Annotated in this window: 90 protein-coding genes, 1 tRNA gene and 4 pseudogenes (1 of these 95 running past the window's edge); 67 read left to right on the top strand and 28 right to left on the bottom strand. The window is 46.9% G+C overall.

Going from position 1 to position 115,343, the window contains the following annotated elements:
• The first annotated feature begins 224 nt into the window (after positions 1-224).
• Positions 225-2,348 (top strand): DEAD/DEAH box helicase, encoded by a 2,124-nt coding sequence (locus DW896_RS11265; RefSeq protein WP_004355287.1) that lies wholly within the window; start codon positions 225-227, stop codon positions 2,346-2,348.
• Between the two features lie 102 nt (positions 2,349-2,450).
• On the opposite strand, the gene DW896_RS11270 is transcribed toward DW896_RS11265, so the two are convergent.
• Both DW896_RS11270 and DW896_RS11275 read right to left on the bottom strand, forming a co-directional pair.
• The gene (locus DW896_RS11270) at positions 2,451-2,813 is read right to left on the bottom strand and encodes a hypothetical protein (RefSeq protein WP_002561010.1); all 363 of its coding nucleotides are present in this window, start codon (positions 2,811-2,813) and stop codon (positions 2,451-2,453) included.
• 12 nt (positions 2,814-2,825) lie between these two features.
• Positions 2,826-4,061, bottom strand: coding sequence for a site-specific integrase (locus DW896_RS11275; protein WP_002561011.1), 1,236 nt, complete (start codon positions 4,059-4,061; stop codon positions 2,826-2,828).
• A 354-nt stretch (positions 4,062-4,415) separates the two neighbouring features.
• Between DW896_RS11275 and DW896_RS11280 the strand changes: the two genes are divergently transcribed.
• Both DW896_RS11280 and DW896_RS11285 read left to right on the top strand, forming a co-directional pair.
• Entirely contained in the window at positions 4,416-5,378 is a 963-nt protein-coding gene (locus tag DW896_RS11280; RefSeq protein WP_005825206.1) for a YitT family protein, read from the top strand.
• A gap of 129 nt (positions 5,379-5,507) precedes the next feature.
• Positions 5,508-6,248 carry a DUF5131 family protein gene (locus tag DW896_RS11285; protein ID WP_044468589.1) on the top strand — a complete coding sequence of 247 codons (741 nt, stop codon included), beginning with the start codon at positions 5,508-5,510 and terminating at the stop codon, positions 6,246-6,248.
• Here the strand turns inward: DW896_RS11285 and DW896_RS11290 are convergent.
• On the bottom strand, positions 6,243-6,875 hold the full coding sequence (locus DW896_RS11290) for a DUF4294 domain-containing protein (protein ID WP_005833968.1): 633 nt from the start codon (positions 6,873-6,875) through the stop codon (positions 6,243-6,245). The two genes, DW896_RS11285 and DW896_RS11290, sit on opposite strands and share 6 nt — an antisense overlap.
• 97 nt (positions 6,876-6,972) lie before the next feature.
• Here DW896_RS11290 and DW896_RS11295 point away from each other — a divergent pair, with 97 nt between their 5' ends.
• From DW896_RS11295 to DW896_RS11305, 3 genes are all read left to right on the top strand, one after another.
• Positions 6,973-9,018 carry a helix-hairpin-helix domain-containing protein gene (locus DW896_RS11295; protein WP_117652793.1) on the top strand — a complete coding sequence of 682 codons (2,046 nt, stop codon included), beginning with the start codon at positions 6,973-6,975 and terminating at the stop codon, positions 9,016-9,018.
• Positions 9,019-9,170: 152 nt separating this feature from the next.
• Positions 9,171-9,944 (top strand): radical SAM protein, encoded by a 774-nt coding sequence (locus tag DW896_RS11300; RefSeq protein WP_009037516.1) that lies wholly within the window; start codon positions 9,171-9,173, stop codon positions 9,942-9,944.
• 10 nt (positions 9,945-9,954) lie between these two features.
• On the top strand, positions 9,955-10,464 hold the full coding sequence (locus tag DW896_RS11305; RefSeq protein ID WP_009037517.1) for a flavin reductase family protein: 510 nt from the start codon (positions 9,955-9,957) through the stop codon (positions 10,462-10,464).
• A 5-nt stretch (positions 10,465-10,469) separates the two neighbouring features.
• Here DW896_RS11305 and DW896_RS11310 read toward each other — a convergent pair whose 3' ends face one another.
• Both DW896_RS11310 and DW896_RS11315 read right to left on the bottom strand, forming a co-directional pair.
• Entirely contained in the window at positions 10,470-11,309 is an 840-nt protein-coding gene (locus DW896_RS11310; RefSeq protein ID WP_119993264.1) for a DNA/RNA non-specific endonuclease, read from the bottom strand.
• Positions 11,310-11,316: 7 nt separating this feature from the next.
• Positions 11,317-12,999, bottom strand: a complete 1,683-nt coding sequence (locus DW896_RS11315; protein WP_119993266.1) for a SulP family inorganic anion transporter — start codon at positions 12,997-12,999, stop codon at positions 11,317-11,319.
• Positions 13,000-13,320: 321 nt separating this feature from the next.
• Here DW896_RS11315 and rbr point away from each other — a divergent pair, with 321 nt between their 5' ends.
• Positions 13,321-13,899 carry a rubrerythrin gene (gene rbr / locus DW896_RS11320; RefSeq protein ID WP_005825226.1) on the top strand — a complete coding sequence of 193 codons (579 nt, stop codon included), beginning with the start codon at positions 13,321-13,323 and terminating at the stop codon, positions 13,897-13,899.
• Between the two features lie 156 nt (positions 13,900-14,055).
• Positions 14,056-14,196, top strand: a complete 141-nt coding sequence (locus DW896_RS21475) for a hypothetical protein (RefSeq protein ID WP_155270091.1) — start codon at positions 14,056-14,058, stop codon at positions 14,194-14,196.
• Here the strand turns inward: DW896_RS21475 and DW896_RS11325 are convergent.
• From DW896_RS11325 to DW896_RS11340, 4 genes are all read right to left on the bottom strand, one after another.
• On the bottom strand, positions 14,193-16,376 hold the full coding sequence (locus tag DW896_RS11325) for a DUF3857 domain-containing protein (protein WP_119993268.1): 2,184 nt from the start codon (positions 16,374-16,376) through the stop codon (positions 14,193-14,195). The two genes, DW896_RS21475 and DW896_RS11325, sit on opposite strands and share 4 nt — an antisense overlap.
• 30 nt (positions 16,377-16,406) lie before the next feature.
• On the bottom strand, positions 16,407-18,155 hold the full coding sequence (locus DW896_RS11330; protein WP_119993271.1) for a transglutaminase domain-containing protein: 1,749 nt from the start codon (positions 18,153-18,155) through the stop codon (positions 16,407-16,409).
• Between the two features lie 18 nt (positions 18,156-18,173).
• On the bottom strand, positions 18,174-19,745 hold the full coding sequence (nadB, locus tag DW896_RS11335; protein WP_005825234.1) for an L-aspartate oxidase: 1,572 nt from the start codon (positions 19,743-19,745) through the stop codon (positions 18,174-18,176).
• A 76-nt stretch (positions 19,746-19,821) separates the two neighbouring features.
• Positions 19,822-21,741 (bottom strand): tetratricopeptide repeat protein, encoded by a 1,920-nt coding sequence (locus DW896_RS11340; protein WP_005825236.1) that lies wholly within the window; start codon positions 21,739-21,741, stop codon positions 19,822-19,824.
• Positions 21,742-21,960: 219 nt separating this feature from the next.
• Between DW896_RS11340 and DW896_RS11345 the strand changes: the two genes are divergently transcribed.
• From DW896_RS11345 to DW896_RS11355, 3 genes are all read left to right on the top strand, one after another.
• On the top strand, positions 21,961-22,335 hold the full coding sequence (locus DW896_RS11345) for a hypothetical protein (protein WP_005825238.1): 375 nt from the start codon (positions 21,961-21,963) through the stop codon (positions 22,333-22,335).
• 33 nt (positions 22,336-22,368) lie between these two features.
• On the top strand, positions 22,369-22,761 hold the full coding sequence (locus DW896_RS11350; RefSeq protein ID WP_005833977.1) for a PH domain-containing protein: 393 nt from the start codon (positions 22,369-22,371) through the stop codon (positions 22,759-22,761).
• 225 nt (positions 22,762-22,986) lie between these two features.
• The gene (locus DW896_RS11355; RefSeq protein ID WP_008662289.1) at positions 22,987-23,733 is read left to right on the top strand and encodes a LytTR family DNA-binding domain-containing protein; all 747 of its coding nucleotides are present in this window, start codon (positions 22,987-22,989) and stop codon (positions 23,731-23,733) included.
• A gap of 153 nt (positions 23,734-23,886) precedes the next feature.
• Here the strand turns inward: DW896_RS11355 and DW896_RS11360 are convergent, their stop codons facing one another.
• Together DW896_RS11360 and DW896_RS11365 are read right to left on the bottom strand one after the other, a co-directional pair.
• The gene (locus DW896_RS11360; protein ID WP_022400619.1) at positions 23,887-25,098 is read right to left on the bottom strand and encodes a hypothetical protein; all 1,212 of its coding nucleotides are present in this window, start codon (positions 25,096-25,098) and stop codon (positions 23,887-23,889) included.
• Entirely contained in the window at positions 25,095-26,411 is a 1,317-nt protein-coding gene (locus tag DW896_RS11365; protein ID WP_022400618.1) for a DUF4270 family protein, read from the bottom strand. The genes DW896_RS11360 and DW896_RS11365 overlap by 4 nt, the downstream gene beginning before the upstream one ends.
• Before the next feature lie 242 nt (positions 26,412-26,653).
• Between DW896_RS11365 and DW896_RS11370 the strand changes: the two genes are divergently transcribed.
• Both DW896_RS11370 and DW896_RS11375 read left to right on the top strand, forming a co-directional pair.
• On the top strand, positions 26,654-27,733 hold the full coding sequence (locus DW896_RS11370) for a kelch repeat-containing protein (RefSeq protein ID WP_119993273.1): 1,080 nt from the start codon (positions 26,654-26,656) through the stop codon (positions 27,731-27,733).
• A 25-nt stretch (positions 27,734-27,758) separates the two neighbouring features.
• Positions 27,759-28,091: a DUF4907 domain-containing protein gene (locus tag DW896_RS11375; RefSeq protein WP_005825250.1), complete on the top strand. Its 333-nt coding sequence runs from the start codon at positions 27,759-27,761 to the stop codon at positions 28,089-28,091.
• On the opposite strand, the gene DW896_RS11380 is transcribed toward DW896_RS11375, so the two are convergent.
• A complete protein-coding gene (locus DW896_RS11380; protein ID WP_061412812.1) occupies positions 28,088-29,035 on the bottom strand; it encodes a hypothetical protein in 948 nt (315 codons plus the stop codon). The two genes, DW896_RS11375 and DW896_RS11380, sit on opposite strands and share 4 nt — an antisense overlap.
• Before the next feature lie 189 nt (positions 29,036-29,224).
• Between DW896_RS11380 and lpdA the strand changes: the two genes are divergently transcribed.
• Positions 29,225-30,583 (top strand): dihydrolipoyl dehydrogenase, encoded by a 1,359-nt coding sequence (lpdA, locus tag DW896_RS11385; protein WP_009037529.1) that lies wholly within the window; start codon positions 29,225-29,227, stop codon positions 30,581-30,583.
• 34 nt (positions 30,584-30,617) lie between these two features.
• The gene (locus tag DW896_RS11390; RefSeq protein WP_005825260.1) at positions 30,618-31,040 is read left to right on the top strand and encodes a DUF2007 domain-containing protein; all 423 of its coding nucleotides are present in this window, start codon (positions 30,618-30,620) and stop codon (positions 31,038-31,040) included.
• Positions 31,041-31,048: 8 nt separating this feature from the next.
• Here DW896_RS11390 and DW896_RS11395 read toward each other — a convergent pair whose 3' ends face one another.
• Positions 31,049-32,320, bottom strand: a complete 1,272-nt coding sequence (locus DW896_RS11395; protein ID WP_009037530.1) for a M1 family aminopeptidase — start codon at positions 32,318-32,320, stop codon at positions 31,049-31,051.
• Between the two features lie 177 nt (positions 32,321-32,497).
• Between DW896_RS11395 and dacB the strand changes: the two genes are divergently transcribed.
• Positions 32,498-33,937, top strand: a complete 1,440-nt coding sequence (gene dacB, locus DW896_RS11400) for a D-alanyl-D-alanine carboxypeptidase/D-alanyl-D-alanine-endopeptidase (protein WP_009037531.1) — start codon at positions 32,498-32,500, stop codon at positions 33,935-33,937.
• Between the two features lie 97 nt (positions 33,938-34,034).
• On the opposite strand, the gene DW896_RS11405 is transcribed toward dacB, so the two are convergent.
• Positions 34,035-34,946 carry an AraC family transcriptional regulator gene (locus tag DW896_RS11405; RefSeq protein ID WP_005825269.1) on the bottom strand — a complete coding sequence of 304 codons (912 nt, stop codon included), beginning with the start codon at positions 34,944-34,946 and terminating at the stop codon, positions 34,035-34,037.
• Between the two features lie 222 nt (positions 34,947-35,168).
• On the opposite strand from DW896_RS11405, the gene DW896_RS11415 reads away from it, so the two are divergent.
• From DW896_RS11415 to DW896_RS11425, 3 genes are read left to right on the top strand one after another with little or no spacing between them, the layout of a single operon-like run.
• Entirely contained in the window at positions 35,169-36,275 is a 1,107-nt protein-coding gene (locus tag DW896_RS11415; RefSeq protein ID WP_009037532.1) for an efflux RND transporter periplasmic adaptor subunit, read from the top strand.
• 37 nt (positions 36,276-36,312) lie between these two features.
• A complete protein-coding gene (locus DW896_RS11420; RefSeq protein ID WP_009037533.1) occupies positions 36,313-39,492 on the top strand; it encodes an efflux RND transporter permease subunit in 3,180 nt (1,059 codons plus the stop codon).
• A gap of 29 nt (positions 39,493-39,521) precedes the next feature.
• Entirely contained in the window at positions 39,522-40,928 is a 1,407-nt protein-coding gene (locus tag DW896_RS11425; protein ID WP_009037534.1) for a TolC family protein, read from the top strand.
• Positions 40,929-41,360: 432 nt separating this feature from the next.
• On the opposite strand, the gene DW896_RS11430 is transcribed toward DW896_RS11425, so the two are convergent.
• The gene (locus DW896_RS11430; protein ID WP_009037535.1) at positions 41,361-42,857 is read right to left on the bottom strand and encodes an acetyl-CoA hydrolase/transferase family protein; all 1,497 of its coding nucleotides are present in this window, start codon (positions 42,855-42,857) and stop codon (positions 41,361-41,363) included.
• A gap of 73 nt (positions 42,858-42,930) precedes the next feature.
• A complete protein-coding gene (locus DW896_RS11435; protein WP_009037536.1) occupies positions 42,931-43,311 on the bottom strand; it encodes a hypothetical protein in 381 nt (126 codons plus the stop codon).
• Positions 43,312-43,705: 394 nt separating this feature from the next.
• Between DW896_RS11435 and miaB the strand changes: the two genes are divergently transcribed.
• Positions 43,706-45,079, top strand: coding sequence for a tRNA (N6-isopentenyl adenosine(37)-C2)-methylthiotransferase MiaB (miaB, locus tag DW896_RS11440; RefSeq protein ID WP_008662310.1), 1,374 nt, complete (start codon positions 43,706-43,708; stop codon positions 45,077-45,079).
• 102 nt (positions 45,080-45,181) lie between these two features.
• Here miaB and DW896_RS11445 read toward each other — a convergent pair whose 3' ends face one another.
• A complete protein-coding gene (locus tag DW896_RS11445; protein ID WP_005825281.1) occupies positions 45,182-45,685 on the bottom strand; it encodes a DUF3836 domain-containing protein in 504 nt (167 codons plus the stop codon).
• A 372-nt stretch (positions 45,686-46,057) separates the two neighbouring features.
• Between DW896_RS11445 and DW896_RS11450 the strand changes: the two genes are divergently transcribed.
• The 8 genes from DW896_RS11450 (at position 46,058) to metK (ending at position 53,264) form a co-directional block, all read left to right on the top strand.
• Positions 46,058-46,957 (top strand): bifunctional 2-polyprenyl-6-hydroxyphenol methylase/3-demethylubiquinol 3-O-methyltransferase UbiG, encoded by a 900-nt coding sequence (locus DW896_RS11450; RefSeq protein WP_005825283.1) that lies wholly within the window; start codon positions 46,058-46,060, stop codon positions 46,955-46,957.
• Between the two features lie 82 nt (positions 46,958-47,039).
• Complete coding sequence (locus DW896_RS11455; protein ID WP_005825286.1) at positions 47,040-47,915, top strand: ABC transporter permease; 876 nt, start codon at positions 47,040-47,042, stop codon at positions 47,913-47,915.
• An 83-nt stretch (positions 47,916-47,998) separates the two neighbouring features.
• Positions 47,999-48,238 (top strand): DUF3098 domain-containing protein, encoded by a 240-nt coding sequence (locus tag DW896_RS11460; protein WP_005825288.1) that lies wholly within the window; start codon positions 47,999-48,001, stop codon positions 48,236-48,238.
• Positions 48,239-48,394: 156 nt separating this feature from the next.
• Entirely contained in the window at positions 48,395-49,186 is a 792-nt protein-coding gene (locus DW896_RS11465; protein WP_005825291.1) for an undecaprenyl-diphosphate phosphatase, read from the top strand.
• Positions 49,187-49,301: 115 nt separating this feature from the next.
• Complete coding sequence (gene truB / locus DW896_RS11470) at positions 49,302-50,009, top strand: tRNA pseudouridine(55) synthase TruB (RefSeq protein WP_005825294.1); 708 nt, start codon at positions 49,302-49,304, stop codon at positions 50,007-50,009.
• Between the two features lie 123 nt (positions 50,010-50,132).
• Positions 50,133-51,191 (top strand): tRNA preQ1(34) S-adenosylmethionine ribosyltransferase-isomerase QueA, encoded by a 1,059-nt coding sequence (queA, locus tag DW896_RS11475; protein ID WP_005825296.1) that lies wholly within the window; start codon positions 50,133-50,135, stop codon positions 51,189-51,191.
• Between the two features lie 2 nt (positions 51,192-51,193).
• Entirely contained in the window at positions 51,194-51,670 is a 477-nt protein-coding gene (gene folK, locus DW896_RS11480; RefSeq protein WP_005825297.1) for a 2-amino-4-hydroxy-6-hydroxymethyldihydropteridine diphosphokinase, read from the top strand.
• Positions 51,671-51,971: 301 nt separating this feature from the next.
• Positions 51,972-53,264, top strand: coding sequence for a methionine adenosyltransferase (gene metK, locus DW896_RS11485; RefSeq protein ID WP_005825299.1), 1,293 nt, complete (start codon positions 51,972-51,974; stop codon positions 53,262-53,264).
• A 104-nt stretch (positions 53,265-53,368) separates the two neighbouring features.
• On the opposite strand, the gene DW896_RS11490 is transcribed toward metK, so the two are convergent.
• Both DW896_RS11490 and DW896_RS11495 read right to left on the bottom strand, forming a co-directional pair.
• Positions 53,369-55,315: an ATP-binding protein gene (locus DW896_RS11490; RefSeq protein ID WP_034525440.1), complete on the bottom strand. Its 1,947-nt coding sequence runs from the start codon at positions 55,313-55,315 to the stop codon at positions 53,369-53,371.
• 155 nt (positions 55,316-55,470) lie between these two features.
• A complete protein-coding gene (locus DW896_RS11495) occupies positions 55,471-56,193 on the bottom strand; it encodes a helix-turn-helix domain-containing protein (RefSeq protein WP_005825301.1) in 723 nt (240 codons plus the stop codon).
• 180 nt (positions 56,194-56,373) lie between these two features.
• Between DW896_RS11495 and DW896_RS11500 the strand changes: the two genes are divergently transcribed.
• From DW896_RS11500 to DW896_RS11580, 19 genes and pseudogenes are all read left to right on the top strand, one after another.
• Positions 56,374-56,517 (top strand): hypothetical protein, encoded by a 144-nt coding sequence (locus DW896_RS11500; RefSeq protein WP_225982629.1) that lies wholly within the window; start codon positions 56,374-56,376, stop codon positions 56,515-56,517.
• A 100-nt stretch (positions 56,518-56,617) separates the two neighbouring features.
• Positions 56,618-56,932 (top strand): hypothetical protein, encoded by a 315-nt coding sequence (locus DW896_RS11505; RefSeq protein WP_008662326.1) that lies wholly within the window; start codon positions 56,618-56,620, stop codon positions 56,930-56,932.
• Between the two features lie 47 nt (positions 56,933-56,979).
• A complete protein-coding gene (locus tag DW896_RS11510; protein ID WP_117945602.1) occupies positions 56,980-57,843 on the top strand; it encodes a DUF4373 domain-containing protein in 864 nt (287 codons plus the stop codon).
• Between the two features lie 186 nt (positions 57,844-58,029).
• Positions 58,030-58,524 carry an HU family DNA-binding protein gene (locus tag DW896_RS11515; RefSeq protein ID WP_035447405.1) on the top strand — a complete coding sequence of 165 codons (495 nt, stop codon included), beginning with the start codon at positions 58,030-58,032 and terminating at the stop codon, positions 58,522-58,524.
• 162 nt (positions 58,525-58,686) lie between these two features.
• Positions 58,687-59,127: an N-acetylmuramoyl-L-alanine amidase gene (locus DW896_RS11520; RefSeq protein WP_035447402.1), complete on the top strand. Its 441-nt coding sequence runs from the start codon at positions 58,687-58,689 to the stop codon at positions 59,125-59,127.
• 26 nt (positions 59,128-59,153) lie between these two features.
• Positions 59,154-59,255, top strand: a complete 102-nt coding sequence (locus tag DW896_RS21480) for a smalltalk protein (protein WP_005825315.1) — start codon at positions 59,154-59,156, stop codon at positions 59,253-59,255.
• Between the two features lie 91 nt (positions 59,256-59,346).
• Positions 59,347-65,718, top strand: a complete 6,372-nt coding sequence (locus DW896_RS11525; RefSeq protein ID WP_133302552.1) for an RHS repeat domain-containing protein — start codon at positions 59,347-59,349, stop codon at positions 65,716-65,718.
• Positions 65,719-65,720: 2 nt separating this feature from the next.
• A complete protein-coding gene (locus DW896_RS11530; RefSeq protein ID WP_035447399.1) occupies positions 65,721-66,029 on the top strand; it encodes a hypothetical protein in 309 nt (102 codons plus the stop codon).
• 227 nt (positions 66,030-66,256) lie between these two features.
• Positions 66,257-67,588, top strand: a pseudogene (locus DW896_RS21695) (RHS repeat domain-containing protein); the annotation flags it as partial.
• Entirely contained in the window at positions 67,569-67,778 is a 210-nt protein-coding gene (locus DW896_RS11540; protein ID WP_035447395.1) for a hypothetical protein, read from the top strand. The pseudogene DW896_RS21695 and the gene DW896_RS11540, both read left to right, overlap by 20 nt.
• Before the next feature lie 251 nt (positions 67,779-68,029).
• Positions 68,030-70,054: an RHS repeat-associated core domain-containing protein gene (locus DW896_RS11545; protein WP_371413385.1), complete on the top strand. Its 2,025-nt coding sequence runs from the start codon at positions 68,030-68,032 to the stop codon at positions 70,052-70,054.
• The gene (locus DW896_RS11550) at positions 70,020-70,550 is read left to right on the top strand and encodes a hypothetical protein (protein WP_118931273.1); all 531 of its coding nucleotides are present in this window, start codon (positions 70,020-70,022) and stop codon (positions 70,548-70,550) included. Before DW896_RS11545 ends, DW896_RS11550 begins: the two co-directional genes overlap by 35 nt.
• A gap of 95 nt (positions 70,551-70,645) precedes the next feature.
• Positions 70,646-71,872: pseudogene (locus DW896_RS11555) on the top strand (RHS repeat-associated core domain-containing protein); the annotation flags it as partial.
• A 595-nt stretch (positions 71,873-72,467) separates the two neighbouring features.
• Positions 72,468-72,920, top strand: coding sequence for a hypothetical protein (locus tag DW896_RS11560; RefSeq protein ID WP_035447390.1), 453 nt, complete (start codon positions 72,468-72,470; stop codon positions 72,918-72,920).
• A 115-nt stretch (positions 72,921-73,035) separates the two neighbouring features.
• Positions 73,036-74,874: pseudogene (locus tag DW896_RS11565) on the top strand (RHS repeat-associated core domain-containing protein); the annotation flags it as partial.
• A gap of 12 nt (positions 74,875-74,886) precedes the next feature.
• Entirely contained in the window at positions 74,887-75,294 is a 408-nt protein-coding gene (locus DW896_RS11570) for an NTF2 fold immunity protein (protein ID WP_051642902.1), read from the top strand.
• Between the two features lie 654 nt (positions 75,295-75,948).
• Positions 75,949-77,130 (top strand): RHS repeat-associated core domain-containing protein, encoded by a 1,182-nt coding sequence (locus tag DW896_RS21705; protein WP_243634350.1) that lies wholly within the window; start codon positions 75,949-75,951, stop codon positions 77,128-77,130.
• The gene (locus DW896_RS21710) at positions 77,072-77,452 is read left to right on the top strand and encodes a hypothetical protein (protein WP_227741090.1); all 381 of its coding nucleotides are present in this window, start codon (positions 77,072-77,074) and stop codon (positions 77,450-77,452) included. Before DW896_RS21705 ends, DW896_RS21710 begins: the two co-directional genes overlap by 59 nt.
• 3 nt (positions 77,453-77,455) lie before the next feature.
• On the top strand, positions 77,456-77,728 hold the full coding sequence (locus DW896_RS11580; RefSeq protein ID WP_009037544.1) for a hypothetical protein: 273 nt from the start codon (positions 77,456-77,458) through the stop codon (positions 77,726-77,728).
• Between the two features lie 327 nt (positions 77,729-78,055).
• On the opposite strand, the gene DW896_RS11585 is transcribed toward DW896_RS11580, so the two are convergent.
• The gene (locus DW896_RS11585) at positions 78,056-78,454 is read right to left on the bottom strand and encodes a DUF2809 domain-containing protein (RefSeq protein ID WP_009037545.1); all 399 of its coding nucleotides are present in this window, start codon (positions 78,452-78,454) and stop codon (positions 78,056-78,058) included.
• 148 nt (positions 78,455-78,602) lie between these two features.
• Between DW896_RS11585 and DW896_RS11590 the strand changes: the two genes are divergently transcribed.
• The 12 genes and pseudogenes from DW896_RS11590 (at position 78,603) to DW896_RS11645 (ending at position 86,659) form a co-directional block, all read left to right on the top strand.
• Positions 78,603-78,791: a hypothetical protein gene (locus DW896_RS11590; RefSeq protein WP_009037546.1), complete on the top strand. Its 189-nt coding sequence runs from the start codon at positions 78,603-78,605 to the stop codon at positions 78,789-78,791.
• Positions 78,792-78,861: 70 nt separating this feature from the next.
• The gene (locus DW896_RS11595; RefSeq protein ID WP_009037547.1) at positions 78,862-79,452 is read left to right on the top strand and encodes a TIGR00730 family Rossman fold protein; all 591 of its coding nucleotides are present in this window, start codon (positions 78,862-78,864) and stop codon (positions 79,450-79,452) included.
• Positions 79,449-80,180 (top strand): DUF4271 domain-containing protein, encoded by a 732-nt coding sequence (locus DW896_RS11600; RefSeq protein ID WP_009037548.1) that lies wholly within the window; start codon positions 79,449-79,451, stop codon positions 80,178-80,180. The genes DW896_RS11595 and DW896_RS11600 overlap by 4 nt, the downstream gene beginning before the upstream one ends.
• Before the next feature lie 4 nt (positions 80,181-80,184).
• On the top strand, positions 80,185-80,937 hold the full coding sequence (locus DW896_RS11605) for a uroporphyrinogen-III synthase (RefSeq protein WP_005834069.1): 753 nt from the start codon (positions 80,185-80,187) through the stop codon (positions 80,935-80,937).
• A gap of 184 nt (positions 80,938-81,121) precedes the next feature.
• Positions 81,122-81,538: a ribonuclease P protein component gene (gene rnpA, locus DW896_RS11610; protein ID WP_009037549.1), complete on the top strand. Its 417-nt coding sequence runs from the start codon at positions 81,122-81,124 to the stop codon at positions 81,536-81,538.
• A complete protein-coding gene (yidD, locus tag DW896_RS11615; RefSeq protein ID WP_005831056.1) occupies positions 81,535-81,756 on the top strand; it encodes a membrane protein insertion efficiency factor YidD in 222 nt (73 codons plus the stop codon). Before rnpA ends, yidD begins: the two co-directional genes overlap by 4 nt.
• Positions 81,753-82,418 carry a TatD family hydrolase gene (locus DW896_RS11620; RefSeq protein ID WP_009037550.1) on the top strand — a complete coding sequence of 222 codons (666 nt, stop codon included), beginning with the start codon at positions 81,753-81,755 and terminating at the stop codon, positions 82,416-82,418. The genes yidD and DW896_RS11620 overlap by 4 nt, the downstream gene beginning before the upstream one ends.
• Before the next feature lie 107 nt (positions 82,419-82,525).
• A complete protein-coding gene (gene tyrS / locus DW896_RS11625) occupies positions 82,526-83,818 on the top strand; it encodes a tyrosine--tRNA ligase (RefSeq protein ID WP_009037551.1) in 1,293 nt (430 codons plus the stop codon).
• A 124-nt stretch (positions 83,819-83,942) separates the two neighbouring features.
• A tRNA-Gln gene (locus DW896_RS11630) sits at positions 83,943-84,013 on the top strand.
• A gap of 253 nt (positions 84,014-84,266) precedes the next feature.
• Positions 84,267-84,401 (top strand): annotated as a pseudogene (locus tag DW896_RS11635) (5-keto-4-deoxyuronate isomerase); the annotation flags it as partial.
• Positions 84,402-84,457: 56 nt separating this feature from the next.
• Complete coding sequence (locus tag DW896_RS11640) at positions 84,458-85,261, top strand: gluconate 5-dehydrogenase (protein WP_005831048.1); 804 nt, start codon at positions 84,458-84,460, stop codon at positions 85,259-85,261.
• 165 nt (positions 85,262-85,426) lie between these two features.
• Positions 85,427-86,659 (top strand): DUF4861 domain-containing protein, encoded by a 1,233-nt coding sequence (locus DW896_RS11645; protein WP_005838041.1) that lies wholly within the window; start codon positions 85,427-85,429, stop codon positions 86,657-86,659.
• A gap of 78 nt (positions 86,660-86,737) precedes the next feature.
• On the opposite strand, the gene DW896_RS11650 is transcribed toward DW896_RS11645, so the two are convergent.
• Together DW896_RS11650 and DW896_RS11655 are read right to left on the bottom strand one after the other, a co-directional pair.
• A complete protein-coding gene (locus DW896_RS11650; protein ID WP_009037552.1) occupies positions 86,738-87,370 on the bottom strand; it encodes a response regulator transcription factor in 633 nt (210 codons plus the stop codon).
• Positions 87,367-89,256, bottom strand: coding sequence for an ATP-binding protein (locus DW896_RS11655; RefSeq protein ID WP_005831040.1), 1,890 nt, complete (start codon positions 89,254-89,256; stop codon positions 87,367-87,369). Before DW896_RS11655 ends, DW896_RS11650 begins: the two co-directional genes overlap by 4 nt.
• Positions 89,257-89,577: 321 nt before the next feature.
• Here DW896_RS11655 and DW896_RS11665 point away from each other — a divergent pair, with 321 nt between their 5' ends.
• Positions 89,578-90,474 carry a DUF4595 domain-containing protein gene (locus DW896_RS11665; RefSeq protein ID WP_005831035.1) on the top strand — a complete coding sequence of 299 codons (897 nt, stop codon included), beginning with the start codon at positions 89,578-89,580 and terminating at the stop codon, positions 90,472-90,474.
• A 143-nt stretch (positions 90,475-90,617) separates the two neighbouring features.
• Here the strand turns inward: DW896_RS11665 and DW896_RS11670 are convergent, their stop codons facing one another.
• From DW896_RS11670 to DW896_RS11680, 3 genes are all read right to left on the bottom strand, one after another.
• Positions 90,618-91,274, bottom strand: coding sequence for a polysaccharide deacetylase family protein (locus DW896_RS11670; RefSeq protein WP_005831030.1), 657 nt, complete (start codon positions 91,272-91,274; stop codon positions 90,618-90,620).
• Positions 91,275-91,392: 118 nt separating this feature from the next.
• A complete protein-coding gene (locus DW896_RS11675) occupies positions 91,393-94,737 on the bottom strand; it encodes a DUF2723 domain-containing protein (RefSeq protein ID WP_005831023.1) in 3,345 nt (1,114 codons plus the stop codon).
• 1,016 nt (positions 94,738-95,753) lie between these two features.
• Entirely contained in the window at positions 95,754-95,945 is a 192-nt protein-coding gene (locus tag DW896_RS11680) for a hypothetical protein (protein WP_034529228.1), read from the bottom strand.
• A gap of 109 nt (positions 95,946-96,054) precedes the next feature.
• On the opposite strand from DW896_RS11680, the gene DW896_RS11685 reads away from it, so the two are divergent.
• Both DW896_RS11685 and DW896_RS11690 read left to right on the top strand, forming a co-directional pair.
• Positions 96,055-98,592 (top strand): leucine-rich repeat protein, encoded by a 2,538-nt coding sequence (locus DW896_RS11685; protein ID WP_119993278.1) that lies wholly within the window; start codon positions 96,055-96,057, stop codon positions 98,590-98,592.
• A 36-nt stretch (positions 98,593-98,628) separates the two neighbouring features.
• Complete coding sequence (locus DW896_RS11690; protein ID WP_009037556.1) at positions 98,629-99,165, top strand: hypothetical protein; 537 nt, start codon at positions 98,629-98,631, stop codon at positions 99,163-99,165.
• Between the two features lie 51 nt (positions 99,166-99,216).
• Here DW896_RS11690 and DW896_RS11695 read toward each other — a convergent pair whose 3' ends face one another.
• Entirely contained in the window at positions 99,217-100,344 is a 1,128-nt protein-coding gene (locus DW896_RS11695; protein ID WP_117713776.1) for an ATP-binding protein, read from the bottom strand.
• A gap of 193 nt (positions 100,345-100,537) precedes the next feature.
• On the opposite strand from DW896_RS11695, the gene DW896_RS11700 reads away from it, so the two are divergent.
• Positions 100,538-101,959 (top strand): sialate O-acetylesterase, encoded by a 1,422-nt coding sequence (locus DW896_RS11700; RefSeq protein WP_005831010.1) that lies wholly within the window; start codon positions 100,538-100,540, stop codon positions 101,957-101,959.
• Positions 101,960-102,101: 142 nt separating this feature from the next.
• On the opposite strand, the gene DW896_RS11705 is transcribed toward DW896_RS11700, so the two are convergent.
• A complete protein-coding gene (locus DW896_RS11705; RefSeq protein ID WP_005834212.1) occupies positions 102,102-104,636 on the bottom strand; it encodes a glycoside hydrolase family 9 protein in 2,535 nt (844 codons plus the stop codon).
• Between the two features lie 339 nt (positions 104,637-104,975).
• Between DW896_RS11705 and DW896_RS11710 the strand changes: the two genes are divergently transcribed.
• Genes DW896_RS11710 through DW896_RS11720 form a run of 3 tightly spaced genes read left to right on the top strand, consistent with a single transcriptional unit; the run spans position 104,976 to position 109,898 of the window.
• Entirely contained in the window at positions 104,976-106,229 is a 1,254-nt protein-coding gene (locus DW896_RS11710; protein WP_009037559.1) for an AGE family epimerase/isomerase, read from the top strand.
• A 23-nt stretch (positions 106,230-106,252) separates the two neighbouring features.
• Positions 106,253-108,127 carry a hypothetical protein gene (locus tag DW896_RS11715; protein WP_227741077.1) on the top strand — a complete coding sequence of 625 codons (1,875 nt, stop codon included), beginning with the start codon at positions 106,253-106,255 and terminating at the stop codon, positions 108,125-108,127.
• A 40-nt stretch (positions 108,128-108,167) separates the two neighbouring features.
• The gene (locus DW896_RS11720) at positions 108,168-109,898 is read left to right on the top strand and encodes a glycoside hydrolase family 9 protein (protein WP_005831000.1); all 1,731 of its coding nucleotides are present in this window, start codon (positions 108,168-108,170) and stop codon (positions 109,896-109,898) included.
• A 5-nt stretch (positions 109,899-109,903) separates the two neighbouring features.
• Here DW896_RS11720 and DW896_RS11725 read toward each other — a convergent pair whose 3' ends face one another.
• Positions 109,904-113,815 (bottom strand): two-component regulator propeller domain-containing protein, encoded by a 3,912-nt coding sequence (locus DW896_RS11725; protein ID WP_009037561.1) that lies wholly within the window; start codon positions 113,813-113,815, stop codon positions 109,904-109,906.
• A gap of 256 nt (positions 113,816-114,071) precedes the next feature.
• Between DW896_RS11725 and DW896_RS11730 the strand changes: the two genes are divergently transcribed.
• A protein-coding gene (locus tag DW896_RS11730; protein ID WP_005830996.1) for a TIM-barrel domain-containing protein crosses the window boundary here: on the top strand, positions 114,072-115,343 show its 5' portion. The gene runs 1,104 nt beyond the window's last position; only the first 1,272 of its 2,376 coding nucleotides appear in the window; the start codon lies at positions 114,072-114,074; the stop codon falls past the right edge of the window.

Consider the following 115,343-nt stretch of genomic DNA (forward strand, 5'->3'; position numbering starts at 1 on the left):
ACTCTCTCATTTTCAATCGATTACATAAGAATTAACAGAGTATTGTAAAAATAGTATTATTTCTTTTCATAGAGATCGTGCTCATTCGTTTTTTAAGAAGCAGATCAACAAGCTTAGTTCTGTTCATAAGTATTCGGAAATAAACTTTCATTTGATTCTTTTTCCTGTTCCTGATAAAACAAAAATAGTAAACTGGTTTATTTCACAAGCAAAAAATCTCAAAAATGATGCAGACGAATGATATATATAATACATGTTTAGATATAAGTAATGTTCTAAATGCTGGTGATATAAGTAATGCAAGATCCAAAGTAATTACATTACTTCATGAGATTAATGGTACTAACAATAATTCATATATGGAATTAGTCAACCATCTTATTCGTGAAGTGGGGCTTTTACCGTATATTGATACATATACTGCATCTTGGGAAGATCGGTTTGTATGTGAAGTTTTTAAAGTTAATATTGGAGAAAGAAAACCTTGTGTCTTACATACTGCTCAATCACAGGTATTAAAGAAGTTATTAGAAGGGAAAAGCGTTGCGGTGAGTGCTCCTACAAGTTTTGGTAAAAGTTTTGTTATTGATGCATTTATTGCGATTAAACAACCAATTAATGTTGTAATATTAGTACCTACGGTTGCTCTTGCAGATGAAACAAGAAGACGAATTTGCCGAAAATTCTCTCATCAATATAAAATAATTACAACAACAGATGTAGAACTTGCGGAGAAAAACATATTGGTATTTCCGCAAGAAAGAGCTTTTGCCTATATAGATAAACTTCCTTCAATTGATATTCTAATCGTTGATGAGTTTTATAAGGCAAGTACAAATTTTGATCTTGAAAGAAGCTCCACTTTACTCAGTTCAATGGTAGAACTCGGAAAGAAAGCTAAACAAAGATATTATCTTGCCCCAAATATCCATGAAATAGAAGAAAATGTATTCACTGAAGGGATGACATTTCTGCGTATGGATTTTAAGACCGTTGTAACGCATGCATGGCGGTTATATAAAAGCAGACCAAAGAATGAAGATAAACAGAGTTTTAAGACACGTAAACTTATTGAATTAATAAATACAGGTATAGGTAAAGCTTTGATATATACCGGCACATATAAGGGAATTGAAGAAGTAACAACAATTCTTAACAGAAATTTATATAATAAAGACTCTGAACTGCTTGCTAATTTTTCTGATTGGCTGGAATGCAATTATGGAGAAAAGTATATTCTTAAAGATTTAGTCAAACATGGTATTGGTATTCATAATGGTCAGCTACATCGTTCTCTTAGTCAAATTCAAATAAAACTATTTGAAGAACAGAATGGGTTAGATTATTTGGTATCGACCTCGTCTATAATTGAAGGAGTAAATACTCAAGCAGAGAGTGTCGTTTTATGGTCAAATAAGAACGGGGCTCATAAGATTGATTATTTTACCTTTCGCAACATCATTGGACGCGCAGGCAGAATGTTTCGTTATTTTGTAGGTCGTGTCTATATGCTTGAAGAGCCACCAAGTCAAGAAAATACTAAATTGAGATTAGAGTTTCCTGATGATGTAGTAAAAAAACTTGATGGAAATGACCCCGGTATAAAATTGAATAATGAACAATATGTAAAAATTCAACGATATCAAGATGAAATGATAGAACTTCTTGGAACGGATATTTGGCATAGAATTGAAAGAATACCACAAATCAGAAGTTGTAAACCATCAATGTTAAAGATAATTGCGGAAAAATTGAAAACTGATTCCAATTGGCCAACAAATTGCGATGCTTTACAAAACAATAATACATGGGAATGGAGGGATGCTTTAGGAGATATCATAGAAATTTTGGAATATCATCGAAAAGGACATTTACGGTATTATGCATGTGCATGTAGTAATGGATGGAAAATGACTATAAAAGAGCTATATAACACAGTAAAAGATTATGGTATTACATATGAGGATATATTTACATTTGAAAGATATGTATCCTTTAATCTCTCATCTATTATTGCGGTAATTAATATTATACGTCAAGAACTTTATCCTAATTCCTCAAATATCGCCAATTTTGTATATAAAGCATCAAATGCCTTTTTACCTAAAATTGTATTTCAACTTGAAGAATACGGATTACCGAGGATGATTAGTAAAAAGATACAAAATGCAGGTCTTATAAATCTTGAAGACGATTCTAAAGAGATTACAATCGTTATACAGGAATTTAACACGATAGGAATTGAATACCTTGAACAAAAAATACCTAATCTCCATTCATTTGACAAATATATATTAAAACATTTTATGAACGGAATTCGTTGCATAACGACAAATCAAAAGAATTAAATAATAGCCATATTATTACCTCTATATTTTTTGAGATATGATATGGCTATTTAGATAAGGATCCATATAGAAATTCTTTCGTATAATTTTCATTTGATATCTTCAACAGTACGCAGTTTTTCCGTTCTGTATAAACATCACGTATGTTTGCCGCTTCTCTTGTGAGAGAACCTTTCCTACCAGCCACATGCGGAACAGGTAGGTGTTGTAGGTGTTCAGCCGAAAAGCAATCAGAATAATGATTTCAGGCGCGTACACGTCCGCGTACAGCCCGTTTTCAAGCTGCATGTAGCGGCACACCTTGTAGTCGTTCAGCACGTCAGACTTGCGGACGGCTTTGATGACGGCGTTCACTGCCGGGACGGTCGTATGGAACAGTCCGGCTATTTCGGTGGCGGTCATCCACACATCGTTACCGGTTACGCTGACCGCCTTGTCCTCTATGATGATTATGTCACGTTTCATGGCTCCTCTTTTTTAGATGGTGCAACCTGCAAATTCCTCGACGTTGTTTAACCTTGCGGCAAGGTTTTCCATATCCTGATTGAGTTTTTCTTTGGTTATCTTCGCGTAAATCTGCGTCGTCTTTATGCTCTTGTGTCCAAGCATGGAGCTGACCGTTTCGATGGGTACGCCGTTGGAAAGGAAAACTGTCGTGGCTGCCGTGTGGCGGCTTTGATGCCACGTGATATGCTTGGTGATGCCGCAACGCTTGGCGACGGCACGGATACCGGCAAGGCACGTGTTATAATGCGGAACGGGGAATATCCTGCCGTTCTCGCATAGCCCACGGTATTTGCCGATTATGCGGTTGGCGATGTCAAGCAGGCGGATGTTGGACACCACGCCCGTTTTCTTGCGGTTGATGTTTATCCACTCGTGTTCGTCGAAATAGGTACGGATATTCTCTTCCGTGAGGTTGCGCATATCCGCGAACGACAATCCGGTGAACGCACAGAACAGGTAGAGGTCGCGGTACAGTTCCTGTTTGGCGTTTTTCAGTTTCCCCTCCATCAGCAGGCGTATTTCGTCTTTGGTCAGGAAACTGCGTGTCGTTTCCTCCTTCTTGATTTCATACTCGCGGAACGGGTCGCGTGTCAGCCACTCGTTGTTGATGGCTATGAACACCATTGTCCGTAGCGGGCAGACGTACAGCCACACGGTATTGGTGCAGCAGTGCTTGTCCGTGCGCAGGAACATCTCGAAGTCGGAGATGAAAGCGGGAGTAAGCTCTTTTAGGGCGATGTCCTTCACATGGTAGCGGATGTCGAGGAACTCTTGCAGGTGCTTGTAAACGACACGGTACTTTTCCAGTGTACCTTTTGCTTTCATGCCTGCTTCCACCTGTTTCTCATAGTTCTCGTTGTGCCGACGGAACACCTGCATCAGCGTGTGGTAGCGGTGTTCCAGTCCGAGAAAGGCGTTCTTTACCTTCTCCGCCGTGACGAAGTTGTCACGCTCCATGATTTCCTGATAGTGTCTGTTGATGCGCACCCGCATCTTGTCAAGCATACGGTTCGTTTCGAGTGCCGCCGCGCTTCTGCCCGTGACACGTCCCCCTTTGGTGTCCCACAGCTTCGGATCGACACTCAACTTGCAACTGAACTGCGTCTGGCTGCCGTCCACCGTGATGCGTCCCATGACGGGAACCGTCCCGTCCTTTTTCACTACCTGACGCTTGAGGTAGTAGATTACTGAAAATGTACTCTTCATCGTTCTTAATTTTTGGATTTCAAAATTAGTTGGTGAAGAGTCCGGTGTCGGTACGCAAAACGGGGAGGAACGGCGCAATCTTTTTTCCGTAACCGTATTTGTTACGTGAGTTGTGGGTAACTCACTATAACATAGTGTCTTGTTTCGCCATTCGTACCCGTTTGTCGCATTTTCGGACATGGTTACGAACAAGTAACGTTGCGGCGTCAAGATTTGGCTTCGGCAAGGATTGTAATGGCTTCACGAATTATCGCCACTTTAACTAAAACCCTTGTAACTCAATTCTATCACTATATCTTTCCGCATTTCACTTTTTTGTAGTAACTTTGCTGAATATATATAAATCATATCGATATGAAAAAGATAATATCTTCATGGATAGGCATTTTTGTAGGTTGTACTATTCTGGCAGCAGGTTTTGTTTACTTTATCAATCCTTATAATCTTGTTCCTGGCGGGGTGTATGGAGCCAGTATTGTGCTTCATAATCTGTTCCCTTCTATTCAGGTAGGTACTTTCGGTTATATGTTTGATATTCCTTTGCTTATCATTTCCGTGCTGGTACTGGGAGCAAAATTGGGAGCACGTACTATCGTGGCGGCACTATTCACTCCGCTTGCCATGAATGTGCTGTCTCTCCTCTCCTATCCTTCTGAAGAAGCGCTCCATCAGTTGGACCCTACACAGTTGCTGGGTGGCAGTCTGAATATGTCCGACCATTTGATGCTGACTTCTGTGATTGGTGCGGTGGTTATCGGTATAGGCTGTGGTATTGTAGTGCGTAGCCGGGCTACTACAGGAGGTACGGATATTGTGGCGATGATATTGCAGAAATATTGCCATATACGTTTTTCAAAGGCGATACTGCTGGTAGATGGCATTGTGGTGGGATTCGGCCTATTGGTTATCGGTTTCGGTATCGGAAATCCGGATGATGCTACACAACCTTCGTGGCATTTGTCTTTCTATTCACTGATAGCTATTTTTGTCACTTCGAGGGTATTGGCCTATGTGATAAATGGGGAGAAGAATGACAAGATACTGTTTGTCATCAGTGATATGCGCCTTACCGCTTTGCACGACTATATTCTTAAAGATTTGGACCGTACAGCCACTTGCATCAAAAGTAGTGGTCTTTATACCAATGTAGACAAGGAAATGCTGTTTCTTGTGGTGAGTTACAAGGAAGTGGTAGGTATCAAGCAGAAGATAAGGGAAGTAGACCCAAAGGCTTTTGTAGTGGTTACCGATGCTTATGATGCATTTGGTGAAGGTTGGAAAGAGCTTCCGATGGCAGGAGAGGTACAACCCGAATAAGTAGTAATAAACAATTGTTCATTCTGTTATTAACTGAATATATAGCTTAATATCAATTATTTAATAACTAATTATTTGTGTTGCTAACATAGTTTTCAACATGGTGTTAACGATAAGTTTTTTGTTTGAATGAACGGTATTGTTGCGAAGTCGATGATGTGGAACTTATGGCATGGTTGCCATAAATTGAGTGCAGGTTGTAAGCATTGTTATGTTTATCGTGGTGATGCCCGGCGAGAGGTGGACAGTTCGGTGGTGGTGCGGACAAAAAACTTTGACCTGCCTTTGCGTAAAAAGCGTAACGGAGAATTCAAGATACCACCTGGAACATTTGTCTACACCTGCTTTACTTCCGATTTCTTTGTGGAAGATGCTGACAAATGGCGGGCCGAAGCATGGGAGATGATTCGTTGTCGCAGTGACCTGCATTTTATGATGATTACCAAGCGTATAGACCGTTTTTCTGACTGTCTGCCCGATGATTGGGGAGACGGATATGATAATGTAACCATTTGTTGTACGGTTGAAAACCAGGCTTGCGCCGATTATCGCTTGCCCATCTATAGGAGAGCTCCCATAAAGCATAAGATAATAATCTGTGAACCGCTGCTGGAAAGGATAGATTTAAGTACTTATGCTGTTGGCGAATGGATTGAACAGATAGTTGCAGGGGGAGAATCCGGTTACGAAGCCCGCCCTTGTGATTTTGAATGGGTGATGGACCTTCGCAGAATTTGTGTGGAAAATAAAGTGGACTTCTGGTTCAAGCAGACCGGTTCTAAGTTCGTCAAAGACGGAAAGACATATAATGTGAAACGCCAATTTCAACATTCGCAGGCACGCAAGGCGGGAATAAACATCAGTTTATAATTGTCCGCTTTCTACCATCAATATCACCCGTTCGGTCAATGCATCGTCTCCCATAGGGTCGTATTGTTTTTTTAGACTGGCGCCGAAGAGTGCGGCAAAAGTCTGGTAGAAACCGGCTTTGAAAGGGCCCATAAAAGCTTTTACCAGTTCATATCCGGTGGAGTTGGTCTGTCGGTCTACCAGTTTTATTAACAGTTTGCCTTGGGCAAAGGTAAGTTTCTTCATGCGGGGAGTGTATTGCTCCTTCAAGCTTTTCTCTACTGCTTTCATGTGTTTCTGGCGGGCTTTCTCGGTGGGCAGGGTCATCATGTATTCGTAGGTTTCAATGATGGCACGGTTAATCTCCTTGGAGATGGGAAGTACCTTCTTTACGTCACGAATGAGTTTGTAGTACTTGTTCATGTCGCGCTTGTTCTTGAATTTAAGCGGCTTGAAGATGTAGACAGTGGGGAGCTTGACATAAGGGATGGTATCTCCTTCGTAAACGCACATGGGAGTAAGATAGACACTCTTTTGCGCAGCAGACTGTGGTTGCTGCTGTGCAAAGCATTTCAGGCTTCCGAGAGAAAGAAACATGATGAGTATTACTATGTTAAGCCTTGCGTTCATGTTGCAAAAGTACACCATTCTGTGTAATGTTGTTGCATCATGTTGATTTTTCCTTGCTCAATTAACTTATTTAAGGTAACTTCGCTTCCCAAAACATGAAAGTGACCTACTATTAATGGAATTACTCAAGATAGGAGTTTTTGTAAGTATGCTGTCAATGACTCCTATGCTTGAAGCTCAAAATATATCCGGCCTTCAGAAAGAACAGCCTTTACTTCTTTTGGAAGAAAATTTGGAACAACTCTCCATCGGGAATGAGGAAGAATACGGTTGGGAAGATGAATTGGAGGAGTTGTCCCGACGTCTGCAAGAGCCTGTCAACCTCAATGCCGCCACTAAACGGCAATTGGAGCAGTTTCCTTTTCTTACGGATATACAGATAGAGAATCTTCTGGCTTATGTCTATATACATGGACAGATGCAGACCATTTATGAATTGCAACTGGTGGAGGAGATGGATAAACGTACCATCGACCTACTGCTGCCCTTTGTCTGTGTGCGGGCAGTGAAAGCGGGTAGGGGGTATCCTGCTTTAAAATCTATACTGAAATACGGGAAACACGAAACATTGGCACGTTTGGATGTACCGTTCTATATCCGTAAAGGATATGAGAAGAATTACCTGGGACCTTCCCTTTACCATTCTTTGCGCTATAATTTTCATTATGGAGATTATCTCCAAATAGGCGTGACGGGAGAGAAGGATGCCGGAGAACCCTTCTTTGCCCTGCACAACAGAAAAGGCTATGATTACTATTCTTTCTATTTTCTGATAAAGAATCTGGGGCGGCTGAAGGCTTTGGCATTGGGCAATTACCGTCTGAGCTTCGGGCAGGGACTGGTACTTAGTACGGATTTTCGTTTAGGAAAAACATTCTCTATGTCTACAACAGAATATCGTACCGGAGGCATCCGTAAGCATAGTTCTACCGATGAGTACAATTATTTCCGGGGAGTGGCGGCAACGGTGGGAGTATTGCCTTACTTGGATATTTCGGCTTTCTATTCGCATCGCTCCATGGACGGTGTGGTGGAGGATGGCGAGATAACTTCCATTTACAAGACGGGATTGCATCGCACGCAGAAGGAGGCAGATAAAATGAATGCCTTTGCCTTGCAGGTGATAGGTGGAAACATGACCTATGAAAAGAACTCTCTGAAGGTGGGAGTGACGGGGATTTACTATTTTTTCAACCATCCTTACAAGCCTCGGTTGAACAAGTATGCAAAGTACAATCTTCATGGAAGTGATTTCTATAATGTGGGCATGGATTATAGGTATCGTCTGGGCCGTTTTGTCTGGGTGGGGGAAGCGGCAACCGGCAGTAAAGGCTATGCGTTGCTGAACCGGCTGAAGTATAATCTTTCTTCCGATTATCATCTGCTACTTGTTCACCGGTATTATTCATATGATTATTGGACTTTGTTTGGGCGTTCCTTTGGCGAAAGCAGTATGCCGCAGAATGAGAACGGATGGTATCTGGCAGCAGAGGCCACACCTTTCGCCCGGTGGAAGTTTTTCACTTCACTGGATGTGTTTTCTTTTCCTTGGTGGAAATACCGTATAAGTAAGCCCTCAAAGGGAGTGGATGCCATGTTTCAGGTTACTTATACTCCTCGAAAGAGCCTTTCGATGTATTTTAATTATCGGTACAAACAGAAAGAAAGAGACGTGACGGGTACAAGCGGTGCAGTTATCGAACCTATCTATCACCATAAACTCCGTTATCGGCTGACCTATATGCCGGGAAGATATATCTTTCGTACTACAATAGATTATAACCACTTCCGTCAGCAGGATGGGGAAGGGTATCGCTTTGATAGACGGCAAGGTTATCAGTGTACTCAATTTTGCTCGTACACTTTCCCCTTCCCTCTGTCAGTTTCCGTGCAGGGAACCTGGTTTCATACGGACGATTACGATTCGCGTGTTTACGCCTCCGAGTGTGGATTGTTATATACTTTCTATACCCCTTCCTTCTATGGCAAAGGGTTCCGTTACTCCGCTCATCTGCGATATGATTTGAGTAAGAACTTCATGTTTCTTGCCAAATTCGGACAGACGGTTTATCAGGATAGGGAGACGATTGGTTCGGGCAATGATGAGATACCGGGAAATAGGAAAGCGGACTTGCAGATGCAACTGCGTATCAAGTTTTAGAGGAATGATTGATAGCTTTTTTATTTCTTTCTTTATCTTTGTCCGTATGATAATCCAAGGATGAACTCTGGAGTGCTAAGATTAGTAGATACTCGGAGTATTAAATAGTAAATAGTAAATAGTAAATAGTAAATCGTCAAATAGTAAATAGTATGACTGTCATTTATCCATCCCCCATATTCGGTCCCGTTCATTCCCGCCGTCTGGGAGTATCTTTGGGAATAAATTTATTGCCGGCAGACGGCAAAGTATGCACCTTCGACTGTATTTACTGTGAATGTGGCTTCAATGCCGACCATCGTCCCAAACAGCCGTTGCCTACGCGCGAAGAAGTCCGTTCGGCCCTTGAAGCCCGCCTGCGGGACATGCAGCAAAACGGACCTACACCGGATGTACTGACTTTTGCCGGTAATGGAGAACCGACGGCACATCCCCGTTTCCCCGAAATCATAGAAGATACACTTGCCTTGCGCGACAAGTATTTTCCGAATGCAAAGGTGAGCGTACTGAGCAATTCTACCTTTATTCATCGTCCTGCCGTATTCGAAGCTTTGAACAAGATTGACAACAACATCCTTAAACTGGATACGGTGGATGAAGAGTATGTCCGTGTACTTGACCGTCCTACCGGACATTACTCCATCCGGGAGATTATAGAAGGGATGAAAGCGTTCAAAGGGAACTGCATTATCCAGACCATGTTTCTCAAAGGAAGTTATAAAGGACAAGATATGGATAATACATCCGATAAATTTGTTCTTCCCTGGCTGGAAGCTGTCAAGGAGATTGCTCCCCGCCAAGTGATGATTTATACCATCGACCGTGAAACGCCCGACCATGATTTGCAGAAGGCCACTCATGAGGAACTGGATCGCATTGCAGAACGGATACGTGAAACGGGTATACCGGTAAGTGTTTCTTATTAATAATATACTTATGAAATCAATAGCAATTAAAGATTTAAGCGAGAACTTCTTCGAAGTGATAGGCAAAGAGTGGATGCTGGTTACGGCAGGCAGTAAAGAACATTTCAACACCATGACTGCCAGTTGGGGAGGTATTGGCTGGCTTTGGAACAAGCCGGTGGTGTTTGTCTTTATTCGTTCCGAGCGCTATACGTATGAGTTTATGGAGGAGAACGAATATTTCACCCTTTCTTTTTTAGGAAAGGAAAACCGGAGCATTTACAACCTTTGTGGCAGTAAATCGGGTAGGGAAGTGGATAAGGTAAAGGAAACTGGTCTGAATCCTATCGTTACCGAGCGGGGAAACATTCTCTTTGAGCAGGACCGCCTGGGATTGGAGTGCCGCAAGCTTTTCATTACCGATATGAAAGAAGAACTCTTTCTCGACCATTCCGTCTACGAGCGTTGGTATGGCGGTGACCACGGTGGATTGCACCGGGTTTATGTAGCCGAGATTGTAGATGCCTGGGTAAAGGAATAGCTCCTTTACCACAATTTCAAGTCATATTCGGCTTCCACCTTCTCTTCTATTTCATCCGGAAGGGCGGGGAAGAAGTCGATACCTGTAATACGTTCCACTTCGTCCACTGTATTGACGTAGCTGTCCAATGGATGATTGCCTGATGCATTCTTATAAATGAAGCCGATGGCTTTGGGGGGATTGCTGTCTGCACACAGAACGACCTTGAAGAATGCTTCGGGCACTGTAATTTTGTGCTTCTTACCAATGGTACGGTGACGTTGGTCATAGAGAATAGGACCGCATACAATGCATATCTTGCCTTCTTCTTGTGCCCAACGGCGGCATGACTCTTCCAGTTCTTTCCAGTCGCCACGGTTTAGATTGTGGTTCTGCGGGCAAATGTTTGTCATGTAGAAGCTCTCTTGCATGGCTTTCCAGTGCCAGCGGTTGTCACCGGTCGGACACATATGTCCGCGGTCCATGCCGGCTCCTTTGTAGTCATCGGTGGTTACTGCCTCGTGCTCAGGCAGGTCGGGGTCGGGCAGGAACTTGTCTGTACGGCTTTCACGCTCCACCAGTTTTTCGGGAATGAGTTCCCAGGCTACCCAGTTGGGTATCTTTAAATCTTTGTTGTAGGATACTGTGTAGCCTTTCCGCTGGAGAATCTGTTCGGAGACGTTCTTCAGCTTTGCCGGTATTTCAAGGCGTGTGCCTGCCGTGAGTTCTATTTTGGCAGGCGTAGAACTCTTTTGCCTGGCATCCGAAAGTATCTTTGCAACGGGTTCATAGGCAAGGCAGACCGCACATATAAACAATATAAGATAATAGACGCCTTGCGATTGTTTCTTTTTTTTTCGTGCCATGCCGGGATTAGTGTTGGATAATCATTTTGGCCCTTTCCAGTGCCACATTTATGTTCGGACAGATATTTTCTTCGCCCAACAGCTCATAGAAGCCCGATTTTTCCAGTACCTTATGTACCTTTTCATTGACACCGGAGAGCACAATGATTATTTTTTCCTTTTGGGACATCTCACAAAGGCTTGTCAAGTTGTGGATACCGGTAGAATCGATGAACGGAACTTTACGCATGCGGATGATGCGCACTTTGGGGCGGTCGCCCAGCCGCGCCATGATTTCTTCGAATTTGGTGGCGATGCCGAAGAAGTAAGGACCGTTTATTTCATATACTTCCACATCCTCGGGGATTATCAGGTGCTCGTCATTGCTTGCAATGTCCGATTCTGCATTCGGGTCTATTTCATCTTTGATGACGGATATTTCGGTAGTCTCCATGACGCGGCGCATAAACAGCACGCAGGCAATCACCAGACCTACTTCAATGGCAATAGTCAGGTCGAAGATGACGGTCAGGAAGAAAGTAATCAGCAGTACCGTGACATCCGATTTAGGATTCTTCAATAATGCCTTGAACGTACGCCAACCACTCATGTTATAGGATACTATGACCAGTACACCCGCCAGGCAAGCCATTGGGATATACTGTGCCAGCGGCATGAGGAACAGTAGGATAAGCAGCAATACCACTGCATGCACCATGCCTGCTACGGGAGTTTTTCCTCCGTTGTTGATGTTTGCCATGGTACGCGCGATGGCTCCGGTGGCAGGGATACCGCCAAACAGCGGGGTAGCCATGTTGGCAACACCTTGTGCTATCAGTTCCGTGTTGGAATCGTGTTTGTCGCCTATCACACCATCGGCCACGGTGGCAGACAGCAAAGATTCGATGGCACCCAGTACAGCGATTGTAATGGCTACGGGGAACAAGTTCTTTATCGCTTCCCAATCCAGGGTAGGCATCACGGCATCCGGCAGTTCGGCACGGATGCTGAAACGGTCGCCGATGGTATCGATACAATCAATGCCTCCATATACTTTCATCAGCCAGACTGCCACTGTCACCACGATGATGGCAATAAGTGACCCCGGAATCTTCTTCGAGAACCGCGGTGTAATGGCAATGATGAAGATGCTGACAATACTTACAATCGTGTTCCACCAGTTTACGGTATCGAAATGTCGGAAATAAATCATCCATTTTCCTACAAAGTCTCCCGGAACTTTCTCTCCTCCGAACGTCAGCCCGAAAATGTCGGCAATCTGCGTAGTGAAGATGGTGACGGCAATACCGCTTGTAAAACCTACGATGATGGGATAGGGGATAAACTTAATGACAGCTCCCAGCTTGAAAACTCCCAGCAGGATGAGCAGTACGCCTGCCATCAGTGTGGCGACAATAAGCCCCGATTCACCGTATTGCTGGATGATGCCATAGATAATGACGATGAACGCACCGGTCGGTCCTCCAATCTGTACCTTGCTCCCACCCATCAGGGAGATGATGAAACCGGCTATGATAGCCGTAATGATACCTTTCTCCGGTGATACGCCGGAGGCGATACCGAATGCAATGGCAAGCGGGAGGGCAACGATACCTACAATGATACCTGCCATCAGGTCTGCCATGAACAGTTCTTTAGAGTAATTTTTTAAAGCCGTGTATAGCTTTGGTCTGAATCCGAACGCTTTCATTATAATCTACTTTTTTATACGTTTTTTTATACAGAATGTAATGTATATATTGCAAATTGCCTGCAAAAGTAGATAAAATAATGGATATTAGTGAACACAACTGTGATGTATTTTGTTTTCCTTATCAGATATGTGCTATTAATTATGTCTGAAATACCTCTTCGGGTTATCGGTGAAGATAGATTCTTTCTATAAGACGATAAATAAATCCGATGGGGCAGAGGTGTGATTATTCCAAACTAAATTCGTAATTTTGTGTTGTTTATAAACAGTACGAACGACATTTATACGTAATTATATTAACTAATAAAAAAAGAGACTATGGCTAAAAGTGTTAAAGGAACTCAGACTGAGAAGAATCTGCTGACTTCATTCGCTGGTGAATCACAAGCAAGAATGCGTTACACTTATTTTGCAAGTGTAGCCAAGAAAGAAGGTTACGAACAAATCGCCGCTATTTTCACAGAAACGGCTGACCAGGAAAAGGAACACGCTAAACGTATGTTCAAGTGGCTGGAAGGCGGTATGGTGGAAATCACCGCTTCTTATCCTGCAGGTGTTATCGGCACTACCCTGGAAAATCTTCAGGAAGCTGCTGCCGGCGAACACGAAGAATGGTCATTGGATTATCCTAAGTTTGCTGATATTGCAGACGAAGAAGGTTTCCCCGAAATCGCTCTTATGTACCGTAACATCGCCATTGCCGAAAAGGGACACGAAGAACGTTATCGCGCTTTTATCCAGAATATAGAGACTGCCAGCGTATTTGCCAAGGAAGGCGAAGTGGTATGGCAGTGCCGCAACTGTGGTTTCATCTACACCGGTAAGGAAGCTCCTCAGGTATGCCCGGCTTGCTTGCATCCGCAGGCTTACTTCGAAGTAAAGAAGTCAAACTATTGATGATAATTTCCTCATAGAGAGAACAAAGTCCCGCAGAGCGAAAGCAAGCTCTGCGGGGCTTTTTGTTTGCTGTGACAGTCATATAGCTTGTAATTGCTGCACATTTGCTGCAGCGTCACTGCAAACAAATTGCAGTGCGACTGCAAAACTGTTGCAGTGCTGTTGCAAATCAATTGCAGTGCTGCTGCAAACCGGTATGCAGTGACGCTGCAAAAAGTATGCAGTCGTTTTGCAGTGGCTGTACAGTACGACAGCAAGCTGTGTATGGCGATGCTGCAGCGGGCAGAGAAGGATTAATAGCCGGTTGTTGGAGATGTAGGGGGATTAATGGTTGCTTGGAACACTATTGAAAGTGCTTCATAACTGTTGGCAGCATCGGTTATTTCAAGCAGTTTCTCCCAGTTGGCTACCGGTTCCGTCTTGTGGTTGATGCGTTTTTCGGCTTTTATTCTTAATGTTCCGTCTTCAGTGGTGGCTTGGACAATGAAAGCACCGCAGTCGTTTTCTACTTTTACGTTCAGTCTTTCCAGGCCTTCGGGAGAAATTCGATAACCTTCCGGCAGATTGACTGTGATGTCCCATTGGTAACAACGGGGCATCTCCCAATAAATGTCCTCCTTGCGCAGGCGTTGTTCGCCTTTCAGCTCTGGCTGTGACCCTATCAACCGACCTACGGAGAGAACAAAGTTTGTACCCGCTTTCTTTACGTATCCGTCCAGTACATAGTCCACTTGATAGGCAAGTGCCGCACTGTCTGCCCGGTTTCCGATGCTGAAAAGCTGGTAGCCGAGGAGTGTTTCCAGTCCTTCTTCCGAGCCATGATAACCGATGATTTCATTACGGTAACGCTCTTTCTCCTGCTCCCGTTCACGGCGGTAACTTTCGCGCAGGTCGGCATGGAATTTTTCTTTGGTTTCGTCGTAGATGGTGGCTGTAATACCCAGTTGGCGACGAACGGAGTTGTAAAGGTCCTCGTCCATAATGAGGTAGGGTTGGAAGTGTTCTTTCAGTGCACCGCTCATCTCTTCCCGGCGGCTGATGTGGAGAGTGGTGCCGCTTATAGAAGCGTTTATGGTAGCCATATCCCGGTTGTCTTGGGGGGTGGTGGAGGGAAGGGTAAGGCATGTGTTGTCTTCCAGTATGGCTTCTTCGCCTTGCAGGCTGGCAGGCACTTCACCGGGAACAGCATAGCAGGCCGGTGGAGTATAGCATTTTCCGTTGGATTCCAGATAGATAAACCAAGTGGTATTGCTGTAGTTGATGAGCTGGTCCAGAGGCTCCCGGGTATCTTTGGTCGTGATTCCTGTCCGGTGGGGAATACCTGCTTTTTCCAGAAGTTCGTGCATCAGCAGGATGAAACTGGCGGGAGTATAGTCTGCACCGTTTTCCATATACCGGTAATAGCAGTATTGGTAGAGATAGTCCATCAGTTTCTTATCGCTCCATCCTTCGGCTTGACGGGCTTTGAGGGCTTTGGATATTTCGCCTTTCCGTCCGCTGCGCAGACCGGACCAGTTGGTGCCGGGAGCCTTCATGGAGGCACGTGTGTCATCTGTCATCAGTTTTGGATTGGGGTTGGCATATAGTCCCGGCTTGCGGGCGCTGGGTGGCATCCAGGCATAGGGTGTCTTGCTGTTGTAGATGTACATCAGAATCATGGGCGTTTGCCGGGCACTGTTGTACCAGAAGTCGGGAATGACACGTCCGGAGTCTCCGGTATGCAAGTCGAGGATATGGTTTCCTTCGGTATCGGTGCTATGGTCGAAGTCCCTTGCTCCGTTCAGGCAACGGTAGAAAGTGCTCAGCTTGGGGTCTATCTCGCAATGGACGGAATAGGCAAGCAGAGGATAGCTGTCCATAAAGTAAAAACCGAAAGGTTCGGGGTTCTGGTTGTTCAGTATGGTGTATCGTACGAAGAACAAGTCGATGATGTCTCCGATTTCCAGTCCGGGTACGGCCAGCTTGTTCCATTTCTCTTGGATGTTGTGGCTACGTGGGTGGCTGCCTTCATCGGTTTCCATGTACTCCTGCGGGGCTGTTTCCTGAATTGTTCCGTCCGGTTTGATGATGCGCACACCCAGTATACGCTGTTGTTCATTGCGGGTGTAGCGTTCTTTTTCCTGGGAAAGGAAGCTGAACTGTGACATCTCTTCCAGTGCCCTTTGGCTGTTGATGTATACCATTTGGCGGTAGATGCTGCGGCAGGTTATCTGTTGTTTGGTCAATCCCATTCCCCACCAGTCCAACTTGGTTTTCCGGGTTACCTCCAGACGGCTGTGTGCGGCAAGGATAACGGCGGGTTCGTTTCTGTATTTCTCGGGTACAGTCATATTTTTAAAGTCGGGCAGGTTCAGCGACCATACTTCATTGCGCACTTCGCTTACGAGCGCAGCATATTTGTCTTCTTCCTTTTGGGCATTTAGTCCCGAAGTGGCAAGTAACATCAGCAGCAGTAGGAAAGAACGTGTTGTTTTCATGGTGATGGCGTTTTATGTTCAATTATTTGTTTAAAGGGTGCTTTGCCGGATTACTATCTGTTCGTTGCAGGCTTTTTTCCATTGTCGCAGGGCATCATTCCAAGCAGGGATAAGAGCAAGTGGAATACGTTTTCTGCGTATCTCCATCACTTTTCGGAAGTGGATATATCCTGCTCCGGCGCGGTAGGAGCAACTGAGGATGCCCTGATTCGTTTCAATGTGAAAGTCTGCAGGCAAATAAGACACGGCATATCCTTGTGGAATATCAATCGTTACCTCGCGTACAATACGGCATCTCCACGGCAGTAGGTAATCCTGCTTGCGGCGGGTGGTGTCAATGGGCTGGTGGAAGAAATCTTCGTGCGGGTCTGCTTCGAGGCAGTACTCTCCATCGGCCGATTGTACGGCAGCGGTATTGTTTATCTGATTGTTTAGCAGGTCTGTCTGCTTCTCCTTGGGGGTGTCATGGTAGAGACTGAGCAGGTATTCCTTGTATTCGCCCGTACTTACGCGGGTGGCGGTGCCTTTCAGGGTAGGGGGATTGCTGTCCGTCATCAAGCGATAGTGATAATTGAGACTGTCCGTAGAGGCGGAGGCATCCTGCTGGGGAAGAGTCAGTATCAGGCAGCTGTCTCCGTTTTCTACCAGTGCTTTTCGGCCTTGTATACCTTGGGGGATGTCTTCGGGCGGTAGGTATCGGTAGGTGGCATCCAGGCAATATCTTTTCCCTTGATGGAAAAGAAGGCAGAAGGCATGGTTGATGGCAGCCAGTGTCGGTACTTCGTCGGGAGAACTGGCGATGTCGTCCGTACCGATATAGGCCATTCGGGCATCGAATCCTTGGGCTTTCAGCAATGTGCGCAGCAGGAGTGCCATTCCCTTGCAGTCGCCGTAACGTTTGCGCAGCACTTCGGCAGGCCGGTCGGGCCGATGTCCTGCCAACCCGTTTTCAAAGGCGATGTAGCGTATGTTCTGCTGTACGTAGGCATAGGTACGGTGTATCTTCTCCAGTTCATCGGTGCATCCGGCAGTAATTTCATCCGTTAGCATTTCGGCTTGGGGGAGAGTGCAGTCCACCTCGGCCAGTCCGTTCAGCCAGCGGTACATATCCTGCACATCCGCAAAGGAACCGGTTACCAGCAGATGGGGATAGAGGCAGTTGTCTGCGGGAGCAGCTTCTTCCTTTCGGGTGGCAGGTACTCCTTTTAAGGTGTAGACAAAAAGGGAATCCCCTTCCTTGTTCACGCTCTTTTCACACCGGATACCGGGACCGAAGTTCTTCTCCACCAGCCGGAAACGGGACAATGCGGCAGGAATGGTGACGGTGATACGTTTCTTGCGGATGAAGTATTCCTCCGGAAAGTAGATGCGTGTAAAGTAGCGCAGGTCATGGAAGGTACGGCTGAACTGTACGGCCGCCTTTTTCCCCTGCCGGCTTAGGGAGAGGTTGAAGTAGCAGATGCGGGTATCGTCGAAGAATACATTTTCCGGTGTGGCATGGCGGTGGATGGCTTTGGGGGCAAGTACTCCCTTGGCTTTGGCTTCGTCCAGGGAGATGAATTCGCCATAGAACATATGAGGTTGTACGGTAGCTCCCATCCGCAAGGCTTCATATTCGGTCTTTCGGGTGTTTTGTACGATGGGGTTGTCTCCTGGTCCTTCTTTGAAAACATAGCTGTCTTCACAGCAGTTGATGATGATATTGTCGTCCATCGTCTGACTGTAGAGACAGCTTGAGAAAATATACAAAAAAATGAAAGAGAAATATTGTTTCCTCATGATGGAGAGGATTTATGTTTATTTCTTGGCGTGCGGATAGTCTATCGTGTAGTGCAGTCCGCGGCTTTCCTTGCGTTCCATGGCTTGCTTTGTTATCAGGTATCCTACGTTTATCATGTTGCGCAGTTCGCACAGCTCTCGGGTAGCCTTGCTCCGCTTGAAGAGTGCTTCTGTCTCCTCGTAAAGTATGTCCAGTCGGTTCCAGGCACGTGTCAACCGGGTATTGCTGCGGACAATGCCTACGTATGCCTCCATAATCTGGTTCACTTCCTTCATGCTTTGTGTGATGAGGACACGTTCTTCGGTGGAAATGGTACCTTCGTCGTTCCATTCGGGAATGTCTTCGTTGAAGTCATAACGTTCCAGTACGCTCAGCGCGTGTTTGGCTGCCGCGTCGGCATAAACCACGGCTTCAATCAGTGAGTTGCTTGCCAGACGGTTGCCGCCATGCAGTCCGGTGCACGAACATTCGCCGATGGCGTACAGGCGGCGGATGCTGCTCTGTCCGTCCAAATCCACCTTGATGCCACCGCAGAGATAATGGGCGGCGGGGGCTACCGGTATGTATTCCTTTGTAATGTCTATACCGATGCTGAGGCATTTCTTGTATATGTTAGGGAAGTGCTTCTTGGTTTCTTCGGGGTCTTTGTGGGTGACGTCCAGATACACATGGTCCTCACCGCGCTGTTTCATTTCGTTGTCGATGGCACGCGCCACGATGTCACGCGGGGCCAGTGAGAGTCGCGGGTCGTACTTCTGCATGAATTCTTTTCCGTCTTTGGTACGCAGCACGCCGCCATAACCGCGCATGGCTTCGGTGATGAGGAACGAGGGGCGGTCTCCCGGATGGAAAAGGGCTGTGGGATGGAACTGGATGAATTCCATGTCTTTCACTGCTCCCTTGGCACGGTAGACCATGGCAATGCCGTCTCCCGTGGCCACCAGCGGGTTGGTGGTATGGCGGTAAACGGCTTCGCAACCGCCCGTTGCCATGATGGTGACTTTGGAAAGGAAGGTATCCACCTCGCCCGTCGCTTCGTTCAGCACATAGGCACCGTAGCACTTGATGCCGGGGGTGTGGCGGGTAACGATGATTCCCTGGTGATGCTGGGTAATGATTTCCACAGCGTAATGGTCGGTCAGTACGGTGATGTTGGGGTGTTGCTTCACAGCTTCAATGAGGCTGGTCTGTATCTCTGCACCCGTATTGTCCTTATGGTGGAGGATGCGGAATTCGGAGTGGCCGCCTTCTTTGTGCAGGTCAAACTCTCCGTCCTCCTTTTTGTCGAAGTTCACTCCCCATTTGATAAGCTCCTTGATTTGTTCGGGGGCATTGCGCACCACCTTCTCTACGGCTTCACGGTCGCTTATCCAGTCACCCGCAATCATGGTATCTTCGATATGCTTTTCAAAATTGTCTACGGCCAGATTGGTGACAGAGGCGATACCTCCTTGTGCAAAATAAGTGTTTGCCTCTTCCAAACCTGCCTTACAAATGAGGGCTACTGTTCCTTTATGCGCTACTTTCAGCGCAAAACTCATACCGGCAAGTCCGGAGCCGATAACGAGAAAATCGAACTTTCTTACCATAGGTTTTGTGTATTAAACGCCGCAAAGATAGTGTAAACCAAACGTAGAGCAAAATAAGCGGGCTTATTTTTATTTGTTATGTAAGGTATTGTTTCAATACTTCATCCAGGGATTTTTCTTTGGGCAATTCCATGTTCTTGCGCATGCGCGAACGGACTACGTTTACACTATTCCGGTTGATTCCCATGATAAGGGCTATTTCGTCGGTACTTTGGTTCATGCAGATGAGCATGGCCAGCAATTCTTCGTTGCGGGTCAGTTGAGGATAACTTTCGCGGAGCTTGGGCAGATAAGAAGGATGTATGGTGGCAAACGACCGGCGGAATGTGTTCTCATCTTCCCTGCTGAGCAGGCTTTGCACGGTGAGCTGGCGAATGGAGTTGAGGTTATTGGTAGCCATGGCCCGTTCTATTTCTTCCGTCAGTTGTTCGTTGCGGCGGTTCAGGTCTTGCTGCCGGGTAATGAGGGTCTGTATTTCCCGTTTGTTGTTTTCTATAAGCTGGTGGTTGGCCTTCCTTCGGATGATGAAATAGGCTGTAGTGGTGATAAGTAGCAACAGTAATGTAATGGAGATGCAGATGTTGTAGAACAACTGCTGTTGCTGCCATTGCACTTGTGCCGAGAGCAGTTTGTTTTCTTTCTCTTTTTGGTTGGCATCAAACCGGATGTTGGCTGCTGCCACAGCACGTTTCTTTTCGTTATTGTCCAGAGAATCGGCAAACTGTCGGTTACGGATGTAGCAACGAGCAAAATCGTCGTTCATGCCTTTGGCCAGATAATAATCCATTAATATCTCGTTGGCATCGCGGCCTTCCATGAACTTCATGTTGATGAGGTCTTGTGCAGCCCGGTCTATCAGGTGTATGCCGTTTTGCTCCTTCCCGGTTTGCAGTAAGGCCCGGCCTAGGTGGAGGTTGAGTTGGTATTTGGCCCATTGGGGCATCCGCACGGTATCGGGACAGATGCTAAGGGCAAGTTGCAGTGCTTTTTCCAAAGAGTCGGGATAGTCCAGATAACTGTTTACCGTTTCTACTTTGTTTACGAATACACCCTTAAAGCTGTTTTGTATCATTGACAACTTTTCTCCCAGCCTGAGGTAGTGGAATACAGAGTCCTTTTGATTCATGTTACGAAAGATCTGGGCACGGTAGCGGTACAAGTCTCCCAGTCCGAAGCTGTCTTTCAGCATGGAGTAGTATTGGGCTTTTTTGTTCATTTCCAGGGCCTGGTCGTACATACCCAGTTCGGCGTAGAGATTAGCTTGTTCTCCGTAGGCAATCACTACATTTCCAGGTGCTATGCTGTCGTTGTAAGTGGCTATGGCTTCTTGGTTAGTGGCTATAGCTTTCTCGTATTCGCCACTGAGGTGGTAATAGATGCCCAACCGTGACATTATCCGCAGCATGTTCGGGAAGTTTCCGCCTTTCCGGTAGACATCTATTGCTTTTTCCAAGATTTGGATGGCTTTGGGTAGATTGTTTCCGGAGTACATGTAGACACCGCTTATGATTTCTGCCTGCCGGATAAAGTCATTGGCACTGGTACAGACCGGTAACTGGAGGTAGTCTTCTGCCAGTCGGACAGCTTCCGGGTTATTGCCATACAGTTGGTTCAGTCCGGCCTTGAAGCTCAGCAGTTCGTGCGGGCAATGTTCGCGGATGAGGGGATGGTTCCCAATGCTGTCCATATAGTCGATGCCGTCTTTGTATTGTTTGGTGTTTATGTAATTGTTCCCGCAGGCATTAAATATCTTGCGGGCATAGTAAATCAGGGTATCTGTAGTTCCGTTTTTTTCTGCCGATTCCAGGATTTCGGGCAAGGTCTGTTTGGCAAGATCCAACGTTTGTCGCGCTTTGTTTTCGAGTAGTAAGGCATTGATTTGTTGAAGGACATTGTTCCAATGCCTCATTTCGTCTTGTTCCGAAGAGGTGGAGCGGTTGGTGCAGGCTACAGCTACGAGAATCAGAAGTAAAAATGAAAGTTTTTTGGCATTCATATTTTGTGGACTGTTTGTTTTGTAAGGCAAAGATATAATTTCTTAATTTAAAATTTACAACAATGGACTTGTTTTTTGTTTCTTGTTAATTATTTGATAATAAATATAATATGAAATTGTATATCAGATTGTATATCGTATTCTTATGGTTAGGTTGTGCATATTTTGCAAATTTGTATAAAACGATTGTAAATATGTATAATGGTGAAATAAGATACAATGAAAACAAAGAAAACAGTGACACCTTTTAATATGCAGGAGATTGCCAGAGCTTTGCGCGAAATGATTTCGGAAGATTCTCCCAATGCTTCGGAGGCTTTGTTGTCCGGAACTCGTGAGGCTGTATTCCGTGAAATCTTTATTTTTCATTATCCTTCTTTTTTAGAGAAACTTTATCAGTCTATTCCGGAGGTGGATAAGGATGAAGAACTGATATGTATGCTGGTAGCTCTTGGACAGTCTGTAAAGGAGATTGCAGAACTGATTTATTTTTCGCCGGAACGGGTAGAATTGTTATGTGCTTCGGTCTGCCGCAAGATGAATGTGACGGAAGTTCGAGAAATGGAGATGCTAATGAAGAAGTTGTTATCATAAAAATACGTACCTTAGCGGCAAAAATCAGATAAAATGAATCGAATCTTTCATGCGCGCATTGCTATGGGGCAGTATCTGTTTCTCATCCTGATAGGTATTCTCGCCGTCTATATGCTTTGGTACAAGTCTCCGTTCCTGGCTGCTATTTTCATGCTTTGGCTGGTGGTTATTATCGAGAAGCTGATTCATACCACCTATACCGTAACGCCCGACGGGAAGTTGGTGCTGTCCTTCGGCCGTTTCTCCCGGAGTAAGGAAATTCTGATGAAAGACATCACTTCTGTGGAGCGTGCTTCTTCCATGCAGGTAGGGCGGTTTGCGGTGATGCGCTATGTGCTCGTGAAATATGGCGAGGGCAAGTGTGCAGTGCTTCTTCCCGTCAAGGAGGAGGAGTTTATCCGGTTACTGGAGGAACGGAGAGGGTGAGCAATATGGTGTGCCCACGTATGCAATTCCGTTTTAATCTGTCGTTATCGCTTCCATGGTAATGTCTCCTGTGTAGCTTTCCGGAGTTGTTTGTATGAACTTTCCCTTTATCTGTCTTTCCGTAGATGCAGGTAATCTTTGAATCATAAATAAAGCTTAATTTTAGCTCTTCTGTTTGCAGTTTTTCGGATATGGCAGCGTCCATTATGTAAAAGAGAAACGAATATGAATTTGAATTGCGCCATTTTACATGCAGACCCGGAGATTGCCGGAAGGTTGGAAGAGTATATCGACAAGGTTCCTTTTCTCTCTTTGCACGGAAAGTACGGCAATCCTCTTGAAGCGCTGAAGGATTATTATGAGACAAAAGTGGAAGTTTATTTTATCGGCATCTATCCGGTGGAAGAAGGTGAAATCAACGGAATGGATTTTTGCAGGCTCTTGTCCTCGTCCACTCGTGTCATTTTCATTACAGACACCGACCGCTATGCTGCCGAATGTTTCCGTCTGGATGCGTTGGACTATCTGATGGACGGGCTCAATTTCTCCACGTTTTTCCAGTCTGTCAGCAAAGCGGCACGCTGGTTCTCTTTGCAGGATGCAGGTACGTCCGACTCCAAACACAGGCAAGGTCCGGAAGAGGTTCCGAAGGTGATTTACATGCGGTGTGACAACCGCATCATGCGGCTCGACCTGGAACGGATAAACTATATAGAAGGTATGGGCGATTATGTGAAGATTTTCTGTAAAGATTCCCCTAAGCCTATCTTGAGCCTATGCAGTATGAAGTACATGGAGGAAAAACTTCCGGCGAACGAATTTATCCGCGTGCACCGTTCTTTTATTGTCCGCATGGACTGCATCAGCGCCATCGGGCGCAGCACATTGCTCATCGAGCAGAAGGATGTCCCCATTGGCGATGCTTACCGCGAAAGGGTGAAAGGGTATGTGTCCAGGCTGGCAGTGTTGTAATACCCTGTTTTCAGATACTATATACTTTGTTTGTTGGATCTATAGTTCCAGCGTGCTGCATCTATATATGCAACGCGTTGCATATATAGATCCAACAAATGATAATCATTCGGTGTAAAATCCGTGTAATCTGTGGTGAACCGGAACCTTGTATTACTTTAGTTTTGCTCTCGAAATCCTTTCCCCGAACGTCAAGTTCAGATTCAGGCTGAATCGGCTTTCCTGCATCAGATTGCTGCGTGTGTTCAGTTGTTTCCGCCAGGTGGCGCCCAGCGAAAGATAGGAGTACCGGATGGGGAAGCTCGCCCCTACACTGGCTTCCAGATACTGCATCTTCCCGCCTTTCAGGTTGATATAGGAGTTGCCGAAACCTATTCCGCCCATCAGCTCGGTGGAACGTGCCAGACGTGGCTTGGTAATGTAGCTGCCTCCCAGGTTCACTTTGTGCTGGTTCTCGTATTTCATGGAAGTGTAGGAGGAGGAGTTGCGGCTCCAGTCCAGGTAGTTGTAGTCGGCGGTCAGCACCCAGCGTTCGGTGGTTATGCTGAGGCCGGTGCCGAGGTGCATGGGCAGATATTGTGTACGGCTGTGGTATCCTTTATCGAGGTTCTCGCTGGTAGATGAGTTGCTGTAAGTCAGTGTATTGTCGTGGCTGATGGGAAGGGAGGGAGCAAATACCAGCCCTGCCGCCCACTTCCGTTGTCCGGTCGCACCCCATTCGTAATGTATGCCGAAGTCCGCATAAAAGGCCTGTTTAGAAGATTCGTACTTTACGACGGCGCTTTCCTGCGTTTCGCTTTGCGTCACTGTGCCCGCTATCATCCCCAGGTTGATGCCGACCGACAGTTGCCTGCTCAGTGCAAAGGCATTGGTGACGTAGCACCGGTATAGTCCGCCCGTACCCTCAAAGAGCGAGTAGGTGTAGTTGCCGGGCATTCCCTCTATCTCTTCTTCGGTCTGGATGACATAGCCCACACTGCTGTATGGTGCTGCACCTACAAGGGCATACCAGCGCGGCAGGACACGGAAGCCCATGCTGATGCGGTTGGGGTTGCCGGTGAAGTTGGAGCTGTGTTCGCTCAGAAAGGAGTAGCGGGCATATGAGGCAGATACACCCACATCGAACGTGAAGCAGGCGGTGTCCATGCGGGTGATGGCTGCGGGGTTCAGCGTGTTCAGAAATCCGGTACGGTTCAGGGCGATGCCCGTGTTGCCCATGCCGGCATAACGTCCGCCGTCACCGGCACTCAGTTCGCCCACTCCGTACATGGAGGTGGGCAGGTTGGTGGTGTTCTGGGCCACGGCGGTGAGGCTTGCCGTACACAGACTGCACAGCAGAAGGGGAATCCGGTAATGGCGTTTCATTGCTCGTTGTATATTTTGAATCTTACGTCTAATCTGCATTGTCTCTCTTGTTCGGGGTCGTTGGTGAAGATGACCTGGTTGAAGGTGGTGGTGCTTTCTTCGTCTGTCAGACTCATCAGCAGTTTCTGCCGCTTGATGCCCGAAGTGCCGTAATTGTTGCGGATGAATTCGGTGAGGTCGAAGGAGTAGTAGGTCTCTTTCCCGTACATCTCGTCGATGGTCAGGTCGCCGGTCTGTACGGTTACGCCGTCACTGCCGTATACGTAGTCCTCCAGCACATTGTTCTCGTCCGTGATATAAAGGCGGATGTCATTGGGAAGCTGGCTCACTTCGTTGTAGCTCCGGGCCAGAGGATAGAGGTAGAGTGTGGCGCTCTCTATGGAGACTATCTGTCCGGCACTTCCGAGGCTGTTGAGGTAGGGGAATTCCAGTTGGTTGTAGTAACCCGTCAATCCCTGCATATAGGCCAGGCAACCCATGTCGTTGGAGTGGACGAGGTTCTCTATTCCGCTTTTCAGGGAAGCAAGGTGGGTGCCGGTGGGGTCGTGCCGGATACCGGTATAGGCATAGTCGGTGTTTACGCTGAAAGTCAGCACTTGTCCGGTACGTTGGTTGGAGACTTCCTGGTAGTGGAGGTTGATGCTCATGGCAGAGTCGTTCACCATGAATCCGGTGATACACTGCCCGTCGTTTTCGGGAACAAAGACCAGTCCGGGGAATTTCTTCTTGAACTTGTCTTGGGTATCGAAGTAGTCATCTTGGGCCACGAGGTCATTCAGCAGTTGTTGTCCCCATGAGTCGGGCAGGCGGACGCTTACTTCCTTCTTCCGCCCCGGGCAGGGGGTGAAGGTAAAGCTGAAGAGTGGGGCATCTTCCGTCGGGAGTACGGTGCTGTTGTAAAGGTCCTCGTCGTTGTCCAGCACGATAGGGCTTTTCAGCCGGTAGATGGAGATGCGCTGTTGCGTCAGGGTATCTCCCCAGAAATGGCCCGAAGGTATCATTCGCAGTACGAGGGAGTCGAGGGTATAGGTATAGTCTGTGTTGGGGGTGAAGTCGGACGTGGAGTATTCGGCATAGTAGGTGGCGGATACTTCTCCCCAGGCGCTGCTCCGGTAATGTCCTAGCTGGCAGATGCTGTCGCCCCGGGTCTCTATGGAGTCTAGCAGGATGGTGCTGATGTCTACCGAGCAGGTGTCTGCGTATACATTATAGAAGGAGCTTTCCACGAGGCTCTTTCCAAGCTGCGAGTTCTCGTCCTGGCAGGCGCAGAAGATAGCGAGGACTGCGAATAAGCTGTACAATGACTTCTTCATTTCTGTTCTTTTAGTTGGCGGCAAAGGAAAGGCAAAACTTTTATATCTTCCTACAAAAATCGGCGTTCGGACGGTTTTTATCGGTAAAGGCGTTTAACGGGAATTTCGGACTGTTCGTCGGTTATTTTTGTCGGTGTGGTTGCGGTGGTTTACTTTTGCGGACAGACAAAAAGGACCTCCCGCAGCTTCTTGTTTTGGAAAGTGGGAAGTATAAAGCTTAATCATTAAAAAAACAATAAACAATGAACAGACTATTGGTAGGAATAATGTTGCTGGCCATCGTGTGCATTGCCGGCAGTTGTACGGACGAGGATGAATACACTCAGGGGCAGTGGATGAAGAAAGCCAGCTATAACGGTGTGTACCGCGCTTATGCCTCCGGCTTCACCATCGGCAATTATGGATATTTGTGTGGCGGCTTCTACGGAGCGAACAAGGATTACCTGAACGACCTTTGGGAGTATGACATGAGCCGGAACAGCTGGACGCAGTGTGCCGACATGCCCGTTGCCGGGCGCAAGGCTGCCGTGGGCTTTGCCGTGAATGGCAAGGGATACATTACGACCGGTTCCGTAAAGGACGGCTCCTCGTCCTACTGTGTAGCAGATACCTGGGAGTATGACCCTGCCACGGATACCTGGACACGGAAAGACGACTTCAAAGGTGGAGTACGCGATGGTGCCCTGGCTTTCAGTATAGGCGGATATGGCTATGTCGGTACGGGCTGCAACAGCGACGCTACCGGCAGCGAGAGTGCCTACAAGATGGACTTCTACCGTTTCAACCCCAATGGCACCGAAGGTTCGCAATGGGAAGCGGTGAGCGGGTATGGAGGCGAGAAGCGCTACTTCGGTACGGCATTCGTCATCGATGAGGTGGCCTACATCTGTTGCGGGCGAAACAACAGTACCGATCTGGTGGATTTCTGGAAGTTCGACGGAAGCAACTGGACCCAGTTGCGTGACATTGCCGATACGGACTCCGACAATGACTATGACGATGACTACGCCATCACACGGTCCGAAGCCGTATCCTTCGTCATCGGTGGAAGGGGATTTGTGGCTACGGGAATACGTAACAGCACTTCCTTGAGCAGCGACTACTGGCTGTACGACCCTGACAAGGACTTATGGTACGGCGATTCCGATGACGACTTTACCCCCATTACAGATGTACATAATTATCCTTCCGGTGCTTCTTCGCGCAGGGCTGCCGTTGGTTTCTCTACCGGCGAACGTGGTTTTGTGCTGACGGGAACAAGTGGTACCAGCTACTTTGATGATGTGTACGAACTTCTACCCGATGAGGAAGAGGAAGTCTGATTCGCCCCATAACTGAACGGAACTTATGAAGCTGATGTTTATTATGATAAAGATAGGTGTACCGGCTGTGATGGCGGTATGCCTTTCTTGCTGTTCGGGTCATACTGCCGGCGGTGGCAATGAGTTGAAATGCCGGGTGATGGAGGTGGAAGGCGGTTACGGCTACGTGGTGCTGCATGGAGCCGATACCCTGATATATCAACCTTTTATACCTGCTTTGAGCGGTCGCCTGCCATTTGCAACAAAGGTGGAAGCGCTGGCGGCCGGTCGGCTGGTATGCCGTAAGCTTGCCGATGGGCAAGCTCCGGCATTGAGCAGGGAGGAGGTGGAGTCTTGTCTGACAGACACCGGACTCTAATCTTCTAAAGAATCCTTTACTTCGTGATGTATTTCCGAGCAGTCATAAGGGTATCTCTGCATGAATTTACCCTTGAGTACCTTCTTTGTATCGCTACCGGGACGTGAAAGAGTGGCGGTGAATGTCACTTGAAGCCGTTTGTAGTAGATGGTTGAAGTGTATATGTTCCATTTCATACCTACTATGTCTACTTCAAAATGTTTATATCTCAGTTCGTCTTCTTTGTAATACTTGCCTTGGTTGATGAAGAATAACAGTTGTTGTCCCATGATTATTTTTCCGTCTTCTATGTGGTTGGGCAGATAGATGCTACGTTTCTCCGGGTCTATGCTTTTGAAGGTTTCATCAGAGTGCCCATCGGGTATGAATGCGTATTCTGTCCATTTATTGATGAATGGATAGTAGTCATGCTTGTCGGTTGTGTTTCCCAGATTTTCATTTTTATAGGTACTCTTATCAGGTCCTGTTCCGGCTTCTTTCACTCCGTCACCTTCTTCCACGCTGTATTCGATGGACTCTATCTGATAGAAGTTAGTGCACGGTTCTTGGTGTATGATGATTTGTTCCTTGTAGAGTCCCGTTTTCATCTCAAGGTTGATGATGAGGCTACGGGATTCACCTAAGTCAAAGTTGTCTTTAAAGTGCAGGATGAGATGGCTGTCGGTGTCCCGTTCCAAGTCCCACCATTTATAATGCAGGCTTCCCGTACCTTCCAGTTGTGGGAGCTTGTTGCCATCCATCATGAGGTCTCCCCATGGGGTGGTGATGGAGGTTATGCGCCAGTCGCCGCGTGTTAGGTCTATCTGCAGGGTAGAGGCTTCGCCCTTCACGGTAGTTTCCTGAAAGGGCGAGAGGCGGATTTCATCGCTATCATTGCAAGCCGTCAGGCCGCAAAGGAAAAGAGCGAACAAAAGGATGGATTGGAATAAGTCAGTCGTTTTCATGTTGATTATTATTTGATTTATGTCCATTGGACGTGGCATTCTTTATAAATGCTGCACGACAAAGATAATTATTTCCTCTTTACGCTGTATTCTCCGAAAGAAAGAAGTACTCTTTTTTGCCGGATAATACGGGTTTTATTAACTTGCGCACAAATTATCGCTAATCATTAACCACTAACCATTAATTCCATGAAATACCAAGTTGCCATTATCGGTGGAGGTCCTGCGGGATATACTGCTGCCGAAGCTGCCGGAAAAGCAGGATTGAGTGTCGTACTATTTGAGAAGCAGAGTCTCGGTGGAGTGTGCCTGAATGAAGGGTGTATCCCTACCAAGACCTTGTTGTATTCGGCCAAGACCTATGACGGAGCCCGCCATGCTGCAAAGTATGCGGTCAGTGTGCCCGAAGTATCGTTCGATTTGCCCAAGATTATTGCTCGCAAGCAGAAGGTAGTGCGCAAGCTGGTATTGGGAGTCAAAGGAAAGCTGACTGCCCATGGTGTGACGATTGTCAGCGGAGGGGCCACAGTGACGGACAAGAATCATGTGGAGTGCGGCGGAGAAACCTACGAATGCGATAACCTGCTGCTCTGCACCGGTTCCGAAACCTTTGTCCCTGCCATTCCCGGCATAGACAAAGTGTCCTATTGGACTCATCGTGATGCACTGGATAACAAGGAACTGCCCGCTTCGCTTGCCATCATCGGCGGCGGTGTCATCGGTATGGAGTTCGCTTCTTTCTTCAACAGCCTGGGAGTGCAGGTAACCGTCGTCGAGATGCTGGACGAGATACTGGGAGGCGGTATGGACCGAGAGCTGGCGGGTATGCTCCGTGCAGAGTACGCTAAGCGGGGAATCAAGTTCATGCTGAGTGCAAAAGTAGTGTCTGTCATGCCGGATACTGCCGAAGCTTCTTCCCTTATCCAGGTGAATTATGAAACAGCCGACGGTCCCGGTTCCGTCGTTGCCGAACGGCTTCTGATGAGTGTCGGGCGCCGTCCGGTAATGAAAGGCTTCGGATTGGAGAATCTGGGCTTGGAAAGAACGGAGCGCGGAAATGTCTTTGTCAACGGACAGATGCAGACTTCAGTTCCCGGAGTATATGCTTGCGGCGACTTGACGGGATATTCCTTGCTGGCGCATACAGCCGTCCGCGAGGCGGAAGTAGCCATACATTCCATCATTGGCAAGAAGGACACTATGAGCTATCGTGCCATCCCCGGCGTAGTGTATACCAATCCCGAAATAGCCGGTGTGGGCGAGACAGAAGAATCCCTGCAGAAGAGAGGCGTTGCCTATCGTGCTGTGAAGTTTCCGATGGCGTACAGTGGTCGCTTTGTAGCAGAGAATGAAGGAGTGAATGGCGTCTGCAAGTTACTGTTGGGCAGTGACGATACCGTATTGGGGGCACATGTCTTGGGTAATCCCGCTTCGGAAATCATCACGCTGGCAGGCATGGCTATTGAACTGAAACTTACTGCCGATGAATGGAAGAAGATTGTCTTTCCGCACCCCACGGTGGGAGAGATATTCAAGGAGGCATTGTAGAACCCATGACTATTGTTTCATATAAACATAAAAGATGAAAACCGTAAAGCTAATCACCTGCGACGATGCCTTTCAGGCACATGTTATTCAGGGTGCCTTGAAGAATGAGGGCATTGCGTCTGTTTTGCATAATGAAAACATGTCTTCCGTGATGCGCGGATATGTCCGTGATGTCACGGGAGTGGATATATTTGTCTATGAGGACGAATATGACAATGCCCTCCGTCTGCTTGAACGGAACCAGATGATTCCGGAACAGTTGAGGTACTGCCCCCATTGCGGTTCGGATGAGATTAAGTTTGTGCTGAAGAAGAGCCATCGGGTGCGTGCTGTGGTGGCTGCTGTTATTGCGGCATTGTCGGCCGCACCTCCGGGCACTGAGCATTGGGAGTATGTATGCAGGAAGTGCGGCACTCATTTTGAGAAGCCGGTGGCGAAAGGAACAGTTGAAGAATAATCAGGTGTTTATTCTTTTAACCGCTTTTCAATCCAGTCCCGGTTTTTACGTCCCAATCGGCTTTCCGCAAAATCCAGGAAAGCCGATGTGTCTGTTATATGGGCTTGGATGACACCTGCCAGAAAGTTGAAGAAAGGTTCTTCACCCACTCGGACAAGCAGGTCGGCGAGTAGTACTGACCCTTTCCTATAGAGGGCAAGATGCGCTTCGCGGTCGTTGCGGTCAATACCCCAGATAGGACGGATATGGCGTGTTTCCTTACGGTAGGCGTCGATGTAAGCGGCATAGGCTTTTTCGCCGCGGGCGTGGCGTATGTATTGCAAAGCACTGAATTCGGCAAAAGATTCGTTCAGCCAGTCGTGCCAAGATTCCACCGGAGCCTTGTTCCACCAGAAGTGGCCGATTTCGTGGGCGGTGTTCTTGAGTACATATTCATTGAATGTTCGGGAACTGAGCATAATGAAATTTTTACGGCTGTACCCTCCTGAGGTGCCGGAAGCTGAAAGCAGGAATTTCATGTAAATATCCTCATCTCCCGCAATTTTATAAAGGCGTCGGAAGAATTTCAAGGCATTGTGGCAACATTGAAGTGCCGAGTCTGCACCGGCATCCGGGAAGTCTGTATAGATAAGTTCAATGGTAGTTCCGTTATCATTGATGCGGCGGCTTTTCAGCATGGGTGAAGCCAGGATAACATTGTCGAAATTCTCCCAAGGTTGCTCCATTTCCCATATCCCTTCTTCTGTATGGGAAATAATACCTGAGCCGCTCACCGTATAACCGTCAGTGATGCCGATTCGTAAGTGCGAATAATCTGCCCGGTTACCGTTGCAGACAGGATACCATCCCGTATAGTAACCAAGTTCAATCCAATGGTCATTGAATGATTTTGCAGGGCCCTGCACTTCCTGCATGTAGAGTGTGTAACGGGTATTTATGCGGCAGCGGTCATCGGCTCCTGCCGGCCGGTAGAGGGTCAAGGTCCGTCCGTCGGGAATGAATTGGGCAGGTGCTGGGGCAAGCGTATCGAAACGGTAGGTTATCTCCCGGCTGCTGTGGCGTAGTGTGTCGATACGGGCATGGCGCCATAGTACCAACGAGATTGAGTCACTGTCATGGAAATCGACTTCAAACGAACCGCCAACTTCGACTTGTCGGTTCGGTACATCAATCTGTACGGTTAAGTCATAACTGACAATGCGCGGAGATTCTTGTGCCCGAAGCATGGGGGAGAAAAGGAGGCATATTGTAAAGCTGGCAATTGTAAGTTGTAGTTTCATGGTACATCAATTTTAGAGTGATAGTAACTGGGAGATTTTGCCTATGCAATCTATGCAAAAGTAGTATTTTTAAAGGAATATTAAGATGGATGGCTGGATATAATTTATGAAAAGACTACCTCGTTGTTGTTCATTTGTAAGATTGTCGTACTTTTGCCTTTAAAGATAAATATATTTATGAAAAGGATATTGTTGCTGTTAATTTTATCCGTCTGCCTGCTCCCATTATGGCCCCAAGAGACGGTAACTCCGGTGAAGCCGCTCTCTGCGCGGATTGATGCGTTGATAGAACACAAACTTCCCGCAGGCTCTAATGTGGCCATTTCGGTCTATGACCTGACTGCCGGAAAGCCCTTGTACGGCTATCAGGCGGACAAGCTTTCCCGTCCCGCTTCCACCATGAAGCTGCTGACCACCATTACCGCCCTTTCCCGTCCCGAAGCCGACGAGCCGTTCCGTACGGAAGTGTGGTATCAGGGAACCATTGAGCGCGATACCTTGCAGGGGGATATGTATGTGATAGGCGGTTACGACCCGGAGTTTGATGAAGAGGCATTGGATTCCCTGGTGGCTACCGTGGCCCGTTTCCCCTTCTCTGTCATCAAAGGCAAGGTGTATGGAGATGTCTCCATGAAAGACTCCTTGTACTGGGGCAGCGGCTGGTTGTGGGATGATACTCCCTATTCCTTCCAGCCCTACCTCTCACCGCTGATGCTGAATAAAGGAGTGGTGAAGGTTACCGCCACACCCGGCGAACGGGGCGACAGCGCACGCCTTGAATGCACTCCCGCCTCTTCCTATTATACACTGACGAACAAGACCCAAAGCCGTACCCCTTCTGCCGGACGTTTCCGTGTGTCGCGCGACTGGCTGGTGAACGGGAACAACATCACCGTGACGGGCAACGTCGATGCCCGCCGTGCAGGTACGGTCAATATATTTTCTTCGCAGGACTTCTTCATGCATACCTTTATGGAACGGTTGCAGGCACGGGGCATCCGGTGCATTCCGGCGGTAGATGCGGAAGTCTCTTACCTCTTCGGTGAGTTCCGGCAAGACAGCCTCTCCGTACGGATGGCTTCCTATGAAACTTCCGTGCAGGATGTGGTGAAACAGATAATGAAGGAGAGCGATAATCTCAATGCCGAAGCCATGCTCTGCCGGTTGGGTGTGCAGAGCAGCGGAAAGAAGCGTGTCTCTGCCGAGGACGGGCTTTCTGCCATCCGCATGCTGATAAAAGAGATGGGATATAACCCCGATAGGTATAATCTGGCAGATGGTTGCGGTCTTTCCAATTACAACTACATTTCACCGGAACTCTTGGTTTCTTTCCTGCGATATGCCTACTCGCGTACGGATGTTTTCCAGAAACTTTATAAGGCTTTGCCCATTGGCGGCGTGGACGGTACACTGGAGTTCCGCATGAAGAAAGGCACCCTTTCCCACAGAAATGTACATGCCAAGACGGGTTCCTTTACCGCCATCAACTGCCTGGCCGGCTACCTTAAAGCCCGCAACGGACACGAGATAGCCTTTGCCATCATGAACCAGAATGCACTGTCGGGCAGGGAAGCACGCGCTTTCCAGGATGCGGTGTGTGATGAGATGATACGTTGAGGTTTAGCCATCGTAAAGTTGACCTTTAGCGTCGTAAAGTTAAGGTTTAGCTTCCTAATGCAGACCTTTACGGAGTGAGCCCCAAGAGTAGGGGAAATCATTCCTCTTTCGTATTGCGGTAGCGTGCCGGAGACATACCCAGATAAGACTTCACATACTTCCCGAAGAAAGACTGGTTGGGGAAATTAAATTCTTCTGCAATCTCCTTGATGGACTTGTCCGAATGCTTCAGCCGGTACTTGATGTGCTCGATGGCACTTTCGTTAATCAAGTCCAGCGGTGTACGTCCGCATGCCTGCTTGATGACCTTCGAAAAGTGTTTGGGACTATAGCATAGTGCATCGGCATAATATCCTACAGAACGGTGTATGCCGTTGTCTTTGGACAACATCTCTATAAACTTACGCAGGATATAGTCGGACTGTTTGATGCTTTCTTTTGTATCGACTGTCATTTCTGAAGGGTTCACTTCTTTGTTGAGGTGTCCCAACATCTCACAGAAAATGGCAGAAAACAAGTATTGCATCACTTCCCTGTGATAGTGATGAGGCTCGTCGTTTATCTTTGCCATAAGCAGTTCCCGGTAGAATTTGAAGATTTCCTTGTCCCCTTCCTCCCCGACAGACTTTATGGGATTGTTGTGGATATGCATAACGGTATTCCATGTATCCTTCTCCATCTTGACCACGCGTTGTAGGAACTGTGTGGAGAATGCGGCAAGCCTTATCTTGTGCTTTGGGCTTACCATCGCGTGGCTGATAATGGTATTGGGAAGGCCGAGCAGTAAGTCGCCTGCTTCCAGTTGGTAGGTTTTGTAGTTGACGTCCAACTGGATGCAGCCTTCTAGACAGATAGCGATAAGGAAGCATCCCAATCTTATTGTATCTTCATTGTAGGGGCTTCCCTCCAGACTGTTGATTATGACAAAGTCATTGTCTACATAGTCAAGGACATGTTCGCTGTTTTTAAAGTCCGCGATTTCTACGATTTTTATGTTCCCTTTCTCCATATTCTTCCTTTTTCGTTTTGCAAAGTTGGTGAATAATGGGAAATATGGGATGTTCCATTATGCGGCTTTCTTGTTCTATATGTCATTTATAGACAATTCATTAGCCTTAAAAAAGATGAATGTCGAAAAAGGAACATCTTTGGAGTGTAATTGGTCATTATGGCGTTGTTCCTTTCTCCTACTTTTGCCACCAGTTTTAACAAAAAGACAATGAGAAAAAGTATGATTACATTGAACAGGAAATGGATACGGCTGATAGGGATTGTCGGTTGTACAATGTGTTTGGCATCTTGCAAGCAGGCATCGGATGCTTCCGGAATGAAACCTTCTTATGCTACCATGAAAGTGGAGGCGACGGACAAAGAGCTTTCCACTTCGTACTCAGCAACGATACGCGGACGGCAGGACATAGATATTTATCCGCAAGTGTCGGGTACCATCGAGAAGTTGTGTGTGACCGAGGGGCAGAAGGTGCGCCGGGGACAACTGCTTTTCATCATCGACCAGGTTCCCTACAAGGCTGCACTCAAAACGGCCGTTGCCAATGTGGAAGCGGCACGTGCCGCACTGGCTACTGCCGAACTGACTTATAACAGCAACAAGGAATTGTATGCGCAGAAAGTGGTTTCGGAATTCAGCCTGAAGACTGCCGAAAACAGCTACCTTACCGCCAAGGCGCAACTCTCGCAGGCCGAGGCCCAGGAGATAAGCGCACGCAACAACCTCTCCTATACGGAAGTGAAGAGTCCCAGCGACGGGGTGGTGGGGGCATTGCCCTACCGTGCAGGGGCATTGGTCAGCCCCAGCTTGCCGCAACCGCTGACAACGGTCAGTGACAACAGCGACATGTACGTTTACTTTTCCATGACCGAGAACCAGTTGCTTGCCCTGACCCGCCAATACGGAAGCATGGACGAGGCATTGAAGAACATGCCTCAAGCGGAACTGAGACTGAACGACAATTCCGTCTATGACAAGAAAGGAACCATCGAGTCCATCAGTGGCGTCATTGACCGTCAGACGGGTACGGTAGTGGCACGTGTGGTATTTCCCAATGAATCGCGCCTGCTCCACAGTGGGGCGTCGGGCACGGTGGTGGTGCCTACCACTTATAAGAACTGTATTGTGATTCCGCAAGAGGCCACCGTGCAGTTGCAGGACAAGACAGTGGTATATAAGGTAGTGGATGGCAAGGCCGTTTCTGCCTTGATTACCGTGGCCGGAATAAATGACGGACGCGAATACGTAGTGCTGGACGGACTGGAAGTCGGCGACGAGATTGTTTCCACCGGTGCCGGACTGCTGCGCGAAGGGACACAGGTGAAATAATGAACTGCTATTTATCAACTATCAATGACCCATTAAGATGAAAGGAAATATATTTATAAAGCGGCCGGTGATGGCTATCTCCATATCCGTACTGATTCTGGTGATAGGGCTTATCTCGCTCTTTACGCTGCCGGTGGAACAGTATCCTGATATTGCACCTCCCACGGTGTACGTCAGCGCCAACTACACCGGTGCAGATGCCGAAGCCGTATTGAACAGTGTCATCATGCCGTTGGAGGAGAGCATCAACGGTGTGGAGAACATGATGTACATCAGCTCTACCGCCACCAATGCCGGTTCTGCCACCATACAGGTCTACTTCAAGCAGGGCACGGACCCCGACATGGCTGCGGTGAACGTACAGAACCGCGTATCCAAGGCGCAGGGACTGCTGCCTGCCGAAGTGACGAAAATCGGTGTGACTACCCAGAAGCGCCAGACCAGCTTCCTGCAAATCGGTGCTTTGGTAAGCACCGACGGACGCTACGACCAGACTTTCCTAGCCAATTACCTCGATATCAACGTGATTCCGCAGATTAAGCGTATCGAAGGTGTGGGTGATGTAATGGAGCTGGGCGATACATACAGCATGCGTATCTGGCTGAAACCGGAACGGATGGCGCAGTATGGACTGGTTCCTTCGGATGTGACCGCCGTATTGGGCGAGCAGAACATCGAAGCGCCTACCGGTTCGCTGGGCGAGAATTCAAAGAACGTGTTCCAGTTTACGATGAAGTATCGCGGACGTCTGAAGAGTGTGGAGGAATTCCAGAACACGGTGGTACGCTCGCAGAGTGACGGTTCCGTGCTCCGTCTGAAGGACGTGGCGGATGTGGAGCTGGGTACGCTGACCTATGGTTTCCGCAGTGAGATGGACAGCAAGCCGGCGGTACTTTTCATGATGTTCCAGACGGCAGGCTCCAACGCAACCGCCGTCAACAAGCAGATTACCGCACAGATAGACGAGATGAGGAAGAGCCTGCCCGAAGGGACGGAATTTGTGACGATGATGAGTTCCAACGACTTCCTCTTCGCTTCCATACACAATGTGGTGGAGACACTGGTCATTGCCATTATACTGGTAATTCTGGTGGTGTATTTCTTCCTGCAGGACTTCAAGAGTACGCTTATACCCTCCATTTCCATTATCGTGTCGCTGGTCGGCACGTTTGCCTGCCTGGTGGCTGCGGGGTTCAGTCTCAATATCCTGACGCTGTTTGCGTTGGTGCTTGCCATCGGTACGGTGGTGGACGATGCCATCGTGGTGGTGGAGGCGGTGCAGTCCAAGTTCGATGCCGGATACAAGTCCCCTTACCTTGCCACGAAGGATGCGATGGGCGATGTGACGATGGCCATCATCTCTTGTACCTGCGTGTTCATGGCGGTATTTATCCCCGTGACGTTTATGGGCGGTACTTCGGGCGTGTTCTATACGCAGTTCGGTGTCACGATGGCAACGGCGGTGGGCATCTCCATGATTTCGGCATTGACGCTTTGTCCCGCCTTGTGTGCCATCATGATGCGTCCGTCGGACGGTACGAAGAGTGCGAAGAGCATCAACGGACGGGTGCGTGCGGCATACAATGCCTCGTTCAACGCCGTGCTGGGCAAATATAAGAAAGGTGTGATGTTCTTCATCCACCACCGCTGGATGGTGTGGACTTCATTGGCGGCTACCGTCGTATTGCTGGTTTACCTGATGAGTACCACCAAGACGGGGCTTGTGCCGCAGGAGGACCAGGGTGTCATCATGGTGAACGTCAGCACGTCTCCGGGAAGCACGCTGGAAGAAACTACGAAGGTGATGAGCAAGCTGGAGGACATCCTGAAAAACACTCCCGAGATAGAACACTATTCCAAGGTGGCAGGATACGGACTGATGTCCGGTCAGGGCACTTCCTACGGTACCATCATCATCCGTCTGAAGGACTGGGGCGAGCGGAAGGGGAGCGAACACACGTCCGACGCTGTGGTGGCCCGTCTCAATGCCCAGTTCTACGGCGTGAAAGAGGCGCAGATATTCAGCTTCCAGCCGGGTATGATTCCGGGCTATGGTATGGGTAACTCCCTGGAGCTGAACCTACAGGACAGAACGGGTGGTGACATGGCTACGTTCTACGAGGCAGTGATACAGTTTCTGGGTGCGTTGAACCAGCGTCCTGAGGTGGCTATGGCGTATACCTCTTATGCTATGAACTTCCCGCAGGTATCGGTAGATGTAGATGCGGCCAAGTGTAAGCGTGCGGGCATCTCGCCGGGTGCGGTGCTCGACGCATTGGGCAGCTATTGCGGCGGTGCCTATATTTCCAACTACAATCAGTTTGGCAAGGTGTACCGCGTCATGATGCAGGCATCGCCCGAATATCGTCTGGACGAACAGGCACTGGGTAATATGTTTGTGCGCAACGGTACGGAGATGGCTCCGGTCAGCCAGTTCGTGACGTTGAACAAGGTGCTCGGTCCGGAGACGGCAAACCGTTTCAATCTGTACAGCGCTATCGCCGCTAATGTGAATCCGGCGGAAGGATATTCGTCCGGTGAAGTGCAGAAAGTGATTGCGGAAGTGGCAGAACAGACATTGCCGCTGGGCTACGGTTACGAGTACGGAGGTATGGCACGTGAGGAAGCCAATACTGGTGGTGCGCAGACTGTCTTTATTTATGCCATTTGTATCTTCCTTATCTATCTCATCCTGGCATGTCTTTATGAGAGTTTCCTGATACCGTTTGCGGTCATCTTCTCCGTACCGTTCGGGCTGATGGGTTCATTCCTCTTTGCCAAGGTTCTGGGATTGGAGAACAACATCTATTTGCAGACGGGTGTGATTATGCTGATTGGCTTGCTCGCCAAGACGGCCATCCTGATTACGGAGTATGCCATCGAGCGGCGCCGCAAGGGAATGGGCATTGTGGAATCAGCTTATTCGGCCGCCCAGGTCCGTTTGCGTCCTATCCTGATGACGGTGCTGACGATGATATTCGGTATGCTTCCGCTGATGTTCTCGAGTGGTGCGGGCGCCAACGGTAACTCTTCGCTGGGTACGGGCGTAGTAGGCGGCATGCTCATCGGAACGCTAGCGCTGCTTTTCGTCGTTCCGGTGTTCTACATCATCTTCGAGTACTTACAGGAGAAGGTTCGTCCGCCAATGGAGGAAGAAGCCGATATGCAGGTATTGCTTGAAAAGCAGAAGAGTGAGGCAGAACGGGCGAAAGATTGAGGAAAATAAAATAAAAACAGATTGGAACAATGAAGAAACATATCATCCTATTGTCCGCCGCCGGTTTGCTGTTCAGCAGTTGCGGCGTGTACACCAAATACAAACCTGCTACCGAGGTCCCCGACGGCCTCTACGGGGAAGAAATAGCCACTTTTACGGAGAGCACCGACGGTTCTCCGGTGGCTCCCGAAGACAGCCTGGACCTTGGCCTGGGCGGCATGGACTGGCACGAGCTTTTCACCGACCCACATCTGCAGGCACTCATCGAACAAGGGTTGCAGAACAATACCGACTACCAGTCGGCACAGCTTCGCGTGGAAGAGGCCGAAGCCACCCTGCTGTCCGCAAAGCTTGCCTTCCTGCCCTCCTTTGCCCTTGCGCCGCAGGGCACGGTGAGCAGCTTTGACAGCCACAAGGCCACACAGACCTATTCGCTGCCCGTTACTGCCAGTTGGGAGCTGGATATTTTCGGCCGCATGCGCAATGCCAAGAAACAGTCGAAGGCGCTCTATGCGCAGAGTCAGGACTATCGCCAGGCCGTGCGTACCCAGCTCATTGCCGGGATAGCCAATACTTACTATACCCTGCTGATGCTGGACCAGCAGCTTGCCATCTCCAGGCAGACCGAAGAGACGTGGCGGGAAACCGTTGCTTCCACCCGTGCCCTGATGAATGCGGGCATGGCGAACGAATCCGCCGTGTCGCAGATGGAGGCCACGTACTATCAGGTGCAGACTTCCGTGCTCGATTTGGAAGAACAGATAAACCAGGTGGAGAACAGCCTTGCGCTGTTGCTGGCAGAGACGCCCCGTCATTACGAGCGCGGTGTGCTGGCAGAGCAGCAGTTCCCCGTGGGCTTTTCTATAGGGATTCCTGTTCAGATGCTTTCCTGCCGTCCTGATGTCCGTTCGGCTGAGCGGACACTGGAAGCGGCGTTCTACGGCACCAATGCGGCGCGCTCTGCCTTCTATCCCTCCATCACGCTGGGCGGGAGTGCGGGCTGGACCAATTCTGCCGGTTCAATGATTGTGAATCCCGGCAAGTTCCTGGCTTCGGCAGTGGGTTCGCTGACGCAGCCGCTCTTTGCCCGCGGGCAGGTCATTGCACAGTACCGCATAGCCCGTGCCCAGCAGGAGGAGGCTTCCCTTGCCTTCCAGCAGACATTGCTGAATGCAGGCAGCGAGGTGAACGATGCCTTGACTGCCTGGCAGACAAGCCTATCCAAAAGCGAACTGCTGGACAAGCAGGTAGCTTCCTTGCAGACAGCTGCCCGCAGCACTTCCCTGCTGATGGAGCATGGCAACACCACCTATCTGGAGGTGCTTACCGCCCGGCAGACATTGCTCAACGCACAACTGGCACAGACGGCAAATCGATTTTCTGAAATACAAAGCCTGATTAACCTCTACAAGGCGTTAGGGGGAGGTCAGGAATAGAGTGTCATCATACTACTCTCTCTGCATCTTCATTTTAAATGTGAAGGAAGGGCTGTCTGGGAAGTGATTCCGGGGCAGCCCGCTTTCAATGAATAGGAGGGATTAAATGGAGGCAAGTATTTCTCTAGACAAATTATTGCAGTTTTTCACTCAATGCGAACGATAAGTGTTGGCTCGGTGAGAGATCGATTGAAGAAACTGAAAAGGAAACTGAAGCAAAAGATAGTGAGTTTACCGGTAAGAAGGAGGTTTTGCCAGGAATTGATGCAGGGATGTAGTAGGTACTGAAATAGCTTGTTGTTGGAACTATAGATGCAGCGTGTTCCATCTATATATGCAACGCGTTGCATATATAGATCCAGCAAACCGGAAATATACATGCAACGCGGTATATCTTTCGGGCGGTTTTTCTCCGCCTTTTTAGGGAGCAGTTTATTTATACTGTGCCCAGTCTACATTCTTCATGTCTCCACTTTTGGCCAGCTCAGCGTGCATAGCCAGTGCGGCGCGCAGGGCATGGGGAGTCTGTGACTTGCCGTCGGTCAGTTTCAGGTAATCCCACAGAATGTTCTTGTAGTCCGGATGAACACAGTTTTCGATGATGGCTTGTGCACGTTCTTTCGGACTCTTGCCGCGGAGGTCGGCCACACCTTGTTCGGTGATGATGATGTTGACGTCATGCTCCGTGTGGTCCATGTGCGAAACCATCGGCACGATAGCCGAGATTTTACCTTCCTTGGCAACGGACGGACAGGTGAAGATGGAGATATAGGCATTGCGGGTGAAGTCACCGCTTCCACCGATACCGTTCATCATCTTCGTACCGCCGATGTGCGTGGAGTTCACGTTGCCGTAGATGTCGGCTTCGATGGCGGTGTTGATGGAGATAACACCGAGTCGGCGCACCACTTCCGGGCTGTTGGAGATTTCCGACGGACGGAGCACCAGCTTGTCGCGGAAGAAGTCCATATCCTGGTAGATGCCTTCCAGGCAGTCGTTCGTTACGGTCAGTGAGCAGGCGCTTCCGAATTTCACGCGGCCTTCGCGGATAAGTCCGATAACGGAGTTCTGGATAACTTCTGTGTACATTTCAAACGGCGGGATGGTCTTGTCACGTCCCAAAGCACCCAGTACGGCATTGGCAATGTTGCCCACACCAGATTGCAGCGGCAGGAAGGTAGGCGGAATGATTCCGCGTTTCATGTCGGCGGCAAGGAAGTCGGCCACGTTCTGTCCGATTTTGTCGGTCAGCGGGTCGGCGGCGGCAAACGAACGTGCCTCGTCCGGCCAGTTAGTCTCCACTACGCCGACAATCTTTTTCGGGTCTACCTGGATGTAGGGCAGGCCGATACGGTCACTCGGTTTGTAGATGGGGATTTCGCGGCGGCAAGGAGGGTCGAGGGGTTCGTAGACGTCGTGCAGACCCATGGCACTCTTGCTGTGGGCGGCATTCAGTTCCACGATAATCTGGTCGGCCAGGCGGCAGACAGTCGGAGCGATACCGCCGGCAGCCGTCAGGTAGATTTTACCGTCGGGAGTAACTTCACATGCCTCGATGATAGCAACATTCACTTTTCCCATGAAACCATAGCGTACTTCCTGCGCCATCTGTGAGAGATGGATGTCGTTGTAGGCTATTTCGCCATTGTTCACGGCTTTGCGGAAATCGGCGTTGGTGGTGTAAGGAGCACGGTAGCGGATAGCTTTGGCGCGTGAAAGGATACCGTCGCAGGAATCTCCGGTAGAAGCACCGGTGAAGATACCTATCTGGAACGGGTTTCCTTTTGCATGTTCTGCTTCCGCGATTTTTGCTAATTCAGCCGTAACGGCTTTGGCTGTTCCTGCGGGAGTAAATCCGCTCAAGCCGATGTTGTAGCCATGTTTAATCAGGCTCGCAGCTTCTGCTGCCGAAATGTAATTGAGTGCCATAATATAAATAGTTATTTTTTCGTGTAAAGATTCTGAAGGGGCTCGTAATTGGTTCTGCAATTATCGACTGTCTTTAATATTTCCGTTGAAGTATTTCTGACCAGATGATGGCTTTCCTCGCTTCTTCTGCCGAGTGGATGCCGTATTCGGACGTTACTTCATCGGATTCCTGCGGACGGGATGCCGGGGAGGGAGGGGAAGCCTTTATGGAAGTGTGCTTGGATTTGGCAGACGGTTTGGATACCGGCTTGGGCTTTTCTGCCGGCTTGGGGCCTCCGGGAATAAAGCCTCCGTAAGTATCTCCGCCCCAGTATTCGGGCAGTGGGTTGTCAACGTCGGGCATAGGTATGTCGGGACTCTTGTCAGCATTTTTATTTGCTTCTTTCTTAAACTGCTTGACGAGTCCGATTACTATGACAGCCGCAACTAACAGAAACTTGAAGACATCTTCCATATTCTTTTTGATTTTCCACCCAAAGATAGTGCAATTATCTCTTATCTTTGCTTTTGGGCAAAGTTAATTATTTAATCTGATTACAGCCAAGGAATTGGTAATAAAAAAGGGCAGCTTCACAGCTCCCCTTAATTTTTTTAACCTAAACCTTAACTATGAAAAAATCTAATGTTTCTTTCATTCCACAAATTTGTGAATTAATTTGCTCTATGCCAAATTAACACTCGGAAAATGTTTGCTCTCTTAACATAAATTAGCTGATAAGGCGCAGATTGACAACTTGTAATGGCATTTTTCTTTCATTTCATCCGTTTATTGGGAGGGAAGAAGTATCTTTGCGCTCCGGATGACAGATACCAACTTATGATATAAACTGATTTTAAACGAACTGATTATGGAAAAAGTAACGGGAGCAGACTTTAAATCTGCAACTGCTGATGACAACAAGAAGTTGTTTATCGAGACTTACGGCTGCCAGATGAATGTGGCCGACAGTGAAGTGATTGCATCCGTCATGCAGATGGCGGGATATTCGGTGGCCGACACCCTGGAGGAAGCCGATGCAGTGTTTATGAACACCTGCTCCATCCGCGACAATGCGGAGCAGAAGATTCTGAACCGTCTGGAGTTCTTCCACTCGCTCAAGAAGAAGAAACGCGGCCTGATAGTGGGTGTGCTGGGCTGTATGGCAGAGCGTGTGAAGGACGACTTAATCACCAACCATCATGTGGACCTGGTGGTGGGGCCGGATGCCTACCTTACTCTGCCCGAACTGATTGCCTCGGTAGAGGCCGGTGAGAAAGCAATGAACGTGGAGCTCTCCACCACAGAGACCTATCGGGATGTCATCCCCTCGCGCATTTGCGGAAACCACATCTCCGGCTTCGTCTCCATCATGCGTGGGTGCAATAATTTCTGTACTTACTGCATCGTTCCCTACACCCGTGGCCGTGAGCGTAGCCGTGATGTGGAAAGCATCCTCAATGAAGTGGCCGACCTCGTGGCAAAGGGTTATAAGGAAGTCACCCTGCTGGGACAGAACGTCAATTCTTATCGCTTCGAGAAGCCGGACGGAGAGACGATTACTTTTCCAATGCTGCTGCGCACCGTGGCAGAGGCAGCGCCGGGCGTACGTATCCGTTTCACTACCTCGCACCCTAAAGACATGAGCGACGAAACTCTCCAGGTCATTGCCGACATGCCCAACGTATGTAAGCACATCCACCTGCCGGTACAGAGTGGGAGCAGCCGCATCCTGAAGCTGATGAACCGCAAGTACGACCGCGAGTGGTATATGGACCGCGTGGCAGCCATCCGCCGCATCATCCCCGATTGTGGCTTATCTACGGATATATTCTCCGGTTTCCATAGTGAGACGGAGGAGGACCACCAGCTTTCCCTCTCGCTGATGGAGGAGTGCGGATACGATTCCGCCTTTATGTTCAAGTACAGCGAACGCCCCGGTACGCATGCTTCCAAGTACCTGCCGGACGATGTGCCCGAGGAGGTGAAGATTCGCCGTCTGAATGAAATCATCGCCTTACAAAACCGTCTCTCTGCCGAGGCGAATGCCCGTTGCGTGGGCAAGACGTACGAGGTGCTGGTGGAAGGTGTTTCCAAACGTAGTCGTGACCAGTTGTTCGGCCGTACGGAACAAAACCGTGTGGTGGTGTTTGACCGTGGCACGCACCGTGTGGGCGATTTTGTGATGGTGAAGGTTACCGAATCCAGTTCGGCTACGCTGAAAGGAGAAGAGGTAGCCGGCTGACGGGATAGAAAAGTCTCGATGACATCAGTATGATGACACCGGTATATAGAATAAAAGCACGAGCCGTGAGGCTCGTGCTTTTCATATTATAAACTTTAAATTTTATTCTGCCATGGCCAGAATATTCGCTACGTAGTCGGTCTTGTTGTAGCTTACCAGGGTCAATTCGGACTTTGGCGCGTCCTGATTGTAGAGTTTGTAAGCTACCGGCATGTTTTCATCGTTCAATTCATACACACTTTTCTTCATGTCTTTGTCATAAGCCTTGTGAGACTCGTTCCAACGTGCGTAGGACATGGTGATTTCATCATTGCCATATTGGTATGTCATCTTAAAGTAAGGTGTCCATTCGTCTTTTGTACCGTCCCACTTGGAGGCTTCCTTGCAGGTCAGGCGTTTCTGGTCGTCATAAGAGTATTCATAACGGATGTGCCGGTAAAGTTGTGCACCGTCTTGCTTAAAGATGGTCTTGGCAACTACTAATTCGTTTTTCACTTCTTCATTGGTGATGAAGTTGTTTTCCTGAGCTTTCACTTCTGTATTCATAACGCTTACGATAGTCATTGCTACGAATGCGACTGCCTTGAATAAATTTGTAGTTTTCATAATCTTTATTTTTAATTGTTGTTACTTACTCTGTTTCTTTTAGACGTTGTTCCCGATTAAAAAGTTGCATTCCAACTAATCTTTTTCTCAAACGCCTTCGCCTAATTATAGTCAATTCCCATGCCAAAGATTTAAGTTGTTGATAATCAATGAATAGATGCTTTCGAAAACTGTTCATTATCGGACAGTTGTCCGCTTAATATCGAACAGTTGGTCATTCGTTCCGCCAGCTGGCCGGAGCAAGCGTTTGTTTTCTTAAATCTCCTTAATGGAAACCCTATAAATCACTTTTTATTTGTTATTTTGCACCAAATTTAGGTATGGTGTGGTCTGTTTCATTCGGGCTGCACTTCCTTATTGGCAGAACGTTCGATGAATAAACTCACTATAAAAGCTTGTCCGTTATGTGGTGGAACGCATTTGGAGCGTGCCCTGACATGTGTAGACCATTATGCCTCGGGCGAAATGTTCCACTTGTGCCGCTGCCGGGATTGCGGTTTCCTTTTCACGCAAGACTTTCCCGTGGAGGCTGAAATCGGTCGTTACTACGAAACTCCTGATTACATATCACATACCGATACCCGCAAGGGGGCGATGAACTCCGTGTACCATTGGGTGCGCAACTATATGCTGGGACGCAAGGCACGCCTTGTGCTCCGTGAAGCACACCGCAAGGAGGGCAGCCTGCTGGATTTGGGTACGGGGACCGGTTACTTTGCCGATGTCATGCAGCGTCGCGGCTGGCAGGTGGAAGCTGTGGAAAAGAGTGCGCAGGCGCGTGCCTTTGCCAAAGAACACTTCAATCTGGATGTGAAACCCCATACGGCATTGAAAGATTTTGCACCGGGCAGTTTCGACGTCATCACCCTATGGCATGTCATGGAACATCTGGAACCCCTCAACGAAACGTGGGAAACCTTGCACTCCCTGCTGACTGAAAAGGGGGTGCTGATTGTAGCTGTGCCCAACTGTTCCTCCTTCGACGCAAAGAAATACGGGGCTTACTGGGCTGCCTACGATGTGCCCCGCCATTTGTGGCACTTCACACCGGGCACCATCCAGCAATTCGGTTCCAAGCATGGCTTCATCATGGCAGAGCGGCATCCCATGCCGTTCGATGCCTTCTACGTCTCCATGCTGACAGAAAAGCACATGAGGCACTCGTGTACTTTCCTGCGGGGAATGGTGACCGGTACACTGGCCTGGTTCAGCGCGTTGGTGAAGAAGGAACGCAGCAGTTCCATGATTTACGTGTTCAGGAAGAAAGGGTGAGAAAAGGGATTAGGGATTAATGATTAATAGCGACTGATTTACATAACTTGTAGCTTGTAACTCGTAACTTATAATTGGTATAATGAAAGCAAAGAATAACTCGGTATCCTATTTTGACATGCAGTTCATTACGTCCAGCATCAGTACGACGCTGGTGTTACTGCTGTTGGGGCTGGTCGTATTCTTTGTGCTCGCGGCTCATAATCTTTCCGTGTACGTCAAGGAGAACATCAGTTTCTCCGTGCTTGTCAGTGACGACATGAAGGAGAGCGACATCCTGAAGCTTCAGAAGAGGCTGGACAAGGAGGCTTTTGTGAAGCAGACGGAATACATTTCCAAGAAGCAGGCACTCCGCGAGCAGACTGAGGCGATGGGTACGGACCCGCAAGAGTTCCTCGGCTACAATCCTTTCACTGCCTCCATCGAAATCAAGCTGCATTCCGACTATGCCAATTCGGACAGCATCGCCAAAATAGAGAAACTGATTAAAAAGAATACCAATATCCAGGAAGTGCTCTACCAGAAAGACTTGATAGATGCCGTGAACGATAATATAAGGAATATCAGCTTGATGCTGCTGGGGCTGGCTGTGATACTGACGTTTATCTCCTTTGCGCTGATAAACAACACCATCCGTCTGGCTATATATTCCAAGCGTTTCCTTATCCACACCATGAAGCTGGTGGGAGCAAGCTGGGCATTCATCCGTCGTCCGTTTCTGCGGCGCAATTTCTGGATAGGTGTGCTGGCCGCTTTCATAGCCGACAGCATTCTGTGGGGAGCCGCCTATTGGCTGGTGTCCTACGAACCGGAGTTGGTCAAGGTGATTACGCCCGAGGTGATGGTGCTGGTGTCGGGTGCCGTGCTGGTGTTCGGTGTACTTATTACGTGGCTGTGCGCTTTGCTTTCCATCAACAAATATCTGAGGATGAAGGCAAGCACACTGTATTATATTTAACGCCTTGAAGTGCATAGAGAGAAAGCACTGTTATCGCAGCCTCCAAATAGTAAATTGTAAATAGTAAAATAGTAAATGTATAGATGAGTAAAGAGAAATTCGCTTTTGATAAGACCAATTTTATCCTGCTTGGCATCGGAATGGCGGTGGTTATCATTGGTTTTCTTCTGATGACCGGTCCCGCGTCTACCCCGACGACCTTTGAGCCGGACATTTTTAGTGTGAGACGCATCAAGGTGGCTCCGGTAGTTTGCCTGCTGGGGTTTGTGTTCATGATATATGCCGTGCTGCGCAAGCCTAAAAGCTGTCGTGCAGAGGAGTAAACTTTCAGACGCGGATTACACAGATGACGCAGATTGGAATATTAGAAATCCGTGTCATCTGCGTTATCTGCGTCTGAAAAATAATCAGAAAGAAAGTAGTAACAGAGCTTCCGGACAGCCCCTCCGGCAACTCAAGAACTTAAAAACTTAAACAAATTGGAATGGTTTGAAGCGCTTATCCTTGGGCTTATTCAAGGACTGACCGAATATCTGCCGGTGAGCAGTAGCGGACACCTCGCCATAGGTTCGGCATTGTTCGGTATTGAGGGAGAGGAGAATCTTGCTTTTACGATAGTGGTACATGTGGCTACGGTGTTCAGTACGCTGGTGATACTCTGGAAAGAGATTGACTGGATTTTCAAGGGACTGTTCAAGTGGCAGATGAACGAGGAGACACGTTACGTCATCAATATACTGGTATCCATGATACCTATCGGCATTGTGGGGGTATTTTTCAAGGACGAAGTAGAGGCCATTTTCGGTTCGGGACTGGTCGTTGTGGGCTGCTGCCTGCTGCTGACAGCTCTGCTGCTGTCTTTCTCCTATTATTATAAGCCGAAGCAGAAGGAGAACATCAGCATGAAGGATGCCTTTATCATCGGTCTGGCACAAGCATGCGCGGTGCTTCCGGGGCTTTCCCGTTCGGGCAGTACCATTGCAACCGGTCTGTTGCTGGGCGACAACAAGGCGAAGCTGGCACAGTTCTCTTTCCTGATGGTGATGCCTCCCATCCTGGGCGAGGCACTGCTGGATGGAATGAAGATGATGAAAGGTGAGGCGGTTGCAGGGGATATTCCGACGCTTTCGCTGGTGGTAGGTTTCCTGGCTGCTTTTGTTTCGGGCTGCCTGGCCTGCAAGTGGATGATAAATATTGTGAAGAAGGGCAAGCTGATTTATTTTGCCATCTATTGCGCGATAGCCGGTGTCATAACGCTCATATTAAGCTAAAGTCCCCTCCTTGTGTGGGGGAAAGACTGATTACTCCGGAAATCAATAAGAGAAAAATATTAAGTTGTACCATTTTATCCCCCTCCCTACCGGGGAGGGGTTAGGGGAGAGGCCAATGAATTTTAAAGAAGGAGAAGTCCTCTATTTCAATAAACCGCTGGGATGGACATCGTTCAAGGTTGTGGGACATGCGCGTTACCACATCTGCCGGCGGATAAAGGAGAAGAAGTTGAAAGTAGGCCATGCCGGTACCCTCGACCCGCTTGCTACGGGGGTGATGATAGTCTGTACGGGCAAGGCCACGAAACGGATTGAGGAATTCCAGTATCACACGAAGGAGTACGTTGCCACCATCCGGTTGGGTGCCACCACTCCCTCTTACGACCTGGAACATGAGATAGATGCCACCTATCCCACGGAGCACATCACCCGCGGACTGGTGGAGGAGACGCTGAAGAAGTTCATCGGCGAGATACAGCAAGTGCCTCCCGCCTTCTCGGCATGTATGGTGAACGGGAAACGTGCCTACGACCTTGCCCGCAAGGGAGAGGAGGTAGAGCTGAAACCCAAGTTGCTCGTCATCGACGAGATAGAGCTGCTGGACGACGGGCTGGATATTGCCGAACCGTGGATAAAGGTACGCGTAGTATGCAGCAAAGGAACCTATATCCGCGCCCTGGCACGTGACATCGGCGAAGCCCTGCAGAGCGGCGCTCACCTCACCGCCCTGGAGCGTACCCGCGTAGGCGACGTCCGGCTGGCAGACTGCCTCAATCCCCTCGATTTCAAAGAGTGGATAGAGGCGCAGGAGATAGATATTTAGTTATAAGTTATGGGTTATAAGTTATTTGCTATGAAGTGTAGCATACTGCCGGATAACTCATACCCTCTTATGACTAAAACAGACTGATATAAATAATAAATAACTCATAACTTATAACTAATTATGAAACTGTCGCAATTCAAATTCAAGCTTCCCGAAGAGAAGATAGCTTTGCACCCCACGAAGTACAGAGACGAGTCACGTCTGTTGGTGTTGCACCGTAAGACGGGTGAGATTGAGCACAAGATGTTCAAGGATGTTCTGGACTATTTTGATGACAAAGATGTGTTTATCTTCAACGACACCAAGGTTTTCCCTGCCCGCTTGTACGGTAACAAGGAAAAGACCGGTGCGCGTATTGAAGTGTTCTTGTTGCGTGAGTTGAACGAAGAGCTCCGGTTGTGGGATGTACTGGTGGATCCTGCCCGTAAAATACGTATCGGCAATAAGCTCTACTTCGGTGACGACGACTCTATGGTGGCTGAGGTTATCGACAACACCACTTCGCGTGGGCGTACGCTTCGTTTCCTTTACGACGGTCCGCACGATGAGTTCAAGAAGGCGCTCTATGCGCTGGGCGAAACGCCGCTGCCCCACAGTATCATCAACCGTCCCGTAGAGCCGGACGATGCCGAACGTTTCCAGTCTATTTTTGCACGCAACGAAGGAGCTGTTACGGCGCCTACCGCCAGCCTGCACTTCAGCCGCGAGCTGATGAAGCGTATGGAAATCAAGGGTATTGACTTTGCCTACATCACCCTGCATGCCGGCTTGGGTAACTTCCGCGACATTGATGTGGAAGACCTCACCAAGCACAAGACAGACTCCGAGCAGATGATTGTGAACGAGGAAGCCGTACGGATTGTGAACCATGCCAAAGACCTGAACCGCCAAGTCTGTGCCGTAGGTACCACCGTGATGCGTGCCATCGAGAGCACCGTCAGCACCGACGGACATTTGAAGGAATACGAGGGTTGGACCAACAAGTTCATCTTCCCGCCGTACGACTTTACCGTGGCCAATGCCATGATATCCAACTTCCACATGCCGCTCAGTACCCTGCTGATGATTGTTGCCGCTTTCGGCGGTTACGAGCAGGTGATGGAGGCATACAATGTGGCATTGAAGGAAGAGTACCGCTTTGGTACGTATGGAGATGCGATGCTGATTACAGACCGGTAATTATGGTTGTTTATTTCAGTCTTGGTACCAATCTCGGCGATAAGGAGCAGAACCTCCGCATGGCCGTCCAAAAGATAAGAAAGCAGATAGGGGAAGTGATTTCCCTATCTGCTTTTTATGCTACTGCCCCGTGGGGCTTTTCTTCCGATAATACTTTTCTGAATGCCGCACTCTGCGTAGACACTGCTTTGGCACCTTTGGAGGTGTTGCAAACGACGCAGGAAATCGAGCGGGAGATGGGGCGTACGCATAAGTCTGTCAATGCAGTGTATAGCGACCGTGTGATAGACATCGACCTGTTGCTCTGTTTTGCCGATGACGGTACTCCCGTTTTGCTGGATACTCCCGAACTGAAACTTCCTCATCCGCTGATGCAGGAACGCCGTTTCGTGATGGAGCCGTTGGCGGAGATTGCTTCAGGCGTGGTGCATCCGGTATTGGGAAAGACAATCGGGGAATTGTTGCAAAATCAGTGTTAATCTCTGCTATCTGTAGCGCAGATACAAGATTTCTTTTTTATCTTTGCCTCCGGAAAGCGAAGATAGGCTGCACCTCAGCATAAAAAATGAACAAGTTCATTTTGTTCTGCGTTCGGTTTGCACTATCTTTGCCCCCGAAAAACGATATGTGGAGAGATTTGAGTAGCTTGCAACCACAGAAAAAAATGCTAAAACACATCCTTTTCTGACGGCACGTTTGTGTGCCGGATGCATCTACTCCACACACCTCCTTCCGCCATTCGTTGAATTATCAATTATCAACTATCAATTCTCAACTGAAATGGGATATTTATTCACATCCGAATCGGTGTCTGAAGGACACCCCGACAAAGTGGCCGATCAAATATCGGACGCTGTGCTTGACAAACTGTTGGCCTACGACCCCAGTTCGAAAGTAGCTTGCGAAACTCTGGTTACTACCGGTCAGGTAGTGCTGGCTGGAGAAGTGAAAACCAAAGCGTACGTTGACATGCCTCTCATCGCACGCGAAGTAATCAAGAAAATCGGCTATACCAAAGGCGAGTATATGTTCGAGAGCAATTCGTGCGGCGTGCTGAGCGCCATCCACGAGCAGAGCCCCGACATCAACCGCGGCGTGGAGCGACAGGACCCCATGGAACAAGGTGCCGGAGACCAGGGGATGATGTTCGGCTACGCCACCAACGAAACGGAGAATTACATGCCGCTTTCACTGGACCTTGCACACCGCATCCTGCAAGTGCTGGCAGATGTCCGTCGCGAAGGCAAGGTGATGACCTACCTCCGTCCCGACGCCAAGAGCCAGGTGACCATCGAATATGATGACAACGGCACACCCGTACGCATCGATACCATCGTAGTTTCCACCCAGCACGACGACTTCGTACAGCCTGCCGACGACAGCGATGCCGCCCAGCTGAAGGCCGACGAGGAAATGCTCGCCCAAATCCGCCGGGATGTAATCGAGATTCTGATGCCGCGTGTCATTGCTTCCATCCATCATGAAAAGGTGCTGGCACTGTTCAACGACCGTATCACATACCACGTCAACCCCACGGGCAAGTTCGTAATCGGTGGTCCTCACGGTGACACCGGGCTGACGGGACGCAAGATTATCGTAGATACCTACGGCGGCAAGGGTGCCCATGGCGGCGGCGCTTTCTCCGGAAAGGACCCCTCTAAGGTAGACCGCAGCGCAGCTTATGCAGCCCGCCACATTGCCAAGAATCTGGTAGCTGCCGGCGTTGCCGACGAAATGCTGGTGCAGGTAAGTTACGCCATCGGTGTGGCACGCCCCATCAATATTTTCGTAGATACTTATGGCCGCAGCCACGTCAATATGAGCGACGGTGAGATTGCCCGTAAGATTGACGAGCTGTTCGACCTTCGCCCCAAGGCAATAGAAGACCGCCTGAAACTGCGCAACCCCATCTATCAGGAGACTGCCGCCTACGGACACATGGGCCGCGAGCCGCAGACCATCGTCAAGCATTTCAAGAGCCGCTACGAAGGCAACAAGGACATTGAAGTGGAACTCTTCACCTGGGAGAAGCTGGATTATGTGGACAAGGTGAAAGCCGCATTCGGTTTATAATCAGCATAGCTTTACGGCTATTTATATAGAAGGCTGCCCTTCTGCAGATACCGATGTTTCGGAGGATGCAGAAGAGGCAGCCTTTGTTGTTTTGGTCTTGCTCTTCAAATGGATTTTTTCACCGGCAGTACAAACACGAACCTTGCCCCCTCCTTGTACTCCTTGTCCAGCAGCACTTTCCCTTTCAGCCGTTCGGCGATGAGGCGGCAGATATTGAGTCCCAGACCGGTGCCTTGCCCGAAGTTGTCGGCCTTTTCAAAGCGTTCGAAGATGGTTTCCGAGTATTCCGGGGGAATGCCGGTACCGGTATCGGTGACGGAGAAGGTGACGTATCCGGGATGCTCTGTGAGGGAGCAGTGCAGGCGGATTTCGCCTTGTGTGGTGTGTTTCTCTGCATTGGTAAGGAAGTTGATGAGTATCTGGCACACACGTTGCCCGTCGGTGCTCAGTTCGTAGCAGTCGTCCACTTCGGAGGTGTAGTAGAGCTTCACGCCTTCGGGCTTGCGGTGTTCAACGGTGGTTATGGCTTCCCGGCAGAGCTTGTTGCAACTGTGCGGCGCTATCTTCATGGTGTATCTGTTGCTTTCCAACTCGGCTGCGCTGAGGATGTCCCCCACCAGTGTAAGGAGGAGGTCGGAATTGTGCTGTATGAGATGGCAGAAATCCTGCCTTTCCTCTTGGGAAAGGTTCGCGTCGGGGGAAGTGATGAGTTGTGAGAAGCCCACGATAGAGTTGAGCGGTGTCCGTATTTCGTGACTCATGTTCTGCAGGAAGATGCTCTTTGCCTTGTTGGCTGCTTCGGCTTGGTCGCGCGCTTCGGAAAGTTCCTCGTTCTTGTGGCATAGTTCGAGGTTGACTTTACGTTTGCGGTGGAGGTAGAGCATCAGGAAAAGCAGGGATAACAGCAAAAAGCCGGTGACAATGCTGAAAAGAGTGATGCGGTAGCGCGAGGTGGCCTGTATGTTTTCCATTTTCAGACGTTCGGCGCCTATCTGGGTGTTCAGTTCGGCGATGTCCGACAGTTGCAGGAGATTGTTCGTCGAATCCAACTGCTGGTGGTATTTTTTCAGATATTTGATGGCATTGGGATAGTCTTTGGCGCATTCGTAAATGTAGGCATGTTGTTGCAAGCCTTTCTCGGACAATTGGTCAGCGTGGGCATGGGCCTGCTCATACTGTTTGTCCAGTATGTTCTTGCTGATGTGGGCTATCAGTAGGGAAACGCTGGCAGAGAGCTTGCAACGGTCCGCCATTTGTACGGCTTCTTTATAGCAGTCGTTGAATTCATCTATACGTCCCTGCCGGAATAGTACCAGGCATTTCTCTATCATGGCTTGGGCTATGTTCCGTTCTGTTTTGGCGCTCTTCAAGGCTTTTTCGCAATAGTCCAGTGCGGTGGCGTAATCTTTTTGGGTGTTACGGTAATATTCGGCAAGGCTTGAGTATAGTTGGCTGGGATCTTGGTCGGGCATATTCTTCAGCATATAGTCCAAGGCTTCCTGATAGTATTGGGCGGAGAGGTCGAAGTTTCCGCGTGATTTGTAGATATGGCCCATGGTTCGGATACAGCTGAAGATACCGTAAGGGTATCTGTCGGCAAAAGCTTGCTTTTTCATTTTTTCCGCTTTCTGCAAGGCGAGCAATGAGCGTTGTTGGTTCAGGAAGTAGATGATTTCGCTGCTCCAAGCGTGATAATAATATTGCAGATAGTTATTGGCACGTGAAATCTCTTTCAGGTCAGTGGATGCCTTTTCTATTTTGCTATCATCTTTTTGGGATATATAGAACTGCAGGGGGATGATGTATGCCAGGCATTGTGCTTTTTTGTCACCGAGCTTCAGAGCCTGTTGATACAAAGTGTCGGCCACCAGCAACCCCTCCTGCTGGCGTGCCTGCTTGGAAGCCCGCTGGTAGATGGGGTAGAGTGCATCGTCTATCTTGTAGGGATTGTTCTGTGCTGCGGAAGGTAGGAACACCCATACTGAAAGCACTAGAAAACATAACCTTGAAAGAATGCACTCCCTCTTTGTTCTATTGGATGGAATAAGCATGTTTTTTTCCGGATACTTATTATTATGCCTATGGCATCGCAAAAATAAGATAAAAGAATAAATTACAAGCTTTTTTTGTATAATTTCTCTGTTTGCTTGTTAAATAGTCCTTGCCAGGAGCTTTCTTACGAAATTTCCGGTGATAATGCCGCCCTCTACATCATCATATTCTTCCTTATCGAGAACTTCACGATGGCCATTGCATTGACTGCCGCCAGCGGCAGGTCCATGGGGTCGTGGTGGTTGTTGTAGCTCACCAGACGGATGCAGTCCGGCCGTTCCGAGTGGTTGACGTATTTCACTGCCAGGTATTCGTCGCCGCCCCGTTCGAAGGAGACGAGATACATTTCACCGTAGATGACGTCGGTGAAGTCGCGGATGGACTTAAAGCCTACGATGTCACCGGACTTGAGGATGGGATACATCGAGTCGCCCGAGACGTAGACGGCACCGTCGCACACAGGGATATTGGGAATTACAATCCGCCCCAAGGCGTACTGCGGGCGGTCAGCCAGCAGTGTCTTCAGGTTGGCGGCGGCAGAGATGTCATAGAGGGTCACGCTACGGTCGTCCATAGGGTCGGCTGTTTTCGGTGTGTGAAGTATTTCCACTTCACCTTGTACCAAGTCATTGTCACAGAATTTTGAATGATGTGCAGGCGAGCCCTTTCCCGTCAGCAGCCAGTTGTAGTCCACGTCGTCCAGGCTGCCCAGCAGCAGGGGGAAGTCGATGCTGTTGCGGGCGTTCCAGTTGCTCAGTGTGGAGCGTGATATACCCAGAAAGGCGGCAAGTTCGCTGTCTGTCTTGAATTCTTTCGCCAGTTTGGCACGTTTTATGATGTCTGCCGCACAAAATACCGGGTCTTTGTCATTCGCCATATTCTTCAGTTTTTACGTGTAAATTATTCAGAAACTATTATCTCCTCATTTATACTGTCTTACGTCTTATTTAAGAATTTAATTCCCGATTTGTTTGTTTTGTAAATGAAAACAGCATTATCTTTGTTGGGACAAAAATACATATCATGTTTTATAAATGCAAATAAAAGGGAGGGATTTATGGAAAATACACATCTGGTCTTTTATCCGGAAGCATCCGAATTTAGCAAAAATACTTACGAATTTGAAAAAATGGGCATCCGCCTTGCCGGATGTATAGATGAGGTGCGTTGGAAGTATAGATGCAACGCGCTGGATGTATAGATAGAATACGCTGGATATATACTTCCAGCAAACAGCCCCTACAAGCATCTTTGGCAGGGGCGTGCCGAAAAAATATTATTGTACTAATTCTTAACAAAAAATGGTTATGGAACAGATTATTGAAAAAAATGTTCGTTTCTGTGGATGTTGCCACAGAGAACTGCCCGTTGATTCTTTTTATGTAGACAAGCGTACGCTTGCCCCCGACAATTATTGCAAGGAATGCCGTAGGGCGATGAGCAACGCCCGCTACCGTCGCTCACTTCCAGCAAGCAATCCCCTCCGTTATCCGGTCATCACTGAAATTTCGGACTGTACCCTTCGTATGTATCTTATTCTGAATGCTTTGAAGGTAGTGCGCGAAAGCGTGCTCCGCAAGCGGAAACGCCTATGCGAAGCAGGTGATATAGAATGATACAAGCCGCTCTCTCCCCCTAATCACTAACCCCTAATCATCAAACCATGTCCAGAATCAAAAAACGGGGACTTGACTATTTCCCCTTGAACACAGACTTCATGCACGACCGTCTGGTGCGCCGCATCATGAAACGTGAGGGTGACGGCTCCTTTGCCATTCTGCTGGGCGCCCTCTCCTGCATTTATGCCGACGAAGGCTATTACGTGTGTGCCGACGAGCTTTTCTACGAAGACCTTTCCGCCTGCCTCTATGAAAAGACGGCTGCCGACGTGAAGCGCATTCTTGCCCTGGCTGTGGAGTACGGCATTTTCAATGCCGCCCTTTTCGGCAAATACGCCATCTTGACTTCTGCTGAGATACAGCGGCAGTATCTGTTCAGTACCAAGCGCCGGAAATCTTCCGCCATAGACACACGTTATTGTCTGGTGGATGATTCTCAGAGCGATGACGATGCCGCGCCGACTGCCGCCGGGAGAGTGCCGTCTGCCAATGGAAGCGTGCCGTCCGCTGCCGAAAGTGCAGCATTTAAGCCCGAAAATGCGACATCGGGTACATATAGCACAGCAGAGCATAGCACATCACAACACAGCAAAGAAAATCCCCTCCTCCATAGTTCCCCCGGAACCGGGGGCACTGAGGGCGCGGATGTGCCATCCGCGGAGGGGGAATATCTTCGGAAAATAGAGCAACTGCAACCGCCGCAGGATGGCACGGACCGCAACCTGGACGGGTTGCTTTTCAATCTGAAGCAGTTCCATATTCCTCCGCAAGAGCAGTATGCCATTATCCTCAAAAGTAATTTCGGTGCTATCGGCCACCCTTTGTGGAAGGGCTTCTATGCCTTGCGCGAGAGTCATGGCAAGATACGGCAACCGGGGCGATACCTGCTGAGCCTGTGCTGTAAGTAAAGTTTTCGATTTGTGAATAAATTCATGAAGAAAAACGGTTTTTTTAATTTGCACACTTTTCCGGATAGCGTTATCTTTGCAATGTGGTTAAGCTTAATACACAAAAATAAAACAATGCTGTTTCATTTGAAAAAAACGAATCCTTGAATTTCAAGACAAACTATTAATTTTTAAAACAAAACTACTATGCCAGTAATTTACAAATCATTTCAGTCGGTTCTTGCCAACAAAGAGGGCAAGAAGCTTTTCTATCCCCGCGTGGTGCTGACGGGGAATGTGGACACCGAGCAGGTGGCCAAGGAGATTGCGGAATTGTCTTCCCTCTCTACGGGTGACTCGAAGAATGTCATCGACAACCTGGTGACCGTGATGACTCGCCACCTGCAGTCTTCCGAGAGCGTGACGCTGGACGGTCTGGGTACTTTCCGCCTTACGATGAAGTCCACCATGAACGGTGTGGAAGACCCTCTGAAGGTATCGGCTACCCAGTCCACGCTACGAGTGCGTTTTCTGCCCACTTCCAAGCGTAATCTGGACCATACGGTGTCTACCCGTTCGCTGGTGACCGGGGTGAAGTGCGTGCGCTTCGACCTTCAGGACACGGCAGGTTCGGGCGGCAACGACGGCGGTGGCAGTGATGGCGGCAGCGACGGAGACCAGGGAAATAATCCGCTGGGATAAGGGGATTTACGATTAGACGATTTACGATTTACGATTGAAATTCGTACTGCTGAATAATCGTACCTATGCAGGCATTTGTGATACGAAGAGTAATCTCAATTGTAAATCGTCAAATCGTAAATCACTACTAACTACCAACTACTAACTACTCACTACTTATTCATGCGAAAAATCAACTACATCGTGGTGCATTGCAGCGCCACGCGGGAGGGCCATGTGCTCACTCCCGAGGCTTTAGAGTCCGAGCACCGCCGTCGCGGCTTCCGCACGACGGGCTACCACTACTATATCCGGAGAGACGGTACCGTGCTCGGAACCCGTTCCCTGGAACTGCCCGGTGCGCATTGCCGCGGTCACAACAAGTATTCGATAGGTATCTGCTACGAAGGCGGGCTGGATGCCCGGGGAAATCCGAAGGATACCCGTACGCCGGAGCAGCGTTCGGCCCTGCACCTGCTGGTGTACCAGCTGCTACAACAGTTCCGGAACGCCCGTGTATGCGGCCACCGCGACCTCAGTCCCGATTTGGACGGTGACGGGAAGGTGGAGCCGTGGGAGTGGGTGAAGCAGTGTCCGTGCTTCGAGGTAAGTAAAGAATTTTAGAACAATCATCTTTAAAACATGGAATTATGAAAATAAGCAAAGAAACCTGGAAAGATATCTTGAAAATTGTGGGTACCATCATTGCCACCATAGCCAGTGTGCTGGGCGTGCAGGCGATGCCACTGTAAAAACAGTATTACAAAACTAAAAAAGTGTGCCGGAAGCCGAAATACCTACTTCAGGCGCACTTATTTAAGAAATATATAAATTTCATTGAATATGAAAAATAGAATAAAAGTATTGTTAGCTCTTCTTATGTTATGTGGTACAACGCAGTCGGTACGTGCACAGGACGGTGGAGATATGAATAATCATCTTCTGCGGATAAATGATTATGTACCTGCTATTCCCGAAGCGGCAGGTATGCAATTGTATGGAAACATTCCTGTAAGTGAATACACAGGAACGCCTGATATCTCTATACCGCTATATACCCTTAAATGTGGGCGTATAGAACTACCCATTACGTTGTCTTATCATGCGAGCGGAGTCAAGGTGGCTCAAGAAGCTACGTGGGTAGGTCTTGGTTGGAATCTTTTGGCAGGAGGGTGCGTCAACCTTAATGCTGTGGGCAAGGTAGACGCGACCTCCGGTACATTTGCTACTTGGGCTGAATGGGAGAAAATAAAATATCACTGGAAAGTACAGAGTGCTGATACGTTGAACTACCGTTCGGGTACCGAGGAACTGATGAATTTGTGGGGAAATTTAATGTTCGACCCCAATACGAGTAATACGACCAATGGAATTATTAATGAAGGCCTTATAGGGCAAGGTGAAAGAGATATATTTGAAGTTGCATTGCCCGGAGGAAGATCATTCAAATACTTCTTGCACCCCAAAAATCAGACTCCTGTCATTATCGGTTCCAGGATGAATTGCAAAGTGTGGCATAGTGCTGAAAAAGTGATCATTACAGATGAAGCAGGCACATCTTATGCCTTCAGGCCTTATGCATTTGTAACTTCCAATGCTCCCTTGACTTATATGCTGACAAGTATGACGGATGTGACGGGACATACTATCACTCTAACCTATGTTACCGCCAGTTGCTATTCGGTGCCTGTTATGTCGGAGTATTATACCGTAGGTACTCCTCCGGACAATGACTATATAAAACGGGACTTTACTGCCGGCATTTCACAGACTTGCTATTTAAGCAAGATAGAAACCGATACGGAAGAAGTGATTTTCGAGATGGGAAGTCGTGAAGACCGCTATCCGGGAACTACCGGAAAACTGACAAACATGAAAATAAAGAGTAAGTTGGACGGGAAGGATGTGTATTTTTACCAGTTCAATTATGATTACTTCATTTGTCCCGAACAATCAGTCGGCGGTAATTACTTGTCATCGGACGATTATGGGTCGTCGTCTACCATACCCACCAGCGTACTTCGTAAACGTCTGAAACTGCTTTCTGTACTTCGAAAAAATGGCACTTCGCAGGGTGAAAAGCATACATTCACTTATAATGAAGCTGTGAACTTGCCTTATAAGACTTCTTTTGCCATAGACTATTGGGGATATTACAATGGACAGCAGAATACTTCCACGCTTACAAACCGTGTTCATACATTGATTCCCTCCCTGGAAGGTTTGACGAATGTTCCTTTATCCGGTTCTACCGCTGTCAGAAATTGTAGCCGGGAGTATATTACGGCCAATATGCTGAAGAAAATCACATATCCTACGGGCGGCAGTGTGGAGTTTGAGTTTGAACCTCACACTTTTGTAGGAGACAATCGTTTCATTTCTGCAGAGGATTTGAATAAGTATGACGCACAAGTCAAAGGTGTCAATACTGTCAACAACAACGACCTGATAGTGACGCCTTCCGCTACTTTCACTCTGCCCACCACGCAGGTAGTGACGGTGGATGCTCAAGTCAATTTTCCCGATTATGAAGTCAATCAAGTCATCGGCTCCGGAACCACTTTGCGGAAACTCGGTGCCGGAGGAAGTGTCATTAAATCGTACAAAGTGACTTCACAAAATACCAGTGGGCATGTGTATCATGTCAACGAGTCGTTCACATTGGAAGCGGGAGATTATGTCCTGACAAGTACATTGAGTTCTGCAGTTACCAATCAAGGTTATTCTACCCGCAATGCCAGTTCTGCTACTTTGACCTATAGAGGCGGTGGAACTGCAGTAAACAAAGACACATTGCAGAAAGTTGGCGGAGGAGTGAGAATCAAGACCATTACTAAAAAGAATAATACAGGTGAAGTGTTGGAACGTACCGGTTACTTGTATGAAAGCGAGAATCACAAGACCTCTGGCATTCTGATGTTCTCAGTCAAGTCCTATGATGATTTTAATGTCCGGCGCGGAAGCTATACCACAACTCCTGAAGGAGTGATACGCCCTTCTACCAGTTACCACACTTTCCGCCGTTTTTATGCTCAGGCGCAAACTCCACCAGCTTCTGCGCCCAATGCCAATCCTGTAGGTTACAGCCGTGTCGTCAAGCAGCGCGATTTTCTGGATGCGGGGAGAGAGGAACTCGTATTCAGTAACATAGCCGGCCAGGATTATGATGCTACCTTGGCTTATATGCCTGCCAACTATAATGGGCGACTACTGAAAAAGAGCATCTATGATGCCGGTAATATCTTGGTATGGGAAGACACCTATGAATATGAGATTGCAAACAAGTGGCAAGAATTGACCAACATCCGTGTAAGGGACAACTATGTGGGTCCGGTTAATTGCTATTCCGGCAGTATCACCTATAATGAAAACATCGGAGGACAGACGGTGAGCTTTAGAAATCCATTGGCTTATCACGGACGTTTTGAGATAACTTTATATCCGCATCTTACCTATGATATACGGTTAAAACGGGAAGTTTCGACGGAATATGCCCATGGTGTACCGGTGACGCAGGAAAAACTGTATACCTACAACAGTCGTAACCAGATAGCTACTTGCCGCACAAGTACCAGCCGTTCGGGCTATGTAATGGAAAGCTATGCTTATGCAGCGGATGTTTCTTCCTACAAAGATGAATTCAAGGCTAATAACGTGCTTGATGCTGTACAGAACTACCAACGAACATCGGGAGGAGCGACGCTGTATCTGAATAATACGTACGGGGACGTCTTTTCTAAATTCACCTTGCAGTCCAGTGAAGAATATAGTAGTTTGTATCCTGAGAAAAGAACTGTTTCTTATAGGTATGATAGTAAATGGAATCCGGTGGAAGTTACTACTCCCGACAACATGTCTGTGGTCTATTTGTGGGGCTATAAATATTCTTTGCCGATTGCCCGTCTCAAAGGTATCACTTATGCGGAAGTAGTGTCTCGGCTCGGAACAACAGGTTTGGATGCTTTGTGTTCTGCCGGTTCACCCAATACGACGGCCCTCTATGCACTGAAAACGTCCTTCCCGGAATGCGAGGTCACAACCTGGCTTCACAATCCTTCTTATGGGCTGAAGGAGATAAGAAAAGCAACTGGTTTTAAGGATTTCTATCTCTATAATGCTTTGGGTGGTTTATCTGATGTGCAGGATCATAACCAAAATCCTATTGCCTCGTACTTCTATCAGTGGTCTCCTGACGGCACTTCGCAGAATTACGTTCGCACTCATGCTATGACTGCAGCAGCAGGTAGCAAGTATATGGCAAGTTATGATTATTATGACGGTTTGGGGCGTCTCTTCCAGAAGGTACAAAAGGGAATTACTCCCACCGGAAGTAATTTGATATCGTTACAAGAATATGATGGCGCAGGACGTCGTTCGGAGAGTTGGCTCCCAATTGTTTCCTCCTCTGTTTATATGTCTCCTTCGGCTATCAAAAGTGCGGCTCCGGGCAACTATTCAAGTGATTCCCGTCCCTACAGCAAGCCTGTTTACAGTGTTTCCCCATTAGACCGCATTCTGAAGCGATACTCTCCGGGAGCGGCATGGGCATCAAAACCTGTAACTATGGATTATCTGGCTAATTCTTCCGATGTGAATTGCATTAACTATTCGGTAAGTTCGTCTGGGGCACTTGTCAACAACGGTACTTATGCAGCCGGACAGTTGCGCGTGGTGAAACGTATTGACGAAGACCAACATGTTTCTTATACTTTCACAGACAAACAAGGCCATATATTGCTGGAACGCCAGATGCAGGGTAGCGAGCAGCATGATACTTATTATGTGTATAACGATTTGGATAACCTTTGCTTCGTATTACAACCGATGTATCAGAGTGTGTCAAACCTGGATCAATATGCTTTCCAGTACAAATATGACAACCGTAACCGTTGTAATTGGAAAAAGCTTCCAGGTGCTTCTGCCGTGAGCTATGTGTACGATGAGGCAGACAATATGATCTTTTCCCAGGATGGCAAGCAGTATGCCTCTAAGCAGTGGAGTTTCTATCTGTATGATAAGTTCCATCGTCTGGCAGTGCAGGGCGTTTGTTCCAATACGAATACGGCTGCAGTTTCGAATGTTATTGTATCATGTACACGGGTGAATAGCAACAGCGGTTTGGGTAACAGTGGATATACATCAAGCTTTGCCTTGGTGTCGCCCGAAGTCCATAGAGTAAACTATTATGACGACTATGCCTTCCGTAGTCTGACCGGTTTCGATAATGCCGGCTTTCCTGCGGCAACAATCGATGCCAAAGGATATGTCACCGGTAGTGTGATTACTGTTCTTGGCAGCAGTACAAAACTTTATTCGGCTAATTATTATGACTTTGAGGGACGCATCACAAAAACGGTTCAAGGCAATTTGCTGGAGGGTTATGATACGACGAACACTGTTTATACTTTTACCGGCAAGCCGAACACTGTGACACATACACATACTGCCAGCGGAAAGACCACGCGCACGGAAGTATATACCTATACCTACGACCATGCGGACAGAATAAGCAAAGTGCGGCATAGTCTTGGCGGCACTTCAATCACTCTGTACGATGCCACTTATGACAACTTCGGCCGTTTGCTGACCAAGCAGTATCACGGTACGAGCACCAACAAGCTGACTTATGCCTACAACCTGCGCAGCTGGCTGACGGGCATCAGCGGTACATGCTTCACACAGAACCTGTACTACAACACGGGTGTGGGTACTGCGAAGTACAACGGCAGCATCAGCAGCATGACTTGGAAGTCCGGGAACGAAAGTACAGTCCGTGGTTACAAATTCACTTACGACGGTCTTGACAGAGTACTGAACGCTACCTATGGAGAGACAGCAAGTATCAGCACGAATGCGAACCGCTTCTCGGAGAACGTTACGGGTTATGACAAGAACGGTAACATCAAGAGTTTGCAACGTTACGGCCAGACTGGTGCCAGTGCCTACGGCCTGATAGACAACCTGACTTTTACCTTGAACGGCAATCAGTTGAGCCGTGTGGACGATGCCGTGATGGCTTCTGCTTACGGTGGAGGCTTCGAGTTCAAGGACGGCGTGAAGCAGGTCGGAGAGTACACCTACGATGCGAACGGCAATTTAACCAAAGATTTGAACAAGGGAATCACCGATATTCAATATAATTGTTTAAATTTGCCAAGTGCAGTAACGTTCAGCGACGGAAGTACGATTACCTATGTTTATGCAGCCGACGGCACAAAGCTAAGAACGGTTCATAAGATAGGTGGCGCTACCACCACAACGGACTATTGCGGGAATGTGGTCTATGAAAACGGAGCCCAGAAGCTTCTGATTACCGAAGAGGGCTATATTACTTTGAGCGACAACAAGTATTACTATTACTTGAAGGACCATCAGGGGAACAACCGTGTAGTCATAAACCAGAGCGGAGCGGTAGAGGAGACAAACCATTACTATCTGTTTGGAGGAGTATTCGCTTCATCAACAAGCACTCAGCCTTACAAGTACAATAGCAAGGAATATGACACGAAGAAAGGCTTGAACTGGTATGATTACGGGGCACGGCATTATGATGCAGTGTTGGGACGGTTTATGACGGTGGATCCGTTGGCAGAGAAGTATTATTCAGAAAGTTTGTATACTTATTGTTATAGTAATCCTATAAATTGTATAGACCCTAACGGGAAGGATGGTATTTATATTGCCTTCCCTGATTATAAAATATCAACTCCTATTGGTAAAATTGGGAATTTAGGTCATGCTGGAGTATTATTGATTGATAATAAAACAGGAGTGACTAAATATTATGAATATGGCAGATATGACAAAGAGGGTAAAGGAGTTGTCAGAACATTCGCTGTTCCAAATGTAAAAATAGGACAAGATAAAAAGCCTACATTGGAATCATTGAATAAAACTTTATCAATAATATCTGAACAAGCGGGACATGCCGGAAGAATAGAAGGAGCATATATTGAAAGTGATAAGTTTAAAGAAATGAAAAACTATGCAGAATCAAAAATAGCGGAGAATGCTAATTCAAAGAGGAAAGAGTATTCATTAAGGAATAATAATTGTGGAACTTTTGCGGCTGATGTTTTGAAACAAGACCCATCTGTAAAAGATAAGGCACCAGTAATTATAGATCCAAGGCCCAATAGTATAGTTAAAGAGTATCAAGATAATTTTAAGTCACTAAATTATGATCCTAAAAAGAGACAAGTTAAAATTGAATAGATATGGAAAGTCAAAGTATATCATTAGGAGATTTATTTTCAGTTGAATTATTTGTAGGATCAATAACGTTTGTTTTAGGAACGGTTTTGTTCTTCTTATTATTATTATTGAATTTGAGGCTTAATCTTAAAACGACATTATTATATTGTTGCCTGCAATTGATACTTGTTGTCTCTCTTTCTACTATTTTCTTTATATTTTGGCGTTTTAATTTTGATATAATGATAGGGTTTCTATATTTACCAGGTGTATTATCTGAGGTTTTTATTATGCTCTTATTCTATTTTATATTAAAAATAAAAAACAAATAATTGAATAATATTTTTATAACAATTCTATTACAGCGGGTGGAAACATCCGCTGTTTCTTTTTATAGGGTACCCACTATAATAGAAATATTAGCAGTCTAACTTGCCAAGTGGAGTAATGAAGGCCCAATGGCAAAATTTATTCAATGAGCTTTAAAGCAAATGTTAACGCCGCCTATGATAATACTACAATCATTGGTACAGACACTAACCGTTTCCGCGAGAACGCGACAGCTTTCGTCTACAATAACAGCTTCGAGTTCAAGGACAGCATGAAGCAGGCGAACGAGTACACCTACGATGCCAACGGCAATTTAACTAAAGATTTAAACAAGAATATTACCGGTATATCATATAATTGTTTAAATTTGCCAAATACAGTAACGTTCAGTGACGGAAGTACTATCACCTATATTTATGGAGCCGATGGCACAAAGCTGAGAACAGTCCATAAGATAGGCAGTACAACCACAACGACTGACTATTGCGGCAATGTGATCTATGAAAACGGAGTCCAGAAGCTGCTTCTTACCGAAGAGGGTTATATTACTTTGAGCGACAGCAAGTATCACTACTACTTGAAAGACCATCAGGGGAATAACCGGGTAGTCATCAGCCAGAGCGGCACGGTAGAAGAGACGAGCCATTACTATCCTTTCGGCGGTACATTTGCAAGTGCAGGTAATGTTCAGCCTTACAAGTACAACGGCAAGGAGTATGACTCGAAGAAAGGGCTGAACTGGTATGACTACGGGGCACGGCATTATGATGCGGCGTTGGGGAGGTTTGAGACGGTGGACCCTTCTGCTGAAAACTACTTCAAAACAAGTCTCTATGCTTATTGTGGTAACAGCCCTATCAGCAGAATAGACCCAACAGGAGCTGACTGGTATGAAGATAAACAAGGGAATTTACGTTGGCAGGAAGGCAGTGAAGCCTTAAAAGGCTATACTAATATCGGTTCATCTGCCTCTATTGCGTTAGGTAATGACAACTATCTGAACTTCTATCAGAATGGAGGTATCTTAGCCAATCAGGCTGTTAATGCTTTTGACTTGATAGCTTCCTGCGGTAAACTTCAGAATCAGTTCTTAGGTAAAACCAGTCCTTTATCTGAAGACTCTAAGTCTGCCCTTTTCAATTCTCTGAACAGTCGTTCTATAGATGCTATTGCGCGACCTATAGGCGAAGCTGCCTTTGGCTTTGGTGCCGGAGAGTTTGGCGGTATGTTGTTGGGGAAGGCAATAGGATGGGCTGTAGGAAAGGTGGCAGGAAGAGGTACTCAAAATGCAATACAATCAACTGCTCACGGAGTGCAACGGATTGCTGGAACAACGGCAACGAGAGGAGGGGTACTTTCTGTGAATGAAGTAAGAGTAACAAAGTCTGTAGGAAAGGCTTTTACTCAGGCTGATGGAGCTACAGTTTATCTTCATGAAATTACTCCCGGTAGATTTAATGCTGTTGTAGAAGGGAGGAAAGGTATAATAACAACAATGGGAAATTGGTCTCAAAAATCTATTAATAGAATAGCGAAAAATTATGGATGGAATATTAAATAAAGAAATGGTTGTTTGCTGTTTCTGCGGGAAGAGTTTACCCTTAGAAGCGGCTGTAGTTTTGAAAGTTTGGGCAAATGAGAAGAGTGAGGAGTATCAAGTATTATATTCCCATAAATCTCATTTTGTTAGAGCATTAGATAAATCAGTAATACTACATCCAGATTTATTAGAGCCTGATGCTTTAGGTTAATTCGTCGTAACGAACTACTGTCTTCCTCTGATATAGGTTGATTAAAAACCAATCTATCTAATTACTATCCTAACATCAGATATTCCATATCTTGTATGTTAGGATAGTTTTTGTTATTCTATCAGCGAGACGTAGGATACCTATTGTGTGTATGACGACCACCGTAATCTCTGCACTTGGAAGAAGCTTCCGGATGCGCAGCTCGCGGAGTATGTGTATGACAACGGTGGACGGCTGACGCAACAGGGGGAGTGCACGAACAAGACGGTTTCTTCCGATCAGGTGGTGCATGTGCAGAACTGGGCGGTACGGGTTTCCCGACGAGCCAGTTCACGAACGACACTTCGGGCTACAGTAAAGGCTCCCTGACAGGAAGCGCGGTGACTGTATCCGGCAGCAGTACTAAAATTTACAAAGGCTATTACTATGACGTCAAGGGGCGTGTAACTAAAGTCGTACAGAACAATCTTTTGGGCGGTTATGACGTGACTAATACGGTCTATACCTTTACGGGACAGCCCGCCACGGTGACGCATAGCCATACCGCAAGCGGCAAGTCCACACGTACGGAAGTCTATACCTATAGCTATGACCATGCAGACCGTGTAAGCAAGGTGGAGCATACTTTGGGAGGAACCAAAATAACTCTGGCAGACTATACGTACGATAGTTTCGGCCGTCTGAGTACCAAGTCCCTGCACGGCTCTGCGGCGAACAAGCTGACGTATGCCTATAACCTCCGCAGCTGGCTGACGGGCATCACAAGTACGCGCTTCACCCAGAACCTGTACTACAATACGGGTGTGGGTACCGCCCGCTACAACGGCAGCATCAGCAGCATGACCTGGAAGTCCGGGAATGAAAGCACCGTCCGCGGTTACAAGTTCACCTACGACGGACTGGACCGCATGCTGAATGCCACCTACGGCGAGACAGCAGGTATCAGCACGAACGCGAACCGTTTCAGTGAGAACGTGACGGGGTATGACAAGAACGGTAACATCAAGGGATTGCAGCGTTACGGGCAACTCTCTTCAGCCGCCTACGGCATGATAGACAACCTGACTCTCACCTTGAACGGCAATCAGTTGAACCGTGTGGATGATGCCGTGACGGCTTCCGCCTACAATGGCGGCTTCGAGTTCAAAAACGGTGCCAATGCTGCCGATGAGTACTCTTATGATGCCAACGGCAATTTAACTAAAGATTTGAACAAAGGTATTAGCGGCATTACATATAATTTCTTAAATTTGCCGAATGTGGTGACTTTCAGTGACGGAAGTACCATCACCTACACTTATGGAGCCGACGGCACAAAGCTGAGAACAGTCCATAAGATAGGCAGTACTACCACCACTACCGATTACTGCGGAAACGTGGTCTATGAAAACGGAGTCCAGAAGCTGCTTCTTACCGAAGAGGGTTATGTTACTTTGAGCGACAGCAAGTATCACTATTACTTGAAAGACCATCAAGGGAATAACCGGGTAGTCATCAGCCAGAGCGGTACGGTAGAAGAGACGAACCATTACTATCCCTTCGGCGGGGCGTTTGCAAGTACAAGTAATGTTCAGCCTTACAAGTACAACGGTAAGGAGCTTGACTCAAAGAAAGGGTTGAACTGGTATGACTACGGGGCAAGGCATTATGATGCGGCGCTGGGAAGGTTTACGACGAATGACAGATTTGCCGAGAAGTATTATTCGATGTCTCCGTATCAGTATGGGGCGAATAATCCGGTGAATAACATAGATGTGAATGGAGATACAATTGTTGTAAATCCTAATCCTAATGGCTTGATAGATAATGTGAGAATATTTTTTGGATTTGATACCAAGTATCAAAAGGACGTGAAAGCAGATTTGCAGCAACTTAAGAAGGATGATAAGGAAATTGGTGAGATGATTATTGAACTGGAGAAAAGTAAGAATGTTCATTCAATAACAAGGACTAAACGAGGAAAGTCTAATTCTTCAGGATTTGATAGAGAAAAAGCTAAAAAAGACATTCCGCAAGGAAGCATTATAAATTATGACCCTGATGTTAAAACGGATATTAATGGAAATCATCGGACACCAAGAATTGGTTTAAGCCATGAGTTACAGCATTCGTCGGATGTAGATAAAGGTATTATGTCTTATGAAAATATAGGAAATGGAATACCCATGAGAGAAATTCGTGCTATTAATACTGAGAATAAAATTAGAAAAAGAACAGGAGATGCAAAAAGAACGGAATATCGTGGAAGGAAAATACCCCAAAAACTGTTGGAATAAGATTATCCTTATGTTGGGTATTAATCTCTTATTTGTAATGTGTGTACATAAAACAAGTGAGAGGTATGAAGATATGTTTGTTGATTCTACTTGGCAAAGTCCTTTTGTTGCAATGAATATAGAATACAAAGATAGTGTATATTCGATAGTTCCAAGAGAAGGAGATATGTACCTATTTCTGAATGATGGGGTAGCTAATAAGAAATATCGATATGAACTTTTTCCAATTTTATTAGAACAGACATTGGGTATAGACAGCATTACATTTTGTTCACTAAAGGAAATGGACTGTATGGTAACTCCACAGCCATACATAGATTCAATTTATAAAGGAAAAGTAGAAAATCTTATTTCTTTGCTTTTTAATGAGAAAGGTGTACTTTCTGTTGGTTTGTCATATCCAGAAGAAAAATATTTGATTTATTTGTTATTTCATCATGGAGTTTATCTTAATACAGATTGCGAAACTGGAGTTTTGTATATCTTAAATAAATAAGTATTTTATATTCTTGAAATAATCTATTTAATTGCTATCCTAACATCAGATATTACTATATCTTGCATGTTAGGATAGTTTTTTATTTACTTCCCGCTTCCGGAAAGACTACAAGAGAGGAAGTATACACTTACAGCTACGACTATGCTGACAGGGTGAGCAAGGTGGAGCATACTTTGGGAGGAACCAAAATAACTCTGGCAGACTATACGTACGATAGTTTCGGCCGTCTGAGTACCAAGTCCCTGCACGGCTCTGCGGCGAACAAGCTGACGTATGCCTATAACCTCCGCAGCTGGCTGACGGGCATCACAAGTACGCGCTTCACCCAGAACCTGTACTACAATACGGGTGTGGGTACCGCCCGCTACAACGGCAGCATCAGCAGCATGACCTGGAAGTCCGGGAATGAAAGCACCGTCCGCGGCTACAAGTTCACCTACGACGGACTGGACCGGATGCTGAATGCCACCTATGGCGAAACAGCAGGTATCAGCACGAACGCGAACCGTTTCAGTGAGAACGTGACGGGCTACGACAAAAACGGTAACATCAAGGGATTGCAGCGTTACGGGCAACTCTCTTCAACCGCCTACGGCATGATAGACAACCTGACTCTCACCTTGAACGGCAATCAGTTGAACCGCGTGGATGATGCGGTAGCGGCTTCCACCTACAATGGCGGCTTCGAGTTCAAAAACGGTGCCAATGCCGCCGATGAGTACTCTTATGATGCCAACGGCAATTTAACTAAAGATTTAAACAAAGGTATTAGCGGCATTACATATAATTTCTTAAATTTGCCGAATGCAGTAACGTTCAGTGACGGAAGTACCATCACCTATACTTATGGAGCCGACGGCACAAAGCTGAGAACAGTCCATAAGATAGGCAGTACAACCACAACGACTGACTATTGCGGCAATGTGATCTATGAAAACGGAGTCCAGAAGCTGCTTCTTACCGAAGAGGGTTATATTACTTTGAGCGACAGCAAGTATCACTACTACTTGAAAGACCATCAGGGGAATAACCGGGTAGTCATCAGCCAGAGCGGCACGGTAGAAGAGACGAGCCATTACTATCCTTTCGGCGGGGTATTTGCAAGTGCAGGCAATGTTCAGCCTTACAAGTACAACGGTAAGGAGCTTGATACGAAGAAGGGTTTGAATTGGTATGATTATGGGGCGAGGCATTATGATGCGGTGTTGGGAAGGTTTATAACGGTTGATGCTTTATATGACAAACATTTTAAAGTATCTCCTTATGTCTATTGTGGAAATGAGCCTGTCGGTCGCATTGATCCGGATGGAAATGATTGGCGCGTGCAAACCCATTATAATCGTGAAACGGATAAGATAGAATATAAAATTACGGTAAGAGCGGCTTTGATAAATAATTCTAATAATAAGGAGCTTGATATAAAGACTTTGGCTGGACAAATAGTAGAGCAAGTGAATGCCGCATATACGATTTCAGGTGATGACTTTGTTTCGACTATGGATATGCAATTGAGAACTGTCAACTCGGTGGATGATATAAAGGACACTGAACACGTTTTGCAGATTGTTGATCAAGATATGTTGACAAAAACGGATAAAAGTGTAGTTATGGCTGAGACTTATAAAAATAGTCTGGATGTGAAAATAGGAACGAAAGCGGTTTCTAATATGTTGAACAATGATGATAACCGGACTTTTGCTCACGAACTTGGTCATTCAGGAGGATTGGGGCATACAATGAATGTGGAAAACTTGATGACACAGAAAAAAGTTATTCAAGATTTTGATGGAGATTATCTTAAAGCAACTCAGTTAAACCGTTCTCAGATACAAACAGTCCGAGATAATTATATCCATAACAAGTTGAATAGGCATATTCCTAACTGGAGGCAAAAACTTAAAAGAAGGCAGTAATATGAAGACACGTATATTTATTTTTATAATCATACTTGCCATGCTGGTGGCGTGCATTGGTCATTTGGACTCAGAGAATGATTTCATGATTCGAGTAGGTACTGGTTTTAAGGAGCGTACCGGTAAAGATTATATCCAATGTTGGGTGAATGACAGCCTTGTTTTTAATGGACTGTATGTGAACAAGACGGATGACCAAATATTGGACTACCATGAAGATTGGCTTGGAATGGAAATCACCCGTTTCGATAAAAGCGGATATGATAGTTTAAAAATAAAGATACGTGTCACATCTCTGGATACGGTATTATATTGTGGAAAAAGGGTCATAGATAGTACGTTCCGATACCGGATTGATAATATTCCCAATATTGTAATTTCATGTAGCTCCAACGGTGGTATTTTGTTGTGGGATACTTTACGTACACCTGATTATTTTTGGCTCGAATATTGATATATTAAGAATCTCTGATTCTATAATCTAAACAATTCCCTGCTTATGTTGGATGTAAGCAGGGAATTTCATATAGGAGCATGCTGACTTGGAGCGGTACGCTTTCCGTTACCGGTACGACGTGACATCCACGGTCTATACCTTTACGGACAAGCCTGCCACGGTGACGCATACGCACACGGCAAGCGGGAAGGACAGCCGGACGGAAGCATACACTTACAGCTATGACCATGCAGACAGGCTCTCCAAGGTGGAGCATACATTGGGAGGGGCGAAGGTGACGCTTGCTGCCTATGCTTATGATAACCTTGGTCGTCTGCAATCGAAGTCGCTGCACGGCTCCGACGCGGACAGGCAGGCTTACGCCTATAATGTACGCGGCTGGCTGACGGGCATCAGCGGAACGAAGTTCACGCAGAATCTGTATTATAACACCGGCAACGGGCCTGCCAAGTATAACGGCAGCATCAGCAGCATGACGTGGAAGGCAGGAACGGCAAGCACCGTCCGCGGCTACAAGTCCACTTATGACGGACTGGACCGTCTGCTGAATGCTACTTATGGCGAGACAGCAGGCATCAGCACGAACGCCAACCGCTTTTCGGAGAACGTTACGGGGTATGACAAGAACGGCAATATCAAGGGATTGCAGCGTTATGGCCAGACTGGTGCCAGTGCCTACGGCCTGCTTGATAATCTGACTTTCACCCTGAACGGCAATCAGTTGAGCCGTGTGGAGGATGCCGTGAGTACCGCGGCATACGGTACAAACACTGCCTTTGTGAACGGTGCAAGCGCTGCAGGGGAGTATGCCTACGATGTCAATGGTAATTTAACGAAAGATTTGAATAAGGGAATTACCGATATTCAATATAATGTATTAAATTTGCCGAGTACGGTATCGTTCAGTGATGGTAGCACGATTACCTATACTTATGGTGCTGACGGCACGAAACTGAGAACAGTCCATAAGATAGGCAGTACAACCACAACGACTGACTATTGCGGTAATGTGATCTATGAAAACGGTACTCAGAAGTTGTTACTCACAGAAGAGGGTTACATCAACCTGACCGGTACCCAGCAGTATCATTACTACTTGAAAGATCATCAGGGTAACAACCGTGTAGTGATCAACCAGTCTGGTACTGTGGAGGAAACGAACCATTACTACCCTTTCGGTGGTGTGTTTGGCACTACAGGCAATACCCAGCCTTACAAGTATAACGGTAAGGAGCTTGATACGAAGCAGGGTTTGAACTGGTATGATTATGGGGCGAGACATTATGATGCTGCGTTGGGAAGGTTTACGACGAATGACCCGTTGGCAGAGAAATATTATTCGATGAGTCCGTATACTTATTGTGCCGATAATCCGGTAAAGTTCATAGACCCAAATGGTATGGAATATGCTCCTGGTGATCTGTTTAAGACTAAAAGAGCAGCAGCTAAAGATTGGGGTATGTATTATAATGGTGCATCTATTATACGTAAACGTGAAATGGGCTCTTCTATTTATGAAGTTAAGCAAAAGGGAAAGCTAAAGGGATATTCTTATAGTGCAGCCAATGAAGGAGAGCACAGCGTATCTATAAGCTTACCTCCTAACGGTGAGAGATTTGTAGGATCGATTCATTCGCATGGAGACGCGGACGCAGAGCATATAAATAATAAATTCTCAAAAGCTGATATAAAATATATTGAGAAAACAAAAGAAAATGGTTATTTGGCTACGCCGAGTGGCGATTTGTTAGAATATAATCCTTATAGTAAGAAAACATCAATAGTGACTAGTGATCTTCCTAGTGATCCCAAAGATCCTAAACGAAAGAATAATATTAATCCGAAAGATATTCCTGCTGAAAAGGGTAAACAAAGAATGAAAGAATTGCTACAAAAGCCAGATTTAAACATTCCTGTTAGCCAGAGAGAACATATTCATTGGGTATTTTAAAAAGATAGCAATATGTATAGGACTTATTTTTTTGCTTTAATGCTATTTGCGATGTCATGTACAAACAGTACATCGAAGGTCGGAGAAGATCAACAATCATCTCAACAGATTGAGTATGTAATGAATGATAGTCTCTCAACAGATTTTTATACTGATATGAAAAGCTATGTTCCTGCAGAGGGATTTATACCTACAGCGGATATTGCAGTAAAGATAGCGGAATGCGTACTATTGGAAATTTATGGAAAGGAAAGTATAGAGAAAGAAAAACCTTTTTCTGTTAACTTGGTAAATGGAATATGGGTAATAGAAGGGCATATTCCTAATGGAAATGATAGTGCGCTGACTTTCTGTGGACAATCTTATGTGGAAATAAGAAAAAGTAATGGTGAGATTATAAAGCTTTTGCATACTAAATAAAAAATATTACTCTAATATAAGTTGCCTTTTTTCAATGAGATTTATTTAATTACTATCCTAACATCAGATATGCTATATCTTGTATGTTAGGATAGTTTTTTAGGTCTATCAAATGATGTAGGTCATGCAGGACTACATCCGTACTCTCCGGATGCTTAACAGCACGGGCACTTCCTATCTGGATAACATTTCCTATATGTATTATTTGTACGACAGTCTGGGACGGCTGACCCTGCAGGGGGGAATCCTTCTTCCAGTCCTACCGTGCTTGTGCAGAACAACTTGCTCAGTGGTTACGACATCACAAGTACGGTTTATACTTTCTCCAACAAGCCGTCTGGTGTGACACATACACATACTGCCAGCGGAAAGACCACGCGCACGGAAGTATATACCTATACCTACGACCATGCGGACAGAATAAGCAAAGTGCAGCATAGTCTTGGCAGTACTGCGATTACTCTGTACGATGCGACTTATGACAACTTCGGTCGTTTACTGACCAAGCAGTATCACGGTACGAGCACCAACAAGCTGACTTATACCTACAACCTGCGTAGCTGGCTGACGGGAATCAGCGGCACACGCTTCACGCAGAACCTGTACTACAACACGGGTGTGGGTACTGCGAAGTACAACGGCAGCATCAGCAGCATGACCTGGAAGTCCGGGAACGAAAGTACAGTCCGTGGTTACAAATTCACTTATGACGGTCTTGACCGGATGCTGAACGCTACCTATGGCGAGACAGCAAGTATCAGCACAAATGCGAATCGCTTCTCAGAGAACGTTACGGGTTATGACAAGAACGGTAACATCAAGAGTTTGCAACGTTATGGCCAGACTGGTGCCAGTGCCTACGGCCTGCTTGATAACCTGACTTACACATTGACCGGTAATCAGTTGAGCTGTGTGGAGGATGCGGTGAGTACCGCTGCATACGGTACAAACACTGCCTTTGTGAACGGTGCAAGCGCCGCAGGGGAGTATGCCTACGATGTCAATGGTAATTTAACGAAAGATTTGAATAAGGGAATTACCGATATTCAATATAATGTATTAAATTTGCCGAGTACGGTATCGTTCAGTGATGGTAGCACGATTACCTATACTTATGGTGCTGACGGCACGAAACTGAGAACAGTCCATAAGATAGGCAGTACAACCACAACGACTGACTATTGCGGTAATGTGATCTATGAAAACGGTACTCAGAAGTTGTTACTCACAGAAGAGGGTTACATCAACCTGGCCGGTACCCAGCAGTATCATTACTATCTGAAGGACCATCAAGGCAACAACCGTGTAGTAATCAACCAGTCAGGTACTGTAGAGGAGACGAATCATTACTATCCTTTCGGCGGTGTTTTTGGCACTACAGGCAATACCCAGCCTTACAAGTATAACGGCAAGGAGTTTGACAATAAGAAGGGTTTGAATTGGTATGATTATGGGGCGAGACATTATGATACGGCGTTAGGAAGGTTTACGACTAATGACAGATTTGCCGAGAAGTATTATTCGATGTCTCCGTATCAGTACGGGGCGAATAGTCCGGTTGTTAATATTGATGTGAATGGAGATAGTATTAGAATTTGCACTGAAACTCAGTCCTTTGGTCACACATGGATTAGTGTTGGTGAAGGATCTAATATGACTGTTTATAGCTACGGACGATACAATGGAACTAATAAAGGGCCAGATAGAAGCTCTAATTCTTTAGGAAATGGTTCCGGTGTTCTTTTAAAGTTAATGGGGGATGAAGCAAAAGCTTACAATGACAAAAAAAGCAGCTGGTGGAATGTCTGTATTTGTAGTAACAGATGTGGCAGATGAAAAAGTTGCTAATATTTTAGACGAAAAGTTTAATATGTCAACTACAATGCCAGATAATCCTAAAAGTGATTATTATAACAGTTCTTCTGCTCGTATTATTGATGAATATAAGCTGACAAGTAATAATTGTACAACAATGGTATATGACGTGTTGAATAAAAGTGGGTCAAATGCTCTGAAAGGGACAAGGCTACAACAAACAAGTAATTTGGGAACATGGACTACTATTCCTATTGTCAACAGATTTGTTCTTCCAATATCAATGCAGAATCATTTAGTGAGAATATCCAAACCAGGAGGTGTAGTTTATAAAACAAGATAGATTATGAAATGGCTTAGAATTGTGTTTGTTGCCACATCAATAATTCTTTCATTATTAATTATATACGCAATTATTAATTGTGAAATTAGTTATAAATATGAGATTGAAAATCGATGTGGGGATAAGATTGATATCTTATGGGTTGAGGAGTGGCTAAAAGAAACGATTAAAGTGTGGAAGTTTTTTCTATGCTATGTAATCATTAATATCTTTTATTTAGTAGCTTCTCTTGTCAATAGCCGTAAATCTTCAAAAGAAAAATGCAGTTTATCATAAACAAACGCAGTCTCTTTTGTATTGATAATTAGGCCGTCTTGCCTTGATATGAATTGACTATTTTTATCGTTATCCTAACATCAGATATCCCATATCTTGCATGTTAGGATATTTTTTTGTCATATAACAGTCATACCATTTCTAATGTTGTAACTATCCTCCGTGCCGGGCTACACCCTTTTTTGCAGATGGCTATACCATCGCATAGAAAGGGTGTAGCCATCCGGAGTAAAAGGTGTAGCCTCGTGAAATGTGTCCTACGAATGCTTTTGGCGGGGATAATAGCGGCTTGCATAGAATCTGTGTTCCTTTGTCCGCGTCTTGTTTTTATACTGCTTCATCCGAAGAAGAAAAGGAAGCGCAAGAATCTACGGTGGCAGATAACATTACCCCGACAGTATAACATATCATATCCGACCATAAAAATCCATGCCCGAAGACCAATGCTCCGAGCGTGGTGTTTCGTATGGCATTCGCCCAATCGACCTGGTATAATTGGCTGATTTCTATGCAATAAGAAAACAGTAAGGAGATTGCGGTCACTTTGAGTATGGATGCCGAAGGGAAGAGAAAGCGTAATCCCCAATAAACCATAGCTGCCCAAAGTGTATCGCCAATATACTCTGCAATAAATTTAGGCAATGCATTGCCATACTTCCGGGAAGCAAGTCCTGCCAATATGATGACGAAAGTGACGGTTAAGTAAATCCAACGTTTGTATTTCACATCATGATGTTTTAGGTCCATTGCAAATTTATGGAAAATTGACAGATATGAGTGAGAAGGAAGAGCTTTTTCGTATTTTTTCCTATCGAACGGTCTGTGTAAGGCTATAAACAGAAAAGCAAATGAAGGGCAATACTATGACACGTATATGGCCAAAAATAACTATTGGTACAGCATGCATGAACTGAGCCGCATGGACGATGAAACAGGCGACCCCTTGCCGGGTGACCGGAGACTTGCACCTATTCCCGTCGGATTTACCGTTCGGAGCGGTGGCACCCAATGGCTGTTCGAGAACAGCGTCCGCACCACAAATCCGGAAGAACTTTGGAAATAAGACTCTCTTGTTTCAAATCTCCCCGAAATCATGTACCTTTGTGGCGATACCTAAAAAAGGGTGTGGCAAGATGATGAACAAGATAAATTCCGTATGCGTATATTGTGCTTCGAGCACAAAGATAGATTCCGTTTATTTCGATGCAGCCCGTGAGCTGGGCGCTTTGCTGGGGCAGCGGCAAATTCGCCTGATTAATGGTGCGGGAAATATGGGACTGATGTCCGCTGTGTCCGATGCGGCACTCCGGGCAGGGGGAGAGGTGACGGGCGTCATTCCCCGCTTCATGGTGGAGCAGGGATGGCATCACACCGGACTTACCCAACTCGTGGAAGTGGAAAGCATGCACGAACGGAAAAAGACAATGGCCGACTTGAGCAATGCCATCATTGCCCTGCCCGGTGGTTGCGGCACCCTGGAAGAACTGCTGGAAATCATCACTTGGAAGCAACTCGGACTGTATCTGAACCCGATTGTGATACTGAATGTCAAGAACTATTTCGACCCTCTGCTCGATATGCTCCGGCAGGCGGTGGACGAAAACTTCATGCGTACGCAGCACGGTGCCATCTGGCATGTGGCGCAGACACCGCAGGAAGCCGTGGAACTGATATATACCACTCCCTTGTGGGACGCCTCCATCCGTAAATTCGCTGCAATATGATAGGGCTGTTGATGGCTTGGGCAGTAGTGGGGACGGAGGGGATTCCTATTCCATATTCTCCGAGAATGGACGATGGCATCACCGTGGTCCTTTTGTGCTGTTTCTTTCTGTCGGCCTATGTCTTGTCACGCAGCCGCAAGTTCCTGCTGCAACTGGTGAAGGATTTCCTGCTTCATCGCGAACGTACCAGCATATTTGCCACTTCCACAGCCGCCGATATGCGCTATTTGCTGCTGCTCATCCTGCAGACCTGCATCCTAGCAGGCGTCTGTATCTTCAACTACTTCAATGATATACAGCCGGAACTGGTACGTCATGTGTCGCCGGGGCTTCTGCTGGGGATTTACATCGGTGTGTGTCTCTTCTATTTGTGCTTGAAGTGGATGCTCTACTCTTTTCTGGGTTGGATTTTTTTTGACGAAAGTGTTACAACGCTATGGCTTGAGTCCTATTCTACGCTACTTTATTACTTGGGATTCGCCCTTTTCCCGTTTGCCCTGTTCGTAGTCTATTTTGATTTGAGTTTGCAGCTGACGATAATAATCGGATTGATTTTAGCCTTTTTTGCTAAAATATTGATGTTATACAAGTGGTTAAAGCTTTTTTGTAACAATTTATATGGCGGTTTGCTTTTAATTGTGTACTTTTGTGCCCTTGAAATCATGCCTTGTTTTGTGTTATATCAAGGTGTGATGCAGCTAAACAGTTATTTGATAATAAAATTTTAGGACGTTGAAAATTAAGAAAGTACTTGTGTCGCAGCCGAAACCGGCATCAGAGAAATCTCCTTACTACGACATCGCCGAGAAGTATGGTGTGAAAATAGATTTTCGCCCATTTATCAAAGTGGAGAGCCTTTCAGCGAAAGAGTTCAGACAACAGAAAATTTCGGTCTTGGATCATACTGCCGTTATTTTTACTTCGCGTCATGCTATTGATCATTTCTTCCACTTGTGTACAGAATTGCGTGTGACAATTCCCGAAACAATGAAGTATTTCTGCGTGACGGAGGCCGTTGCTCTGTATATCCAAAAGTATGTGCAGTATCGTAAGCGTAAGATTTTCTTCGGAAACACCGGGAAGATTGACGATTTGATACCTTCCATTGTTAAGCATAAGACTGAAAAGTACTTGGTACCAATGTCGGATGTACACAATGATGACGTGAAGAATCTGCTGGATAAGAATAAGATTCAGCACACGGAAGCTGTCATGTACCGTACTGTCAGCAATGACTTTGCTGCAGATGAGGCTTTTGATTATGACATGCTGGTGTTCTTCAGTCCGGCAGGCATCAGTGCCTTGAAGAAGAATTTCCCTGATTTTGACCAGAAGGAAATCAAGATCGGAACATTCGGCTCTACCACTGCCCAGGCAGTCCGTGATGCCGGGCTTCGTCTTGACCTGGAAGCTCCCAGCGTGCAGGCACCCTCAATGACGGCGGCGCTTGACATGTTTATCAAGGAAAATAATAAAGGAAAGTAAAAAGAGTTATGAGTTATAAGTTATGAGTGATTTGCTTATAGCTTGTAGGCATAACAATGGATTTATAAAATTGAGCTACAAGTGGTTGTGCTTTTATGTCGCCAGGTACTTGTAGCTCGTTTTTGTATCGCCCCATAACTTATCACTCATAACTCATCACTCATAACTTATAACTCATCACCCCATGCCAAATACCTTGCGTAAGTCCGAACGGTTGGACAAGAAGAAAGTGATAGAGAAGATGTTTGCGGGCGGCTCACGCTCGTTTTCGGTTTTCCCTTTGCGTGTGGTGTATCTGCCGGTGGAGGAGCTGGAGGCACCCGTTTCCATTCTTGTAAGTGTTTCGAAACGCCGTTTCAAGCGGGCGGTGAAGCGCAACCGCGTGAAACGCCAGATACGTGAAGCCTACCGCATGAACAAACACGGACTGCTGGCCGTGCTGACGGAAAAAAAGTGCCGTCTGGCCGTGGCCTTCATCTATCTTTCGGACCAGTTGGTAGACTCTTCTGTCATTGAGGACCGTATGAAGACAGCTTTGGCACGCATTGCCGAGAAGGTAGCGGCAAATGCTGAAACCGAGCAAACTCCGCAGGTGTCATGAAGCGTCTGCTTTCATATCTGCTGCTGCTTCCCATCTATTTCTATCAGAAGTGCATATCGCCCATGATAGGGCCTTCATGCCGTTTTACCCCCACTTGTTCGCAATATGCGGTGGAGGCCATCAAGAAACACGGACCTTTCAAGGGGTTTTGTCTGGCAGTCAGGCGCATTCTGCGCTGCCATCCCTGGGGAGGTTCCGGATATGATCCCGTTCCATGAATATTCCAGTTGACATACATACACACCGGCTTCCGCAAGTACCCGGAACTGCCATTGCAAATTGCTATCCCGAAACGTTCTCTCCACAGAGCGGCGGATGGTATTCGGTGGGGATACATCCCTGGCATATAGGTCGGAGTGGAGGTGAACACTCAGGAGTTGAAGGTGCTGTGGCTAGCAGGGTGTGCGGCCTGGAGGAGTTAGTGCGCCATCCCCAAGTACTTGCCGTGGGCGAAGCCGGGCTGGACAAGCTGGCAGATGCTCCGATGGATTTGCAGGTGGAAGTGTTCAGGTGCCAGGCATGTTTGGCAGAGGAAGTGGGAAAGCCGCTGGTGATTCATCTGGTGAAGGCGGTTGATGAACTGCTGAAGGTGAAGCGGGACTTGCGCCCGTCGAATCCGTGGATAATACATGGTTTCCGTGGCAAGGCGGCGCTGGCGGAGGAATATCTGAAACATGGCTTTTACCTTTCATTCGGGGAGAAATACCAGGAAGCAGCCTTGTGCCGGGTACCTGCCGACCGGCTGTTCATCGAAACGGATGAAAGCGAAGTTTCCATCGGGGAATTGTATGCACGCGCTGCCGAAGTGCGCGGCATCTCTCCCGAGGAGCTTGGAGAAACACTCCGGAGAAATGTCTGCAAAGTCTTTTTTAAACCCTAAGAGTTGTTTCTTCGAATAAAGAGTCGTATTTTTGCGCAGATTAAAATAGGAATCAAACAATTCATAGATAATCACTTAAATAATTAATCAGATAACTTAATCATTCGATGAATTTTGTAGAAGAATTAAGATGGCGTGGCATGCTCCACGATATGATGCCGGGTACGGAAGAACTTCTGGCTAAGGAACAAGTGACTGCATACATTGGTTTCGACCCTACTGCGGACTCTTTGCACATCGGGCACCTTTGCAGTGTGATGATTTTGCGTCACTTCCAGCGTTGCGGACACAAGCCGTTGGCACTGATTGGCGGTGCTACGGGTATGATTGGTGACCCTTCCGGAAAGTCTGCCGAACGCAATCTGCTTACGGAAGAGACGTTGCAGCGCAACCTGGCCGGTATGAAGGCCCAGCTCTCCAAGTTCCTGGATTTTGATTCGGATGCCCCCAACCGTGCCGAGTTGGTGAACAACTACGATTGGATGAAGAACTTCACTTTCCTCGATTTTGCCCGTGAAGTGGGTAAGCACATCACCGTGAACTATATGATGGCGAAAGATTCTGTAAAGAAGCGTCTGAACGGTGAGGCACGTGACGGTCTTTCCTTCACGGAATTCACCTACCAGCTGTTGCAGGGGTACGACTTCCTTCATCTGTATGAAACCAAAGGCTGCAAGCTCCAGATGGGTGGCAGCGACCAGTGGGGTAACATCACCACCGGTGCCGAACTGATTCGCCGTACGAACGGTGGGGAGGTATTTGCACTGACCAGCCCGCTGATTACGAAGGCCGACGGTGGCAAGTTCGGCAAGACAGAGTCCGGAAACATCTGGCTCGACCCGCGCTACACTTCTCCATATAAGTTCTACCAGTTCTGGCTGAACGTGAGCGACGAGGATGCCAAACGCTACATAAAGATATTCACTGCACTGTCCAAGGAGGAGATTGACGCTCTGACGGCCGAGCACGAGGCTGCTCCCCATTTGCGCGTCCTTCAGAAGTGCCTGGCCAAGGAAGTGACTATCATGGTTCATTCCGAAGAGGACTATAACGCTGCTGTGGATGCATCCAACATCTTGTTTGGCAATGCAACTTCTGATGCACTGAAGAAGTTGGACGAAAATACGCTGCTGGCTGTGTTCGAGGGTGTTCCCCAGTTCGAAATATCCCGTGATGCACTGGCTGCCGGTGTGAAGGCGGTGGATTTGTTCGTGGATAATGCTGCTGTATTCGCTTCCAAGGGCGAGATGCGTAAGCTGGTGCAAGGCGGTGGCGTTTCTCTGAATAAGGAGAAACTGGCTGCTTTCGACCAGGTGATTACGACAGCCGACCTGCTGGACGAAAAATACCTGCTGGTACAGCGCGGCAAGAAGAATTACTATCTGATTATCGCCAAATAGCGGTATCCTAAAGAGAAGTAATTAAGGAAATAATGCTTCGGCAGTAAAAATAGCCCCGAAATATTTGGATATTTCGGGGCTTCCTTTTATCTTTGCACCGCTTTTTAACAGAAAGCCCTATGTTTGGACTATGGTGTAATGGTAGCACAACAGGTTTTGGTTCTGTTTGTCCAGGTTCGAATCCTGGTAGTCCAACTACGATACAGCTAATTGCAGCTAAAAACCCACTAAAATCGCAAGTTTTAGTGGTTTTTTTTGTTATTCTTTCCCCCTCTTGTTGGCACTATAGGTATAGATTTTTTCTTTTTACGAATCTTTGAACGATATTGCTATATAATTGACACAAATTTATACGGTTTCTCCATTTTCTTTTGTTACATTTGCATCGTGTACGCAAACGATGTGTATTTGATGGCTGAAGTTATAACCTATTAAATGTAGTGCAATCATGAAAACGAACTATGAAATTCGCTATGCTGAGCATCCCGATGATGTGAAAAGCTACGATACGAAAAGCATTCGCTGCGATTTCCTTATAGGGAAGGCATTCTCCCAAAATAAAGTTTCCATTGAGTATAAACTACTTGCAAATCGTACATAAATAGAATATCACTTATTTAAACTTAATAATTTAACGTTATGAATCCGTATTTGAATTTTTCTTTGGAAGGTAAAGTAGCCCTTGTTACAGGTGCTTCTTATGGTATCGGTTTTGCTATCGCTTCAGCTTTTGCAGAGCAAGGAGCAACTATCTGTTTCAACGATATCAACCAGGAGTTGGTAGACAAAGGCTTGGCTGCCTATACTGAAAAGGGTATCAAGGCACGCGGTTATGTATGTGATGTGACAGATGAACCTGCTGTTCAGGCCATGGTAGCCCAGATTGAAAAGGAAGTAGGCTCTGTTGATATCCTCGTAAACAATGCCGGCATCATCCGCCGTGTTCCTATGCACGAGATGGAGGCTGCTGACTTCCGTCGTGTAATCGATATCGACCTCAATGCTCCGTTCATCGTATCAAAGGCTGTTCTGCCTGCCATGATGAAGAAGGGCCACGGTAAAATTATCAATATCTGCTCTATGATGTCCGAACTGGGGCGTGAGACTGTGTCGGCCTATGCCGCTGCCAAGGGTGGCTTGAAGATGCTGACTCGCAACATCTGCTCTGAATATGGTGAATATAACATCCAATGTAACGGTATCGGTCCGGGTTACATCGCTACCCCGCAGACTGCTCCGCTGCGTGAAAAGCAGGCCGACGGTAGCCGTCACCCGTTCGACTCGTTCATCTGCGCCAAGACTCCGGCAGGCCGCTGGCTGGCTCCGGAAGAACTTACCGGTCCGGCAGTGTTCCTGGCATCGGAAGCCTCTAATGCGGTAAACGGTCACATCCTCTATGTAGACGGAGGTATCTTGGCTTATATCGGAAAGCAACCGAAATAAATTTAAGGATAATTGAGAAGGTGATAAAGTGGCAGGATAATGTCACTTGTCACCTTTTTCTTTTGGGCGCGGATTACGCGGATTTCGCGGAAAGGATAAGGAAAATCCGTATAATCCGCGCCTAAAAGAAAGTTATACAACTGATTAGGAAAAAGCAATGATTATATGAGAAACTTTCTTTTATTATGTATGGCGGCCCTCTGCTGTCTTGCTTGCAACGATAGCAAGATAGTGACTGTTACGGTAACCAATCCGTTAGCGATGGACCGTTCCGATGAGATGGTAGAGGTGTCCATGACCGAAATCTCAAACCTTCTGAATCTGGCAGACACCGCACAGATTGTGGTTCTGAATGTCGAAGGGGAGCAGGTGCCTTACCAAGTGACCTACGATGACAAATTAATCTTCCCTGCGACGGTAGCTGCCAATGCATCGGCTGCATATACCGTCCAGGCCGGTACTCCCGTCGATGTGGAGGTAAGGGCTTGTGGGCGGCAGTATCCCGAACGTCTGGACGACATGGCCTGGGAGAACGACTTGGTAGGCTTCCGTGCCTACGGTCCTGCATTGCAGGCAAGGGGTGAACGCGGTTTCGGCTACGACTTGTTCACGAAGCGAGGCACTGCTGCACCGGTACTGGAAGACATGTATGCCAAGGAACTGGATGCAGACTCCTGGAAGCAGGTTAATGAATTGCGCAAGACAGACCCGAAGGCAGCCGATGAGCTGGTACGCACATTCTCCTATCATATAGACCACGGTTATGGCATGGACTGCTATGCAGTAGGCCCAACATTGGGAGCCGGAGTGTCTGCATTGATGGTGAATGATACCATTATCTATCCGTGGTGCTACAAGACGCAGGAGGTGCTGGACAACGGTCCGTTGCGCTTCACGGTGAAGCTGGAGTTCAATCCGTTGGCTGTGAAAGGGGATACTGCGGTGGTGGAAACGCGTCTGATTACGCTGGATGCCGGTTCTCATCTGAACCGTACTGCCGTTTCGTATAGCAATCTAAAGGAATCTTTGCCCATTGTTACCGGTATTGTGCTGCACGAACCGGACGGTGCTGTGGTGGCTGATGCCGCCGGTGGCTATATGACGTATGTAGACCCCACTACCGGACCGGATAATGGCAAGATATTTATGGGGGCCGCTTTCCCTGCCGTTGTGAAGGAAGCCAAAACCGTGCTTTTCCCCATAGAGGAGAAGAAGATGCGTAACAATGCGGACGGTCATGTACTGGTTGTCAGCGACTATGAGCCGGGCGCTGACTACGTGTATTACTGGGGCTTTGCCTGGGACCGCGCGGACATCAAGACTGCTGAAGCCTGGAACCGATACATGGCTGATTTTGCACAGAAGGTGCGCAATCCGATGACGGTGAGTATCCGCTAAGTTGATTTTCTTCCTTTTCAGACGGAGAAGCTTGAGAAGCTGGAGGCTTGTAACTGTCCGGGCGAATGACAAGTGTTCTCAGAATAAGCTCTTCCCCTTGTAGACAAGTTCTGCAACGTTTTTGGCCTCCAGTTTTTCCATCAGGCGCTTCCGGTAAGTCTGTATTGTATTGATGCTGAGAAATAGTAATTGGGATATTTCAGAAGTGCTCAGTCCTTGCGAGAGATAGGCGAGCACTTCTTTTTCACGTCTCGACAATTCGGGAAGTGCATGTGGTAGGGTGTTTTGTTTTTCCTTGTCCAGTTCGCTGAAAACATTGCTGAAGTATCTGGTTCCGTTTTTCAGTGTACTGATGGCGTCTCTCAATTCGCTGGTGCTGGCATTTTTTGAAACAGCTCCGTTGATGTTTAGGGTGGATAATTTGGCTATGATCCAAGGTTCTTCATGCATGGTATAGATTAAAATGCCGCATTTGGGTATCTGGCTGTGAAGGTGGGATATGAGTTGGAATCCATTCATATCCGGTAGTTCAAGGTCAATGATGCAAAGGTCGAATCTCTCTTTGAGGGTCAGTTGTTCCACGTCTTTTGCACAAGTGGCTCCTTTGCACGTCACTCCTTCGAGTTGCGAGGCCAATGCGATGATGCCTTCAGCAACAATCGGGTGGTCATCTATTACCAGTATTCTGTATGTTTCTTTGTTTGGTTTCATTCGTTTATGTTAAGCAGTAGGGTGAAAACGTTGTTTTCTGTTGACGAGCATACATTGGCGGTAGCGTTGATGGCTCTGATACGGTCGTTTACGGTGCGCAATCCTATGCCGTCATTGTTGTTTGTTGCTGTTTGTTGCTTGTTTGCATTCTTACCGTTGTCTGTAATTTGCAGGGTATATTTATTTTCATTGTCGGCACGGAGACTGATGACTATATGACTGGCTGAGGCATGTTTCACGATGTTCATGGTGAGCTCTTGTACGATGCGGTACAGCTCATAAGCGGTTTCATTGGGAAGATGGCGTGATGCGTTGTTCTCCGTTGGATGATAGCTGACCTCTATGCCGGTGTTCTCGGTCAGTTTGGCAGCATAACGGTCGAGTATCTGGTCTAGACTGAGATGCTCGAATTCGGGAGGCATCAGTTCGTGTGAGATATTCCGCACGTTGTTTCTCAGTTTGCTGACGAGTGAGGCCAGTTCCTGCTCATTCCCTTTGCTGGCAGAAGTTTCTATCTTCATTTGCAGCCCCAGCAGGTCGTTGGCTATGCCGTCATGCAGTTCCTTGGCAAAATATTTGCATTCCTCTTCCAACCCTTCAATGTAACGGCGTGCCGAGTTCAGTTCGTTTTCTTGCTTTAGCAGTTCAATCTTCTTTTCGGCTATTCGTTTCTTGTGGCGGAGCGTCAACAAAGTAATGAGAGCAAGACCGGACAGAAGGGCTACAGCAATGGAGGCTTTTAGCAGGAAGGCTTGGTGTTCCAGTTGTTCTTGTTGCAGGTGGGCTATCTCCAATTCCTTTTCTTGTGTGTGATATTTCACGTTGAATTCTGCCATTTGTTGCGTCAGATTGTGCTGTGCCAGCGTATCAGTCCACATGCGGGCACTATCCATATAGGTGTAGGCCAGTTTGGGGTTTCCCAAGGCATCGTAGCATCGTGCCATTTGTGTAAATAATGTTTTGGGCTCGGTACCGGTTTTCCGGTTACGCAGCCAGTGGAAGTCCTTCAAGGCGCGGGCATAGTTTTTGCGGTTTGTTTCGGTGGCTGCCCTCGATTGTATGAATCCTATGGCAGCGATGGAGTTGGATGGTACCCGTTGTAGTAGTTTGTTCCCCAATTTCAAGTAGTGGTCTATGGAATCGGGTTGTTCTTTTCGTTCAAAGAGTCTCAGCATGCCGGGCAGGCAGCGTATCTTCCATAAGTCTTCGTTTCCCTCTCCGTGGCAGGCAATGTTCCAGGCTTTGCGGTTGGATTTTTCAGCATCATCCAGCTTGTTCAGCTCAGCCTTTATGGTTGCCCTGATTTGCCAGGTGGTGAAAGCTACGAATGGGTCTTCGGTTCTGGCGGCATGTTCGGTGGCCATGTCGGTATACTTTTCAGCTTCGTCCAGCTGCCTGATATTGAAGTATAGGATGGACACATTGTTGCAGATGTGGGCTATCCAGCTTTCGTCCCCATATTGCAAGGCACTGTCCAGTGCTTTATTGTAATAGTAGAGTGTAGAGTCATTCATTTGGTGCTGACGGTAGAGGAGGCCCAAATCGTTGTATACGCTGATGTGCTTTTCCAAATCATCTATCTGCGGCAGGTAGGGGAGCACATTTTTTTTCATGGCAAAGGCTTCTTCTGTCTTTCCCACATAGATCAGTAGTGTGGCTTGTTCGTTCAGCAAGATGGGATACATGAAGGAGTGCTTTACGTTCCGGGTGGCAAAGGCGCTGTCGAAGCTACGTTGCGCTTCATCGTAGTGTCCTTCTTCCATGAGATTGGCTGCCCGGTTGTAGAAGTGTGCCAACAGAGTGTCTGTTGGTATTTCTCCGGCGTGAAGCAGGATAGTGGTTAAAGAAAAGAGGAGTGATAATAGCTTAGTATGGCGTACCCTCATATCGGTATATTTTAGTGGAATTCAATCTGTGCTTAGTTGTTGCAAATATACGTCTTATTCATTTTGCTTTTTATTGGAGATGCTGAATTTTTTCTGTATGTGGCTGAAAAATCACCTTTTTCAGTGACAAGGAGTGAAAGGAAAAGTTTATTACTTTGCAAAAAATATTAAGCTTTGTCTGGGAATGATAAATGGCCAAAAGTATCTGTCCGGGTTTGAATGGCAGAGTCTTGTTGTCGTGAGATACGGACGGCATTCCTTATACTTTTGTTATTATGGATTTTCCTTAGAGGGATGGGGATAAAACAAGATTTGTAACTTATGAAAATGTTTAAAATGATGGCTGCCTCCATGTTGGGTGTGGCGTTGTGCTTGGGATTCACTGCTTGCAGTGACGATGACGAAAATGAGAATGGTGAGGGTGGCGAAAACACCGCCACTGTGGTCAATCCTTCGCAAGTGTTTACGGGAGGGCTTCCGAAGTCGGTTTCGGGCATGGCGATTTCTCACAATGAAGAAGGGCTGGTGACGAACATTACAACTGAGGATGGGGATAAAGCCGTCTTTGAGTACTTTCCCGCTACTACAAAGGCAGATGTTGCAAAGGACCGAGCAAGAATCACCGTGACGGATGAAGAGGGCGATGTTACAGAACTGAACTTGCAGCTCAACAGCGATGGTTATGTGGAATTTTGCAACTCAATAGACCACGCTGGTACTCCCGATGCCGATGAGTTTACTTGGGAGATGGAATACGACACTGAAGGCCATCTGGTTGTAATGAAACGCTCTGAAAGCGATGGTGAAATAACGAACATCACCTATAAGGATGGAGATGTGGTGAAGACTTCCACACGTTATGTAGCTAGTGGGGATCTCAATGGTGACGGAATTATCGACAGCAATGACGAGTGGGAGTATAGTGCTGCCATAGACTATACGACGGATAATATAACAGCTCCTATCGAGAATAAGGGCTGCCTGATGTTGTTTGATGAAATACTGGATGTGGATATGGACGAGATGATATATGCCTATTATGGAGGCATGCTTGGTAAGGCTACGAAACATCTGCCGCTTGTAGGGCATTATACATACAATGGCGAGGACTCTGTGTCCGATATGTATTTTACATGGACATTGAATTCCGACAGTTATCCTACGGAACTGGTTGTAAAAGACCAGTGGGATGAATACAGATGTACATTTACTTGGTAATTATAAAACATCTGTTTATTCTTGTGGAACAGGACATGAGCCTATAAAATGTAAGGGGTTGCCTTTTGCCGAGACAACCCCTTCTTATTTTATGTGGAATTTATTGTGACAGCAGATGTTGGTAACTTTCTGCTGTTTCAAGTTTATAATACTTTGAATTCATATCCCTCTTCCTTCAGGAAGTCAATGGCGCGCGGCAATGCGTACTGCAGGTTTCCGTTGCACCAGGATTTCAAGGAATCGTGGAAGGTGATGATGGAGCCGTTGCGGGCGTAGCGCATCACGTTGGCTAGCACTTGCGGACCGCGCAGCTTCTTGCTGTAGTCGCGGGTCACGAGGTCCCACATCACAATCTTGTAGGTTCGTTTCAGCGTGAGATACTGGTTGGCGAACATATGGCCGTGGGGAGGGCGGAACAAGAGAGGGTAGAGAACCTTCTCCACATTGCAATTGATGTCCCCACCCATTTCCATGAAAATCTTCGCCTGTTCGGTATTTCCCAGATAATTCTTGGCCGTGTATTCAAATCCACGGATATGGTTGAAGGTGTGGTTACCGATGCGGTGCCCACGCTCAACGACCATCCGGAATTCGTCCGGATGCTTCCGTATGTTGTCACCTACCATGAAGAAGGTGGCTTTGATGTTGTGCTTATCCAGCAGGTCGAGCACCCAGGGAGTTACTTCGGGGATAGGGCCATCGTCGAAAGTCAGATAAACGGCTTTTTCATTGGGGTCCATCCTCCAGACTGCACCGGGATATAGTTTGCGAAAAAACTCAGGAGGTTGTTCTATAAACACGTGATTAAGGATTAAGGGATTAGGGATTTTAAGGATTAGGGGTTAAGGATTAGGGGTTAATGATTAGTGATGAACTGCACAGGCTAATCCCTAATCCTTTAATCCCTAATCCTTATTCTCACTCCTTCATTCTGTCCACATACATATTATACAGTTCTTCCACCTTCGGCTCGTAGATTTCGGCGAGCTTGGAGTTGTACTTCTTCATGGCCTTCACCTCGGCATCGAGTACAGCCCAGTGGTATTCAAATTCACGGGTAGAAATCATGAAGCGGTTGTCGTCCAGGCTCAGATACCAGGTCAGGTACTCTACAGCCTTGTCAGCAAGGGCTTTCATCATCTCGTCCGCCTTGGCGGTTTCGCCCAGTTGGTAGTAGGCTTCCGCCATCTGTACGGCACCGTTCTGCCAGTCGTAAGGCACGTTGTAGGCGGGAATCATCTTTTCGGCATAGTCCAGGGCGGCTTTTGCCTTGTCTTTCTTGCCCTCACGCATCAGCTGCTGCACGAGTTGGGAGAAGATGCGACGGTGAGAGTGACACATGCGCATGGCGTTCTCGTCGATATAGATGCCCGGCTTGTCGATGCCACCGAACTTGAACTTGTTCATCAGGTTGTCGTACATCTTTTCGGAGTCTATTGTCACGCCCGTCTTACTGGTGTCGAACGGAGTGAAACGATAGGCAAGACCTTCCTGAACGAAGTGGTTTTCCATATTCAGCTGGTTCTCCCTGCCTACGCTGACAGCGATATAGATGGGGCGTTCCCAGTTGGCCTCGCTCAGCATTTCGAGCATCATCAACTCGCTCTTGTAGAGGGCGCGTTTGCCTTTCAGCGAAATGTGCATGTAGTCGGGGATTGAGTCGCCCGGTATCATCATGCCGCTGCGGCGCACGGCTTCCTTGTCTACCTTGATGACGATGCTGTCGGTAGGAATCACCTTCAAGTCCTGATTCTTGTTGCGCACCCAGTTCTTGAGGATATTCTTTAGCTCATACGGGTTGTCACCGAATTCTTTCTTTACATTGACTAGTGCTTCGGGATTACCGTCCAGTGCCTGCTTCTCGGCTTCGGCATAGAGCTGGTCGATGCTTTTCTTGTACTCAGGCTGGATGGGGACGTATTCGTTGGTGCCTTCTACGTACTCCATACGGTCCCAGGTGATGGGGAGAGAAGGACTGTCGTAGGCGGGGCGCTTCATCTGGTCGATGTACCAATCGGTCTGCAGGTACGAGAGGTTGCAGGTACGGGCGTCGGTACGGAAACCTTCGGTCTCCTGGTTGTACCAGAGGGGGAAGGTATCGTTGTCACCATTGGTATAGATAATCGGGTTGCCACTTTCTTGCAAGGACATCAGGTAGTTCTGGCCGAAGTCGCGTGCCATGTAGCGGTCGCTGCGGTCGTGGTCGTCCCAAGTCTGGCTTGCCATCTGCACGGGGACAAAGAGGCAGGCTACGGAAACGATGGCGGCAGCAGGCAGTTCCTTCATCTTGGCATAGTCTTGAAGCAGACGGACGAGTCCTGCCACACCCATACCAATCCAGATGGCGAAGGCGTAGAACGAACCGGCGTAGGCATAGTCACGTTCGCGCGGTTGGCTCGGAGTCTGGTTCAGGTAGAGCACGATGGCAATACCGGTCATGAAGAAGAGGAAGAAGACCACCCAGAATTGCTGGATGCCTTTCTGCCCACGGTAGGCTTGCCATAGCAGGCCGATGATACCCAGCAGCAGGGGTAGGCAGTAGAATACGTTGTGTCCCTTGTTGTCTTTCAGTTCCTGAGGCAAGAGGCTCTGGTCGCCCACCAGCCAGTTGTCGATGAACGGGATACCGGTAATCCAGTTGCCGTGTTCAATTTCTCCGCTGCCTTGTATGTCGTTCTGGCGTCCGGCGAAGTTCCACATGAAGTAGCGCCAGTACATCCAGTTGAGCTGGTAGGAGAAGAAGAACTTGATGTTTTCCCACTGTGTGGGCATGTTTACCATAATCATGTTGCCGCATTTGTCATAGGGCACATCGTAACCCTTGATGTCCTGCCAGGCATGGTATTGTTGTGTATGGGCACTGCTGTACATACGCGGGAACAGCATGTTCTGGGCGTATTCGTACTCAATGCGTCCGGGGATTTCGATGTACGAATCCTTTTCGTCGGGCGTAGCTTTCTCCTTGCGGATGAACTTCGTGCCGTTGTACTTGATGCGCGGTTCGCAGTAACCGTCTTTCACGTCCAGTGCCACTTGCGAGGAGAAGGCAGGGCCATAGAACAGCGGGCGTGTGCCATACTGCTCGCGTCCCAGGTATTCGCCCAGTGTGAAGATGTCTTCCGGAGAGTTCTGGTCCATCGGCGTGTTGGCGGTGGAGCGGATGACGATAAGTGCATACGAGGAATATCCGATGACAATCATCATGGTGCAGAGCAGCGAGGTGTTCAGCGTGCGTGCCGATACGCGGAATTTCTCTTTGACGGCTGCCTGCGTCTTCGGACGGAGGTAGAGCCACAATGCGGCAATGACAATGACACCGATAACTACCGAGCTGGTACCGTGTCCGTAGAACGGGATACCCAGCATGGCGATGGTGAGTATGAACGAGAGTGCCATACGTGCCTTGTTGCGTTCGGTATAGCTTTCGTAGATACCCCAGATGAGGCAGGCTGCCAACAGGATGATATATACGATGACACCCGTGTTGAAGGACATGCCCAGCGTGTTGACGAAGAGCAGTTCGAACCAGCCGCCCACTTTCACGATACCCGGCACGATGCCGTAGAGTACGGCTGCTACCAGTATGCCCGAAGCGAGCAATGCCAGCAGGGAGCCTCGGGCATTGGCGTTGGGTACTTTCTTGTAGTAGTATACCAGTACGATGGCGGGCAGGCAGAGCAGGTTCAGCAAGTGCACGCCGATACTCAGACCGGTCAGGTAGGCAATGAGAATCAGCCAGCGATCACTGTGAGGCTCGTTGGCAACGTCCTCCCATTTCAGTATGAGCCAGAATACGACGGCAGTGAACAGTGAGGAGAAGGCATACACCTCGCCTTCCACAGCGCTGAACCAGAAGGTATCGCTGAACGTGTAGGCAAGTGCGCCCACCAGACCGCTACCCATGATGGTAACCATCTGGCCGCGTGTGATATTGTTTTCGTCTGTCACCACAAGTTTGCGTACCAGGTGCGTGATGCTCCAGAAAAGGAACAGGATACATGCGCCGCTCATCAGCGCGCTCATGTAGTTCACCATCTTGGCAACGGTGGAGGCATCGGAAGCAAATTGTGAGAATAGGTTGGCTACCAGCATGAAGAACGGTGCGCCGGGCGGGTGTCCTACTTCCAGCTTATAGCCGGTGGTGATGAACTCCGGGCAGTCCCAAAAGCTTGCAGTAGGTTCGATGGTCATGCAGTAGACCGTCGCTGCAATGAGGAAGGTAATCCAGCCTACAAGGTTGTTTACGGTTTTGTACTGTTTCATTCAGATGAAATTCGTTATTATTCAGTTTTGTTTTTTACAAGCTGTTTTGCCATCGCTTAGTCAACGTATTGGCATATATGGGCGCAAATATAATGATTTCGCTTCTAAATAGGTGACAATAAGCAGCATTATTAGGATAGGTTAAGGGATTTGCTGCATCTATAGATGCAGCACGGTGGAAGTATAGATGCAACGCGGTGGATATATAGATGCAACAATGATGATTCTATAGAGGGAATATCCGGCCGATAAAAGGGGATGCGGAAAGGAAGTATCTTCCTTGCTTGTTTAGATGAATCTTTCGTTTATAACCGAAAATCTAGCCTTTTTCATAAACTTTTTAGGTTATGGACGAAAGAATTGATGGACATATTCGTTTATAACCGAAAATTATGAGAAGCTGGTTGTTTCGCTTGATGATTTCTGTCTGCCGCCCAATGAAGGAATACGGCATGTGCGGACGTGGGAACTGCATGGGTTGTTGTAAAAGATACTGAAAGACAGAAATATCCCTATAACATTGACAAAAAGTAATGCTTTTCCCGGTTTTCCTGCCGCACTTGGTTTTATAGAAGAACGAATTTGGGATACATTGTGGATATTCGGTTCATAAAGATGCGTTCTTTTTGCATATTCTTCCGCTTTTATAGGGTTTCTATGCAGAAATTGGCTACACCTTTAAGCTAAAAAGAGTATACCATTTTACTAAAAGGGGAGTTACGTTTTAGTAAAATGGTAACTTTGTTTTAGTAAAACGTTCTTTTGCTTTTGCCTTTTCGGTGTATTCGGGCTTTCGGAGAGGTGATTTCGATTTATTGGAAGGGCGTGTGTTTCGGTACAATGCTTATAGCCTGATGTTTACGGATTTCCGCTCTCGTATTTCTTGCTGTGTGGGTAATGGGGCGGAAATACGGGATTCTCGTGCGATAGAAAATACAAAGTGTCAGAATGACAAAATCATATTTATCTTCTGTAGGCATCAGCCTTAAAAATACTTTCCAATCTTTTTCTTGTTTTCACTCTTTATCGTTAAATTTGCCATCGAAGCAAGGAAGTGTCCTTAGTTTCAATATTTTTGTGAAATGATATTGTAAGAAGCGTTGTGCTTCATTCTTGTCTTTGAGAACCTGAGAAATTTTCATCGAGTGAACAAGAATGGCATGGACTGCTCCTGCGCTGGTTTCGGCGTGGGTCTGCTGTCTGTTCATTTGTTTACTCGGGTTTTCTCAGGACCTTCAAAGACGATGAATAGCACGCAGTTCCACGCTGTCTTTTTTTAATATCCTCGGAGGAACGCGAGGCTAATACTATTTGGTTATGATTCTATTTAGAGCGAATTCTACAAGTTCCATTTATGTACGTTTGTTGTTCTCAATGGTAGCCTTGTGTCTATTAATTACTTTTGGCAGTTGTTCGGATGATGATGCTCCGGCAGAGATTACTCCTAATCCTGATAGTGAAATTTACTTTACCGGAAGCTTGGATTTCACTTCGGATAGTGGCGAAGCGATTCTTTCTTTTACAACCAATAAAGATTGGTCGATAGATGTTTCACAGTCAGGCGGTGATGTCAGTTGGTGTACGGTGTTCCCCAATAAAGGGAAAGCCGGGGAAAGCCAAGTATCGGTTAGAGTGGCAAGAAATGAAGGAGTTGATGACCGTAATGTGGTATTGAACTTGACAGCTGGTGACTTGACTAAGAGTATCGTAGTAACGCAGAAACAGAAAGATGCTATTACTCTGACTACTGCAAAGTTTGAAGTAGATAAGAATGGAGGAGAAATTCAGGTAGAGGTAAAAGCAAATGTTTCCTATGAAGTTGTTATTCCTGAGCAATACCAGAGTTGGATACGTGAAGGTTCTGGCTCCGGGCAAATAATTATGGGCGATAAAGGGCATAATCAAATGCACGAACCTGCCACAAGAACTGACATGGATAGAACCGTGCGGAAGTTTTACATCAGCAAGAGCGAGGAATATGATAAACGCGAAGGAGAAATCATTTTCCGAAGCGGTGAATTGGAGGAAGTCTTGAAGGTATATCAGACAGGAGGAGGCATTTTATTGTTGACTAAGAATGAATATACCGTTTCTGATAAAGGAGAACAAATTGTCGTAGAACTGAACAGCAATTTTGACTTTGATGTGAAAATGCCGCAGGTAGATTGGATTACCACAACCGCAACGAGAAGTGTTTCCAGCCATACGCTTTATTATACGATTGCTCCTAATGGAACTTATGGTAAGAGGGAGGCTGAAATTATCTATTATGATAGGAATGATAAATCTGTGGCAGATACGTTGAAGATTATCCAGGTGCAGAAAGATGCGATAATGCTGTCGCAGAAAGAATATTCAGTAGGAATGGAAGGTGGCACTATTCGGATAGAAATAAAAGCCAATGTTGCCTATGAAACTTTTATTCCTGAACAATATCGGGGTTGGATTCATAAAGGAACTTCTACTCGTGGGCTTTCTACCTCTAATCTTTCGTTCATTATTGATAAAAATAACGAGTACAATAAACGTGAAGGAGAAATCATTTTTCAAAATGGTAAACAGAAAGAGGTTTTAAAAGTATGTCAAGCTGAAAGGGCTTTTTTGAATTTGATTAAAAATGAATATACAATATCTGATGAAGGCGGACGAATTGCAGTAGAGCTAAATAGTAACTTTGACTTTGATGTGAGAATGCCACAAGTGGATTGGATTACTGTAACCACAACAAGAAGCGTTTCCACCCATACACTTTATTATATGATTGCCCCAAATGAAGCTTATAATAAAAGAGAGGCTAAAATCATCTATTACAATAGAAATAATGAAGGTTTAGCGGATACATTGAATGTTGTTCAACAGGGAAAATCAGTTTTGGAATTGACATTAGAAACGGCTGGTTCCTTAAAAAGAAAAATGGAAATATTGAATATTGATTATTTAAAGGTTAAAAAAATTGTCCTTGAAGGTGATATTAACGGATCTGATATCAGGCTGATTAGGGAAATGGCTGGTGTGAATTATATAGAGAAGGAAACAAATGGTGTTCTTGAATATTTAGATCTCACTAATGTTAATATAGTGGAAGGAGGCGAAATATATTGCTATCCTGATTCTTATAAACCAGGGACTCTTGATAAATATGAGGATTGCTATACTAAAAATAATGTTATTGGGAATTGTATGTTTCGTAAATGTAAATCTCTTAAAAAAGTATTATTGCCTTATTCTTGTGTAAAGATAGAAAATGAATCTTTTGCTTATTGTAAAAATCTTATTGAGGTTAAACTATTTGACAATGTAGCGACTATTGGAGGATTTTGTTTTTATTCATGTTCTCTTCTACAGAAAATAAATTTACCGAATTCTATTAAGATGATTGGTGATTCTACATTTAGTAATGGTTCTACATTTAGTGGTTGTTCTTCTTTAGAATCTATTGATTTGCCAGATAAAATTACTTGCATACATGCAAATTCATTTAGCTATTGTTCTTCTTTGAAAGAAATAGTGATACCGAAATCAGTAACATATATTGAAGGATATGCTTTCGCATATTGTTCAAATTTAAAATCAATTATTGTTTCTGATAGTGTTACGGGATTTCCAGAAACTACATTTTATGATTGTACTTCCTTGGAAAAAATCATATTTGGTACTGGATTAAAAACGGGTGGGGTATTTTGGGACAGTAAATATATTAAGGAAATACATTGTAGGTCAACTATTCCTCCTTCAATAATCGGTTTTAATAATGAGGTTTATAATAATGCAACATTGTATGTCCCTAAGGGGTGCAATGAAGCATACCATACAGCAATAATGTGGAGAGAGTTCAAAACTATAGTTGAGGAATGAATTGATAATTTGTTGTACTATCAAAAGGCGTACTATATGGGAATAATATCTTTAATAATTTCGATTATCTCTATAAGCATATCGGTTATTGTCACCGGAATTCCATTTTATTGCAAATATATAGAAAAGAAAACAAAAATAGCATTGATTGCTTGTGATGGAGTAATCAGGGATGATATGATACGTATTGTGGTTACCTATGTAAATAAGAACTGGCAAAATGCAGTAATAACCAATAGCTATATTGCCCTTTGCCATCCTAAGTTATTAAATGAGTTTACGAAATTGAATCATGCATATAGTTGTAAGCCATTTAATCCAGTTGCGATAACGGAGAAAATGCATGCGTCTATCGAACTTGAATATTCTTTATCAGAGTTGAAAGAAGTGGATTTGGAAAATGCAGATGTGTATGTACATACTGAATATATAGATTCTCAAGGCCAGAGGCTGTCTGATAGTCATAGGATAGGAAACCTGTGCATGAGTGGAATAAGTACTAAGATGGTCTTAATAGAGTCTACTATATATGAGTTACAAGGAAGAAGTATTTTAATGTCTATGAAACTTTAGTTGTTGGCGTGAGCAGGAAGCATCACTTCCTGCTCACGCCCTTTCTCGCATTTAGCAATACTCCCTTCTGAACCAAAGCTCGAATATAGGGTCGGAGAAAGCATACTTGTTTCCTTCTTTCTCAATGAAATCACGTTCTGTCAGCATACGCTTGTTGCGTGTGATGGTCTGTGCACTGCCCAATTCATATTTCCGCACTACGGGGATGGAGTTGAAGCGGTATTCACCGTCGGCTACAGCACGAAGCATGGCAGTTTGGGCAGCAGTCAGGTTCTCGGTGTCGTTCATGAACATAGGCATGTTGGTGTCTATCAGTTGGCGGGTACGGATTTCGATAATCTCATCTGTCACTTTTTCAGACGTACCGCTCCAGATGAAATAGCACAACTGTTGCAAATACCACGAATGGCATTTCACGATGTCGCACAGTTGTTCTGCTTGCTGTTCGCTGATTTCTTTGTTCGTCCGGTGGAAGGCATTGACGATGAAGGGCACCCATTCCTCTTTCTTTATCTTTTGCAGGAACAGTACTTGTCCGAAGCGGTAGAAGGGGTTAGAAGAATTGTTGAAGATATCCATCATCATATGCCGCTTGCTTCCGTAAAAGCAATAGGAGACTTGTTGCTGCTTCTGCCAGGCAGAGCGCATTTTTCCCTCCATACTTTTGTAGCCGGGTAGTAGTGCCAGTTGTTGGAACTCGTCGATGCAGACAATCAGGTGTATGCCTTTGGCAGCTGCTATCTTTTCGGGTAGTTCCAGTATCTCCATGACACTTTTTTCTTCCAGTTCCAATTTCAGGTCAAAGGAGAGGGTATCGGTTGGGTCGCTCTTCAATGTGATACTGGGAGAAACGGCTTTAAGAAACTGTTTCACATCTTCAAGCCTCTTTTCAAGGGTGGAGGCGGTGCAAGAAATGACTTCTCGCGCAAAGATGCGGTAGAATTCAGCTTCCGTCTTGATGCTGAATGCATCAATGAAGCAGACACGGATATGCTTGTCTTCTTGTGTCAGTTCGTCCATAGCTACTTTTACAAGCGACGATTTTCCCCATCGGCGCGGTGAAATAAGCATTACGTTGATGCCCGATCCAAGTAATTCTTTCAGTTGCTTTCGTTCTTCTACCCGATTGACGAAACTTTCTTTATCAACCAGTGTGCCGTATTGAAAAGGTGATTTCATAAACTTTCTGTTCTTGATTTAATGACAAATATACAAATTATACATCAATGTATAATACATCAATGTATAATTTTGTTTGAGCACATGTGCAAAAACACCCACTTTTTGCACATGAAACGGAGAACGTGAGCAAAAAAGCCTTATTTTTGCTCGCGTTATTGATTCCGAATATAATGTTAAATACAAATATACTATGAAAAGTAAGGTTCTTGCATTGATTCTATTATGCGGTGCCGCCTCGTTGGGCGCCAAAGTAAAACTGCCTGCACTGGTGGGCGACAACATGATACTCCAGCAGCAGACTGAAGTGAAACTGTGGGGAACGGCTGCTCCGGAAGCCGAAGTACGCGTTACGCCTTCGTGGAACGGACAGACAATGACTTGCCGTGCCGATAAGGATGGCGGTTGGACGCTTGCCGTGGAGACTCCGGCAGCAGGATACACGCCTTATGAGATAACTTTTGATGACGGAGAAAAAACTACGTTGAAGAATATCCTAATCGGTGAAGTATGGCTTGCTTCCGGCCAGAGCAATATGGAAATGCCCCTGAAAGGTTTTGCTGGCTGTTGCATCATGAACGGAGCGGATGACATCATAGTTTCTGCCGAGAATAAGGGGGTGCGTATGTTCACCGTTCCCAAGCACCAGACTTATGAACTGCAAACCGACTGCAAAGGTAGCTGGAACATATCTTCCATAGAAACCGCACCCGATTTCAGTGCGACGGCCTACTATTTTGCCACTTCGTTGAGCCGTGCCCTCCGGATTCCGGTCGGCATCATCTGTAGCGCTTACGGTGGATCCACTGTAGAAGGTTGGATAAGCCGTGAACTGCTGGAAAACTATCCAGACATATCTCTCAACCCCGATTCCATCGAACGCCTGCATCCCATGCTCCGCCCCATGCTGATGTACAATGCCATGCTGAAGCCGCTTCAGAACTATACCATCAAAGGGTTCATCTGGTATCAGGGAGAGTCGAACGTAGGTCGCCATGAAACATATGCCGAACGCTTGGCCGACATGGTGCAGCTGTGGCGCAAGGAATGGGGGCTGGGCGAATTGCCTTTCTACTTTGCCGAAATAGCGCCGTACGCCTATGGAGGTACCCAGCAAGAGAAAGCTGCTTACCTACGTGAAGCGCAATTCCGTGCCCAAAGCCTGATTCCGAACAGTGGTATGATTTCGACAAACGACCTTGTAGAGCCTTATGAGATGTACAATATCCATCCCCGCAACAAGACAAAGGTAGGTCAACGCTTGAGCTATCTGGCATTGAACCTTACCTATGGATTGAAGCAGATACACTGTTTCGGCCCACAATATAAGTCATGGACTGCTAAAGGCAGTGAAGCATGGGTTTCCTTCGACCATTTGGAAATGGGTATCTGTCGCAACTATGACCTTCGCGGTTTCGAAGTGGCGGGTGAGGACCGTGTGTTCCATCCTGCCGACAAAGTATGGCTGCACTGGCAGACGAATGAAGTGGTAATCTCTTCAGAAAAGGTATCCCATCCCGTCAGCGTGCGCTATTGTTTCCATGATTTCCAGATTGGTACGATGATCGGTGGGAATGAACTGCCTACCATTCCGTTCCGTACGGATAATTGGTGAAAGAGTGAAAAGTATATAAACACTTTCATTATACTATAATATTGGGCGCGGGTTACGCGGAATCCACGGATGCAGTAAACTAAATCCGTGTAATCCGCGCCTAAAAGAAAATATCCAGAGGGTTTTGTTCCCCCTCTGTCTTTTATTGTTTCAGCAACTGTTCTGCTGCAAGTACCAGGAACATATAGTGGGACGAACCTCCTCCCAACACATACTCAGTCTGTTGCCAGAGGAACGGGAACGTCAGGAGTTCCGGGAAGTCGGGACGGATAAGCGCCGTACCGGAAATGACTCCACCGGGAATGTACGACCAGTCTGCGCGGTTCAGTCCGTAGCCTACAGTGGCTGATTGTGCGCCGACACCCGAGGCGAAGGAAGCCTGGTTGGAGCCCGGGTGGCATCCGAGAATGAAGTTGAGGGCATTGAATACCGGTGCTTTCGGGAATATTTCCGGATAGGCGGTTGTCAGGAAGTAGTGCTGGAAGCCGAAACGCTGTATATCCCAGCCTGCACCCCAGATGTTCGGACGGTAGGGAACGCCATAGGGAGTCTCCTGCACTTGTTTGTTCAGTTCTTGTTCATATCCGGTCAAAGCTTTGCGGAAAGCTGCTGAAAAGGCTTTGGCTTTCTTGTTCTTCATCTGTGCGAACAGTTTTTCCACACGTGCCGTGTACCAGCCGATGCGGCCTATCTGCTTGATGATGAGCTCCTGGTTGTCCAGAATGAAGTCCATATAGGGTTGTTCGCCGGTGGTGAGGTACAGCTCTACGGCTGCCTGCACTTTGGGGAACAAGGCTCTGTTGTTGCCGCTTCCGGTAGAAGCATATACTTTGCGAGCAATGTCGAGGCAATGCACACTCAATGTATCATTGAAACCTTTCAATACACGTGATACGGCAGCCAGCTGGGCAGCTGTCGACAGTTCCCGTCCGGGGTTATCCTCCGTAAATATCCAGCGGTCGTCTTCATTACCGATTTTCCCGTCGGTCATGGCGGCGGCATCACCCAGAAGTACGTACTGGCGCAGGTCGTTGCAGATGATTCCCCGGTAGAGACGTCCCAGTGCCAGGTAGCCGTTGACTACCGTAAGGGCGCCGTTCTCTACTTGTTGCAGCAAGTCATTCTTACCGTCGGGCTGGTGGATTTCCGTCACACGGTTTATCTGGTCGATGGAAGTCACGTCGAGATTCGGGTGGAAAGCTTCGTAGGCCAGTGCCAGGATATAGGATTCTCCGGCTTGGGATTCGATGCGGAGGTCAAAGTCTCCGGCATCGTGCCAGCCGCCTATGTTCACTCCGGGAACCACTTCACCCGGTTTGAACTTGGACAGGCCCTCTTTCTGGTCGTAGCCGTCGATATGATTGTGTGCCGGTGCCATCTGGGCATCGTCCATGTGGCAGCAGTCGTGCCATACGCGGTATTTTTCGTTGACGCGCATGTGGCACATCTGTACGGGAAGGAAGTATTCCAGTACGGGTTGCCATACGCCACGGGCATATACGTCATTGTCGATGCGGAAGATGGGAGACACGGAGGTATTGTATTTAATCTTATAAAGCCCCGGTTCCTTTACATCTGTGAAGTTTACTTTCAGATAGTTATACCTCAAGAATTTACCCCAGTTGGCAGGAGTGACGTTCTTGACAACCTTTTCGCCGTCGGCATCAATGCGGATGATTTGTGCCGTTTCCTTTCTGTTGTCACGTATATCCATTTCGATGACGGCTTCCTTGTCCTGAGTGGGATGATAACCTATCTGTGAAGTCTGGATAACCGGCTGATACATCCAGTCGGCCACTACGTTCGGAGTGATAATCCATTTGACGGCACCTTTGGTGACACCCGGTTTTATGTTGCTGCGCAGTACGAACCAGCCGTTGTTGTGGTTCATACGCCCGTCAAACAGTTGCAGGTCACCGCTCAATGATTCGATGGTAACTTTGTTGTAAGGGTCATCGGGCCGGGAGGTGAACTTGGTTCCTTTGGCATAAGGTTCGCTGATGATGTCGTCTGCCACAATCGGGCTGTAACCTTTTCCTATCAGTTTGTCCATGTCTGCCAGCGATTTTTTGCCGTCATGGTAGTTTCCTGTATGCAGATAGTTGGGCTGGGTTGTCATCAGGGGGGAGTTGGGCTGTTGCGGGAAGATGCCGCTCTGACCGTCCATAATCCAGGGCTTGCCGAAGAGGGAACCCGGGAAGAATTCAAGGTTGAAGCCCACTTTTCCGATGAATTCCTGGGGAATGGGGCGGTCAAGATCTACGGTCACCTCTATGTTTTTACCTTTGCTTTCCACGTTTACCGTATATATAAGGTGGAGGTCCGGGTAAATCATCGGGTTGAATCCGGTGAGATGGCGTGAGGAGTCGGGATAGCACAGCGTGGCGGTGATGCTGTTGTCACCAAGCTTCCGGTCGAGCTGTTTCGGTACGGGTTGCCATTGTCCGGGCGTGGCTTCCAGGCGGATGTCTCCGTTTGTTGCCACACGGTGTCCGTTCATGATGATGCATACCCCTCCCTGGTGTCCTTCGGGATAGATGTCATCAAAAGCCATGACGTCGACTCCCTGGTTCTTGAAATAACCGGAGGATGTCAGCTTGAAGTCTTGCGCATGCAGCGTACTGCTGCCGCAAAGCAGTGCCAAGACTGATGCAAATAGGAAATGTTTCTTTCTCATAGTATCTATTTTTGAGTTACGAAATTTTCTACTAATATACGGACTAAAAAGGAAACGGATGGCTTTTGTTTGTAGCCAATAACGTTATGAAATGTGTCTTTTTCCTCTATTTTTATGATATTCATTGTTATATTTGTCATACAATGGTGTTTGAACTGCCAGATACCAACGTTTGAGCTAATAAAAGCTGATGTCTGGTAAAACAAGGACTCAGTACCCAAAAACAGCCTTTATCGGAACCAATTGTATCCATTGAAAAAGGATGGTAGTGAGTAGTGGCAACTTGTTTTTTTGTACATTTGCAATGTAACTATGATTAATTCCTTAAATCGCTATATTATGAAACGTATGTTTTCCGTTTTTTTGCTGATTACAGTATGGTTGCTGGTTACACCTTTCCTGCAAGCACAGTCACACGTAGACAAGGTTTTAAAAGATGAAATAACCTCGGACTTGAAAGAGAATATCCTCTCTTTTTGGGAAAGATACAGCGTAGACCCTTCCGGAGGCTTTTATGGTTCATTGGGACGTGACGGTGCCCCGATAGCGGATACTCCCAAAGGTGGTGTACTGAATGCCCGCATCCTTTGGACTTTTTCAACCGCCTACCGGATGTATGGCGATACTGCCTACCGTAAATTGGCTGACAGGGCGCAACGGTATTTCATAGACCACTTCATTGATTCGCAGTATGGAGGCGTATATTGGCTGATAAAAGCGGACGGTACCCCATTGGATACGAACAAGCAGACTTACGGCTGCTCTTATGCTATCTACGGTTTGTCCGAACATTTTAGAGCAACGGGCAACAATGAAAGCCTGCAAAAAGCCATAGAACTTTACCGGACCATGGAGAGCAGAATCAAAGACCCCGTAAACGATGGTTATATAGAATCTTTCACCCGCGAATGGGGAGTTCCCCAAAAGCTGGGATATGATGGAGATGGCGTTGCCACCAAAACAATGAATACCCATATCCACGTATTGGAGGCATACACAGCTTTATATAAAGTATGGAAGGATAATGGCCTACGCGAACGTCTTACAAAAGTAATAGATTTGATAATAACCAAGCTCTACAATCCACAAACACATCACCTGATATTGTACTGTGATTCGAATTGGAACAATCTGGATGACATCGACTCTTACGGGCATGACATCGAAACTTCCTGGTTGCTGACGGAAGCTGCAGAGGCTCTGGGTGACCCGGAGGTTATCGGGAGGTGCAGGAAGGTAGCATTGGAACTTGCAGACGCCTCCTTGAAAGAGGGCATCAACCCGATGGGCGCCATGATGTACGAACGGCATAAGGACAAAATCAGGAAGGATGCTTCCTGGTGGTGCCAGGCGGAAACTGTGGTCGGTTGTATCAATGCCTGGCAACTGACTGGTGAACAATCTTATTTGGACAGTGCCGTCCGCACTTGGAACTTCATCAAATCACGGATGATAGACAAGGAGTATGGTGAATGGTTCAGAACGGTGCTGGAAGATGGAACTCCCCGCTACAAGGAGCCTAAAGCAAGTATGTGGAATTGTCCCTATCATAACAGCCGTATGGGGTTTGAGATTGATACCAGACTGAAATGACAACCTTTTATAGATTTGATATTATGAAGAATTTACGAATTTTCCAGTTTGGAATAGTTGTATTGCTGTGTGGTATATTATCTCTGCCGCTTTCTGCCCAGACGGAAGTGATGGCATGGAGCAATATCACGGGTGTCCGTGTAGACGGTGAATTGATAGACTTTGAGTCATCCCTGCGTGTCGGAACCTTGAAAGGAGATATGGAGATTACTGGAAAGGAGAAGCAGGTCCGTCCCGTTTTCCATCGTGAGGGGGATATGCAGGAAGTGACGACTACTCTACGAGGTGTAAAGTTCCATCAGAAAGTGACTGATAAGGGAAAAGGCTTGGTGGAGATTTCTATTGATGCGCTGTCGGACACTACTTTGAACCAGACAGCCTATTACTGTATTGCTTTAAGTCCGGAAAACTACGTTGATGCCAAAGTAAGGACAAGTGGCAGGAAGCTGACCGTTACTTCGGCCAATAGGAAGTTGGAATTCAAGTTCAATAAGTCTGTAAAGGCCACGGTTGAAAAAGAGTCTACCGGTACTGTTGTGTATATCTCGCTAATGCCGATTCTGAAAAAGGCTGGGAGAACAGCATTGTCTATGGAACTGCATGCTTCCGGAGTGATAGATCACAGTGACGCGGAAATTACATTGGATATGCAGAATCCGGGAAGTTTGTTTGCAGGCTTTGGAGGGAATTTCCGCCTGCAGAATCCTGCTGCCGACCCTAAAGTGATAGATTACTGTCTGGAAAACTTGCGCGTAGCTTATGGCCGTGTGGAATTTCCGTGGAGATTGTGGCAACCCGAAGAAGAATCCGATCCTATTGCCGTGGCACAGAATGGGGGACTGAACAAGCGGGTGGAGGAAAGTCTCCTCATGGCAAAGCGCTTGAAGGCGATGGGAATGCCGGTAATACTAAGCTGTTGGTTTCCGCCTGCATGGGCCATTGACGGAGGTCCTGCAAGTTATGCCCGTCAAGGTGGTGTCATTGCTTATCGTCTGGATAACCGGAAAAAGGAGAAGATTTATAAATCCATGGCAGATTATCTGTTGTATGCCAAACGGTATTATGGTATTGAGTTCTCCATGTTCTCGTTCAATGAATCGGATTTGGGTATTGATGTCCTCCACACTCCGCAGGAGCATGCAGATTTCATTAAGGAGTTCGGTGCTTATCTGGCAGGGTTGAATCTTCCTACCCGCATGCTGCTTGGCGACAATTCGGATGCCACTACTTTCGATTTTATCCTTCCTGCTTTGAACAATCCTGAGACTCATAAGTATATTGGTGCAGTTTCTTTCCATTCATGGCGTGGTTGTGATGATGTTACGTTAAGGAAGTGGGCGGGTGCTGCCAAAGAGATTAATGTACTACTCTTGGTTGGTGAGGGTAGTACGGATGCCGCTGCTCATGGTTATGCCGAGATATTCAATGAGTCGACGTTTGCACTTTATGAAATCAATCTGTATACACGTATTTGTGCGATTTGCCAACCATTGTCCATCTTGCAGTGGCAGCTCACTTCAGACTATTCGTTGTTGTGGGGAGACGGCATTTATGGCTCCAAAGGTCCTTTGCGTCCTACACAACGTTTCTGGAACATTAAGCAGCTGGCCTCCACTCCGGCCGATGCCTTGGCTATTCCAGTCAGTAGCAGCAAGAAAAATGTAAACTGTGCGGCTTTCGGAAATATGGTGCGCGGAGAATATGCCGTCCATATGGTCAATAATGGGGCGGATTGCGAGGCTGTCATCTCCGGTATCCCTGCAGAAGTGAAGGAACTGAAAGTCTATGTGACCAATACAAAGGACTGCATGAAGGAAACTGCAGTGAAGGTGGAGAATGGACTGGTACGGGTACACTTGCCGGCTATCAGTTTCATTACCTTATTGTCGGATAAATAATTTTGAAATGGAATAATATTAATATATAAAGAATAGTGATATGAATATAACTACATGTCTGTTTACAGTTCTGGGAGGAATGGCCACTTTAGGGCATCCTTCAGAAACTGTACGTTTGAATCAGTTAGGGTATTATCCCCAGCAGGAAAAAGTAGCTGTGGTGAATGCCGGTGAGGTACGTGAATTTACCATAGTAGATGCAGCCACGGGCAATCGGCTACTTTCCGGCAAACCCGGATATACCGCTTCATCCGCTTGGTCGGATAGGAGCAGGACAATATTGGATTTCAGTGACATCACGGTACCGGGAAGATATCTTCTGTTGGTTAACGGCGATTCAGTGGCATTCGAAGTAAAGGAAAAGGTGCTGTCCCCTTTGGCCGATGCCGCTTTGAAATCTTTCTATTACCAACGTACGGGTATGCCCATCGAAGCGACTTATGCGGGTCGGTGGAGCCGTCCGGCAGGCCATCCAGATGACAAGGTGCTGGTACATCCCAATGCTGCCGGGCCGGAACGTAAGGCGGGAGCGGTGATTTCTTCTCCGGGAGGATGGTATGATGCCGGAGATTATAACAAGTACATTGTGAACTCCGCTTATTCCATCGGATTGATGCAGGCGATTTATGCCCGCTTTCCTGACTATTTTATCCGTCAACGGGTGAACATCCCGGAAAGCGGAAACCACACGCCCGATTTGCTGGACGAGATGTACTATAACCTGAAATGGATGCTGACCATGCAAGACCCTGCCGACGGAGGAGTCTACCACAAGCTGACTACCCCTTCGTTCGAGGGATTTATCAAGCCTACGGAGTGTAAGCAGCCCCGTTATGTAGTTCAGAAATCAGTAACGGCGGCATTGGACTATGCTGCGGCTTTAGCGCAAGCTTCCGTGTTGTTTGCTCCTTACGAAGAGGATTATCCTGGCTTTTCGGAAGTGGCTTTGCAGGCTGCCGAACGTGCTTACGCCTGGGCAGAAGCGCATCCGCAAGCGCTCTATCATCAGGACCTCCTCAACAAGCAATATCAACCTGCCGTGGTTACGGGAGCTTACGGTGATCGTAGTGCCGATGACGAATTCTTCTGGGCGGCTTCCGAGCTCTATCTTGCTACGGGAAAGCCCGTTTACCGGGAACAAGTGAAGAAGCATCTGCCCACTGCATATAAGACTCCTTCTTGGGGCAATACCACTGCGTTGGGCGTGTTTGCCTGGCTGCAACCGGGCAGGGAATATCAGGGTGAAGACGTGGAGTTGGCAAATGCCATGAAAGACCTGCTACTGGACTATGCTGCCGAGGCTGTGCGGGGTGCTGACCGCTCTCCTTTCCACGCTCCTTACGGCAACGATGCCAAAGATTTCTTTTGGGGATGCCTTGCCGAAGGGTGTGCTAACCAAGCCACTTCACTGGTTTGCGCCTATTTGCTTACGGGTGAGAAGTCGTACCTGACGAACGCCTACCGCAATATGGACTACATTTTAGGAAAGAATGCCACGGGATATTGTTATGTCACCGGTTTCGGGATGAAAAGTCCTCTGTATCCGCACCATCGTCTTTCTGCATCGGATGATATAGAGGCACCTCTTCCCGGTTTCCTTGTTGGCGGTCCCAATCCTGGCCAACAAGACGGTGTACCCTATCCTTCCAATCTGCCGGATGAGTCTTATGCAGATGTGGAAGGTTCGTATGCTTCCAATGAAATAGCCATTAATTGGAGTGCTGCTTTGGTGGCGTTGGTGTCTTCGTTGGATGCTTTGATGTCAAAATAATGTTTCTATTCAGCCTGCTGCCTTATAAATTCGGATGGGCTGATGTTGAACTCTTCTTTAAAATGTTTGGAGAATATCTTGGGGGAGTTATACCCCAAGGTATATGCAATTTCCGAAACTTGCATCTGGCTTTCTGTCAAGAGTTGTTGTGCACGTTTCATACGGATGGTCCTGATGAATTCGATGGGTTTCTTTCCCGTTATCTTAATCATTTTCTTGTAGAAATAGCTGCGTGATATATTCAGGCTGCTGGCAAGCTCCTCGACGGAAAACTCGGTTTCGCTGATATTGTCCTCTACAATCTGGATGGCTTTTTCCACCAGCTGCTGGTCAAGGGGAGTGATGGTGATACGGCTTGGCTCGATTTTAATGTCCTGATTGAATATTTCCTGACGTTTGACGTTCATCTCGATAATCTTGTTGATGCGCAGCTTGAGGACTTCCATATTGAAAGGCTTGGTGATATAGTCGTCTGCGCCAACGCTAAGCCCTTCCAATTGGTGTTCTTCACTTGCCTTAGCTGTCAGGAGGATAATGGGGATATGGGAGTAGCGTATGTCATTCTTGATGGTTGAACATAGTTCCAGACCATCCATCTCGGGCATCATGATGTCACTGACCACTAAATCAATATCTTCCTTTTCCAGTACATTCAGTGCATGTTTTCCGTTTGTGGCTTTTAATACATGATACTGCCTGGCAAGACTTTCAGAGAGAAATTTCAAGAAGTCGTAGTTGTCATCTACGAGTAGTATGGTGAATGGATGGGATTCTTCTTTTATTTCCGGTCCTTCGACCGGTTCTCCGTTTTTGGTTTCATTACTGTTCTGGTGTAGGGGTAGGGCAATCAGGAATACAGAACCACAAGGCTGGTTATCCCTGACACAGACAGTACCCTGATGCATCTTTACGTATTCGGAAACAATGTGCAGTCCAATGCCGCTGCCTCCGTTGTTCGACTGGTTTTTGCCCGACTGATAGAATCTTTGGAATATTTTCTCCTTGGCTTCATCCTCTATGCCGCAACCGGTGTCGGTAAAGGTCAGTTCCAGATTTGTGCCTCTTACGGCAATATCCAGTGAGATGCTTCCTTTATTGGGAGTGAACTTGAATGCATTTGACAGGATATTTGTGCATATCTTGCGTATCTTGTCATAGTCGAAATCCATGAATACAGAATGTTGTGGAGCGGTAAGGCTATAGCTGATGTTCCGTTTCTGTGCTATCGGATCGAAAGAGTGGAATATTTCACTCAGAATGATAAGGATGTTGTCATGTTTGCATTTCAGGGTTTCAGCCTTGGCATCCAGCTTTCTGAAATCCAGCAGTTGGTTAATCAGTTCCAGCAGATAGTCGGCATTTTGTTTGACCATATCCAGAATGCCTTTACGATATTCGGGATGGTCTACGAAAAACTCTTCAAGCGGATTGATGATAAGTGACAAGGGGGTCCGCAGTTCGTGACTTATGTTGGCAAAGAACTGCAGTTTCATATTGTTGATTTTCTGCTGCCTTTCATTTTCCACCTCGATGGCCTGCATGATTTGTTTCTGCTTTTGGCGTAAGCGCAGATTGCGGATAATGGACAGAAGGATGCACAAAACGATACCGCTATATATGGTATAAGCCCACCAAGTGCGCCACCAAGGAGGGAGTATCTTTATTTTCAGTTCCTTGACGTTGGGGCTCCATATGCCTTGTGAGTTGCATGCCTTGACGGATAAAGTATAGTTTCCGGCAGTCAGCATGGATAGGTTTACTTTGTTGTTTTCAGCATAAATCCAGTTGGAATGAATCTTATAGGCATATTTTATCTTATCCGTTTCCACCAGGTCGAGGGCAGAGAAGGACAGAGTGAATGAATTTTCCTTTTCAGTGAAGGAAAGATGTTGTGCACATTCAAGTGAGCTGCCGTTCAGGATGTCCGGATGGGTCATTCCGGATTTGAGCTCAATACCGGTAAGGTAAATATTGGCATCATAACTTGTGGTCAGGATGTCTTGTGGAATGATAGTCTGGTAACCTTGTGGCGTGCCTATCAGTATATTGCCGTTCTGTAGCTTGAGGATGGCGTGGACATTGGTATCGTTGCATATCAGTCCGTCGCTTACGGAGTAGTTCACGATGGCGTATGTACCGTTTGTTATTTTGATTCGTGAGATGCCGTTGCCGGTACCAATCCACATCTGGTTGTTGTTGTCTTCCGTGACGGCTCTGACGAGGTTGGCGGCAAGTCCGTTTTTCTGGTCAAGGAAGTAGATGGAGTCGTTCTTCTGGTTCCATATACTCAGTCCGTGTGGATGTCCTATCCAAAGAAGGTCCCGGCTGTCCTTATAGACAGTGAGCATATTGTTCTCCTTGAAGCGGCCGGCTTCGGCGTAGATATTATAGGCTTGGGTTTCCGTATCGATGATAATGAGTCCTCCTTTGGTCGCTACGTAAAGGGTACTGTCTTTATCATAGTACATATCTCGGACAAAGAATTCTCCCGGACGGTACAAGATGGTGTCAAACTGCTCGGTTTCCGGATTTAACCTCTGTATGTATCCTTTCATGGTACCTATCCAGATGTATCCGTGTTTGTCTACCTTTACTGTATACACATTGTTCTCGAGAAGCTGGCTGTTACTTACTGTGTATTGTTTGATTTGCCCTTTCGAGTAGCATAGCAGTCCTTTCTGGAAGGTGCCTATCCATAGGCGGTTTTTGGAGTCGATGGATAAGTCGACTACAATATTGGCGGGAGTTGCTATCTTTTCGTATGAATCGGTCACTAGTGAACGTCGGATTAGTCCCGTACCGTCTGTTCCGTAGTAAATGTATTCCTGGCTGGTGTCTTCGCAGAAGGTCAGGATATCATCATATTCCAGGGATTTGTTGCATAGTATGATTTGGGACATGGGGCTATAATAGGAAATACCGTGTTTGAAATTCCCTATGTATATGGTTCCGTCTTTGTCCCGGTAAATGGTATTCAGATTGTTGCTGGCAATGGTGTGCGGTTTCAATGGATTGTGCACCAAGTTGGTAAGCGATTTGGTCAGGGTGTTGTAAACGAACAGCCCCATATGGCTGGTAAGTATCCATACGTTGCCGTCTCCCAGGTCGAGGATGCGTTGCACGCGATTGTACTGTATGTGAGTGTTATTGTTCAGGCTGATGTCCTCCCATTGCTGTGTAAAACTGTTCTTGTGCAAAAGTAGGCTGTTTTGGAAGGTGTATACCCATAGGCTTTCGTTTTGGTCTATGTAAATGTGTGGCTCATGATTCTCCAGCAAAGGTCTATAGATGGTGGGAATGGCTATTTCCTTGACTTCGGAAGTCTGCTTGCTGATACTGTATAGGGTACCGTTGGAGTACATTATATAAATGAACTGGACACCTATATAGAGGTTTGAAATCTTTTCAACTGCCAGTGGATAGGCTTTGATGGAGCTGTTGTCCATGCTTCGTATGTAAAGTTTGGAATAGTCGTAGGCCCAAAACTCATTCTTGGATGTTTTTCCCATCCTCAGAATGTTTTTACTGGGGATTTGCAGCCCATCGAGTATGGGTTTATAGTCATTGTCGAATTTACCGGTCTTATAATTATAGATACTGTAGCCGCTGGAAGTCCTTATCCATACATTGTCGTCCGGTCCTTCGAAAATTTCGCTGATGGCATCGTCCGGCAGGTCGGAGTTGTTCTGGTAATACTGCTGGAAGGAGTAGCCGTCGTATTTGTTGAGTCCTGATTCTGTCCCCACCCAGAGGAATCCCCTATTGTCTCTGTAGATGCTTCGGACACTGTTGTTGGAGAGTCCTTCTGTTGTAGAGAGCTGCTTGAACATGACAGCCGGCGGGATTTCCGCTGAGTTACCTTGAACAGTAAGGAGGAAGGCCAGGTTGCATATAAGGAATAGGAGCAGTTGTTTCATGTATTTTCTTTATTAGAAGGATTAACAATATTGTAACTGCAAACTTAAATATAATCCTTCGAACGAGCAAGGAAAGATTTGCGTATTCGTGTGGGATGATATCCTCCGTTTGGTGAAAAATAGTATGCATTTTGTTTCCAATGGCCCTATATGGGTTCTATGAAACAAAACCGGATATTAAAAGACATTTTTAAGGCATCTGTGTTTCCTTTAAGAAAAATACATTTGCAGGCGAGATCATTTAAATCCTAATAGTATGAAGAAAGAACTTTTAGCAGTGGCGATGCTGTTGTTTGCCGGTGGCAATCTGTTGGCACAGCCACATGTCAATGACGGTACTTCGTATTTGATGAACCAACCTCTGGACATGAGTACCGATTTCCGTGACTTGAGTAATACCTTGTTTTTTGCAGATCACCTGGAGTCATTCGATGCCAAGTCGGGTGAAGGGCTGGTGAATTGGAAACGCGGGCATCTGATGCCCCGCCAAGCCTTCAATACCAACGGTGCACAGCCCCGTAAAATGAGAATGCTCGATTTCCCCTTCACTGCCTATGAAAATGACCCTAACCTCAAATTCAAGATTGACTTTGTAACTCCGCGTACGGTACGTATCCGTATGCTAACGACCCCGGTGGAACCCAAACCTGCCGCTTCCATCATGTTGGCAAAGGAACCGGGCAGGGATGGAAGCTGGAAAGTTACCGAGACGAATGACAAGATTATCTATTCCAGCGACTATGGAACCATTCAGATTAACAAGAATCCTTGGAGAATCGTCTTGAAGGATAAAGCCGGACGTATCTTGAGCCAGACTGCCGCTTTGAGCGACGCGGACTCTACGCAGGTAAAATATACGCCGTTCTGTTTTGTGAAGCGGGGAAGCGACAATGCTCGCCGCATCAATCCGGTATTTACCTTGACTGCAGATGAAATGATTTTTGGTTGCGGAGAGTCTGCCACTGGGCTGAACAAGGCCGGACAGAAGGTGAACTTGTTCGTTACAGACCCACAAGGGCCTGAGACGGACCAGATGTACAAACCGATTCCTTTCTTTATGAGTAACCGGGGATATGGTATGTTTATGCATACATCCGCTCCCGTGACTTGTGATTTTGGTGCTACCTATATTGGGCTGAACAAAATGTTCATGGGTGACGAGAACCTGGATTTGTTCGTTTTCTTCGGCGAGCCGAAAGATATTCTGGACGAGTACACCGATTTGGTAGGAAAGCCGGGCATGCCCCCCTTGTGGTCTTTCGGTACGTGGATGAGCCGTATTACCTATTTCAGTGAAAAGGAAGGTTATGATGTAGCGGCCAATATCCGTAAGAACAAGTATCCGTGCGATGTTATCCATTTCGATACCGGCTGGTTTGATGTGGACTGGCAGTGTGACTATAAATTCTCCGAGAACCGTTTCCAGAATCCACAGCAGATGTTGAAGGATTTGAGGTCTCAAGGTTTCCATGTATGTTTGTGGCAGTTGCCTTATTTCACTCCTAAAAACCGTTATTTCTCTGAACTG

Origin of the sequence: Bacteroides sp. AM41-16, from assembly GCF_003603495.1 — a bacterium.
GTDB lineage: Bacteria > Bacteroidota > Bacteroidia > Bacteroidales > Bacteroidaceae > Bacteroides > Bacteroides uniformis.

Bases quoted from the DNA above. Each gene is read 5' to 3' on its own strand.
- DW896_RS11265 (WP_004355287.1), top strand. From the start codon at position 225: ATGATGCAGACGAATGATATATATAATACATGTTTAGATATAAGTAAT.
- DW896_RS11270 (WP_002561010.1), bottom strand. From the start codon at position 2,813: ATGAAACGTGACATAATCATCATAGAGGACAAGGCGGTCAGCGTAACC.
- DW896_RS11275 (WP_002561011.1), bottom strand. From the start codon at position 4,061: ATGAAGAGTACATTTTCAGTAATCTACTACCTCAAGCGTCAGGTAGTG.
- DW896_RS11280 (WP_005825206.1), top strand. From the start codon at position 4,416: ATGAAAAAGATAATATCTTCATGGATAGGCATTTTTGTAGGTTGTACT.
- DW896_RS11285 (WP_044468589.1), top strand. From the start codon at position 5,508: ATGAACGGTATTGTTGCGAAGTCGATGATGTGGAACTTATGGCATGGT.
- DW896_RS11290 (WP_005833968.1), bottom strand. From the start codon at position 6,875: ATGGTGTACTTTTGCAACATGAACGCAAGGCTTAACATAGTAATACTC.
- DW896_RS11295 (WP_117652793.1), top strand. From the start codon at position 6,973: ATGGAATTACTCAAGATAGGAGTTTTTGTAAGTATGCTGTCAATGACT.
- DW896_RS11300 (WP_009037516.1), top strand. From the start codon at position 9,171: ATGACTGTCATTTATCCATCCCCCATATTCGGTCCCGTTCATTCCCGC.
- DW896_RS11305 (WP_009037517.1), top strand. From the start codon at position 9,955: ATGAAATCAATAGCAATTAAAGATTTAAGCGAGAACTTCTTCGAAGTG.
- DW896_RS11310 (WP_119993264.1), bottom strand. From the start codon at position 11,309: ATGGCACGAAAAAAAAAGAAACAATCGCAAGGCGTCTATTATCTTATA.
- DW896_RS11315 (WP_119993266.1), bottom strand. From the start codon at position 12,999: ATGAAAGCGTTCGGATTCAGACCAAAGCTATACACGGCTTTAAAAAAT.
- rbr (WP_005825226.1), top strand. From the start codon at position 13,321: ATGGCTAAAAGTGTTAAAGGAACTCAGACTGAGAAGAATCTGCTGACT.
- DW896_RS11325 (WP_119993268.1), bottom strand. From the start codon at position 16,376: ATGAAAACAACACGTTCTTTCCTACTGCTGCTGATGTTACTTGCCACT.
- DW896_RS11330 (WP_119993271.1), bottom strand. From the start codon at position 18,155: ATGAGGAAACAATATTTCTCTTTCATTTTTTTGTATATTTTCTCAAGC.
- nadB (WP_005825234.1), bottom strand. From the start codon at position 19,745: ATGGTAAGAAAGTTCGATTTTCTCGTTATCGGCTCCGGACTTGCCGGT.
- DW896_RS11340 (WP_005825236.1), bottom strand. From the start codon at position 21,741: ATGAATGCCAAAAAACTTTCATTTTTACTTCTGATTCTCGTAGCTGTA.
- DW896_RS11345 (WP_005825238.1), top strand. From the start codon at position 21,961: ATGAAAACAAAGAAAACAGTGACACCTTTTAATATGCAGGAGATTGCC.
- DW896_RS11350 (WP_005833977.1), top strand. From the start codon at position 22,369: ATGAATCGAATCTTTCATGCGCGCATTGCTATGGGGCAGTATCTGTTT.
- DW896_RS11355 (WP_008662289.1), top strand. From the start codon at position 22,987: ATGAATTTGAATTGCGCCATTTTACATGCAGACCCGGAGATTGCCGGA.
- DW896_RS11360 (WP_022400619.1), bottom strand. From the start codon at position 25,098: ATGAAACGCCATTACCGGATTCCCCTTCTGCTGTGCAGTCTGTGTACG.
- DW896_RS11365 (WP_022400618.1), bottom strand. From the start codon at position 26,411: ATGAAGAAGTCATTGTACAGCTTATTCGCAGTCCTCGCTATCTTCTGC.
- DW896_RS11370 (WP_119993273.1), top strand. From the start codon at position 26,654: ATGAACAGACTATTGGTAGGAATAATGTTGCTGGCCATCGTGTGCATT.
- DW896_RS11375 (WP_005825250.1), top strand. From the start codon at position 27,759: ATGAAGCTGATGTTTATTATGATAAAGATAGGTGTACCGGCTGTGATG.
- DW896_RS11380 (WP_061412812.1), bottom strand. From the start codon at position 29,035: ATGAAAACGACTGACTTATTCCAATCCATCCTTTTGTTCGCTCTTTTC.
- lpdA (WP_009037529.1), top strand. From the start codon at position 29,225: ATGAAATACCAAGTTGCCATTATCGGTGGAGGTCCTGCGGGATATACT.
- DW896_RS11390 (WP_005825260.1), top strand. From the start codon at position 30,618: ATGAAAACCGTAAAGCTAATCACCTGCGACGATGCCTTTCAGGCACAT.
- DW896_RS11395 (WP_009037530.1), bottom strand. From the start codon at position 32,320: ATGAAACTACAACTTACAATTGCCAGCTTTACAATATGCCTCCTTTTC.
- dacB (WP_009037531.1), top strand. From the start codon at position 32,498: ATGAAAAGGATATTGTTGCTGTTAATTTTATCCGTCTGCCTGCTCCCA.
- DW896_RS11405 (WP_005825269.1), bottom strand. From the start codon at position 34,946: ATGGAGAAAGGGAACATAAAAATCGTAGAAATCGCGGACTTTAAAAAC.
- DW896_RS11415 (WP_009037532.1), top strand. From the start codon at position 35,169: ATGATTACATTGAACAGGAAATGGATACGGCTGATAGGGATTGTCGGT.
- DW896_RS11420 (WP_009037533.1), top strand. From the start codon at position 36,313: ATGAAAGGAAATATATTTATAAAGCGGCCGGTGATGGCTATCTCCATA.
- DW896_RS11425 (WP_009037534.1), top strand. From the start codon at position 39,522: ATGAAGAAACATATCATCCTATTGTCCGCCGCCGGTTTGCTGTTCAGC.
- DW896_RS11430 (WP_009037535.1), bottom strand. From the start codon at position 42,857: ATGGCACTCAATTACATTTCGGCAGCAGAAGCTGCGAGCCTGATTAAA.
- DW896_RS11435 (WP_009037536.1), bottom strand. From the start codon at position 43,311: ATGGAAGATGTCTTCAAGTTTCTGTTAGTTGCGGCTGTCATAGTAATC.
- miaB (WP_008662310.1), top strand. From the start codon at position 43,706: ATGGAAAAAGTAACGGGAGCAGACTTTAAATCTGCAACTGCTGATGAC.
- DW896_RS11445 (WP_005825281.1), bottom strand. From the start codon at position 45,685: ATGAAAACTACAAATTTATTCAAGGCAGTCGCATTCGTAGCAATGACT.
- DW896_RS11450 (WP_005825283.1), top strand. From the start codon at position 46,058: ATGAATAAACTCACTATAAAAGCTTGTCCGTTATGTGGTGGAACGCAT.
- DW896_RS11455 (WP_005825286.1), top strand. From the start codon at position 47,040: ATGAAAGCAAAGAATAACTCGGTATCCTATTTTGACATGCAGTTCATT.
- DW896_RS11460 (WP_005825288.1), top strand. From the start codon at position 47,999: ATGAGTAAAGAGAAATTCGCTTTTGATAAGACCAATTTTATCCTGCTT.
- truB (WP_005825294.1), top strand. From the start codon at position 49,302: ATGAATTTTAAAGAAGGAGAAGTCCTCTATTTCAATAAACCGCTGGGA.
- queA (WP_005825296.1), top strand. From the start codon at position 50,133: ATGAAACTGTCGCAATTCAAATTCAAGCTTCCCGAAGAGAAGATAGCT.
- folK (WP_005825297.1), top strand. From the start codon at position 51,194: ATGGTTGTTTATTTCAGTCTTGGTACCAATCTCGGCGATAAGGAGCAG.
- metK (WP_005825299.1), top strand. From the start codon at position 51,972: ATGGGATATTTATTCACATCCGAATCGGTGTCTGAAGGACACCCCGAC.
- DW896_RS11490 (WP_034525440.1), bottom strand. From the start codon at position 55,315: ATGCTTATTCCATCCAATAGAACAAAGAGGGAGTGCATTCTTTCAAGG.
- DW896_RS11495 (WP_005825301.1), bottom strand. From the start codon at position 56,193: ATGGCGAATGACAAAGACCCGGTATTTTGTGCGGCAGACATCATAAAA.
- DW896_RS11500 (WP_225982629.1), top strand. From the start codon at position 56,374: ATGGAAAATACACATCTGGTCTTTTATCCGGAAGCATCCGAATTTAGC.
- DW896_RS11505 (WP_008662326.1), top strand. From the start codon at position 56,618: ATGGTTATGGAACAGATTATTGAAAAAAATGTTCGTTTCTGTGGATGT.
- DW896_RS11510 (WP_117945602.1), top strand. From the start codon at position 56,980: ATGTCCAGAATCAAAAAACGGGGACTTGACTATTTCCCCTTGAACACA.
- DW896_RS11515 (WP_035447405.1), top strand. From the start codon at position 58,030: ATGCCAGTAATTTACAAATCATTTCAGTCGGTTCTTGCCAACAAAGAG.
- DW896_RS11520 (WP_035447402.1), top strand. From the start codon at position 58,687: ATGCGAAAAATCAACTACATCGTGGTGCATTGCAGCGCCACGCGGGAG.
- DW896_RS21480 (WP_005825315.1), top strand. From the start codon at position 59,154: ATGAAAATAAGCAAAGAAACCTGGAAAGATATCTTGAAAATTGTGGGT.
- DW896_RS11525 (WP_133302552.1), top strand. From the start codon at position 59,347: ATGAAAAATAGAATAAAAGTATTGTTAGCTCTTCTTATGTTATGTGGT.
- DW896_RS11530 (WP_035447399.1), top strand. From the start codon at position 65,721: ATGGAAAGTCAAAGTATATCATTAGGAGATTTATTTTCAGTTGAATTA.
- DW896_RS11540 (WP_035447395.1), top strand. From the start codon at position 67,569: ATGGATGGAATATTAAATAAAGAAATGGTTGTTTGCTGTTTCTGCGGG.
- DW896_RS11560 (WP_035447390.1), top strand. From the start codon at position 72,468: ATGAAGACACGTATATTTATTTTTATAATCATACTTGCCATGCTGGTG.
- DW896_RS11570 (WP_051642902.1), top strand. From the start codon at position 74,887: ATGTATAGGACTTATTTTTTTGCTTTAATGCTATTTGCGATGTCATGT.
- DW896_RS21705 (WP_243634350.1), top strand. From the start codon at position 75,949: ATGACCTGGAAGTCCGGGAACGAAAGTACAGTCCGTGGTTACAAATTC.
- DW896_RS21710 (WP_227741090.1), top strand. From the start codon at position 77,072: ATGACAAAAAAAGCAGCTGGTGGAATGTCTGTATTTGTAGTAACAGAT.
- DW896_RS11580 (WP_009037544.1), top strand. From the start codon at position 77,456: ATGAAATGGCTTAGAATTGTGTTTGTTGCCACATCAATAATTCTTTCA.
- DW896_RS11590 (WP_009037546.1), top strand. From the start codon at position 78,603: ATGGCCAAAAATAACTATTGGTACAGCATGCATGAACTGAGCCGCATG.
- DW896_RS11595 (WP_009037547.1), top strand. From the start codon at position 78,862: ATGATGAACAAGATAAATTCCGTATGCGTATATTGTGCTTCGAGCACA.
- DW896_RS11600 (WP_009037548.1), top strand. From the start codon at position 79,449: ATGATAGGGCTGTTGATGGCTTGGGCAGTAGTGGGGACGGAGGGGATT.
- rnpA (WP_009037549.1), top strand. From the start codon at position 81,122: ATGCCAAATACCTTGCGTAAGTCCGAACGGTTGGACAAGAAGAAAGTG.
- yidD (WP_005831056.1), top strand. From the start codon at position 81,535: ATGAAGCGTCTGCTTTCATATCTGCTGCTGCTTCCCATCTATTTCTAT.
- DW896_RS11620 (WP_009037550.1), top strand. From the start codon at position 81,753: ATGAATATTCCAGTTGACATACATACACACCGGCTTCCGCAAGTACCC.
- tyrS (WP_009037551.1), top strand. From the start codon at position 82,526: ATGAATTTTGTAGAAGAATTAAGATGGCGTGGCATGCTCCACGATATG.
- DW896_RS11640 (WP_005831048.1), top strand. From the start codon at position 84,458: ATGAATCCGTATTTGAATTTTTCTTTGGAAGGTAAAGTAGCCCTTGTT.
- DW896_RS11645 (WP_005838041.1), top strand. From the start codon at position 85,427: ATGAGAAACTTTCTTTTATTATGTATGGCGGCCCTCTGCTGTCTTGCT.
- DW896_RS11650 (WP_009037552.1), bottom strand. From the start codon at position 87,370: ATGAAACCAAACAAAGAAACATACAGAATACTGGTAATAGATGACCAC.
- DW896_RS11655 (WP_005831040.1), bottom strand. From the start codon at position 89,256: ATGAGGGTACGCCATACTAAGCTATTATCACTCCTCTTTTCTTTAACC.
- DW896_RS11665 (WP_005831035.1), top strand. From the start codon at position 89,578: ATGAAAATGTTTAAAATGATGGCTGCCTCCATGTTGGGTGTGGCGTTG.
- DW896_RS11675 (WP_005831023.1), bottom strand. From the start codon at position 94,737: ATGAAACAGTACAAAACCGTAAACAACCTTGTAGGCTGGATTACCTTC.
- DW896_RS11680 (WP_034529228.1), bottom strand. From the start codon at position 95,945: ATGAACAGACAGCAGACCCACGCCGAAACCAGCGCAGGAGCAGTCCAT.
- DW896_RS11685 (WP_119993278.1), top strand. From the start codon at position 96,055: ATGATTCTATTTAGAGCGAATTCTACAAGTTCCATTTATGTACGTTTG.
- DW896_RS11690 (WP_009037556.1), top strand. From the start codon at position 98,629: ATGGGAATAATATCTTTAATAATTTCGATTATCTCTATAAGCATATCG.
- DW896_RS11695 (WP_117713776.1), bottom strand. From the start codon at position 100,344: ATGAAATCACCTTTTCAATACGGCACACTGGTTGATAAAGAAAGTTTC.
- DW896_RS11700 (WP_005831010.1), top strand. From the start codon at position 100,538: ATGAAAAGTAAGGTTCTTGCATTGATTCTATTATGCGGTGCCGCCTCG.
- DW896_RS11705 (WP_005834212.1), bottom strand. From the start codon at position 104,636: ATGAGAAAGAAACATTTCCTATTTGCATCAGTCTTGGCACTGCTTTGC.
- DW896_RS11710 (WP_009037559.1), top strand. From the start codon at position 104,976: ATGAAACGTATGTTTTCCGTTTTTTTGCTGATTACAGTATGGTTGCTG.
- DW896_RS11715 (WP_227741077.1), top strand. From the start codon at position 106,253: ATGAAGAATTTACGAATTTTCCAGTTTGGAATAGTTGTATTGCTGTGT.
- DW896_RS11720 (WP_005831000.1), top strand. From the start codon at position 108,168: ATGAATATAACTACATGTCTGTTTACAGTTCTGGGAGGAATGGCCACT.
- DW896_RS11725 (WP_009037561.1), bottom strand. From the start codon at position 113,815: ATGAAACAACTGCTCCTATTCCTTATATGCAACCTGGCCTTCCTCCTT.